Below are 115,343 nucleotides of genomic sequence, written 5' to 3'. Positions count from 1 at the left end.
TCTACTGGCCATGATAGCGTTCAAAGCAGGCTATCGATTTTACCAAATACTAGCAGTTGTACTCTTAGGTTTGGATTTGTTTTGGGGAGGAAATCGCTCTTCCTCAGCATTTGTAGTTTTGGCATTATTAGTGTTAGCAACTCAGCATGAACCCAAACGATTAGTGAGCTATTTGAGTCATTGGAAAAATTTAGGAAAAAGTCTATTACTCACAAGTCTAGGATGTATTTTCTTTATCTCAAAACTCATATTGCCTTTATTACAAGCCAATCGTATGGACTTGTTTGAGGAGATTTATCCTTCTTGGCAAGACGTATTGTTTCATGCTTTTGTGGTAAGCGAGCCCGCCGCTATTCAAGCAAATTTGTCAGAAACCTTGCGTAAAGGAATAGAGGTAGATTGGTATCATCCTGTGGATATTGTTGGTCAATTGATTATTGGTGGCGATTGGCTTGGAATGCAGTCTAATAGTCACTATTTGAGCCAAAAGGATTTATTTCCACAACTTGAATATGGCTTGGCATATAATATTTGGGGAGATATTTGGGCAAGTGGCGGTTGGATTGCCTTAATTGTTTTTATCTTTTTTTACCATATTGTTTTGGTACTTGGCAATCTCCTCATTAAGCGTTCAACGGGATATTCTTTGGTCATTATCGCTTTATTTTTCTCGATATGGGCTTTTTATATTCATCGAAATAATCTTTTGTTTCAACTATACTTACAAAAACGAGTTTTGATTTTTGCGATAGTGCCTTGGCTTTTTTCGCTGATCAATATTCGCTGGAATAGTTCTCATGCTAAATCAAGCTAACCTATGTGTGGAATAACTGGACTTGTTGATTTTCGTTATAAAAGCTCTCGTCAAATACTACATCAAATGTATTCATCTTTGAGCCATCGTGGTCCAGATGCCTCTGGAGAATACTGGAAATCTATGCCATTGTACCAAATAGGACTAGGGCACACTCGTTTGTCACTTTTAGACGATAGTACTCTGGCCTCGCAACCCTACCGATGGAAACATTGGGTATTGGTATTCAATGGAGAAATATACAATTTTAGAGAAATCAGACATACTCTTCAGCGAAAAGGCTACTATTTTGAAAGTGAGTCTGATACAGAGGTATTAGTTAAAGCATTTGATTATTGGGGCGAAACTGCTGTTCAGCAATTGACGGGCATGTTTGCTTTTGGATTGTATAATCAGGAAAGCCAGCAATTGATTTTGGTAAGAGATAGGGCGGGTACAAAGCCACTATATGTGTACCAATCAAAAAACGTAATCTTATTTGGTTCTGAACTAAAAGCCTTGATGGCTCATCCTGATTTTCCAAGAAAAATGCAAAATCAATCTGTGGGACTATATTTTCAGTATGGCTATGTTCCTAGCTCACATTGTATTTTTGAACAAACTCACAAGGTACGAGCAGGACAGATTTTAGTGATAGACTTGCAACAACATACCACACGTTATCAAACCTATTGGTCGATTTTAGATTCTTTCAGCCAACCAATCGCAAGGCAATATCACGCTGAATCATTTTTATTGCATGAGCTAGACCAAAGACTCGATACTGCTTGCCAAACACGCATGACAGCCGACCACCCTATAGGTTTATATTTGAGCGGAGGTTACGACAGTTCGTTGGTAGCGTATTATGCTCGTAAGCATAGCAATTTTCACAAAGCTTATTGTTTAGGTTTTGAGGAAAATGAATACAGCGAGATTCCTTTTGCCCAACAAATAGCTCAACATTTAGGAATACCCTTTGAAGGGTTTATCCTAGAAAATCAAGAGTCTATATACCTTACAAGGCAATTGCCTGAAGTATTTGACGAACCCTTTGGCGATAGTTCGGCAGTAGCTTGTTTGGCGTTAAGTCAGCGAGTGAGGTCATCTGTCAAAGTAGTGGTATCTGCTGAAGGTGGCGACGAACTTTGGGCTGGATACCCACGCTATGTACAAAGTTTAAGACTTCTTCAGGGATTAAAGTATGCTCCAAATTCAGTGGTCAGATGGTTGCTAAAACCATTTAAACACCGCAAATATGCCAAATTGAGGCATATTTTAGCACATCCTCAAAATCCAGTTTGGGTACTCGATGCCGTGAGTCAGACACTTAGTAGTAATTTGGTGACGTCATTAGTACAAGATTTTATCCCGAATTCAGAATATACTTTTAGAAAGGCTTTTCCCAATGACCCCATTCATGCGATGCTGTATTGGGATTATTCTCAGTATCTAGTCGATGATTTGATGGTCAAAGCTGACCGTACAGGAATGGCCGTTGGTCTCGAAATTCGAGAGCCTATGTTACATCATCCATGGGTAGAATGGGTATCGAGTTTACCGAGTCAGTACAAAATCAAAGGCTTGGAGCAAAAGTATTTATTGAAAAAATTAGCACATCAAAAAATCCCACAGACACTTTTGGACAGACCTAAAAAGGGTTTTGGTGTCCCATTAAGTAAATGGCTGAGAGGTTCTTTGAAAGAGCTGGTATTGGATACATTGACAACCTCTGCACTGGAGCAACACGGATTACTCAATACAGCGACTGTGAATCGTTATCTCAAGCATTTTTATGGAGGCTCGGATAGCTATACTACTACACTTTGGCACCTATTGCAATTTCAACTTTGGTATAATCGATGGCTATAAAACCTAAAATATTGTTTTTGATTCCCAGTCTGGCATGTGGAGGCACCGAAAAAGTGATCAGTACACTCATTAATCATTGGGATGGTGAGCGGTTTGATATTCTGTTAGGTGTCAATTCAAAAGAGAGACCATTTTATTCCATAACCAATACTGCTGTATCTATTTCTATTTTTGGTAAAAGTAGAGTTAGATACACTTGGATAAAGCTTTTGAAACTCATTTGGAAAGAGCGCCCAGACTATATTTTTAGCGTCTTGGATTTTACAAGATTAATGATTTTGTTAAAACCATTTATTCCAACATCGTGTAAGCTTATCGCTCGTGAGTCAAATTACCTGTTCGAATGGTTAAATACTCCACAGAAGATGCTATCTCAATATTTGTACAGCAATATCGATTTATTGGTTGTGCAATCGGATTTGATGGAACAACATATTATCCAATATTTACCCGAAATAGCCCCGAGAACTTTGGTTATTCCTAATCCCATTGATACCGCTTTGGTCAGAAAACTTGCTCAGATGCCCTTGGAGTATAACCTTCCTAATTGCCCTGTTTTTATTACGATTGCAAGGTTAGATACCATCAAAGGACATCTACGAATTTTGGAGGCATTGACCTTGCTCGATTTCCCATTTTGTTACTTTATTGTGGGAGAAGGACAAGAGAGAGAGGTCATAGAAGCCTATATTAAACAGCATCAACTTGAATCGAAAGTTGTTTTGACAGGCGAACTAAAAAATCCCTTTCCTCTACTCAAAAACGCTCATGTATATCTGCAAGGCTCATACTCGGAGGCTTTTCCGAATGTCATTTTAGAAGCACTATGTTTGGGGATAACTCCTATCGCCTTTGATATCTCTGGAGGAACTTCCGAGATTATTCGTTCTGGTGAAAATGGTTTTCTGGCAATGGAAACCAACGATTTTGCAAGCTCCATTAATCATGTATTAGAGAAACCTTTTTTATCACATAAATTAACAGAAACAATTCATCTATTTGATTTAAAGAATGTTATGGATATTTATAGCAAATTGCTTTAAGAATATAGATTCGATTAAGTACTCAAAAACTACATCTGATCAACAATGATTTACTAGAATCGTATGCCCATCAAAATCACCTATATCATTACAAGTTTAGGCATAGGCGGTGCCGAAAATATGCTTTATAAATTGTTAAAATATACCGACCGAAAAGAGTTCGTACCATCGGTAATTTGCCTGACTTCGGAGGCAGATTTGTTAGCATCTATTCAATCTCTAGGAATAGAGGTATTTGTTTTGCCCTTTCAAAGTCGTTGGTATAATCTTCCCTTCATCACATTTGAATGCCATCGTGTACTTTACAAACTTCGCCCTGACATTGTTCATACTTGGCTGTACCATGCCAATCTACTGGGGGGAATAGCCACTTATTTTTTGCCTCATCGTCCCATCATTGTATGGAATATTCGAAATACTTTGAGTGGAGTAACGTCTTGGTCTCAAAGGGCTTTCTTTCTACTCATAAAAATAACCTCTCGTTTTATCCCTGATTATATTGTGAGTTGTTCACAAAAGGGTGCAGAGGAACACCATAAGGCTGGGTTTTTGCAAAAAATCAAAGTTATCCATAACGGCTTTGTGGATAACAATCCTATTGTACTTGAGAATCGTTCTGTCATGCGCATTGGAATGATAGCGCGATTTACACCTGAAAAAGACCATTACACTTTTCTAAAGGCTGCATATCTTTTCTTACAAAAAAATACCAATTGTCGATTTGTATTAGTTGGGAAAGGTTGTAATTCCGAAAATCCACAACTTCAAAAATGGCTGGTGCAGCTTGAACTAAGCGAGTATGTCGAACTACACGAAGCACAAATATCGCTGGATAAGCTTCTGAATACCTTGGATATTTTTACACTTAGTTCTTATTCTGAGGGTTTTCCAAATGTGATAGGAGAAGCCATGATGAAGGGAATTCCTTGTGTATGTACTAATGCTGGCGACGCACAAATACTTGTGGAGAAATCGGAATTGATTGTTCCAATACAAAACCCCAAGGCGCTTGCGGAGGCTTGGCTTTCGGTATTATCTATGCCTTTAGAAAAGCGTGTTGAACTTGGATTAGACTTACGACAAAGAGTGTTGGAGCATTTTCATATTTCCAAAATTGCCCAACAATACGATGAATGGCATTGGTCTTTACTTTATCCCTAACAAAATATGTGTGGAATTAATGGAATTATAGCGCTACGACCGGTAGCATCTATGCCTAGATTATTAAAAAATATGAATCAGAAACTACAACAACGTGGTCCTGATGATGGTAGCATTTGGACGAGCAGCGACTTGACGATGGGCATGGGAATGCGTAGGTTGGCAATTGTTGATGCGAGTTTTGCCAAACAACCTTGGCAAGAGAAAGATATTTGTTTGTGTTTTAATGGCGAAATTTACAACTATCGAGTTCTCAGACAGACGCTCATTGGTTTGGGGTATCACTTCAATACTAAGTCAGATACTGAAGTACTGGCAAAGGCCTATCTTCATTGGGGAACATCCTGTTTTGAGCACCTCGAAGGAATGTTTGCCATTGCGATTATGGATTTCAAGCTCAACAAACTTTTTTTGGCAAGAGATATTAATGGAGAAAAGCCTTTGTATTATTTTATTAACCATGAGTTTGTGATTTGGTCGAGTGAGCTAAAAGGGCTTTTGACTAGCTATGAAGTACTCAGAAAAGAAAAGGCATTAATTAACCCTGAAGCACTTAATTGGTATTTTAGACTAGGCTTTATTCCTGCGCCATTAAGTATTTACCAATCTATTTTAAAAGTCAAGCCAGCACTGTGTTTAAGCATAGATTTGTCAACGCTTCAGGTTAGTACATTTGATTTTTGGAAAATGCCTGATTATGCTCCACATTTCAATTATCACGATGCCGTATCCACTTTGGATCGATTGATTCAAGAAAGTATGCAACAACAAATATGTATCAACCATCGGTCTGGATTATTACTTAGCGGAGGAATCGATTCGAGTATTCTGGCGTATTGGTTTAAAGAGATGAATCCAAATGTTTGTTGTTTTTCTTTACAAACACATTCAGATAGAAATGATGAAAGTTTTGCAGCGCAAAAAATAGCTCAATATTTAGGGTTAAAGCATGAGATTATTCCACTAGATTTTGCACAAGTACAAAAACAACTTAGTGAAGCACTTTGCTATTTTGACGAGCCTTATGCCGACTCTTCAGCGATAGCTAGCGATACCATCCATCAGTGGGTCAAAAATGATATAAAAATCATGTATGGTGGCGATGGTGCAGACGAAGTATTTGGAGGCTATCAGCGTTATTTGATGCCATTTTGGGCAGAAAAAATTCGAAGCTATGCTCCTTTTTTAAGAAGTCTAAATCGTTTGCCTTTACATCAATTACCAGATAATAATCGAGTAAATACTTGGGTTAAATTTTTGGAAAAAATAGGTACAAGCCCCTCAGAAGATATATGGAATATTAGTCAAATGGGAATGACAGAATCTATACTAAAGACAATATTACTACCTCATTGGCAATATCAACCCCATACACTTCAAGAGTTGTTTGAGACCTTGCCATTAGAGAGTCCGTTGACATTGGCAAGGCTTTGGGACAAACAAATTGCATTGGAAGGAGATATGCTTGTCAAAACGGATCGTATGAGTATGCGTGCTTCCATCGAATATAGAACTCCTTTTTTGTCGAAAAACCTTTGGGAATTTTCACAAAAAATCTCTGATACGTTACTTATCCAGAAGGGTGTTACCAAATATTTATTGAAAGCCTATCATTCGACACTTTTTCCAGAAGGTTTTCAGCAAAGAAAAAAGCAAGGGTTTGAAGTTCCAATCGCCACTTGGCTGAGCACAAGTTTTAAAAAAGAGCTTTTGATGCTAATAAGTAGCGATTTTCTTCAAAAACAGGGCATTTTTGATACTATAAAAATGAGAAAGCAAGTTCACTTTTTTCTTCAAAAACCTAACAGGTATAAGTTTCAACTTTGGAGCATTTACTGTTTCCAAAAGTGGTATGAGCAAACTATAAACTAAAAAATCACTAACAAATATATTTTAACAGAAAGTTTACTTTACATATTATAAACAAGGAATCTTAATATACCATCTAATTCGATTAAAATTACCTACAATAGTAACTTCTGTAGTTGCTTGCATGAGATTTAATGCTTGTATAACAAATTTTAGCCCCACCCCTCGTTGTAACTCCCAATTGGGGGTATTAATGTTATTCACTATTTCATTAATTATAGGTAGACTGTTTGCTAAAAAATCATTTTCAATAAGAATTACCATATTCTGTGATTCTTTGCTGATTTTCATTTTTATGAAACTTCCCTCGGGTGCATTTTTGACAGCATTATCAAGTAAATTTCTAATTACAAGAGATGATAAATTACGGTCAATTACTAAGGTCGTAGATTGCTCAATATCTACTAAAAGAGTTATATCTTTAGCTTTTGCCAAGGTTTGATAAACAGGTAAAAAATCTTGTAAAATTTTACTTAAATCTGTTGAAACAAAATAGCTTTTCAACTCTTTTTGCTGAATTAAACTCCAATTGAGTAAATTATTGAGCATTAAATCTAAATGTCGACCTGTATCATCAATTTCTTTTCCAATAATTTGTAATCTTTCCCAATCTTGTTTTTCAATGAGGTACTTAATGACATCTGCTAAACCCTGATAAGCACTTAGTGGGCTGCGTAAATCATGAGCAATCATTCCAAAGAGTTTTTCACGGTTTTTATATAACTCCTCTTTAGCTTTCACTTGAACGATTCTATTGCGAATCAAAAACACAGGAATCATTAACAAGGCTCCTAGTAGAGTGAACAGCGAAATTCCCCACCATGACTTGTACCAGATTTGGGATACCTTGTATTTAATGGTATTGGTAGGAGTTATTTTACCATCTGCGGTCATGCCTCTTATCTCTAAGGTATGCTCTCCAGCATCTACCTCCAATAATTCAATATCATCTCCTTGTTTTAGATTTAACCATTCGCCATCGTCTACTCTATAAAGTACCCCAAAAAGTTGTTGCTCAGAGGCAAAACTAGCTACATGAAATACAAGCTTACGTAGTTTAGGTGCGAAAGTGGATACCATATTGCCAGAGGAAATATAGGAAAAATGATGCTGGCTGTTGTCGTAGGTAGCATCTACTCCCCAAACCAGAGGTTTTATTTTATTTATATCAGAGAAGAAATAATTACGATTATAAATAGCAGATAGTCCTGCAATTCCTCCCATCAGCATGAGTGAATCACCAGGCACCATATAGGTACTTTCACGATTAAATTCATTATGTACTAGCCCATCTTTTTCGAAGTAAGTTTTAAGTAAATTATTTTTAAGATGATACATGGTCAAACCATTTCCTGTTCCAAACCAGATGGTATAGAATTTTGGGTCATACAGAATACTATATACGGTATTAGAGTTGAGTCCATTGTCAGTATTTAATTGTCTAATAACTTGATTATTATTGTCAAAAAAATAGGCACCAGCTTGTCGACTACCAGCTATCCAACCATCATGGTATCGCAAAAGGCTAACAAAACTCCCTTGTTTAAGCTGTACTTCTCTTTTGGTAAATAAATTAACCTCATAAAGTCCCAATTCTGTTGCTAACAATAGATGACGAGATTGGGGTGACTCCAAAATACCGTTAATAATATCATGGTTTCGAATGTGTATGGGCTTGATGGTTATTATTTGTCCATTGTATTGAGCTGTACATAAGCCATGATTTGTCCCCAGATAAATAGTGCCATCTGCCATTTTTTTACAAGTAGATATTGTAAACTGTAAATAAAAATCACTATTATGAATGGAATTGGGGTATTGAAGCCTAACTAGTTTTGTTTTATTCGTATTCTTATTCAATAATGTTGCTCGGTGCAGAGGATCATTTTGAGGATACAATGGAAAAAAGACAGTCAAACTATCGTTAATAGCAACAGAACAATTATAATAAAAAACCCTTTCAGTTTCATTTTTAGACCAATTAGCTAGGATGATTGTATCTGTTTTTAGTGAAAAAGCTTGTACTCCTCTAGGTGTGCCAACCCACCCTTGATCTTTCTTTTTGTTGTAGTAGATAGCTCTAGTTTCTATTGAGCATTTAATTTTTTTAGCGAGAGGTCTATCTACCGACCATTTTTGAATCCCCCAATCGCGACTGCACAGATAGAAATTTCCAAATGAATCTTCTACAAGTCCTTGAAACGAACCTATTGAATATTTTTTATTACTATTTAGTTGAACTATATCATCAATCCGTTTTTTATTAGACAAAGTGATATTAAGTGGGCTATAAGGATGCGAAAACATGACTCCATGGGTCATAACTTTAGCTCCATCTACGGTATATTTAAAGACATATTTCAAGTGTACTTTTCCATTAACATTGCTAACTAAATAAGTATATCCATCACGAGCACATAATAGTAATTGGTTTTTACAGTTTTTAAAAAACACCATTCCTATTAGATTCGCTAATTGAGTTTTTACGACGCAGAAGTTTTTTATATCCAAAAATGTTGGAATGCTATTTATAAGACAACTAATATGATGTCCGTCATATATAGGCCATTTTACTAAAGGTCCGAATCTAGATAGCATTAGCGTAAGAGGTGGTTGTGATGCTGTCTGGTTGAGTCTATCCAAGTGCAGAACATAGATATTAGTTTTATCCTTGGCAAAGCTAAAAACTATTAATTTATGCTTTTCTTTATCATAAACTAATGCCTTTACTGGTTCCTGAAGTAATGGGTTATCTATATGAATATAGTCTTTGACTTTGTATACACGTTTACCATCAAAAATATGTAAGCCATCTGTATTGCCTATCCATCCTAATCCATTTCGATCAAAGACAAAACCATATACATCTTTATTATAGAGACCTTTTGATTCATCAAACGTATCTATATTATAGTGGTTGTTTAAACTTGGAAGTAATTGAGCATAAATAGCTCCATTGTCTAACAACAAGAAAATCGTAAGATGCTTTATACACCCAAAAGCAAATCTTAACGTATTACTATACCTTAGGAAATTAGGTTCCTTTTTCATAATTTCAAATAATAGCTTAAATATGCAAAATGTGGCTATGTCAAAAATTTAGGGTAAGTTATTCTTTAAACACTAACAAATAACAATCCATTTTTATAGGATTACTATAAAATATATTTTAATTTCTCTATTTAACGCTTCTACATCATTTACGTCACTCCTATATGAAAAGACCTACTTGGCACCTGCTTTTTGTCGTTAATGCTGATTCCTTCTTTGTATCTCATCGTCTATCAATGGCTTTGGCTTGTATTAAAGAAGGGTTTAAGGTAAGTATCATTACTAAAGACACAGGGCATCGCACCTATATCGAATCGCTCGGTATTGATTTTTATGACTTTCAACTAAATCGTGGAAGTAAGTCTCCTTTACAGAATTTGAAAGAAGTATGGTTTCTTCGAAAATTATACCGTCAAATCAACCCCGACCTTATTCATCACGTTGGTATCAAGCTCATCTTGCTCGGATGTATTGCTCGTTTGGGATTAAACAATAGTCTTGTTCTTAATGCTGTTGCAGGTTTAGGTTCGGCGTTATCTCAAAACAAGGAAAGTATTTTAAAAAGGATATTCTTTCTTATGGGTTTCATGTTTAGAAAAAGTTATCAACATTTTCTTTTTCAGAATGAACAAAATGCTCTGTTTTTCCAGAAATTACTCCATCTAAAAAAACAACAAATCAATTTTATCAAAGGCACTGGTATAGATACCAATTATTTCGCATATACGCCAGAATCAACTCACGTGCCCTTAAAGGTTCGCCTTATCGCAAGAATGTTGAAAGATAAAGGTGTATGGGATTTTATTAAAGCTGCAGAGCTTCTTCGGAGTAAATGGGAAGGAAAAGTTACTTTTGAACTTATTGGTCCTATCGACGATGCCAACCCCAGCGCATTGACCCAACAAGAACTCAAAGCCAATGTGGATAACTTTCACACTGTGTGGAAAGGAGCGCAATACCCCATACTACCATTTTTGCAAACAGCCCATATCATTGTATTGCCATCCTACCATGAGGGCTTTCCACGCATACTTTTGGAGGCTTCGGCAGTTGGCAGAGCCATTATTGCTAGTGATTGTGAGGGTTGTAAAGCCTTGATTGAACACCAGAAAAATGGCTTAATTACCCCGATTGGGCATATTGAAGCTCTAGCACAACAAATTGATTATCTGCTAGAAAACCCACAAGTTAGACATTGTTTAGGGTACAATGCTAGACAAGTCGTTGTGGATAACTACACAGAGCAACAGCTCAATCAAGCTTTTATTACACTATATCATCGTTTACTGTGTGGTAAATAAGACAATTTTAACCAACTTTGCAGTGGATTTACCCACATAGTTATCCACAATCAATTGTGGATAACTATGTTAATTAGTAGCATCAAACATTTTTTGTACATATTTTATGTTGAAAATTCTTAACATCGTTGGCGCTCGTCCCAACTTTATGAAAGTAGCGCCATTACATCGTGCTTTTGAAAATCACCCAGCTATCGAATCAAAGATTGTTCATACAGGACAACATTTTGATGCCAAGATGAGTGATGTATTTTTCGAGCAGCTTCAAATGCCCAAACCACATTACTTCTTAGGTGTAGGAGGAGGCTCACATACAGAGGTGACAGCACGTACAATGTTGGAATTTGAAAAGGTTATTCTTCAAGAAAAACCAGATTTGGTATTAGTGGTAGGAGATGTAAATGCAACTTTGGCTTGTACTTTGGTGGCTATCAAACTGCATATTCCTGTGGCACACGTAGAAGCTGGTCTTCGTAGTGGTGACCGCAAAATGCCAGAAGAACTTAACCGTATTTTGACAGATAGCGTATCGGATTACCTATTTATCACGGAACAATCAGGTATCGACAACCTTAAGAATGAGGGTGTTCCTGACGAAAAAGTTTTCTTTGTAGGAAATGTCATGATTGACTCATTGGTGCACTATCTTGAAAAAGCACAGCAAACTCCTGTACTTGAGGAATTAGGGTTGACAAAAGATGAATTTGTAGTAATGACCATGCACCGCCCTGCCAATGTAGACACTGCTGAAGGTCTCTCTTCGATTTTGACAATTATCGAAAATACCGTTCCATTCAAAAAGGTAGTATTCCCGATTCACCCACGTACGGCAAACAATCTCAAAAATCTTGGGCTTTGGGACAGACTTCAAGCTATCGAAGGCCTAGTTTTGACTGACCCACAAGGCTATTTAGAGTTTTTGCAATTGATGCAAAATGCTAGTCTGATTATTACTGATTCAGGAGGTATTCAGGAAGAAACTACTTATTTAAAAGTACCATGCTTGACATTCAGAGATACAACAGAACGTCCTGTTACCGTAGAAATTGGTACAAATCAATTATTAGCAGACTTGAATCCTATTACAGTACATGAAAAATTTGTAGAAATTTTGGAAGGAAAAGCCAAGCAAGGAGCCATTCCTCCGCTTTGGGACGGTCATACCTCAGAAAGAATTGCGGATATTTTAGTAGAAAAACTTGGTCAATAAATCGTGACTTACTAAATATAAAAAGGTCAAAACCCTCGAATATCTCATATTCGAGGGTTTTGTTTTTAAGCTATCTGATATGAGTTTAGAATCTTGGGCATCATGGTTAAACCTTATCTTTTAAGAATAATCCAAGAACCAAAATTACCATTTTCAATTATCCAACTATTTAAACTCGAGCACTTTTAGTCATGAAAAAATTATTGATGATTGCCGCTATTTTTAGCTTTACTTTGGGTACAACCTTGGCTCAAGATGTTCCTACTAAAAAAGGAAAAAGAGAATGGAAAGCCGACTCAACTGGTCGTCAGAGAGGTCCTCGTGGCGATGGACAAGGACGTCCTAAGCGTGATTCTTTGATTCGTAAAGAAGGAAAAAGAACTCCAAGACCAAACAACTAATTAAAAAAGGGCGATTGCATAGTTTTAGACTACTCAATCGCCCTTTTTGATTATTAACATTAAGTTTTTTCGATACTTATGTTCTATTTTAATGGAATACCTCTTACCGTCAAAAAGGAAATTGCATTAGAATCGCCTCTAGCTACCGCTTTTTGCATTGCTTTTACTCCATTCGGAATATCACCGTGTTGACCATATTCTAGCCCAATGTTATAGTAAAAACTTCCATCTTTGGCATCCATTTGGGCTCCTTGTTCCCACACCTTAATTGCATCTTGCCATTTACCTTGCGTTTTATATGCTACGCCTAGATTTTTGTAAGCAGTCATGGCTTTTTTATCCACTTTTAAGGCTTTTTGGAGTACCTCTATTTCTTTTTCATGATTCCCCTGATGATTGTATATCGTAGAGATATTGACATAAGGGTCTGCAAATTTTGGGTCTAGCGACAAGGCCTTTTCATAGTATTTTCGACCTTCTACCTCATCACCTTTTTTACACAAAGCCAAACCCATGATATTGTTGGCAAACTGGTTTTTATTATCCGATTTGTCTAACGCAATCTGACTTTCGGTAATTGCTTTGTCATATTCTCCTGTATAGAAATAGGCTCCTCCAAGCATCCAGTGCAGGTTTTTCATTTCTTCAGGTTTTAATTTCAATGCAGCTTCAAAGTTTTCTACGGTGAGTTTATATTTCTTTTCGTCGAAATAAATCTGCCCTAAAGCAGTGTGTACATCTGCCGTTTTGAAATTGGTTTTGTGGGTTTCTTCAAAATAGAATTTTGCTTTTTCATTATCTTTTTTCAAAAACCAATACCAACCTAAATTGCTTGTGACCATCGGGTCGTTAGGGTATTTCTCAAAAACTGGCGTAAATAGCGTGAGCGTATCTTTCCATTTGGTAGACTGGCGGAATGACAAAAAGGTAAATGCCAACAACACAATGGTGGCGATACTCGGAAATGCTTTGTTGGTCGAAGCTTTTTGATAGAGGTAATTCGCAAATAGACCTATCAACATCAATGGTCCAATAGATGATACATAGAAATAACGGTCGGCCATCAACGCACTACCTACAGGCAATACTTGCGAAACAGGAAATATCACGATTAAGAAATATAATCCTCCCCACCACACCAATTTGTTGCGACGACCAAGGAAATATACCAAAAGAGCAATGACAATAATACCTGCAAACGAAGAATAGTAAGAACTTGGAATCACGCCTGTTGGCTTTTGTGGATATGGATAAAACGCTAACATATTGGCAGGCACAAGCATTTTGAGCCAGTAAGTGAGCATTCCATAATTTATCATAAAGAAACGCTCTCCTAATGAATAGGACGAACTGATTACCTTAGTGGCATTGGCACCAGCCTCACTTTGTGCTTTGATGGAAATCAAACCAAAAATGAGTGATATTAGGAAAAAAGGTGCTTTTTCGATACCAATCTGAATCAGATTACGACGATTTAATAAGAAATAGTCAGTCAACAAAAATACAACTGGTAAAATTACAGCCATACCTTTCGAGAAACATGAAAGTATGAACAAGACTAAGGCAGACCAAAGATGCTTGTTATTCCATTGGGTTTTTCCTGATTCTTCAAGGGCATCACTATATTTAAGATACTGTCTAAAAGAAAGCAATAAGAATAAGGTATAAAGGACGTCTTTTCGCTCTGCTGCCCAAACTACCGACTCAACGTGTAATGGGTGAATCGCAAAAAGAACCGCCGTAACTGCCCCGACTAAAAAGTTTTTACTCAGTTTTTCAATAACCTTAAATACCAAAATACTATTTAGTATATGGATAATGGTATTGTTGAGGTGATACACCCAAGCAGTATCTTTTACTAGCGTATATTCCAAATAATAGGTAAGCATGGTCAATGGATGCCAGTTACCTAAATAAAAGTCGCTAATAAGTTTATAAAAGTTATCAAACGAAACCTTGCGAAGGTCTTCATCATTTACAATGTAAAACATATCATCCCAGACAAATCCATTCTGAAAGCCAGGAAGGTATGCGATTAAAGTGGCACCTACGATAATACCCAAAAAGATTTTGAAATTACGGGGCGTATTTTCGATAGGTGGGGCGATAAAGTTGACGGTTGAGGCGGTTTTTGTTGGCTGCGACTCTACAGATTTGGCGCTCTGAGATTTTGCAGGACTTGAGGGTTTACTCTTTGCCATGAATCATTGATTAATTGGATTGCTACTAGCTAATTGCGTATCTGGGATAAAATTAACTACTCATCAAAAATTGTGCGAGAAATTAACTGTATTTATTTCAAAATTACTCAAGCACTTTTTCTTATCGCCAAAATCATACTCCATAAAAAAAGCACTGGTGTATAAAACCAGTGCTTTTCAGTACTTCGCTCGAAATAATTCCAATCATTACTACTTTTTGAAGCGTACTTCTTGAAAGTAGTATATCTAGTTGCTTTTTTGTAAATGAATAACTACCGTTGGTGTTGCGGATACACCTGTATTGTTCAAAAGTGTTGTGGTTACCGCTGTCGGAGCTGCAATAATCGCTGTAGCCGAGTTTGGAGTTGTTTGTACAGTTGCAGTCGTTACCTGATTGGCAATAGCTGCACCTTGAGTCGTAATCCCATTTGTGATAGACTGTACAATAATCGTATTATTACCATTATTATTCAGACTCACTAAATTTCTAAGGTTATTGGCTACGCCAAGTGATGGAGAGTAACTTACTGTTGAAAGATTAACGGGTGCATTGAGACCAGACTGCGAAACAACAGGTGTTGCCAAAGCTGTAATATTGGGCGAAAGTGGTAAAACTTGTGCCTTTAGACCAACAGATACGCCTGTTAGCAAAATTACAAAAGCGAAAAACTTCTTCATATTGATAATGGGTTAAAGGGGTGATGCAATAATAAAGCTCTATAGAACAGAACATCTTTATTATTCGCTGTTAATCAACTACTTATTTGCCATATATACGAAGAAGTAATTCGTTCAGATTGCTTAAAATTTACACTTTGAGAAAGTGTAAACTAAATCTTGCGTAAGGCCTGTTTGGTAAACTCGCTCAAAACCAATTTTCCACTTATTTCTGCTCTTTCATACAGTAAGGTATCCCAATGATTTGTATTCTGCCACAAGATTTTTTTTAGTTCTTGTAATCCTTCTGGATTATAAGTAGCCAATTGCTCAGCCATTCGTCCTATAGCTTCGTCCATTTCGGCTATGGTTTCAAATACTTCATAAAATAATCCTTGCTCCAAAGCCCATTGTGCCGAATAAAATTCAGTAGGTTTTAGGGACATTTTTGAAAATGAGGAAAGTCCAATTTTACGGCTCACGGCTGGTTCAATAACAGCAGGAATAATTCCGATATGGAGTTCGCTCAGTTTGACACTTGCTGCCTGAGTAGCAAAGCAATAATCGGTAGCAGCAGCCAAACCAACGCCTCCACCAACAGCCTTGCCTTGCACGCGACCGATAATAATTTTCGAAGATTTTCGGCAAGCATTAATCACTTTAGCAAAACCGCTAAAAAATATTTTACCATCTTCCAAATTATCAATGGCGAGTAACTGATTAAAATCTGCCCCCGAACAAAAAGTTCTCTCTCCGCCACTTTGCAAAATAATGATTTGCACTTTAGAATCTTCTGCCAATTTTTCTATGGCATTTGCTAAATCTTCCAAAAGTACAATTGGCATAGCATTGGTTGGTGGATGTGAAAAAGTGAGCGTTGCAACACCCGAAGAGGCAATAGAGATATCAAGGTTTGCTGATGAAGAATTTTGCATAATTAAAATATTTTTAGAAATTTCAGGACTTTTTCATCAAAATATCATCTTTAGTTCGTTATCTTGTTAATATAAAGATGATAAAAAATCGATAAACCTAATAGTCTTTAAATACTTTTTATAGGCTATTTAATTGAAAATTATACTTTATCAACAAACCTTTAACTATAAAATGTACAATTCAAAAAATGATTTAGTCCGCCTTGCGGCCAAAGAATTTGCCGAGCGCCATATACTTCCACACGTGATGGAATGGGACGAGGCACAACATTTCCCTATCGACTTGATGCACCAATTAGGGCAACAAGGGTTTTTGGGTGTTCTAGTACCTGAACAATACGGTGGCTCTGGTTTGGGCTATCAAGAGTATGTGAGCATCATTGAAGAAATCGCCCAAGTGTGTGGTTCAATTGGTCTTTCGGTAGCTGCCCATAATTCTCTTTGTACCAATCATATTCTACAGTTTGGTAACGAAGAACAAAAACAAATGTATCTTCCCAAATTAGCTTCTGGCGAATGGATTGGTGCTTGGGGTTTGACCGAACCTAATACGGGTTCAGATTCTGCACGTATGACCTGCGTGGCACGTCGCGAGGGTGACGAATATGTGCTCAATGGCTCCAAATGCTGGATTACGCATGGAAAATCTGGCAATGTTGTAGTAATTATGGCTCGTACAGGCGAATTGGGTGCCAAAAATAATGCAACAGCCTTTATCGTAGAAAGAGGAAACCCAGGCTTAAAGTTTGGTAAAAAAGAAAACAAACTAGGCATGCGTGCCTCCGAAACTGCTGAAGTGATTTTGGAAGACTGCCGAATTCCTGTATCTGCTCGTTTGGGTGAGGAAGGTGATGGTTTCAAACAAGCTATGAAAATTTTGGACGGTGGGCGCATCTCCATTGCAGCTTTGTCACTAGGGATTGCCAAAGGTGCTTTGGCCGCAGCCGCAAAATATGCACAAGAACGTCAACAATTTGGACAGGCGATTGTACAGTTTCAAGGAATCAGTTTCAAATTGGCCGATATGGCTACTAAAGTTCACGCTGCCGAGCTGATGACTCGCCATGCAGCCGAACTCAAAATGGAAGGAACAAGTATGACCAAAGAAGCCGCTATGGCTAAATACTATGCTTCTGAAATTGCAGTAGAGGTATCTACAGATGCGGTTCAAATCTTCGGAGGATATGGCTATACAAAAGATTTTCCAGTAGAAAAATTCTATCGTGATTCCAAACTTTGTACCATCGGAGAAGGTACCACTGAAATCCAAAAAATCGTTATCACACGAGAGTTTTTGAAGGACTATCCTTTGTGATTTAGTGATTATTTTAAAATCTATATTCTAGCAAAAGAGATGCAAAACATTGCGTCTAAAAATGATTCATCGAGCATATTAGTATCAAAAAGCGGTCGAAAGTAATTTTCGAGCGCTTTTTTTGATGAAAACTCGGAGAATAATTCCAGTGCTAAAATTTGGAACGATTCATGTTTATTTTTCTTATTGTGATTATAGGTAATATTTCATGGCTTAACTTGCATTCAGATTTTAATACAAATATTTTCAAAAAATCCTGATTAAAAGAGTTCGGTTTCCAGTATGTCATCAAATCCCATCACTACACAAATTGACTTTTTTCAAAAAAGACAACAACATTTTGAATCGCTTCAAGCTCAAACACAAGCTCAATATAATCAATGGGCAATTGTCCGAGCTGTATATTTTATTGCTTGGTTGGGACTATCTTATTGGGCATTCGAAGCATTATCTCCTTGGGTATTTTTAGGGATTTTGTTCCTTGGTTTTGGGATATTTCTTTGGATGATCAACAAGCATTTGGCCATCAAGGCACAAAAGCTGCGTTATCAGCTATTAGCCAATCTTAATGAAGACGAATCGCTCCGCTTGCAGGGGAAATTTGTGCGGCAAGAAACAGGGGAGATTTACGCCCAAGTACAACATTTTTATGCTTCAGATTTAGATATTTTTGGAAAGCATTCCATATTCAAATTGCTCAATCGTACACGTACCTACAAAGGCGCGGAGGTATTGGCTGATTGGCTACAAACTCCAGCCGAGCAAGCAACAATCTTAACTCGTCAAGAGACCTCATCTGAATTGAAAGAGCTGATTGATTGGCGACAAGATCTAGAGGTAGACGCTTGGCAAATTGAAGATGTACATCAACCTATTACCCCTATTCTTGAGTGGCTTCAACTACCTTCATTTGAGATTTTAAAACAAAAATCTTTACAATATTTACTCTACTTGCCATATCTCAGTATTCCTGTAGTGTTGGCATGTATCATTGATATTTTGCCTTTACAATGGATATTGGCAGTGTTTATTATTCATGGATTTATTCTTAGAAAAGTCAGTGGATTACTTAGTCAATATCTCGATAAAACTTCTTCGGTGGCTAATGTGCTAAAAGCGTATGCGAATTTGTGTAAAAGTATTGCAGTACCCGCATTTAAACATCCTCATTTACAAAAGCTACAAGCTGAAGTCAATCAAGCTACTGCACATATTCAAGAATTGAGTGTGTTGTTGGAAAGAATTGGCAATCGACAAAACCCTATTTTTGCACTCTCTGTGGGTATGTTGACACTTTGGGATTTACGTTATTTTATTCATTTGGAAAATTGGCGTGCCAAACATCAAAATCATTTGGGACATTGGATTACTATTGTGAGCGAATTTGAAGCACTGAATAGTTTGGCTGGACATAGTTTTGCAAATCCCTCTCATGTTATACCCCAAATTGCTAATAAAGATTTTATCATTCATGCTACACAATTGGGGCACCCTTTAATTAAGGCCGAGAAGCGTGTTTGTAATGATATTCAGATTGCTGGGCTTGGCCAATGCGTGATTATTACTGGCTCAAATATGTCTGGAAAAAGTACCTTCCAACGTACAGTAGCTCTCAATACTATTTTGGCATTGACTGGAAGTGTGGTGTGTGCCCAACAGTTTGAATGCTCAGTGATGCAAGTATTTACTAGTATGCGTACTCAAGATTCTTTGGAAGAAGATACATCATCATTCTATGCAGAACTCAAGCGCTTAAAACAATTAATCGATTGGGTAAACGAAAAGCAAAGCTTACCAACTTTTTATTTTCTAGACGAAATCTTAAAAGGTACCAATTCAAAAGACCGTCACGATGGCGCAAAGGCCCTGATGCTCCAATTGCATCAAGCTCAAGCCTCAGGTTTTATTTCGACCCATGATGTTGATTTGGGAGACGAGTTTAGTGAAAAAGGTTTTGTTAAAAATTATAGTTTTTCATCAGAAGTAAGAGATGGCAAATTAGTTTTTGATTACACACTCAAACAAGGAATTTGTAGAAGTTTCAATGCAAGTCAGCTGATGGCTCAGATTGGGATAAAGATGTAAGGAAAGGGTAAAATTAAATTGATTTTACCTGCAATAGGCATTAAGCTATACGCTGTAAGCTAAAAGTTAAATAGTTATTTATGAAAGAATTTAAGCTTTTTTGCCTAATGCCTTACAGCCTAAAAGGTATCTTTTTAGGGAAATGAGGAATAAAATAACTTTTATCAATCATAAATATGCCATTTTATGATTGATAAATTCAGTTCATATCAATCATCGGTGGGTTATGGATAGACTAAATCTCATAAAAGGTCTTTGCTCCTCTATGGTTTGCGAAGTACAATTCCTTTCGAGTTATCTTATTGCTATTCATTAAAAAAGGCGGTCGAAAAACTAATTTCGACCGCCTTTTTTAATACTATATTTCAACATGACACTTCTTTGAGACGCAAAGCATTGCGTCTCTACTGGTGAATTTAGATTGAAAGAATAATCACTCATTCTCTCAATCTAAATTCACTAAATTTTACTCTACTGCTGGTTTCTTACGGAAGTACTTGGTACGAACTCGTTCGTTGATGTAATACATACAAGGTACGATTACAAGTGTAAGTACTGTCGAGAAGCTCAAACCGAAGATAATAGTCCAAGCCAAAATACCCCAGAATACCGCACTGTCACCACCAAAAGCAATATGTGGATTGAATTCGGTAAACATCGTTACGAAGTCGATACTCAAACCTACTGCTAATGGTACAAGACCCAAGATAGCGGCAGAGGCTGTCAACAATACTGGAGTCAAACGCACACTACCAGCTTCGATAATGGCTTCTTTTAATTCATATCCACGACCTCGAAGCTCGTCGGTAAATTCTATAAGGAGGATACCGTTTTTCACTACAATACCCGCTAAGGCAATAATACCTACGCCCGACATGATTACAGAGAATGTCATTCCGAATACCATAAAGCCTAACAATACACCAATCAATGATAACAAGATGGTACCGAAAATGATGATTGGTTTTGAAATAGAGTTAAACTGAATGGTCAAAATCAAGAAAATTAACAAAATAGCACCACCAAAAGCCGTTCCTAAGAAGTTGGCAGTTTCGGCTTGTTCTTCTTGCTCCCCACCCATTTTCACAGTATATCCACTCGGAATTTCTATATCCTTAATCAAATCATTGATTTGTGCTACAATTTGGTTAGCGTTATAACCTGCTACTACATCCGAACCTAGCGTTACAACACGTTGCTGATTCTTACGATTGATTTGACTAAAGGTAGTTGAGTAACTAATCGTTGCAATGGAGTTCAATGGTACTTGGCGCAAAACACCTCCCATGGTCATATCACGATAAGTGATATTCAAACTCAACAGTTTTTCGATTTGATTACGGTCGCTTTGTTTGATACGCAACTGGATTGGATATTCATCTTTATCATCACGGAATTTTGAAATCTCCGAACCAAATAACGCTGTACGAATCGCCAAGGCTACTTGTGAAGAAGAAATCCCTTCTCTTTGAGCTTTTTGCTTATCAACGTCAACGATGATTTCAGGCTTGTTGGTAATCAAATCACTTTTTAGTTCATCAATACCTTTGATTCCTGACTTTTCGATTCTTTCTTTAACGTCTTTTTCAAGTTTTTGTAAAACCGTAAAGTCATCCCCAGCGATTTCAATGGCAATTGGCTTACCAGTTGGAGGACCATTACGCTCTCTTTCTACTGAAATCTCACTGCCAGGAATAGGAGATTTTTTAAGCTCATCACGAATTTCTTGCAAAATACTTTCCGACGAAATTTCTCCACGTTCTGTCTTTTTCACAAATGCTACCGTCACTTTTGATTTTTGTGGAGTAGCCGAACGATCTGGGTTCGTTGGGTCACCTGCGTTTTTACCTACGTTCGAGATTACTGAGTTAACAGCTATTTCGGCTTTGTTTTTCTTGATAATATTGAATACTCTTTTCTCAATAATCTTCGTGATCGAGTCAGTTTTGCGTGCATCGGTACCTACAGGCATTACGTTGTAGATATACACATAGTCAGGGTCACCACTAGGGAAGAAAATTACTTTTGGTTGCACAATTCCCATCATGATGAAAGTAAATATCAATAAACCAAAAGTAGCAATTACAACACCAATCGGACGTTTGCCATGAATTACCCAAGCAACAACCGCACGATAACGATTTTTGAATGCAGGAAGTGCTGTTTCTTGGAAAGGTACGATGATTTTTGGCGATAAGATAAAGTGGTTGAAAAGGTATAATGCAAGGATAAACACAAACAAGTTACCAAGTCCAAAGTTGATGAAATAACCCACTACCGCCAACAATCCCATAACAATCAGAGGCTTTTGCAAAGACTTAATACCTTCTACATGGTGTGTTTCTTCGTCGTGGCGTTTCATAAACGATACCGCAAACACAGGGTTCATTACATAAGCCACCAACAAGGAAGCAAACAACGTATAAATCAAGGTAATAGGTAAGAATTTCATAAACTCACCTACAATACCTGGCCAAAACAATAAAGGTACAAATGGTGCAATCGTGGTAAGCGTACCTGACAATACTGGTAAGAATACCTCTGATGCCGCTAATTTTACGGCTTCAACAATGCTCAACTTACGGAATTGGTTAAAAATACGGTGTGAGTTTTCGATTACCACAATGGCATCGTCTACCACAATACCCAAACCTAGTAAGAAAGCAAATAATACGATAGTATTGAGCGTGAACCCTGAGAAATACAAAGGAATAAAGGCAATCAACGCTGATAATGGTACCGACAGACCTACAAAGATGGCATCGCGAACACCCATAAAGAACATTAGGACGAATACTACAAATAGAAAGCCTAGAATTACGGTATTCACTAAGTCATCAATATCGGACTTTGTACGTTCTGATGAATCGGCAGTGATTTGTACTTTTACACCTTGTGGTAAACGAGTTTCCTCATATTTGTCCAAAATCTTTTCAATTTGCTCTGAAGCCGAAATCAAGTTGGCTCCACTACGCTTAATAACGTTAAGGGTAATAACCGAACGGTTATCTAAGCGAGCAAAATCCTGACGCTCCTCATGACTGTCTATTACCTCTGCAACGTCACCTAAGCGAATCATTGCACCTGATGACGAACGCAACATGATGTTAGCGATTTGGTCAACCGTTTTGAATTCTCCTTTTACACGAAGTGTACGGCGTACGCCATCGACATTAAGATCACCACCCGAAATGTTGATGTTTTCACCTTGAACAGCCATTTGAATATCTGTAAAAGATAATCCTGAAGCCTGCGCTTTGTATAAGTCTAGGTTGATTTGAATTTCACGATTCAATGCACCGACGATATCTACACGGGTAATTTCAGGTAAACCTTCAATCAAATCTTGTAATTCTTCTGCATAATCTTTTAGCTTTCCTAAAGGATAATTACCCGCCAAGTTGATGTTCATAATCGGGAATTCCGAGAAGTTCACATCTTGTGCCGTTGGTCCTGAATCTAGCTTTTGAGGTAAATCTTTCTTCGATTTATCTACCGCATCACGCACACGCTGTAACGCATCCTCAACCTTTACATTGGGGTTAAATTCAATCAAAATAACCGAGACATCTTGCAAGGCATTTGATTTGATACGTTTTACCCCTTGAATCGTTTTTAATTGCTTTTCAATGGGTTTGTTGATTACGTTTTCAATATCCGCAGGAGTTGTACCAAAGTAGACAGTTTGCACATAAATCTGTGGTACTTTAATGTCTGGGAATTGCTCTTTGGGAAGGCTTCCGTAGATACCTAAACCCGCTAAAAACACCATAAAGGTGAAAAGGTAAACAGTGGTTTGGTTGGAAGCAAGCCATCCAATCATCTTATAGATTCCACCACTACCATGAGGTAATTCTTGTATATCTTTTTCTTGATTTTCCATTTTAATAGAGATAGTTATACAGCCATTGGCTTGGCGCTATGGTCTGCCGACAAGCCAATGGCTTGCCTATTTATCTTTAGAAATGCTATTATTGAGATTGGAATGTGGATAAATAAAAGTTATCCACATTCTTAAGGCTCGTGTGGATTAGTAACTCAAAGGAGTTCCATCAACTAAGTCTTGGTATCCTTGCGTAATCAAAAGTTCACCTGCTGAAAGTCCTTCAAGGATTTCGATATTGCCATTATAGCTCAAACCAGTTTTTACTTTACGACCACGTGCTACTTTTTTACCATTTTCGGTAACAGCTACATAAACGATATTGCCTAATTCTGTATTCTGAATTAAGTTTTGAAGAATCACGATTGAGTTTGCTTTTGACAAGTCATTAATCGTCATGATAGCTACTTGGTTAGGCTTTAATTGACCGCCCAAGTTTGGTACTTTAGCTTCTACGCCAAAAGTTCTTGAAACTGGATCAACTAAGGCGTCAACTACGCCTACTTTTGTATTCAATTCCTTGTTAATATCTGGGAATTTCACATTTAGGGCATCACCACGTTTTACAGAACCCAAATAGGTATCTGCTACTTTACCTACAACTTTCAAATTACCTACATTTACTAATTGGAAAATAGGTTGTCCTGGCATACCCATTTCACCTACTTTCTGGCGAACAACCTCAACTGTTCCAGCGATTGGCGCATATACTTTAGTCATCGCCAATTGAGCTTCCATCGTTACGATACGTTTTTCGAGTGCTTCTTTATTAGCTTTTGCTTGAAGGTATTGTACTTCAGTACCAATTTGTTGATCCCAAAGTGCTTTTTGCTTGTTGAAAAGTGTAACGGCTAAGTCTAATTGTTGCTTGATTTCAGCCATAGACTGTTTTAAAACAGTATTGTCGACAGTGGCTACTAATTGTCCTTTTTTCAAAGCTTGACCTACCGTTACTAAAACGCTAGTCAATTGTCCACTCATTTGTGGGGTAACCTGTACAATGTTTTCAGAGCTTACCAAACCTTGAACTTCTACGAAATGCTTGAAGCTTTGTGCTTGAATTGGGCTTACAGATACTGCTACGATTTTCTGTTCTTCTTTTTTCTCTGTTTTACCTAACTCTTTTTCTAAGCCTTTAATTTTAGCTTCAATTTCTTGCTTCTGAGATTTTAGGGCTTCTAATTCCGCTTTTTTATCAGTTGATTTATTGCAGGCTGCCAATAAGAATAAGGCAGAGGCTATTGCTAAGTATTGCTTTTTCATTATTTCTTTTTTGCGATTTTTAGTATTAGGGATTATTCTACAAATAACTTGCCTTTGGCTTTGTCAAGATCAACTTTAGCAATTAGGACGTTATATAAAGTAGCAAAATAATTGTTTTGAGCTTCTTTGTATGATGATTCAGCATTGACTAATTCTAAGTTTGTGCCAACACCTTGTTCATATTTGATTTTGGTTACACGAACAACCTCTTTTGCCAAATCCATATTATGCTTTTGTTCTTGAAGCGTTTCATAGGCATTTTTCAAGGTAATTTGACCTTGTTTTACCTGTAAGTCAATACTATTTTGTAAGAAGGTAAAGTTTTCTTTAATCTTCTGTACAGCATTGGCAGATTGGATAATCTTGTATTTTTTGGCAAAACCATCAAAGATTGGAACTTGGATAGAGAAGCCAAGTGTAGCGGCGTTAAACCAAGGTTTCGTAATTAAGTCACCAAATTGTGGACGACCCGTCGAATAGCCATACGTACTTGTAAGAAATACTTTTGGCAAATAACCTGCTTTTTGGTTTTTCAAATCTAGTTGAGCCAAACGATCTTGTGTTTGCAACATCGAATATTCTATACGGTCACCATATTGGAAAGGAGTTTCGTTTTCTGGTAAAAACTCATTTAAGTTGACACTGCTCAATTTGTCGGTAACTACCACTGGTTCAGTTAGGGGTAAACCCATCTGAAATTTGAGCAAGTTGTAACTTAATTCTTGTAAACGTTCTACATTTTTGTACTCAATAGAAAGATTATTCTTTTGTACCTCTAAACGTTGTACGTCAAGCTTTTCAACAAATCCTTGTAGATTCAAGGCTTTAGTCTGGTTGAAAAGAGAGTCAAGGCGACCCATATTGAGCTTAAGAATTTCTAAACGCTCTTCATTGACAAGAATACCGTAATAGGCCTTCGTAACATTTTCAGCAATTTGCTGTTTGGTTTGCGTGAGAGACTTAGCCGATAGTTCTTTGTAAACATCTGCGGCTTTTAAGCCTAAGGTATACGAACCATCAAATAATAACTGGCTCAAGCTTGCAACGGCATTACCACTATTACGTACACCAAATTCAGCTGCTACTACATCGCCTTCTTTGGCATTTGGGTCAAATGTTTTGGCTGGAATAAATACCCTTTGGATGATAAGGTTGTTGGTGTAACCAATATTTGCATTTACTTGTGGCAAGCCCATTGCTTTGATTTCATTTACCTTAGCACTGGCATTCAATACATCAAGTTGTGCGGTTTTTACATTCGAATGGTTCTTTACTGCATAATCTATCGCCTCCTTAAGGGTGTAGCTTTGTTGGGCACGAGCTACTACCGAAGTAAGCAATATACTGAAAGTCAGTAAGCTACTTTTAAGTTTAGTTTTCATTTTTGACTAGATAATTAGTAAATTTTTAAAGAACATATATGCTACGAGTATCTGTTAAAAGAGGATTACTCAAGTGCCTTAAGTAATAGAAAGGCAATTACTCATTAACTCAATAGATTGAGATAGTTATTATAGAGTTTGAGACCTTCGTCCGACAATACACCTCTGATGAAATGGTCAATCAAGGCGATTTGAACTTCAATAAACGAAAATCTATCAGGTGGAAAAACTTGCATGTCAAATGCAATAAAAATTGATTCTAAGTGTAGTTTGGCTATAATTTCTACTTTAATTTCTGGTCTAAACAACCCGTCAGCAATACCTTTTTCAAGGTCTTTAATCATCTGAGTCAGAATAAAATTCTGTTTGTGCTCCATGAATAAATTCCATGCACGAGGGTGATATTTCTTGATGTCGTAAAGCATCGTTGGATTGATTTCGCAAAACGACTTTTTGAGCATTTCAATAGTTTTAACCATTTTTTCGACCACATTCTTCGAACTGTCATTCATGGTTTGGTACTCACACTTATCTTCTTCTAATTGATGTACTGCAACCTGAAAAACTATCTCGTCTTTATCCGAAAAATGTTGATAAATGGTTTTCTTAGAAATCCCCAACTCTTTGGCAATGTCGTCCATCGTTATAGATTTTACTCCATAACGCATAAACAAACGACCGCTAGTTTCAATAATTCTTTCCTTCATTTCTAATATGTAAAATTGCTAATGACCTGATTATATGGTAGGTTTTGCAAGTTTATCAGAGGTTGGAAACTTTCATGATTTGAATAGTTTCTGAAGGCAAAACTATGGAAACTTTAAAAAGGTTCAAAGTTTTCTGTGATTTTTTGTAGAAATGTTCTACCAGTATGATGAATGGAAATGGGTATGGATAAGTGGTAAAATGTTGATAAAGAAGATTTTGTATAATGTAATTATATTATGAAATTTTATAACAAATTGTATTTTATTTAGGCTTACTTGAAGAAGGAGAAGGAAAAGGAGAATGGATAAACATCAAGATGTTAATGAATTACTATAAGAAAAACTATAAACTTTCAAAAAGTTTGTGATATAATCAGAAGGTACTCAAAATCAAAGATATGAAGTCTTATGTACTCTTGAGATAAACAATTTTTTCTGAAAGCTTACAGTCAATCAATGATGATACTAGAATTAAGTTAGTGGGCAAATACCCGCAATAGGCATTAAGCTTTATGCCGTAGGCTAAATGTTGAAAATAGTTTCTCTTAAAATAATGAAAGCTTTTTTGCCTAATGCCTACGGCTTACTGCATAAAGCGTTACATTCATTCTTATCTACCAAAGTCATCTTGTAAACGAACGATGTCTTCCTCGTCAGATGGTGTTTCTGGGTCAGTATGTTGCCAAATTTCTGCAACAACTCCCCACGACTCCAAACCGATTAATCTATGGCGTTCGCCTTTATCCATTTGAATAAAGCTACCAGATTCTAATCTTTTTACTTCATCGCCTTCTTCGTCAGTTGGGCTGATTTTTACGCCTACAGTCGTTCCTGCAATGACTTTCCAAATCTCAGCACGACGGAAATGGTATTGCCAAGAAAGGCGTTTTTCTGGTGCAACAACCAAAATCTTTGGGCTTAATTTATTAGTAATCTGAATGTCAGACATTTCCAAATGAGGAAAATACGTACTAGCAAAAGCAGGAGCTTGAGTTTCGTCAATAACAAAAAAACCACCCCAAGGACGGGTTTGGTCTTGTTTAACTACATTAAAACCAAGCGTATTTAATTCCGCAGCGATTTGTTCGAAAATTTCTTCTTTACTTGAGTTGGGAGAGATGTTTAGGTTCATAAGATAATTGTTAATTGAATGGATATGTAATCATCACAAAGAGATCATCTTGTGAAATTTATACCCTGTTGAGGCGCTATGCAATACAACATAGCGTGATTATACACACAAAGTTACAACCCTTTGCTTACAGATAAAGCACCTTAAAATAATTTCGTTTTTCCTTAAAGAATATCTCCATTTTGTACAATTCATTTTTAGTGCCGTTTGTTAAAATACTGAATGCTAAGTATTTGATGCCATATCCTCTAATTTGATATTTGCATAAACCTTGTATGTCAAAAATTAATAGCTCAACATCCCTCTTATGAACAACAATTGCCCAACCCACTTGACCATTGGGAGGAAATATTTCTATTTTTCCCAAGACATTATGTATTTCGAAGGTTCTATTAATTACACCTTCGTGCATTTACAGACAGGTAGAAAAGACGTTATGGCTCAGACCATAGGACGCGTTGCTACCAAAACCGACGAAGGATTTGTTCGAATTAGCCGTAAGCACCTCGTCAATCGCCAGTACATTCGCGTTGTACATCGCGACTATGTTGAATTGCTCGATAAGAGTATTTTACCAATTGCCCGTCGTAGACGAGGTAATCTTTAGAAACTGATTGGAAATAACGAGATACTAATGTGAAAATTTATACTGTTTTACCTAATAAAAAAGGAGTGACTCGTATGAGCCACTCCTTTTTTATTAGGTAAAATTTTGAAAAATTAGAACTTTATGGAAATCTCAAATCCAAAATAATACTTACATACTCCAACCTTGACGATATTCTCTTTTTACAAATTGATTAGCTTCATCAAAATTGGTAATACGCATATTTTCACCATCCCATAATAGTTTTTTACGTCCTGGATAATCATATTCTTGTAGCCATTGTTTATCCTTTTTCGGAGTACGATAGAAATAACTACGAATGGCCAAATTACCCATCAATACTGTTTCGGACATAGGGCCTGCATAGTCAAATGATGAACTTAACGGTTGATGTTTGCCATATCCATCACGACAAGCTTGTAGCCATTGCTGATAATGTCCTTCGTTGTCGGCACCCACAACTCTTGGAATAGAAATAGGAAGTTTATCACCCTTTTCCTTGAGTTTGGCTTCTGGCCAAAGCGATGGATTTGCACCATATACGCCACACATCATTACACCTTTAGTCCCTATTAGTAACACTCCGCCGCTCCAGTCACCTAGTTTTACATCGGCAGGAATTTCTTCTGGACGTTCAGGCATAAGTCCTCCGTCATACCAAGTCATTTTTACAGGCTCTTTTCCTTTTCTTGGAAATTTGAGGTGAATCATAGATGACGCTGGGAAGCTTTCTGGAAAATAACCTTGTTTAAAAGGTCCTGTCCACACGTCGCTAATGCTACATTCTACTTCTGAAGGATACCCGAGTCCTAGTACACGATAAGGAGGGTCCATCATGTGACAAGCCATATCGCCTAATGAGCCTGTACCGAAGTTAACCCAACCACGCCAGTTGAATGGGTGATACCCAGGGTTATATTCTTCATAGGCTGCTGGTCCTAACCACAAATCCCAATCCAGTTCGCTTGGTACATCAAATTTGCCTTGAGGTTTGGCTAAGCCTTGTGGCCACACAGGGCGGTTTGTCCAAGCATGCACTCGATTTACTTCTCCAATCAGGCCAGCTTTGTACCATTCCATCATACGACGAACTCCATCGCCCGATGAACCTTGATTACCCATTTGCGTTACCACCTTATTTTCACGAGCTGCAATGGTCATTTTACGAACCTCTGCAATGTTATGAGCTAAAGGCTTTTGTACGTAAACATGTTTTCCCATTTGCATAGCCGCCATAGCAATCACATAGTGCGTATGGTCTGGTGTAGACACAGTCACGGCGTCAATGTTATTTTTTTCGGCTTCTAAAAGTTTTCTGAAGTCTTTGTAATACTTAGCATTAGGGAATTTTTTGATGGCATTAGCCGCCTGACGGTCATCAACATCGCATAAGGTAGCGATATTGTTACGACCATTATCCCAAGCGCCGTTCAAGTCTGTCCAACCTTTGCCACCACAACCAATAGCTGCGATGTTAAGTTTGTCAGAAGGTGCCGTGTAGCCCTTGCCGAGCACATGACGAGGAACAATGTAAAAACTTCCGAGTGTCAAAGAAGCGGCTTTGAGGAAGTCTCTTCTTGATGAACTGCCAGCACTACCTGATGGCAATTTTGTTGAATCAGTCATTTTAATAGAAAATTAGGTTGAAAAAGAAGACGCAATAGGTCGTTTTGAAGGACTTATAAATATACTTAAAAAGTGCTTTACTCAAAGCTATTATGAAAGGAATTACTTGTTGTCCTTATATGTCGGTATCGGTAAATTGTTACAAAATCCAAAATACTAGATTAAATTTGTAAAGCCTAAAAGGCTTATTCTGGTATTTGCTTCAGCTCAAACTTTTAACCAAAGACTATTTCCGATGAATTTTGAAACATTAGCTATAAAAAGCACCCAAATGACCGATGCCAATGCAGGTGCAGTTGCTTCGCCTATATATCTCTCGACTACTTTTGAAAGAGAAACTGACGGCTCGTATGCACATGGGTATATCTATGCGCGAAATGATAATCCAAACCGCCAATTGCTAGAAAAAAGTTTAGCTGTTCTTGAAGCTGGAGAAGTAGGATTTGCCTTTGCTTCGGGAATGGCCGCTACAACTGCCTTGTTTCAGTCTTTCAAGTCTGGTGACCATATCATTACACCCGATGACGCCTATTTTGCTACAAATGTATTGATCGAAGAAATTTTTTCGCACTGGGGACTTACGCTGACCAAAGTAGATACGACCGATTTGGAGGCAGTTAAGGATGCAATTCAGCCTAATACTAGATTGATTTGGCTTGAAACTCCCTCTAACCCTCAGCTGAAGGTTTCGGATATTGCAGCCATTGCAGATTTGGCACATCAACATGGAGCTTTATGCGCTGTAGATAATACTTGGGCGACGCCTGTGCTACAACGCCCTTTGTTGTTAGGAGCCGATATTGTCATGCATTCAACTACAAAATATTTTGGTGGACATGGCGACGTATTGGGTGGAGCCTTGATTTTAAAAGAAGATGGAGAATTAGCCAATAAAATTAGAACAATCCAAAAATTGACTGGTGGAGTTCCTTCTCCATTCGAATGTTGGTTGGTGGCAAGAGGAATCAAAACATTGTCTTTACGGGTAAAAGCGCAAACTTCCAATGCTCAACAATTAGCAGAATATCTAGCACAGCATCCAGCCATCGAAGCCGTGCATTACCCTGGCTTGCCATCACACCCGCAATATGCTATTGCTCAAAAACAAATGTCACAGGCAGGAGCCATGTTGTCGGTACAAGTAATGGGAGATGCTATCAATGCAATGAATGTGACTGGAAAACTACAATTGTTTACTACCGCAACGAGTTTGGGAGGAGTCGAAAGTTTAATCGAGCATCGCAAATCGGTTGAAGGACCAACAAGTCCAACGCCAGATAATTTGCTACGCGTTTCAGTAGGTTTAGAAAATATAGAAGATCTAATAGCTGACTGGGCTCAGGCGCTTCAGTAATCAATTAGAGCTTTGAGCTTTCAGGATTCGGCTTTCGGGTAAAAACAAAAAATAGCATTTTCCCGATTTTGTTCGATTACTGATAGCTCAAAGCTTATTCTTTAACTATACTTTTAATCAAGTTCTATTTCTTGGTGCATCTGTGGGATTTCGATGTGTTGGTATCCCTCTTTCTCTAATTTTCCTTTGAATATTTCTTGTGTATCTAGCTCGCCATGAACCAAGAATATGGTTTTGACTTCTTCTTTATTTTGACATGATAAATAAGAAATAATTTCTTGATAATCAGCATGAGCTGAGAAAGAGTCCATCACTAACACTTCTGCTCTGACATCATGATTTTCTCCGAAAATATGTACCTGTTTCGCCCCCGATTTTAACTGTCCTCCCAAACTATCTGGAGAAGTATATCCTACCAAAAGAATACAACAACGAACATCGTTTATATGATTAGCAATATGGTGTTTGATTCGTCCAGCTTCTGCCATACCTGATGCCGATATAATGATACAAGGCTCTGGGCTATCGTTCAATTTTTTGGATTCTTCCACTGAACTTATGTAGTGTAGATTCGGGAAGCCAAAGGCATCACCATCGCCTTTTTCGAGATAAGCTAATATTTCAGGATTAAAACATTCGGGGTGATTTTTCATGACCATTGTAGCGCTTACCGAAAGCGGCGAGTCTACATATACTTTAATTTTGGGTAAATGCCCTTCGGTTTCAAGCTGATCTAGTGCATAAACTAGCTCTTGAGTACGGTCTATTGAAAAAGCAGGAATAATCAGTTTGCCTTTTTGTTCTACACAAACTCTTTTTACAATTTTGAGCAAACTTGACTTTACATCAGCTTCGGGCTCATGCAAACGTGAACCATACGTAGACTCACAAATGATATAGTCAGCTTGTGGAAAAGGTTCTGGACTTTTGAGAATTTTGTCGTGTGGTCGACCAATATCTCCTGAAAAGAAAACATGAATCGATTTTTCACCTTCTTTGATTGTTAAAGAAATGGCCGCCGAACCAAGAATATGCCCCGTATCGGTAAAATAGGCTGATACTTCTTCACAGATTGAAACCTCTTCACGAAAATTGACGGCTTGCATTTGCGCTATAGTTTGTGCTACATCGTCTTCAGTATATAGATTTTCGAGTAAAGTTTCGCCCCTTTTTTCACGACGCTTATTGATTCTTGCCAAGTCATTTTCTTGAATCCTTGCCGAATCTCCAAGCAATAACGTAGCTAAATCTTTGGTAGCAGAGGTACAAAAAATCGGTCCTTGAAAACCTTTGGCAACCAATCGAGGCAACAAGCCCGTATGGTCGATATGAGCATGCGATAAAATGACATAATCTATTTCGGATGGTTCAAACCCAAATTTTTGGTTCATATCCTGTGTATTCAAACCCTGAAATAACCCACAATCTAGTAGAATTTTAGTGCCTTTTTCAGTAATTAGCAAGTGCTTCGAGCCCGTCACTCGTTGTGCGGCTCCGTGAAATTGAATTTTCATATTATCAAGTCTAGGAAATTTTAAGTTACTTAGCTGTTCATAAAACAAGCCTTATTTTTACAATTTATCAAAACATTTTTTCAATGCCTCTATCAAAGCTAGAATATTGGGCAAAACGCCTTTATCAATCACGCAATTGGCGAATATTCTTTACGGCAATATTGCTATTGATGGTTTTAGATATTGCTTTTCCAGTGAAAGTTAACCCTCTATATTCTACAGTAATTACTGATTCTGATGGCAAAATATTGCATGCCTTTCTAAATCCTCACGATAAATGGCGAATGCAAACCGAACTTAAAGAAATAACCCCTACCCTTGAAAAGGCTATAATCTTTAAAGAAGATCGTTGGTTTCGTTATCATTTTGGCATTAATCCTATAGCTGTGGGTCGTGCTTTTTTCAACAATATTATCAAAAGACGACGCACCTCTGGTGCTAGTACCATCACCATGCAAGTAGTACGGTTACTCTATCCACAAGAGCGAACCTATTGGCATAAAATCACCGAAATGATTCGAGCCATACAACTTGAATTACATTATTCTAAAGATGAGATTCTCCAAATGTATTTGAGCCTTGTCCCTTATGGCTCTAATATCGAGGGTCTAAAGTCTGCGTCCGTTTTGTATTTTCAAAAGTCGCCAGATGTTTTGAGTTTGGCAGAAGTGACGGCCTTAACCATTATTCCTAATCGACCTTCGAGTTTGAGATTGGGAAAAAACAATACTTATATTTTACAGGAAAGAAATAAATGGTTGCAGCGGTTTGCTGAGGCTGATTTATTTGCGTCCCAAGATATAGAAGATGCCTTGGCAGAGCCTTTACAAGTACGACGACACGAAGCTCCTAAGCTGGCTCCCCATCTTGCCTATCGACTCAAAACTACTTATCCTAATGAGCCAACGATACATTCGAGTTTGCATAGAAATCTACAATTGACCTTAGAAAAAATCGTTCAAAACTATGTTAATAGATTGTATGGTATCAATATCCACAATGCGGCGGTTCTGCTGATCAATAACCAAACCAAACAAGTAGAAGCTTACGTGGGTTCAGCGGATTTTAATAATCCTATAGATGGTGGGCAAGTAGATGGTATCCGAGCGATTCGTTCACCTGGGAGTACGCTCAAACCTTTATTATATGGAATTGCTTTTGACAAGGGCATTATTACACCAAAATCAGCCATAAACGATGTGCCGAGCAATTTTGGAGGCTTTGAGCCCGAAAATTTTGATAAACAATTTCATGGAAAAGTTACAGCCGAATTTGCTCTGGCAAATTCTCTTAATATTCCTGCGGTAAAATTGTTGAAAGATATTTCTACAGCTAGTATGATTGAAAAACTAAAGAAGGCAGAATTTCAAACGATTAAGAAAAGTGCTTCGAAACTAGGATTATCACTAGCGTTGGGAGGTTGTGGTGTTACTTTGGAGGAATTAACCAATCTTTTCAGCAGTTTTGCCCATCAAGGAACATTTACGAAGGCTACTTTACTAGCAGAAGAAAATCCCAATAAACCTACAGAAATCCTTTCGGAAGATGCTACGTTTTTAATAAACCAAATTCTCAGTCAGATAACCCGTCCTGATTTACCCAACAATTATGAATATACCTATCGAATGCCCAAAATTGCTTGGAAAACAGGGACTTCTTTTGGTAAAAAAGATGCTTGGAGTATTGGTTACAACGCCAAATATACTTTAGGAATATGGATTGGAAATTTCTCGGGAGAGGGCGTGCCAGAGCTTTCAGGCGCCAATATTGCTACACCACTTTTGCTAGATATTTTTAATACGATTGATTATAATTCTTCTGCCAAATGGTTTAGTCCAAGCGCTAATTTGGCCATGCGAAAAGTTTGTGCTGAAACAGGTGCTATTCCAAGCGAACATTGTAATCACCAAATCACAGACTACTACATTATGGGTGTATCTAATACGCAAAGTTGTACGCATACCAAAGCTGTTTGGGTAAACCCCTCAGCTACGATAAGTTATTGTGCCGTTTGTATGCCAGATAGCGGTATGGTACAAAAGCAATATCCTGTTTTTGCGCCAGAGCTAATAGCATGGTACCAAACACGACATATTCAGTATGAACAAATACCACCTCATAATCCACAATGTACCAGAGTTTTCAATAACAACGCCCCTATCATTTCGTCGCCTAATGATGGCGCAGAATATTGGATAGAACCCAATGAAGCGGTAAAGCTACAACTGAGCTGTCAAGTCGGCAATGATGTGAAAATGATCTATTGGTACATTAATGATAAGCTTTATCAGAAAAGTGCACCTCAACAAGAAACATTTTTTTATCCAGAGGCAGGAAATATAAAAATTTCATGCACCGACGACAAAGGCCGAACATCTCATATTTATATACAGGTAAAAAGAAATTAGTGATTGATTCAAAATCAATATGCTTTTTAAAGAGTGTTCTCTCCGTTACCTAAAATCATAAATCAACCTTCGTGATGCAGGATAATATACCCTTTAAAAGTTAGTTTATGTGTGAATATGCCCCAATAGCGAGATTAATGATATTCCTTGCATTAAAGCTCAACAACTAAATCCTAACTCCTACTTACAATTTTACTTGGTCTGTTTAAATAGACATCATTTGAGTAAAAAGGGTGTAGAAATAAGAAAAAACGTCAAATCCTCTAATTTTTTTTTATAACTATTTGTATATTAAGAAGAAAGCCGTAATTTTGCAGTCCGTTTCGGTAGCAGCACAACGTTTGCCTGTTGTGAGATAGAGCAAGATGCTGTAAATCAGAAAGTTCAGTTACAAATTTTCTTACCCAAACGCCCGACTTCAATCAGGTAGGGAAAGCTTCCACCCCAACTGGCAGAGAGGAGTCAATCTTGGCATTAAATTTCGCAGTATTGCGAAAAAGTTTAGCGTCACAATCCAACATTTAAAGACATTACAAAGAAATGGCAAAAGAAATAGCTGGCTACGTTAAGTTGCAGTGCAAGGGTGGTGCAGCAAACCCTTCACCTCCAATCGGTCCTGCTTTGGGTTCTAAGGGTTTGAATATCATGGAGTTCTGTAAGCAGTTCAATGCCAGAACACAAGATAAACCAGGTGTTATCCTACCTGTATTAATTACTTACTACAAAGACAAATCATTCGATTTCGTAGTAAAAACTCCTCCTGCTCCAATTTTGATTTTGGAAGCTGCTAAGGTGAAAATTGGTTCAGCTCAGCCAAACTTGAAAAAAGTTGGTTCTGTAACTTGGGACCAAGTACGTACAATTGCTGAAACTAAAATGCCAGACTTAAACTGCTTTACAGTAGAAGCAGCAATGAGCATGGTAGCAGGTACAGCTCGTTCTATGGGTATCACAGTTACAGGAGAAAAACCTTTCTAATTTGAAGGTTTGATGATTTGGAAATGAGAAGATTGAAAAATACGTCATTTCAAAATCTAAACTTTTTCAAATTAGCACATTTTCAAATTTTCAAATTGAAAAGAAATAATGGCTAAGTTAACAAAGAAACAAAAAGAGGCTCTTTCGAAATACGACAAGACGCAAGCGTATTCACTTACGCAAGCGGCTGAGATTTTGAAAGAGATTTCATATACGAAATTCGATAGTTCAGTAGACATCGACGTTCGTTTGGGGGTTGACCCTCGTAAAGCCGACCAAATGGTACGTGGCGTAGTAGCATTGCCTCACGGTACAGGTAAAGATGTACGTGTATTAGTACTTTGTACTCCTGACAAAGAAGAGGAAGCTAAAGCTGCTGGTGCTGATTTCGTTGGTTTGGATGAATATATCCAAAAAATCGAAAAAGGTTGGACAGACATTGATGTAATCATTACTATGCCAACTGTAATGGCTAAAATCGGTCGTTTAGGTCGTGTTTTAGGTCCACGTGGTTTGATGCCAAACCCTAAGTCAGGTACTGTGACTTTGGAAGTAGGTCAAGCTGTGAAAGAAGTGAAAGCTGGTAAAATCGACTTCAAAGTTGACAAAACTGGTATCATTCACACTTCAATTGGTAAGGTTTCATTCGAACCTTCTAAATTGGCTGAAAACGCTCAAGAATTGATCAACACTTTGTTGAAATTGAAGCCATCTTCAGCTAAAGGTACATACGTGCAGTCAATCAATTTGTCTTCAACTATGTCTCCAGGTGTTCAAATTGACAAAGCAACAGTTAACGGTTTGTAATCATGACGAGAGAAGAAAAAGCAGTCATTATTGGTGAGTTGAGCGAAAAGTTCGCTGCTACTCCATACTTCTACATCACTGATACCGGCGGGTTGACCGTTGCAGAAGTAAACGCATTCAGAAGACTTTGTTTTCAACGTGGTTTAGAATACCGTGTTGTTAAAAATACTTTGATTGCTAAAGCACTTGAAACAACTGGTGTTGATTACAGTGCTTTCAATGGAACAGTTTTGAAAGGTTTGTCAGGTGTAATTTTCTCACCAGAAAACCCTAAAACTCCAGCTAAATTAATCAAAGACTTCAAAAAAGAAGCTGGTAAAGATAAAATCCGTTTCAAAGGAGCATCTATCGAAGGTGGTTTGTTCATCGGAGAAGATCAATTAGTAGCTCTTGAAAATGTGAAGTCAAAACAAGAGATGATTGGCGACATCATTGGATTGTTGCAATCTCCTGCGAAAAACGTTGTTTCTGCTCTTCAAAGCAGTGGAGGCAAATTGGCAGGTATCTTGAAAACTTTGTCAGAAAGAGAAGGATAATAACCGACCATTGGTCATTCTTCCTTGAAGGCATACTCTTTGAAAGAGGCTTCCAAGCACAATATAACGCATATTAGTAAATCAAAATCGTAAACAATTAAAATCTATTAATACAATGGCAGATTTAAAAGCATTCGCTGAACAATTAGTAAATTTAACAGTTAAAGAAGTTAACGAATTAGCAGCTATCTTGAAAGATGAGTATGGTATCGAACCTGCTGCTGCTGCTGCAGTTGTTGTAGCTGGTGGTGGTGCTGGTGATGCTGCTGAAGCTCCTGCTGAGAAAACTTCTTTCGACGTAATCTTGAAAGCTGCTGGTGCTAACAAATTAGCAGTAGTTAAATTGGTGAAAGACTTGACTGGTCTTGGCTTGAAAGAAGCTAAAGAAGTAGTTGACGGCGCTCCAAAAGCTATCAAAGAAGGCGTTTCTAAAGAAGAAGCTGAAGGTTTGAAAAAATCTTTAGAAGAAGCTGGTGCTGAAGTTGAAGTTAAGTAATTAACACAATATACAGTATAAAAAAAGAGTCATAACCAAAGGTTATGGCTCTTTTTGCTTTATATCAACTTTTACTAATGATTTTAATCTTTCATTTGTACAAGAATTAGTCGTGCAGGAAGGTTTGCTATTATGTTGGATTGGTACTCTAAAACTGATTAATCCAAAGTCAAACATCCGATATCCCCAATATTCGGGTATCTCTCATGTTTGTGTTTATCTTTAATTCCTTTTGGGTGTATTCCTTTTTACAAACTCATCAAATGAAAATCCTCCAGATCCTATTACCGAAAATACCATAAGCATAATTAACACAAACACCGATAACCATAGCTCAGAGTTTAAATAACTAAAACCATTTCTGAGGTTGGTAAAGAAAACTGCTACAATCATGATAGGAAGCTGTGCAATCGACGCTGTACGAGTAAGACAGCCCAGCAGAATCATGAGTCCTCCTACTAAGTGTGCAAATGCTACATAATGCACTGCCACCACTGTCCACGCATTAAAGTGTAATCCCTGAATCAAAGTTGCAAGATAAGTGGTATCGCCAATAAAGCTAACCCCTTTCATGAAAAGCAAAACGCCCAAAAAAATACGTACGATGTCGAGCCAAGCTGGGTGATGTGTGTCGCCCCAGTGCTCAATTTGTTCGAGGGTTGTCTTAGTCGTAAAAAGGTTTGATTTAGAGGAAGTTAAATGTTTTAAGTGACAATGTCAAGTATATTTGAAGATGAATATTTTAAATAAGTTTTAATGGTCTTCAGAGGCTTTTTTTGTTAAAAATGCCCTGTATAGTGCATTTTCTTTACAACTCCAAATTTTCTTGCTAAAAACTTGATAATCAAAGATTAATTTGGTAATTTTGCAGGCTATCAAAGATTTTACGGATTTTGCATCCCATTTGATAAGTACTTGGTTCCGAAACACTTTTCTTTTTTCGTAGGAAGATTAGCAAAGGGAAACAATGATACTCACATCTACGAGGCTCCATTTGGCACAAAAGCCAAACCTATCAGTTTTGCAAAGAAGAACCTTACTTACCATTCTTTGCTCATTGATACCAACTGGTAACAGTAAACTTTTACAGTAAACTTCAAAACAGTAACAGCCTTGGCACACATGACAAACACTGGCAGACTCGCGTTCGCCAAAGTTAAGAATTTGCTTGAGTACCCAGATTTCTTGGATATTCAGGTGAAGTCATTTCAGGAGTTCTTCCAATTGGAAACTCCTGCTGAAAATCGTAATGACGAGGGTCTATTTAAGGTTTTTGCAGAGAACTTCCCTATCGCGGATTCTCGTGAAAACTTTGTTCTCGAATTTATTGACTATTCGGTTGACCCTCCAAAATATTCGGTAGATGAGTGTATCGACCGTGGTCTTACTTACTCGGTACCTTTAAAAGCGAAACTTCGTTTGATTTGTAATGATGACGACAACGAAGATTTCGAAACTATTGAGCAAGAAGTATTCTTAGGAAATATTCCTTACATGACTGAGCGCGGCTCATTCGTAATCAACGGAGCTGAGCGTGTAATTGTATCGCAATTGCACCGTTCTCCAGGGGTATTCTTCTCTCAAAGCCGTCACACAAATGGTACAAAGTTGTACTCAGCTCGTATTATTCCTTTCAAAGGTTCTTGGATTGAATTTGCAACTGACGTAAACAACGTAATGTATGCTTACATCGACCGTAAGAAAAAGTTCCCTGTAACAACTCTTTTACGTGCGATTGGTTTCGGTTCAGATAAAGAAATCTTAGACTTGTTTGGTCTTTCTGAAGAAGTTAGAGCTGACCAAGCTACTTTGAAAAAAGCAGTAGGTCGTCGCTTGGCTGCAAGGGTATTGAGAACTTGGCAAGAAGACTTCGTAGATGAAGATACTGGTGAAGTAGTATCTATCGACCGTAACGAAGTATTGTTGGAGCGTGACTCTGTTATTTCTGCCAATGACATCGAAACTATTTTAGATGCAGGTCTTGATACAATCATTCTTCACAAAGAAGATATGAACGTAAACGATTATAACATCATTTATAATACGTTACAAAAAGACTCTTCAAACTCTGAAAAAGAAGCGGTTGAGCAAATTTACCGTCAGTTGCGTAACACAGAAGCACCTGATGAGCAAACAGCTCGTGATATTATCCAAAACTTGTTCTTCTCTGACAAACGTTACGATTTAGGTGAGGTAGGTCGCTACAGAATTAACAAGAAATTGGGACATGATATTCCGATGGAAACAAAAGTTTTAACAAAAGATGATATCATCTCTATTGTTAAATACTTAATCGGTTTGATCAACTCTAAAGCTGTAGTCGATGATATTGACCACTTGTCAAACCGTCGTGTTCGTACAGTAGGTGAGCAATTATATGCTCAATTTGGTGTAGGTTTGGCTCGTATGGCTCGTACAATCAAAGAACGTATGAACGTTCGTGATAACGAAGACTTCAAGCCAGTAGATTTGATCAACGCTCGTACGCTTTCATCAGTAATCAACTCGTTCTTCGGAACTAACCAGCTTTCTCAGTTCATGGACCAAACAAACCCATTGGCTGAGATTACTCACAAGCGTCGTTTATCGGCCCTTGGACCTGGTGGTCTTTCTCGCGAACGTGCAGGTTTTGAGGTTCGTGACGTTCACTATACGCACTATGGTCGTCTTTGTACGATTGAAACTCCTGAAGGTCCAAACATCGGTTTGATTTCATCACTTTGCGTTCACGCAAAAATCAACTCGATGGGCTTTATTGAAACACCTTACCGTGTTGTTGAAGGAGGTAAAGTACAGGTAGATCAAGTTCATTATTTGACAGCAGAAGAAGAAGATGGTAAAAACATCATTCAGGCAAATGCTTCTTATGGTGATGATGGTTTGTTTGAAAGCGATCGTGTAAAAGCTCGTTTTGAAGGTGACTTCCCAAGAGTTGACCCACAAGAGGCTCAATTCATGGACGTTGCTCCAAACCAAATTGTATCAGTTGCAGCATCTTTGATTCCATTCTTGGAACACGATGATGCCAACCGTGCCTTGATGGGTTCAAACATGCAACGTCAGGCCGTGCCATTGTTGCGTCCTGAAGCTCCTATCGTAGGTACAGGTCTTGAAGCTCGTGTAGCACTTGACTCTCGCACATTAGTTGTTGCAGAAGCAGATGGTGTTATTGCTTATGTAGACAGTATCAAAATCGTTGTAAAATACGATATGTCTCCTAATGAGTACCTAGTAAGCTTTGAAGGTGATACAAAAGAATACAAATTGATTAAGTTCCGTAGAACTAACCAGGATACTACAATCAACTTGAAGCCAATTGTTCGTAAAGGACAACGTGTGAAAAAAGGAGAAGCACTTTGTGAGGGTTATGCAACACAACAAGGTGAATTGGCACTTGGACGTAACATGAAAGTAGCCTTCATGCCTTGGCAAGGTTACAACTTCGAGGATGCGATTGTAATTTCTGAGAAAGTTGTTCGTGATGATATCTTTACTTCAATCCACATTGAAGAGTTTGAACTAGAAGTTCGTGATACAAAACGTGGTGAAGAAGAATTAACAGCTGAGATTCCTAACGTTTCTGAAGAAACTGTGAAGAACTTAGATGAAAATGGTGTTGTACGCGTAGGTTCTGAAGTAAAAGAAGGAGATATCCTTATTGGTAAAATCACACCAAAAGGAGAGTCTGATCCAACTCCAGAAGAAAAACTACTTCGTGCTATCTTCGGTGATAAAGCTGGTGATGTGAAGGATGCTTCTAAGAAAGCACCACCATCATTGAAAGGTGTTGTTATCGATACCAAATTGTTCAGCCGTCCTAAGAAAGATAAAGACGAGCGTGAGAAAGCGAAGAAAGAATTGGCAATTTTGTCAAAACAATTGTCAAGAGACCTTACTTCTATTCGTGCTACGATGATAGGCAAAATGGTTGAATTGTTAGAAGGTAAAACTTGTAACGGTATCAAACATAAATTCGGTTCGGTTATCCTTGAAAAAGGAATCAAGTTTACAGCTCGTAACATTGAAGAAGCTTTGTTCCCAGCTAAAAACTTGTACCGTGACGATAGCTCATATAGCGTTCCTGAAGAGGCTAACTTGTTGGCTGACTTGATTTTGGAAGAGGCTAGTGAAGACGATGCAGCTAACAAATTGTTGTTACAGTTAGTGAAAAACTACAACGTTCGTCGTAACGAACTAGTAGGTCGCTTCAAACGTGAAAGATTCGTATTAGAAGTAGGTGACGAATTGCCAGCGGGTATCGTGAAATTGGCGAAAGTATATATCGCTAAGAAACGTAAGTTGAAAGTGGGTGACAAAATGGCGGGTCGCCACGGTAACAAAGGGGTTGTAGCTCGTATTGTACGTGACGAAGATATGCCATTCTTAGAAGATGGAACTCCAGTAGACATCGTGTTGAACCCACTAGGGGTACCTTCACGTATGAACATCGGTCAGATTTATGAAACAGTATTGGCTTGGGCAGGTGAAAAATTGAACAAGAAATACGCTACTCCAATCTTTGACGGTGCTACAGAAGCTGAAGTTGCTCACGAATTGACATTAGCAGGATTACCATCTTGGGGTCGTACATACTTGTATAATGGTCTTAGCGGCGAGCGTTTTGACCAACCAGTAACAGTAGGTATTATTTACATGCTGAAATTGGGTCACTTAGTAGATGACAAAATGCACGCACGTTCAATCGGACCATACTCATTGATTACGCAACAACCTCTTGGTGGTAAAGCACAATTTGGTGGTCAGCGTTTTGGTGAAATGGAGGTTTGGGCACTCGAAGCGTTTGGTGCTGCTAATATCCTTCAAGAAATTTTGACAGTTAAATCCGATGACGTAGTAGGTCGTGCAAAAGCATACGAAGCTATCGTTAAAGGTGAAAACATGCCAAAACCAGGTATTCCAGAATCATTCAACGTATTGATCCACGAACTAAGAGGTTTAGCTCTAGAAATTACGTTAGAGTAATAAATGACAAAGAAGCTAGGTGTTTGGTTACTAGGTATAATACCTCCTTTAATGTTTGCCTATTTCTGTTTTTATCATACACAAAACCTTGTGATCTATGATGACTACACGATGGTAGCAGGAGCATTTTTAGGAGAACTAAAAGCATCAACTATTAGCGAAAAACTTACTGCGTTGTTTGCACAGCACAATGAGTATCGTTTTCCTATTTTGACGCTGATGAGTATGTTTCAATATAAAGTGTTTGGTCAGATTCATTTCAACTATTACCCTTATATTGGAGACTTCTCATTGCTAGGATTATATTTAGTAGTATATAGTACCTTCAGAAGAGTTGAAAGTAGTAGTAAGCTGTTGCCAATGGTATATCTTATGTTTCCTTTACATATTTATATCATTATTACCTGGGCAAACTCTTCATGTCAGTACTTATGGGCTTTGTTTTATAGTATTTGGACAGTATATCTATTGTTACAGAAAAATTCTAAGTGGAATTACCTTGCATTTGGAACTGTACTAATGGGCATTTTTTCCTTTGGTAGTGGCATTTTTGCCCTACCATTGGGAGCTGTCATCTTATTAGTAGAAAAGAAATATAAGTTGCTATTGGCATGGTTGACTTATGCAGCGATAATAGTCGGATTTTATTTTCATGGTTACCAAAAGCAACCATTTATTGAATTAGGACTAAAGACGTTTCAAGAGCATCCAACTTATATTCCTTTAGGTTTTTTGTACATTTGGGGTGGATGGGCTGATTTATCCTTGTCGTCATTAAGTTTTTGGAAGGCTACAGTACCAGGTATAGCAGGGTTTTTAACTCTCCTTTTGGTATTTTTTGTTTTGTGGAAATCTTTTCTCAATATGAGAGCAAAAGATCAAACGACACGTTTTGTAGCATCATTTACATTTTATGCGCTTGGATATCTACTTTTTACAACCAGTGTAATCGCATTTGGTCGAACAGGAAGTGATCCAGAATTTACGATGTTAGTTTCCAATCATCGTTATTATGCTTTCATGGCACTGGCATTAGTGTATGGATATTTTGTGATGAATGTAAGGTATGCACATTTTGCTAAAATTGCTCTAGGGTTTTCTATGGCAGTCTTCTTTTTAGGATATGCAAAATTTTGGGGATTAATGTCCTCGCGTGCCAAACTTTTAGCAGCAGTAACATTTAATCATTATTATGATGGTGTTCCTCCTACTCATCCGCATTATAACCCATTCTACTTTATCAAAAAGACGAACGATTCGTTAATGAATCATTATAAGGCTTATGTTTTTCCGGCAACACCCTTGCATAAAGAATGGAAATCATTTGCTGAAAAACCGACTTTTGAGAAGGAAACTTTGACTTTGCAATCTGTGGTAACAGATTCCACTTTGATATTAGACGGTAATAATCTGGAGCAATCTGGACTTAATGGAACTTATTACTTGTTGAAGTCGAAAGAACATTTATTTGTGTATAACCCAAGTAGAGTTCAGTTGGCATCCAAAAAACCATATTTACAAAGCTCAGAATACAATACGATTATATCAAAAAGCGAACTGTACAAAGGATCTTACGAGTTAATCTTGTGTGATTATCAGGAGTCAAAAGCAAAATATTATAAGACAAATCTTACTTGGGATGTTTTATAAATGAATAACGCTTTTCATAAGTGAATGAGTACTCACGCTTAATCGTAAGGTTATTTTTCTGAAAGTCAATTACCAAGGAGAAGTAAGGCCATGTGTTAATTTCTCCAAACCCTTAGATATTTTAAATTAAAAACAGATTTAAAAATGTCATTCAAAAAAAATAGAAAATTAAATAGCGACTTCCAGAGAGTAACAATCTCGTTGGCATCGCCAGAGTCAATTCTTGAAGGTTCGCATGGTGAGGTTACTCAACCTGAAACCATCAACTATAGGACTTACAAACCAGAGATGGGTGGTTTGTTCTGCGAGCGTATCTTCGGTCCAACGAAAGACTGGGAATGTCACTGTGGAAAATATAAGCGTATTCGCTATAAAGGTATCATCTGTGACCGTTGTGGTGTAGAGGTTACTGAGAAAAAAGTACGTCGTGAGCGTATGGGACACATCGAATTGGTGGTTCCTGTAGCACACATCTGGTACTTCCGTAGCTTACCTAACAAAATTGGTTATTTGCTAGGTCTTTCTACTAAAAAATTGGATCAAGTTATCTACTACGAAAGATATGTGGTAGTTCAACCTGGTATCAAAGAGGAAGATGGTGTTAACAAAATGGACTTCTTAACAGAAGACGAATATTTGGACATTATCGACAAATTGCCTCGCGAAAACCAATTGCTTCCTGACGAAGATCCTCAAAAATTCATCGCTAAGATGGGTGCAGAGGCACTTGAAATGTTGTTGAAACGTACTGCGTTAGATGACCTTTCTTATAGCCTTCGTCACTCGGCTGCTAATGATACTTCTCAACAACGTAAAGCTGAAGCTTTAAAACGTTTGAAAGTAGTTGAAGCTTTCCGTGAAGCAGGTACTCGTATCGAGAACAAACCAGAATGGATGGTAATTAAAATGGTTCCTGTAATTCCACCAGAATTACGTCCATTGGTACCGCTAGATGGTGGTCGTTTTGCAACGTCCGATTTGAACGATCTTTACCGTCGTGTAATTATTCGTAACAACCGTTTGAAGCGTTTGATCGAAATCAAAGCTCCTGAAGTAATTTTACGTAACGAAAAACGTATGCTTCAAGAAGCTGTTGACTCATTGTTTGATAACTCACGTAAAGTTAACGCTGTTCGTTCTGAAGGTAACCGTGCTTTGAAATCTCTTTCTGATATGTTGAAAGGTAAGCAAGGTCGTTTCCGTCAAAACTTGTTAGGTAAACGTGTTGACTACTCTGGTCGTTCGGTAATTGTAGTAGGTCCTGAATTGAAGATGCACGAGTGTGGTTTGCCAAAAGATATGGCTGCCGAGCTATTCAAACCATTTGTTATTCGCAAATTGATTGAGCGTGGTATCGTTAAAACGGTAAAATCTGCTAAGAAAATCGTTGATAGGAAAGACCCTGTAGTTTGGGATATCTTGGAAAACGTAATGAAAGGACACCCTGTTCTTCTTAACCGTGCCCCAACTCTCCACCGTTTGGGTATCCAAGCTTTCCAACCTAAGTTGATCGAAGGTAAAGCTATCCAATTGCACCCGTTGACTTGTACGGCCTTCAACGCCGACTTTGATGGTGACCAGATGGCGGTACACGTACCACTAGGTCAAGAGGCTATCCTTGAGGCATCTTTATTGATGTTGGCTTCGCACAACATCTTGAACCCTGCCAACGGTGCTCCTATTACAGTACCTTCTCAAGACATGGTTCTTGGTTTGTACTACGTAACAAAAGGACGTAGACATACACCAGAGTACCCAATTGTAGGTGAAGGAATGAAATTCTACGGCTTTGAAGAAGTAGTAATTGGTATGAACGAAGGTAGAGTTTCGAAACATGCTAATATCGAAGTAAAAGCTAAGGTTCGTAAAGAAGACGGTACATTGGTAGACGAAATGGTGAAAACTGTTGCGGGTCGTGTATTGTTTAACCTTTGTGTTCCTGAAGAAGTAGGATATATCAATGAATTGTTGACAAAGAAAAAATTGCAACAAATCATTTCTCAAGTATTTAAAATCTCAGGCGTAGCTCGTACAGCTAAATTCTTGGATGATATTAAAGAATTGGGTTACCAAATGGCCTTCAAAGGTGGTCTTTCAATGGGTATCGGTGATATTATCGTACCAGAAGAAAAGGCTGAGTTAATTACTAAAGCTACTGAAGATGTGGCTTCTGTAACAGACAACTACTTGATGGGTCTTATTACCGATAATGAGCGTTACAATGCTGTTATTGATATTTGGACGAAAGTAAACTCGAAAATCACGGATACGTTGATGAAGCAAATGGAAAATGACCAGCAAGGCTTCAACGCGATCTTTATGATGATGCACTCAGGTGCTCGTGGTTCTCGTGAACAGATTCGTCAGTTAGGTGGTATGCGTGGTTTGATGGCAAAACCTCAAAAGAACTTACAAGGTTCGGTAGGTGAAATCATCGAAAACCCAATCCTTTCTAACTTTAAAGAAGGTCTAGACGTACTTGAGTACTTTATCTCAACGCACGGTGCTCGTAAAGGTCTTGCCGATACAGCCTTGAAAACTGCCGATGCGGGTTACTTGACTCGTCGTTTGCATGACGTTGCTCAAGATGTTATCGTAAACGAAGAGGATTGTGGTACTTTACGTGGTATCCAAATTGCTGCGTTGAAAGATAACGAAGAGATCATCGAACCACTTTCAGAACGTATCTTAGGTCGTGTGTCAATTCACGATGTACATGATCCTGTTACTGGTGAATTGTTGATTCCTGCTGGTGAAGAAATCACTGAGGAAATGGCAACAAGTGTAGATGATACTGCTATTGATTCTATCGAGATTCGTTCGGTATTAACTTGTGAAACTCGTAATGGTGTTTGTGCTAAGTGTTATGGACGTAACCTTTCAACAGGTAGAATGGTAAGTATTGGTGAAGCTGTAGGTGTAATTGCATCTCAGTCAATTGGTGAGCCAGGTACACAGTTGACACTTCGTACATTCCACGTTGGGGGTACTGCACAAAACGTAACCCTAGATGCAACAATCAAAGCGAAATTTGATGGTATCATCCGTTTCGAAGAGATGCGTACTGTAGCCTCTGTAGATCCAGAAGGTAATCCAGTAGAAATCGTAATGGGTCGTTCGGGTGAGGTTCAAATTGTGAATCCAGCTACTAACCAAGTATATATCACGAACAACGTTCCGTATGGTGCTTACTTGCGTGTGAAAGATGGACAAACTATTACTAAAGGTGCAGAAATTTGTGCTTGGGATCCATACAACGCCGTAATCCTTTCTGAAGCAGATGGTATTGCACGATTCGACTCAATCGAAGAAAATATCACTTATAAGGAGGAAGCCGATGAGCAAACTGGTTTGAGAGAAAAAGTTATCATCGAATCTAAGGATAAAACAAAGAACCCTTCAATCGTAATTGTTAACAAAAACGGTGAAGAAACTTCTTTCAACGTACCTGTGGCTGCTCGCCTTTCTGTTGAGAATGGTGCTGTAATCAAACCAGGTCAAATTCTTGCTAAGATTCCTCGTGCAGCTGGTAAAACTCGTGACATTACGGGTGGTCTTCCACGTGTAACCGAGTTGTTCGAAGCTCGTAACCCATCTAACCCTGCCGTAGTTTCTGAAATCGACGGTGTAATTACATTAGGTGGTATCAAACGTGGTAACCGTGAAATCTATGTGAAAGCTAAAGATGGTGCTGAACGTAAATACTTAGTTCCACTTTCGAAACACATTCTTGTACAAAACAATGACTTTGTTCGTGCAGGTGTGCCTCTTTCAGATGGAGCAATTACGCCATCAGATATCTTGGCTATCAAAGGACCAACAGCGGTACAAGAATACTTAGTAAATGAGATTCAGGACGTTTACCGTTTGCAAGGTGTAAAAATCAACGATAAGCACATCGAATGTATCGTTCGTCAGATGATGCAAAAAGTAGAAATCGTTGATTCTGGTGATACCATGTTCTTGAACAATCAGAATGTAGACCGTTTTGCTGTACGTTTGGCAAATGACGATATTCTTGACAAGAAAGTTGTTGTAGATGCAGGTGACTCAGATAAAATGAAAGTTGGTATGATTGTAACGACTCGTGCGTTGCGTGATGAAAACTCTTCATTGAAACGACGTGACTTACGTAAAGTAGAGGTTCGTGACGCTCAACCAGCAGTTTCTCAACCAAACTTGCAAGGTATTACTCAGGCGTCATTGGGTACTGAATCATTCATCTCGGCTGCGTCATTCCAAGAGACAACGAAAGTATTATCTGAAGCTTCTATCAGAGCGAAATCAGATGGCTTAGATGGCTTGAAAGAAAACGTAATCGTAGGTCACTTGATTCCAGCAGGTACTGGTGTTCGTAAATACCAAGATTATATCATTACTTCAAAAGAAGAGTTACAACAAATCGAAACAGCTAAAGAACAGCAAGCTCAACAAAAAGTGGGTGGCTATCGTAAAGCTCGTTGGATTGTTTAGTCCAAACTTCATTTTGAACATATTTTCAAAGGCTCTTAGATTCAGTTCTAAGAGCCTTTGGCTTTTTTGATAGAAAATATCAAATTCTCAAAAGGGATAAATCTTGTTTTATGGGTCGTAATTGTTTGTAATACAGCTATTTGTGGTTTAAATATTCATGGTGATTTTTAATGATATTTTTCAAAAAAATGTCTATTTATCTATTTTAAAGGCTTTTTAATGACCTTGGTACACCTTACTAAGCAGTATCTTTTCAAAAGAAAAAAACTTAATTAAAAGCTGGAATAATTGAATAGGTGATGTTTTTGATTAAATTTGAAAATCAAACTTTTATGTTTTTAAACTATGGCAAATCAACAAGACGAGACACAAATTAATGTAGAGCTTACAGAGGAAATGGCTGAAGGCGAGTACGTAAACCTTGCAATGATAGCACATTCACAAAGTGAATTTGTAATTGATTTTATTAAAATGATGCCAGGATTGCCTAAAGCACGTGTGAAATCACGTGTAATAATGACACCTGATCATGCTTACAGATTATTGAATGCTTTGAAAGATAACATTGCAAAATATGAGGATGCATACGGTAGTATTTCTGATGAGAAAGGCGCCATAGGCTTCCAATTCCCAACAAATTATAGTGGTCCAGTCGGAGAAGCATAACTTTCGATTTGACTATTTACTATGAAAATTTAATCCTATCTGCTTGGTTAACCTATCGGGTTTGAGTCAATTGATAGACTCCAAAATAAAAGAGTCTATCTTCTGGAATAGTTAACTCATACCCGAGAATACCAAGCCTCTACCTGTAGTACACGCATTTTCCAACCTAATGGTTTGGGACACATCAACATCCTTAAGAAATAATATCTCTAAAATAGAGTAGAATAAACCCCTTATTTTACTTTCTAGTCAAGTATGTATTTACAAATTATATTCGTTGTGTGATGGATCTTAAACTAACTAAGTCATTTTTGTCGACAGCTACTGCCCAATTTAAAGGACAAGTACAAGTGCCTGATGAAACGCTATTCTCTTTACCTGAAAAAGTATTACAGTTTGGTACAGGCGTATTATTAAGAGGCTTATGCGATTATTTTATCGATAAAGCTAACAAACAAGGTGTTTTTAACGGAAGAGTCGTTGTGGTAAAATCCACAGATAAAGGCGATGCCGATGCCTTTAATGAGCAAGATGGCTTATATACTCACTGTATAAAAGGCTTAGAAAATGGTAAGTTGATTGAAGAAACAATCATTAATAGTGCTATTTCTCGTACCTTATCTGCCCGTAACGAATGGAGTGCTATTTTGGAATGCGCACGCAACCCTGAAATGCAGGTTATAATTTCGAATACAACAGAGGTAGGTATTGCATTACTCGAATCAGACAAGGTAACTTCGACACCACCGCAATCTTTTCCTGTAAAATTATTGGCATTCTTGTATGAAAGATGGAAACACTTTGGTGGTTCTGCTGAAAGCGGAATGGTGATTGTTCCAACTGAGCTGATTGTTGGCAATGGTGATAAATTACAAGAAATTGTTTTAGAACAAGCTCACCGTAACGCGCTTGAGCCTGAGTTTATCGAGTGGATAGATACACATAATCGCTTCTGTAATTCATTGGTAGATAGGATTGTACCAGGAAAACCAGAAAATGCAACCGAAATCCTACAAAAATTAGGTTACCAAGACGACCTAGTAATTATGTCGGAAGTGTATCGCTTGTGGGCTATTCAAGGCGACGAGCACGTTCGTAAGGTATTGAGTTTTGCACAAGTTGATGAAGGTGTTATTATCGATAAAGACATCGAAATTTATCGTGAATTAAAACTCCGTCTGTTGAATGGAACACATACGCTGATGTGTGGTATGGCGTATTTACTAGGTTTTAAATACGTAAAAGACGTTATGGCAAATGGCTATATGAGTCGTATTATTACCAATCTCATGTTGGGCGAATTGTCGTTGGCTATTCCATATAAAGTGGATTCAAAAACAGCAGATCGTTTCGGTCGTATGGTTTTGGATCGTTTCCGTAATCCATATATCAATCATAAGTTGTTGGATATTACGGTACAATATTCTGCTAAAATGCGTATGCGTAATATCCCAATTTTGATGGAATACTACCGTGAGTTTGGTCGTGCTCCAGAATTATTTGCCATGGGTTTTGCCGCTTATTTGCAGTTTATGCATGCTGTAAAGGAGGTAAATGGCAACTATTATGGAGAATGTAACGGCGAGCATTATCAAATTAACTGTAACTACGCATCCTATTTTTACGAAGCTTGGGATAATTTTGATTTGCATAAAGTATTGTCTAATCGTAGTCTTTGGGGCGAAGATTTGACTCAACTAGCAGGCTTTGAAGAATCAGTATCTAAATACTTGTAAGCACTGTTTGTTTATCATATATTAAAATAAAAGAGGCGTTCTATCTCATCAAGAGTTTAGAACGCCTTTTTGCATTCCTAAAATAAGATTTCTGAAACGTATTTGTTATCTTTCGGAAAGCTATGTCTTATAACCATTAAGGAATCTGAAATCATGAAAAAAGTAATCACCTTTGGCGAAGTTTTGATGAGATTAACTACGCCTAATTTTGCAAGATTTTCACAGTCAGATGCTTTCAACATCAACTTTGGTGGTGGCGAGGCCAATGTGTCATCTTCTCTTGCAATTATGGGTATTCCTGCAAGCCATGTTACAGTTTTTCCTGATAATGACCTTGGCTATGCTGCTCGCACTACTTATCTCAAATACGGAGTTGGTACGGAGTTTATGCAAATGAAAGGAAATCGCTTGGGTATCTATTTTGTAGAAAATGGTGCCGCTATGCGCCCATCAAAGGTGATATACGACCGTTTTGATTCTGCTTTTGCTTTATTGAACCCAGCTGATTTTGATTGGGAATCTATCTTTGCTGATGCGCAATGGTTTCATTTTACTGGAATATCTCCTGCTATATCGGCATCGGCTGCTGAAGCTTGCTTACAGGCCGTAAAAGTGGCTCGTAGAATGGGGTTAACTATCTCCGCAGATGTGGGCTACCGCAAAAATCTTTGGCAGTGGGGCAAAAAACCTAGCGAAGTAATGCCTGAGCTAATTTCGTATTGCGATATTATTATCTGTAGCAAAGGCGATGCAAATGATATGTTTGGAATTACACCAAATGATGAAAAGGGTAGTTTTAAATCTATTTGCCAGCAGATTTTAACCCAATTTCCCCAAGCAAAATTTGTATTGAATACCAAAAGAGGTCAAATTTCAGCGTCACATAATACCCTTTCAGGGCAATGCTGGAATGGTACCGAAATGATTAAAACGAAAACAATAGATATACCAAATATTATAGATCGAATTGGTGGGGGCGATGCCTTTATGGCTGGTTTTATTTATGCGTATATTACATTTCAAGATATTCAAAAAGCATTAGAATACGGTGTAGCGGCTTCAGCCTTAAAGCATACTGTGGAAGGTGATTTTAACTTAGCTACTTTACAGGAAATTGAAATGGTGGTCAAAGGCGATGTAAGCGGTAAACTTAAGCGCTAATCAGTCATTATTTTTTTCAAAATCGACATAGATTCTTCAATTTCTGAAAGAGTCATCGAAGCAAAACCAATCCTACAAGCATTTAAAGGCTTATATGCGCTTCCGTTTGGCAAGTATAAGCCCTTTTTATGGGTATTTTCAGACAAACTTTCTAGGGGATATTTTTCAGAAAACTTCATCCAGATGGCCATACCGCCTTGCGGTTTTTCGAAAGATACTTTTTCTCCTAGCTCTTTTTCAAATAATTCACAGGTAAAATCCCGACGCTGACGATATTCTTTAAGCGCTTTAGTTACATGTCGTCTGAGTGTTCCGTCTTCTAATAAATCAGCCAAACAAGCCTCAAGCATGGTATCTCCTTGGCGGTCAATAATTCTTCTTATTTTAGCAAGTTCTTCAATGATTTCAGGACTCGCTACTACATATCCTACTCTAAAAGTTGGTGCTATCAATTTAGTAAATGAACCAATATAGATAACTCTTCCTTGCGTATTAGCACTTGCTAATGGTAGCACTGGTCGATTAGCATAATGAAAATCGTAGTCATAGTCATCTTCGATAACCCAAAAATGATAAGTTTCAGCAAGCTGCAATAAATGTAAACGACGCTCTGGTTTTAGCGTGACCGTAGTCGGATGATAATGGTGTGAGGTAACATACACCATCCGAATAGGATGTTTTTGACATAGCTTTTCTAATGCAATAGTATCCAAGCCATCCTCATCCACAGGAATTGTCATGGTTGTAGCTCCAAAATGCTCAAAAGTTAAATTTGTCGCTTGATAACTCAACTCTCCAACCACAACCAAGTCGCCCGAACGGATGAAAGCATGAGCTACTAAATAAATCCCCATTTGGCTTCCTCGTGTGCTAAGGATATTTTCGGCAGCTATAGAGAGCCCTCGGGTTTGATTGAGTAATGTTGCCAAATTTTCTCGGAAACGACGTAATCCATAAACTTCCGTGTAATTCAATAAAGCTGGCTCTGCGTAGTTTATGTAATGTGTATAACGTTTGGCTAATGCTTCCCTTGGAGCTAAGCGTGGGTCAGGCAAGCCATCATTGAAGGCAAGGCGATGTTGAATTAATTTAGGTAAAAATAATCCCGACGCTCGGTTGGTCAGGATACTATCTTTTTCGCTCGTATCACTTATTTGAGTAGAAATAAATCCTTTTGCCTGAACTATTGGAAGTTGATTACTCACGAAAACACCTCTTTTCGGTAAAATTTCAATCCATCCTTGCGATTGAATCTCTTCATAAGCCTGAATTACGGTCTGACGATTTATTTCTAATAAATCAGCCAATGGACGAGAACCCAAAAGTTTACAACCTTTTGGAATAATCCCACTTTGAATATGTTGAATAAAAGCATTGGCAAGCTGTACGTACAAAGGCACTGCCGAACCACGCTCCAATACTAAAATCGACTTATAGGGAATTTGCATCTGGACTATTTTGCTATTTGTAACTGGACTAATAAACTATACCAGTAAAGATAGAAGTTTGTAACATGATTTATCAACATATCTGTTAACAATTCACATTTACAAGCACTTATGGAAGAGGTTAATTTAAAACCAAGTCGATTAGCAAAAAGAGCTAGCTATGACTCCGAACAAATTTACAGTATCCTCGACGAAGGATTGGTTTGTCAAGTAGCCTATGTAGAAAATGGTAGACCAATGATGATACCAACAGGATATTGTCGAATAGGGAATAAACTCTATATTCATGGCTCGGTTGGGAGTCATTTTATGCGCAGTCTCGCCGATGGTCGAGAGGTTTGCCTATCGGTTTCATTGTTGGATGGTTTGGTATTAGCTCGCTCGGCTTTTCATCATTCGGTCAATTATCGTTCTGTGGTAGTATTTGCACAAGCTGAACTTATCACCGATGAGCAAGAGGCATGGGATGCTTTAGAAGCCTTTACCGAACACGTTATCAAAGGTCGCTGGGCAGAAGTTCGTGAGCCAGATGCATCCGAAATGAAGAAAACAATGGTTTTAGCATTTTCATTGGAAAAAGCTTCGGCTAAAGTACGAGTGGGTAATCCAAGCGATGATGAAGAAGATTATGAGTTACCAGTTTGGGCAGGAGTATTACCTTTAAAACAAGTTGCTCAAGCCCCAATTACTGACCCACTCATGCGTCATGAAACGCCAATTCCTGATTATGTAGCAAATTATTCTCGTGGAAAATAAGCTTTAATCTTTAAATCAAAGAGGGTAACTTGTTGCCCTCTTCGCTATTCTTCAAATCTTTCTTAGGAATGATTGGGTAAAAAAAAACAAAGACTGCCTTTATAAATTAATCGCATCTTTTCATCCTAATCAATCTTAAAATGCCCTTAGAACAAACATTTCGTTGGTTTGGTCCAAAAGACCCTGTATCATTGGCGCATATTCGTCAGGCAGGAGCTACAGGTATCGTAACAGCACTTCACCATCTGCCCAATGGCGTAGTTTGGTCGTTAGAAGAAATTTTGACTCGTAAAGCCGAGATAGAAAAAGCAGGACTTAATTTTTCTGTAGTAGAAAGCGTTCCTGTACACGAAGACATTAAAAAGCGTTCTGGCAATTATTTGCAATACATCGAAAACTATAAGCAAAGTTTGTTAAACCTTGGTAAAGCAGGGATTGACACGGTGTGCTACAATTTTATGCCTGTATTGGACTGGACTCGTACCGATTTAGATTACCCATTAGCTGATGGTTCAACAGCCCTACGCTTTGATGCGACCGAATTTGTAGCTTTTGAAGTATTTATTCTAAAAAGAAAAGGTGCAGAAGAAAGCTATACTGAAAGTCAATTGCAAAAAGCACATACTTGGTATAATCAAGCGAGTGAAGCTGCCAAAACCAAATTGATTCGTAATATTATTGCAGGTTTGCCTGGGAGTGAAGAAAGCTTTACTGTAGAAGAATTTGCTGCTGTATTAGGGACTTATCATGAAGTTGGAGATGCAGAATTGCGTGCCAATCTTTATGAATTTATCCGAGCTATTACTCCAGCAGCAGAAGAAGCAGGCATCAATCTAGCCATTCACCCTGATGACCCTCCGTATCCAATTTTGGGCTTGCCACGAGTTGTAAGTACCGAAAGTGATGCAAAGCAACTATTAGCCGCTTACGAAAGTTCTAATAACGGTCTTTGTTTCTGTACAGGCAGTTATGGTGTTCGTGAAGACAATGACCTAGCAGGTATGGTCGAACGCTTGGGAAGTCGTATCAACTTTATTCATTTACGTGCAACCAAACGAGACGCAGAAGGCAATTTCTATGAGGCTGACCATCTTGACGGTGATGTAGATATGTATGGTGTCATGAAAGGTCTTGTCTTGGAACAACGTAAGCGTATCGCAGAAGGTAGAAAAGATTATCGTTTGCCTTTCCGTCCAGACCATGGGCATCGTATGTTAGATGACTTAAATCCTGAAAAGCGTACCAATCCGGGTTACACCGCTATTGGTCGTTTGCGTGGCTTAGCCGAGCTTCGAGGATTAGAATTAGGAATCGCCAGAAGTTTGTAAAATCTTAAGCCTATGTCAAAAGCATAGGCTTTTTTATTTTTAATTTAGGGAAAAAGTCGAGTTGTATTACTTTAATAATATTGTATTGTTAAATCCTTGCAGATAGTCATAGAATATCCTCAATAGAAGTCTAATTTTGACATACTATTGAGTACAACTTTAAGATTATCTGTGTACTATCGACAATTGACAATCAGAATGCTTGAATATCAGTGTTTTCTCAAGGAGATTGTCGAGGTACATAAACTTAATTTTCTGAAAAATTATGAAAAAAGTATTTTACCTACTAGCCAGTATATGTTTGTTGGCTGCAAAAGCTGAAGCTCAGGAAGTTCAAAAACACGAAGGGGCTTTGAAATTTTTGGTAATGGGCGATTGGGGGCGTGTTGGCGAAGACCACCAAAAGCCTGTAGCAGACCAAATGGGAAAAGTAGCCAAACAAATTGGTAGTGAGTTTGTCATTTCTACAGGAGATAATTTCTATCCAAGAGGTGTTCAAAGTGAATTTGACCCATTATGGAAATATTCTTTTGAGGATATCTACACTGCTTTCTCTTTGCAGTGGGATTGGTATCCCGTTTTAGGGAATCACGATTATGGTGGCAACCCCGATGCACAGGTTGCCTATTCAAAAATTAGTCGTCGTTGGCGAATGCCAGCTCGTTATTACACTAAAACCTTCCAAATAGATGGAGGTAATGAAGTGTTAGTAGCGTTTATTGATACCAACCCATTGATTCCTGATTTTTATAAAAATAAAGATTACGGTCCCAATGTCATCAGTCAAGATAGCACAGCTCAGAAAAAATGGTTAGACAAGGTATTGTCCACAACTTCTCCAAAAGTAAAATGGAAATTGGTAGTAGGGCATCATCCATTGTTTACAGCTACCGAAAAACGCAGAGAAAGTTACGATACCAAGGCGGTGAGAGCATCCTTAAAAGGTGTTTTGGATAAGCACCAAGTAGATGCCTATATCTGTGGTCATGACCATGACTTGCAACATTTACTTCCTCCAGGTAAAACACACTATTTTGTGTCAGGGTCTGCTTCTGAAAGTACAGCTATTGGAACATTACCCATCAGTAAGTTAGCTAGTAACGAATATGGCTTTATGGTGTTTTCTGTAACGAGCAACAAACTCAATGTTCAAGTGGTAAATCAAGACGGTAAAGTCATTTACACAACAGAACTTACCAAATAAGATTTAAAAGATTTAATTAAAAGCAAGGGGATTTTGTGCTATGGCTGTCACAAAATCCCCTTGCTTTTTTATATGCAAAATACAGTAATTCTTACAAAGCCCTAATTCTGAGATAATTATTAAACGTATTGATAAAATAATTGTATCAAACCTTTTGTTTATCAGAGACTTTACGTAATTTTGCACCCCTGATTTGAGCGACTATCAAATGAATTTCTTAGAAAAGTGCAGTTGAAATCATTCAAATTAGGAAAGTGTATCTCTCAATAACAACAAGACAAAATGCCAACTATACAACAGTTAGTACGTAAAGGTAGAGAGCAAATGACTTGGAAGTCAAAATCTCCAGCCTTAGATTCTTGTCCACAACGTCGTGGCGTTTGTACAAGGGTATATACTACAACGCCAAAGAAACCAAACTCTGCGATGCGTAAAGTAGCCCGTGTACGTTTGACAAATGGTAAAGAAGTAAACGCATACATTCCAGGTGAAGGTCACAACTTGCAAGAGCACTCAATCGTATTGATTCGTGGTGGTCGTGTGAAAGACTTACCAGGGGTTCGTTACCACATTATCCGTGGTGCATTGGATACTGCAGGTGTTAACGGTCGTCGTCAGCGTCGTTCTAAATACGGTGCTAAACGTCCTAAGCCAGGTCAAGTTCAAGCTCCAGTAAAAGGCGGAAAAGGCGGTAAGAAAAAGTAATTTGAAAATTTGAAAATTCGTTAATTTGAAAGTGTAAAGTATTAATTTTCAAATCTTCAGATTATCATATTTCCAAATTCAACAACCAGTCCAGTATGCTAAGTTAAGAGCAGAAGCTTGGGCTATCATTAAAAAACTTAACAAATCCAATGAGAAAGGCAAAACCAAAGAAAAGATACGTGTTACCTGATCCTAAATTTAGAGATGTAATGGTAACTAAGTTTGTTAACAACTTGATGTACGATGGTAAAAAATCAACGGCATTCAACATTTTTTACGGTGCATTAGACAAAGTTGAAGATAGAACAAAAGAAAACGGTTTGGAAACGTTCAAAAAAGCTTTGAACAACGTAATGCCAGCTGTAGAAGTAAAAAGCCGTCGTGTAGGTGGTGCTACATTCCAAGTACCAACAGAAGTACGTGCAGATCGTAAATTGTCAGTAGGTATGAAGTGGTTGATTCTTTATGCTCGTAAGCGTGGAGAAAAAACAATGGTAGATCGTTTAGCTGGTGAAATCATCGCTGCTGCTAAAGGTGAAGGTGCTGCTGTTAAGAAAAAAGACGATACACACCGCATGGCGGAAGCGAACAAAGCGTTCTCACACTTCCGTTTCTAATTCTAATCAAGTTAACAACACTCAGAGATACACACAAAGAAAGGCAAACTCAGCAATGGGTTTGCCTTTGCTTTTATGGCAAAGCGCTATTTACAAAAACATAGTATTGTATTAGGTATAATTACTATTTGAAAATCAGTGTCTTATAAAGTATTTATGTTTTTTTGCTCAAAAAGTTTGGTAAATGCCTCATGAATGCCTAATTTTGCATTCCAAACAAAAGGGTCTTGTGGCCGAGTGGCTAGGCAGAGCTCTGCAAAAGCTTGTACAGCGGTTCGAATCCGCTCGAGACCTCAAAAGCGTAATTAGTGAAAGCTAATTGCGCTTTTTTTTGCTCCAATCTTACTGAAGTAAATAATAGATGAATAGAATTAGCGAAAAACTATGTTACTGATCCTTTAGGAAGAAAGTAGTAAATGACGAATAATTTTTCAATGCCACTCCTTATTACTTTTCAGAATACTCGTCTTCATTTGTATTCTCAACTAATAGTCACTTAATATCAGACAATTGTACTACATACCTAGCATTTACCTTCTGTTTGAATGTTTCTCCTCATCCAAAAATTGGGGGTATAGAAAGTAAAAATCACCTAGTTTTATCTTTATTTATTAACATTATTTTCTCACAGATAAAGATAAATTCTTCTATCTCAGTAAATAAGCAATTTTAGTATTTTTCCAAGATTTAGTATTTTATAAAGATTACCAATTCTATCATATTACTATGCTATTTTGGCTGTATAAAAACTGAGAAAAAAAATGACAAAAATCATACTGATGTATGCAAATTGGACAGTGACAAGGATGGTGAATTCAAAAAAATGAACTAAATTCGAAGGTTTAATTTGTTAGATAAAAGGTCTTGTAAATGCTGAATAGATAATGCTAATTGAATTAAAAAGAACTAGCTGATTTTGTGGAAATTATATAGGAGATTTTTAAGCCGTATATTCAACAAAATTGTAAATAACTTAGAATTATTCTAAATAGTTCACAACTATACCAATTTTGCTGAAAATCAATAATAAATAAATTGGTTCGTAATTATTCCGATTGTACTTTTGTGACCCGAAATAGTGTGTTTCTTCTAGTTTTTTGCCTTAGTTTTTAGATTGAAAACTCTAAAAATAAATGGAAGTATCAGATTATTAGGTGAATAGTTTAGCGTAGTACTTAATTATTAAAATTAGTTTATAGATTCTTATGATAACCATGAAACGCTTGAAAATTGTTGCTTTGACAATGCTACTGGGAATGTTTGCCTCGGTTGTAAGAGTAAATGCTCAGGATGTAGCAGAAGGAGAGCAAATTTTCAAAAACAACTGTGCGGCTTGTCACAATACAAGTGCAGAACCTTTAGTGGGGCCAGGCCTTCAAGGTGTAGGTCAAAGAAGACCGTTGGATTGGATTGTAAAGTGGGTTCACAACCCTCAGGCAGTTATCGCCAGTGGTGATAAATATGCTAATGATCTTTACAACAAATTTGGTAAGGCTCAGATGACAGCATATCCGGGTTACTCGGAAGCTCAAATCAAGAGTGTACTTGCTTACATCGAAGCACAAAATGCAGCTCCAGCGGCTCCGGCAGCAGGTGCAGCTCCAGCGGCAGGTGCAGCAGCTCCAGCAGCTGAGTCTAACGGTGGAATGCTACAGTATATCCTAATCGCACTTCTTGGCGTGATGGTATTGGTATTGGTTGCATTGTTGTCAATTGTTACTACGCTTTCTAAATTGGCATCGGTGTCTGCTGAAGAAGCTGAAAGTATTCCTTTATTGCAAAGAATTGCTGAAAATGGTAAAAAATTAGCAGCAAATAATGCTTTCAAGACAGGTGCAGCTCTTTTGATTACCTTATTGATTGGTAAAGCTACGATTGATGCTGCTTACGGTGTAGGTATTCACCAAGGCTATGCTCCAGAACAGCCAATCCATTTCTCTCACAAACTTCATGCTGGTGACTACCAAATCAACTGTGGATATTGCCACACAGGTGTTTACAAAGGTAAAGGTGCTAACGTTCCTTCTCCAAACATTTGTATGAACTGTCACAATACAATCAAGCGTGAGTCTCCAGAAATTCAAAAAATTTACCGTGCTATCGAGAAGGATGAGCCAATCCAATGGATTCGTGTTCACAACTTGCCTGATTTGGCATACTTCAACCACGCACAGCACACTAATGTAGCTGGTTTGGAGTGTCAAAACTGTCACGGTGAAATTCAGAAAATGGAAGTAGTTGAACAACGCTCAACATTGACTATGGGTTGGTGTATTGACTGTCACAGAAAAACTGACGTAAATACAAAAGGCAACGCATACTATGATAAGCTTGTTGAAATTCATAATAAAGAAAACAAAGAGCCTTTGAAAGTTGCTAACATCGGAGGTTTGGAGTGTTCAAAATGTCACTACTAAGAAGTCAAATGTCAGAAGCAAAAAACAAAAACGTTTTTCTTGCTTCTGACTTGTTACTTCATTTTAATATTCAATAGTTTCTGTTTATACTGTTATAATATATATGGAAAATACTACAAAAAGGTATTGGAGAGGGATTGAGGAGTTAACTAACGATGCTGAGTTCGTTAAATATGCAGACCGTGAGTTCGGTGATGCCCCATCAGCAGACGAGAAAGAAGGTGCTATCTTCGATGGTACAGGATCTCATCGTCGTGATTTCTTAAAAGTGTTAGGTTTCGGTATGTCGGCGGTAGCGTTGGCAGCTTGTGAAGCTCCAGTTAAGAATACGATTCCGTACTTAAATAAGCCAGAAGATGTTGAGCCTACTATTGCTAACTGGTATGCTTCAACTTTTGTAGATGGCGGTGAATACGCTTCTATCTTGGTAAAGACACGTGAAGGTCGTCCTATCAAAATTGAAGGTAACAAAGCTTCTTCTGTATCTAAAGGTGCTCTTTCTGGACGTGCTCAAGCGTCTGTTTTGAGTCTTTATGATAACGAAAAACTAAAAGGACCTCAAATTGCAGGTAAGGCTGCTGATTGGGCTTCTGTAGATAAAGAAATCATCTCTGGATTAGCTAAAGGTGGACAGATCAGAATTGTAACAAATTCTATCTTGTCTCCTACAACTAAAAAAGTTATCGGTGATTTTATTGCTAAATACCCAACTACTAAAGTTGTTACTTATGACGCAAACTCGTTGTCAGGTTTAGTAGCAGCTAACGGTGTATTACCAAGCTTCGATTTTAGCAAGGCAAAGACAATCGTTTCTTTGGGTGCTGACTTCTTAGGTACTTGGATTTCTCCATCTGAATTTGCTGCACAGTGGGCTAAAACTCGTCGTGTATCTTCTGCAAAAGGTGGAAAAAAAGAAATGTCTCGTCACTATCAGTTTGAGACTATTATGTCTAACACTGGTGCTAACGCTGACTATCGTGCAACATATAAGCCATCTCAAGAAGGTTTAGTTGCAACAGCTCTTTATAATGCTGTAGCGGCAAAAGTAGGTGCTCCTGCTTTATCAACATCTGCTGTAAAAGTTGAGTATTTGGAGAAAGCTGCTGCTGACTTAGTTGCTTCAAAAGGTGCTTCTATTGTAGTATCTGGTTCAAATGACGCTTCTGTTCAAGCTGTTGTAGCTGCAATCAACGGATTGGTTGGTGCTTATGGTACAACAATTGATTTAGGAACTCCAGCTAACTACCGTCAAGGTTCTGATGCTGAAATGAATCAGTTCATTAACGAAGCTAAATCTGGTGCAATTGCTGCAGTTATCTTCTATAACGCAAACCCAGTTTACAACCACCCACGTGGTGCTGAATTGGCTGAAGCTCTTCCAAAAATTGCTTTAACAATTGCGACAAACGATAGAGCTGACGAAACAGCTTCATTGGTAAAATATAACACTCCTGACTCTCACTTCTTGGAGTCTTGGAATGATGCTGAGCCTAAAAAAGGTTTCTTCTCATTGACTCAGCCTACGATTTCAACAATTTTCAAAACTCGTCAAATTCAGTCTAGCTTATTAACATGGGCTGGTTTGAATGCTGATTATGCTTCTTACTTGGAGTCTAACTGGACTAGCAATATTTTAAAGGCTGGTAAAGTTCAGTGGTCACAAGTATTGCATGATGGTGTGTATGAGTTTGGTTCAACACCTAGCGCTGCTACTCCTGCTGTGAACTTGGCTGATGCCGCTGCTGCTATCTCTAAGAACTACAAAGCTTCTTCTGATAAATTAGAATTAGCAGTGTATGAGAAAGTAAGTATGGGTACTGGTTCTCAAGCAAACAACCCTTGGTTACAAGAGTTGCCTGAGCCAGTTTCTAAAGCTTGTTGGACAAACTATTTGGCGGTTTCTCAAAAGACAGCTGCTGAATTGAAATTAGAGCAAGACAAAGAAGCTGAGTTGACTATTGGTGGCAAGTCTATCAAATTGCCAGTGTTGGTTCAACCAGGTCAGGCAAATGGTACTATCGCTGTAGCTATCGGTTACGGACGTACAAAAGCTGGTAAATCAGCTGATGGAGTAGGTGCTAATGCTTATCCTTTCATCTCAACTGTTAATGGTACGTTAGCATTCTTCAATACTGGAGATGTAGCTATCAAATCAACTGGAGAAGAGGTTAAAATTGCTCAAACACAAACACACAATACTGTAATGGCTCGTGAGGCTGTTGTTCAAGAAACAGTATTGTCTGAATACAAAAAGAATGTAGAAGCAGGACGTTTCAAGCCAGAAATCTTAACAGCTGAAGGTAAGAAAACTGCAACTGATATTTCATTGTGGAATGGTCACAAATACAACAACCACGCTTGGGGTATGGTGATTGACTTAAATACTTGTACTGGATGTAGTGCATGTGTGGTGTCATGTTCTGCTGAAAACAACGTTCCAGTTGTAGGTCGTCAAGAAGTTATCAACCGTCGTGAAATGCACTGGATGCGTATCGACCGTTATTACTCTTCTGATGCGGATATTGAAGATTTAAAAGGATTGGAAGTAGCTTCTGAAAACCCAGAAGTTGTATTCCAACCAATGTTGTGTCAACACTGTAACAACGCTCCTTGTGAAACAGTATGTCCTGTATTGGCTACTACTCACTCAACAGAGGGCTTGAACCAAATGACTTACAACCGTTGTATCGGTACACGTTACTGTGCTAACAACTGTCCATACAAAGTACGTCGTTTCAACTGGTTCCGTTATTTCCAAACTGACGATTTCGATTTCCATTTGAACAATGACTTAGGTCGTATGGTATTGAACCCAGACGTAACGGTTCGTTCACGTGGGGTAATGGAAAAATGTTCGATGTGTGTTCAACGTATCCAAGCTGGTAAGTTGGAAGCTAAGAAAGAGAAGAGAAGACCAAAAGATGGAGAAATCCAAGTGGCTTGTGCTCAATCTTGTCCAACAAGTGCTATTACTTTCGGAGATATGAATGATCCAGAATCAGAAATTTCAAAAGTATTAGAAGCTGAAAAAGTTGGCCGTTCGTTCGGTGTGATTGAAGAAATCAACGTTAAGCCAAATATCTCTTACTTAGTAAAAGTACGTAACAAAGAAAGAGAAGCAAAAAAGGCTGAGGGCGAGGCAAAAGAACACGCATAAGTAAGAAATTAGAGAGGGAGAAATCCCTCTCATATAAGAACATAACGAATTTAAAACTATTAAATCTTAAAATATGTCGCACGTAGTATCACCAATAAGAGAAACCCTCGTAGGAGGTGGTAGATCTTATCACGATGTAACACAAGACATCTGCAAGCAAGTTGAAGGTGAACCAACGAAAGAGTGGAAAATTGCCTTTTCTGTGTCTTGTGTGATTTTCGCCTATGGTGCCTATTGTTTAGGTTACACATGGTGGCAAGGAATTGGAGTTTGGGGTTTGAACAAGACCGTAGGTTGGGCTTGGGACATTACAAACTTCGTATGGTGGGTAGGTATCGGTCACGCTGGTACGCTTATCTCTGCTGTATTGTTGTTGTTCCGTCAAAAATGGAGAACTTCAATTAACCGTGCAGCAGAAGCAATGACAATCTTCGCAGTATTATGTGCTGCTTCATTTATCTTGGCTCACATGGGTCGTCCTTGGTTGGCTCACTGGGCATTGCCACTTCCAAACACATTTGGTTCTATCTGGGTTAACTTCAACTCACCATTGGTTTGGGACGTATTTGCTATCTCAACTTACCTTTCTGTTTCATTGGTATTCTGGTATTTAGGTCTTATTCCTGACTTGGCTACAATCCGTGACCGTGCTCAGACTAAGGCATCTAAATTCTGGTATGGTTTGTTCTCTGTGGGTTGGACTGGTTCTGCTAAAACTTGGGCTCGTTATGAATATGTGTCTTTGATTTTGGCGGGTATCTCTACTCCTCTTGTACTTTCTGTACACACAATTGTATCAATGGACTTTGCTACTTCGGTAATTCCGGGATGGCACACTACAATCTTCCCTCCATACTTCGTTGCGGGTGCTATCTTCTCAGGTTTTGCTATGGTGCAAACTTTGTTGTTGATTACTCGTGTTGCGTTTAAATTGGAAGATTATATCACCATGGAACACATCGAAATGATGAACATCATCATTACAGTAACAGGTTCTATTGTTGGTATTGCTTACTTAACTGAGTTCTTCATTGCTTGGTACTCAGGTGTAGAATACGAAAGCTACTGTTTCATCAACCGTGCATTTGGTCCTTACTGGTGGGCTTACTGGATGATGATGACATGTAACGTAATCTCTCCACAGTTGTTCTGGTTTAAGAGTATTCGTACAAACATCCTTATTTCATTCATCCTTTCGGTTGTTGTGAACGTGGGTATGTGGTTCGAACGTTTTGTAATCATCGTTTCTTCATTGCACCGTGACTATATTCCATCTTCTTGGGCAATGTTCTCTCCAACGATGTACGATATTGGTGACTATATTTTCTCATTCGGTTTATTCTTCACATTATTCTTCTTGTTTGCTAAGTTTTTGCCAGTAATCAACATGGCAGAGGTGAAAGCAGTAATGAAAGGAGTTTCTTCAAACTATCCTTATAAGAAGAAATCTGAAGGAGGAAAAGAATCCGTTACTCATTAATAATCATTCAAAAGGGAAGGTGCAGAAAGCTTCTGCACCACTTCTAACTTTTGAAATTAATATCAAGACATAACGAATATTAAAATGAATACAACAGAAAAATACTTGGTTGGAGTTTACGACGATGAGGACGAGGTATTACACGCAGTAACTGAAGTAAAAGGAAAAGGCGTGAAAATTGAGGAAGTATATACTCCTTTCCCAATCCACGGACTTGATACTGCTATCGGTCACCCGCGTACAAGAATTCCTATCGCTGCATTCTTGTTTGGTTTAACAGGTTTGACTTGTGCTCAGTTCTTGATCAATTATACAATGGTTTTTGACTGGCCAATGATTATTGGTGGTAAGGATTTCTTTGCATTACCTGACTGGATTCCAGTTACTTTCGAAGGTACAGTATTGTTCACTGCATTTGGTATGGTATTTACCTTCTTTGTATCAAATAGCTTGTGGCCAGGTAAAACGCCAAAAACGTTTGATTTAAGAAGTACTGACGATAAGTTCATCATGACAATCAACATGGGAACTAATAAGAAATCTGAAGCTGAGATTGAAGAAATTTTGAAAGCTTCTGGTGCAATCGAAGTGAATGTAAAGCAATTCTAAGCATTGAACCTTAGGAATTCCCCTAAAGCAATGTCCAACGACTAATTAAAATCAAAAATATGTTAACTAATAAATACATAGGTCTGTTTTTATCGGGAGTTGTTGCTTTATCTGCAACTTCTTGTAAAGATAGCCATAATGACACTGGAACAGAGTTTGCTCCAAACATGTACCACTCGGTTGCATACGAACCAATGACTCAAACTGAGGGTGAGTTGAATACAATCAACCCTTATGGTATGAACATGCGTACTCCTGTTAAAGGAACTGTACCACGCGAAAAATTTGCTGCTGCGGATGGAGACACTGTAAATAGCAAATTGATGAAAATGGATATGATTGCTCGTAATATCGGTAAAGACGATATGGCTTCTTCAGAAGCATTGTTGTCGAATCCATATCCAGCAACCCCTGAAAACATTGAAGCAGGTAAGACTCAATATGAAAGATATTGCCAACACTGCCACGGTGAAGCTGGTAAAGGCGATGGCTTAGTAGCAAAAATGTACAAAGGGGTGCCAGTTTATTCATCGGATGCCTTGAAAAGTGTAAACGACGGACATATTTACCATACTATTACGCATGGTAAAGGACGTATGTGGTCACACGCTTCTCAAATTTCATCGGCAGACCGTTGGAAAATTGTACTTTATGTACACGAATTGCAAAAGCAATAATCTACAGTTTTGTAGTTATTAAGCTTAGTCAAAAAAAGCATCAATTTAGATGCAATCTTTCATACTATTAAACTTACAAACTTTTAAGTATAATGGCGGGACATTCACATTTTTCCCCAGCAAACGTCGAGGAGTTTTATGAATTTACTCCGGAGGCACGCAAGAGAGTGATCACTGCGATGATCATTGGTGCTGTGCTTTTGGGTATTGGCGTTTTCTTCTTAGGAAGTGGTGAGCACGAAGCTGCTCACGCAGTGGCAGGTCATGCTGCTGAACATGGCGGAGAGCACCTTTCTGGCGGTGCAGTTTCTCACCATGAATCACCTTGGAATCCATTAAATCGTCTTTGGGTTAACCTTTGGATGAATGGTGTTTTCTTCTCAGGTATTGCCGTAATTGGTATGTTCTTTGTTGCAGTACAATACCTTGCTAAAGCAGGTTGGTCATCTGTAGTAAAAAGAATCCCTGAAGCTTTCCCTAGATTCTTGTATTTTACCTTCCCTGTATTGCTTTTGTTATTCATCTTCAAAGGCGATGTGATTTTCCACTGGATGCACCATGGAATCACTGATCCTGCAAGTGAGCATTACGATAAAATTATTGCAGGTAAAAAAGGATATTTGAACTTCACATTCTTCTTGGTTCGCTTGGTTGCTATTTTTACTGTATGGATTGTTCTTTGGAACATGATGCGTAAAAAATCAATCGAAGAAGATTTGAACGGTGGAACTCAAAACTTTTTTGACATGGTACGTATTGGTACTGGTTTTGTTGTAGCAATGGGTATTTCTTCTTCATTGTCTGCTTGGGACTGGGTTATGTCTATCGATACTCACTGGTTCTCAACCATGTTTGGATGGTACATGTTCTCTAGCTGGCACGTAACTGGTTTGGCTACTATTACATTGACAGTATTGTTGTTGAAAGACAAAGGATATATGCAATATGTTAGCGATAGCCACTTGCATGACTTAGGTAAATTCATGTTTGCATTCTCTATTTTCTGGACTTACGTATGGTTTGCTCAATTCTTGTTGATTTACTATGCTAACATGCCAGAAGAAACAATCTACTTCTTAGAGCGTTGGGAAGGACACAACAAAGTGTACAAAGCAGTTGAAATCTTGAACGTGTTCATGAACTTCTTCTTCCCATTCTTGATCATGATGACTCGTGATGCAAAACGTACTCCGATTTTCTTGAAAATCTGTTGTTTCTTTGTGATTGTAGGTCACTATTTGGATTTCTACCAAATGATTATGCCGGGTACGGTTGGTCCTCACGGTGGATTCGGATTAGTTGAGTTTGGTACTGTTATTTTGTTTGCTTCAGCATTTATTTATGTTGTATCTACAGAATTAACAAAAGCGTCTTTGGTTGCTAAAAACCACCCTTTGTTGGAAGAGTCGCTTCACCACGATATTTAGTGACTAATTGGATGCCTACGGGCATCCAATTATTTTCTCAGAATTTTCGAATTCGGTAAAACATTTTTGCTGAACATTTCATTTTAAGAATTAGATTCAAAACAATAAATTAATTCAGACATGACATATCTAATAGGTCTTTTGTCAGTAGTATTCTTGGGTTTGGCAATTATGATTGTCTCTAAGAGTATTGCTCTTTCGAAAGGTATTCAGGGTGCTGATGACTCTGATGCTCGCGTAGATGGGGCCAATAATGGTAATGCCTTTGGTTTTCTAGTATTCCTTGTATTAGGTTCTATTGCCGCTGCTTGGTCTTTCCTTCACTCACAGCCAGACTTCCTTCCAGTTGCTGGTTCAGAACACGGTTTGAAAACAGACCAAATGTTCTGGATTTCAATGGGTGTTGTTACAGCTGCTTTCTTCTTAACTAACACATTGTTGTTTGTTTTTGCTTTCTTGTACCGTTACAAGAAAAACAATGTAGCTACTTTCTATCCAGTAAACCACAAGTTAGAAATCATTTGGACAATTATTCCAGCTATTGTAATGGCCGTATTGGTATTTACAGGTTGGAGAATTTGGAGAGATATTACAAAACAAGCTCCAGAAAATGCAGTTGTAATTGAAGTAACTGGTCACCAATTTGGTTGGTATGTACGTTACGCTGGTAACGACGACAATAAGTTGGGTAACCAAAACTATAAATTGATTGACGATACAAACCAGATTGGTATCGACTTCACTGACGAAAGTTCTTTTGACGACTTTACAGCGAATGAATTGCACTTACCAAAAGGTGTACCTGTATTGTTAAAAATTAAAGCACAAGACGTACTTCACTCTGTTTATTTGCCATACCAAAGAGTTAAAATGGATGCCGTTCCTGGTATGCCTACTAAATTCTGGTTTGTAGCAAACAAATCTACAGATGAGATGCGTGCAGAGTTAGGTAAATCTGACTTCAACTACAAGTTGAACTGTACAGAAATCTGTGGTCGTGGTCACTTCGGTATGGCTATCACAGTATTTGTTGATGAACCAGAAGATTATAAAGCTTGGGTTGCACAACAAAAACCTTTCTTGACTCAAAATCCTGATTATTTAGCAAAAGTTCCAGAAAAGTTAAAAGGAAAAGCTCAAAAGTATGCTCCTGTTGAAGCTCCTGCAGCTGAATCAGATAGTACTCAAGCTGCTGCTGGTGCAGCTCCTGCAACTGCTTCTTTGAGAAGAAGATAATCAATTTTTGAAATAGAGTTTTGAACAATTACTATTAGAATAATCATTGTAATCTATGGCAACTGCGACACTACACGCAAACGACACTCACGCACATGGTCATGACCACGAGCATGAGCATCACGAGCCTGGCTTCATTAGAAAGTATATTTTCTCTGAAGACCACAAAACTATTGCAAAGCAATATTTGATTACAGGTATCATCTGGGCTTTCTTCGGTGGTGCTTTGTCAATTATCTTCCGTTTACAACTTGGTTTCCCTAACATGAACCTTGACTGGCTAAAACCAGTATTGGGTGAGTGGATCGTGGAAGGTAAACTGGAAAAAGAATTTTATCTAGCGCTAGTAACTATGCACGGTACCATCATGGTATTTTTTGTATTGACTGCTGGTTTGTCTGGTACGTTCTCAAACTTCTTGATTCCATTACAGATTGGTGCAAGAGATATGGCTTCAGGTTTCTTGAACATGTTGTCATATTGGTTCTTCTTCCTTTCGTCTGTAATTATGTTTGCGTCTCTTTTCATCGAGACAGGTCCTGCTTCAGGTGGTTGGGTAATTTATCCTCCATTGTCAGCACTTCCACAAGCTATGCCAGGTTCAGGCTTAGGTATGACTATGTGGTTGACAAGTATGACATTCTTCATCGTTTCACAGTTGTTAGGTGGTGTTAACTATATCACTACAGTGATCAACTTGCGTACAAGAGGTATGTCATTTACTAAAATGCCTTTGACTATTTGGGCGTTTTTCTTTACTGCGGTATTAGGTTTGTTGTCATTCCCAGTATTGTTGTCTGCTGCTTTGTTGTTGATTTTCGACCGTAGTTTTGGTACATCTTTCTACTTGTCAGAAATCTACATCGGTGGTGAAGCGCTTCCAAACGTAGGTGGTTCAGCTATTTTGTACCAACACTTGTTCTGGTTCTTAGGTCACCCTGAGGTATATATTGTATTGTTGCCTGCTTTAGGTATTACTTCTGAAGTTATTGCAACTAACGCTCGTAAACCTATCTTCGGTTACCGTGCCATGATTGGATCTATGATGGGTATTACAGTTCTTGCGTTTATCGTATGGGCTCACCACATGTTCGTAACTGGTATGAACCCATTCCTAGGTTCAGTGTTTATGTTCTTGACGTTGATTATTGCTGTTCCTTCAGCAGTTAAGGCGTTTAACTACATTACAACGCTTTGGAAAGGTAATATCATCTTTACACCGGGTATGTTGTTCTCTATCGGTCTTGTATCGTTGTTTATCTCTGGTGGTGTTACTGGTATTATCTTAGGTAACTCTGCATTGGATATCAACTTGCACGATACATATTTCGTAGTAGCTCACTTCCACTTGGTAATGGGTGCTGCATCTTTCTTCGGATTGTTGGCAGGTGTGTATCACTGGTTCCCTAAATTGTTTGGTCGTATGATGAACAACACTTTAGGTTATATCCACTTCTGGTTGACATTTGCAGGTGTTTACTGTGTATTCTTCCCAATGCACTATATTGGTATCGCAGGTTTCCCTCGTCGTTACTACTCATTTACTGCTTTGGCAAACAATGCACAAGATACATTTGCTGATTTGAACGCATTTATCTCAATCGCTGCGATTTTGACATTTGCTGCTCAAGCAATCTTTGCATTTAACTTCTTCTATTCAATTTTCAAAGGTAAGAAAGCTACTCAAAACCCTTGGAACTCGAATACTTTGGAGTGGACTACTCCAATCATCGTAGGTCACGGAAACTGGGAGGGAGAAATTCCAGCAGTATATCGTTGGCCATACGACTATAGCAAGCCAGGTTCAGCATCTGACTTTATTCCTCAAAATGTTCCGTTCTCGGCAACTCCTGAGTCGAACTTACCAGAGGAGAATGAAGAAATTGCTAATGAAAAAGAAATCGAAGGTTTGTTGGCAGTACAAAATGATGTTTACAATCATTAATAACTGCATATATTGATTTGAGAATGTAGAGTGTGGAAAATCTACACTCTACATTCTCAAATTCATTTTTGGGAATTACCCAATTATACTTTTTCAAGATTTGATTCTTTTGATTCAATCTAAAATCCAATTTTAAATTTATGTGGTTCCGTAAGCTTGGTCTTGTTACAATCGTCTCGATTTACTTATTAGTATTAGCAGGAGGTATTGTAAGAAGCACGGGGTCGGGAATGGGTTGTCCGGACTGGCCAAAGTGTTTTGGCATGTGGGTTCCTCCCACAGAGGTAAGTCAGTTGCCTCCTAATTATCAGGAAATTTATGCTGAGAAACTTCACGGAGAGGTGGAGTTTAATTCTGTAAAAACATGGATTGAATATGTGAACAGATTGGTAGGTGCGTTTACAGGTATTGTAGTTTTTGGCGTATTTGTAGCTTCGTTTAGTTATCGTAAAAGAGATAAAAAATTGATTTTCTTATCATTCTTATCGGTAATCTTGATTGGTGCAAATGCTGCATTAGGTAAATTTGTAGTTGACTCGTTTTTAAAACCTGGTGTTGTTACAGCACACATGTTATTGGCAATTTTAGTAGTATTTGTGCTACTTTATTCTATTGCAAGAGCGTGGTCTGAAGTTATCGAAACTGAAAAAGTTACAAATAAGCCCACTTTAAATAAGATATTATTACTTCTTTTGATATTGTCAACCGCTCAGGTATTGATTGGAACACAGGTTAGAGAAGCTATCGATAAAATTATTGCAAACCCTATTTTTGGTTACGACCGCTCTACTTGGATAGAACAATTAGGTTTGTCTTTTTACATACATCGCTCTTTCTCATTAGTATTGCTAGGTTTGCATGTGTATTTGATTATTCAGTTAAAAAAGAATATTCAAGTAGAAGGAATTCTTTATAAGTTTTTCAAAGCATTAGTACTATTGGTGATTGTTGAAATTGTATCAGGCGCCGCAATGGCGTACTTCAGTGTACCAGCTTATATTCAACCTGTACACTTAACACTAGCGATTGTAGCACTTGGATTACAATTTGTAATCTTATTGTTGCTCAATTCTGAAAAAGTATTTCAAAAGGAAACGGCGTAAACGAACGTCAAGTAACAAATGGTTACCACAAACGAAAACATCTCAATAGGTACTGCTGGTAAGGTAAAAGCATATTATGAGTTATTAAAGTTTAGATTATCATTCTTAGTAGCATTCTCTGGAGCATTTGGTTATTCACTTGCAGTAGAAAGAATCGATTGGGAACGATTAATTTTGATAAGTTTAGCAGGTTTTCTTATTACAGGAGCTGCGAATATTGTCAATCAAGTTAAAGAAATTGAGTTAGATAAACTCATGAAACGTACAGCAGGTCGACCACTTCCAACAGGGCGATTATCTGTCAAAGAAGCTTCGATATATTGTTTGATTTTGCTATTGCTATCAAGCTATATATTGTTTTTTGAGTTCAACTTCAAAGCAGGGGTCATTGGCGTTCTTTCATTTATTTTATATGGATTTGTATATACTCCTCTCAAAAGAGTTGGTCCCATTTCTGTATTTGTAGGAGCAATTCCAGGGGCATTTCCTCCGATGATTGGCTGGATTGCAGCTACAAACCACTTTGGCTTGGAGCCTGGCATTTTGTTTGCCATCCAGTTTTTCTGGCAATTTCCTCACTTTTGGGCAATTGCATGGGTCGCTGATGAAGATTATCAAAAAGCAGGATTTAAAATGCTTCCGAACAATGGACACAAAGATCTGCGAACAGCAATCACCATTATGATCTATACCATCTTTTTGGTACCATGTGGCTTTGTTCCTTATATGCTTGGTATGGCTGGTGTTAATTCCGCTATGATTGCGGTACTTTGTGGAGTATTGTTTTTATCTCAAACCTTTTACTTAATGATGAAGCCAACGGATAAATCTGCATTGATGATGATGTTCGGCTCGTTTATTTATCTCCCTATCGTTCAAATTGCCTTTTTGATGGATAAGGTATAGCCTGTAAAATATTTAGAGAGAAACAACAAGCAAAAACTTAATATAATGACACAAGAACACTTGAAAGATATAGACATGGGTGAAGAACCTGTAAAAACTATGTCGATGAACCCTAAGAAGTTTATGCTATGGCTTGCAATTGCATCAATTACAATGATGTTTGCTGGTTGGACTTCGGGATATTTAGTAAGAAAAGCAGAAGGAAATTGGCATGAATTTGACTTACCAAATATTTTCCTGTATTCTACAGGTGTGTTAGTAGTAAGTAGTGCGTTTATGCATTTGGCAGTAAAGGCAGCAAAAAAAGATAACTTCAATACACTCAAAATAGCAATTTCTATTACTTTTGCATTTGGGATGGCCTTTTTGTTTATGCAATGGTATGGCTTTTCAGACCTTGTAAAAAACCAATTGCACTTCTCTGGAAGTGATGTTGCATCTTCTTGGATTTACGTTTTTGTTGGTATCCACGGGTTGCATATTATCTCAGGTTTGGTTGTACTGTTATTCTCGTTAGTGTCATCTTTCAGATTAAGTATCAACTCTAACAACCTAACACGCATACAACTTTGTGCTACCTATTGGCACTTCCTTGATGGACTGTGGTTGTATTTGTTCTTTTTCTTGTATTTTAATCGTTAATTTTTAACGGTAATTGATAATCTAGTAATTAATATTTAACCAAAAAAGTAAAAAAGATGTCTTCAATTCACGCAGCACCTGCTGTTCCTGAGAAACTGACATGGGCGGGTGGTTCAGAACCTTTGAAAGCGAGCTATGGAAAACTAATGATGTGGTTCTTCTTGCTTTCAGATACTTTTACATTCTCAGCGTTGTTGGTCTCTTACGGAATGATCCGTTTTAGTCAACCTGCTTGGACAGGCGCTCACGAAAAGTTCTACTTCGCTACGACTCACTGGCCTATCCCTGAGAAAGTATTCGAGGCGATGCCATTCTTCCACGGCGAAGCTCCATTGGTGTTTGTTGGTATTATGACATTCATCTTGATTTTTAGTTCTGTAACAATGGTATTGGCAGTAGAAGCTGGTCACAGAGGCGACCGTGCTGCTGTTGAAAAATGGTTGTTGTGGACAATTATCGGTGGTTTTACTTTCTTAGGTTCTCAAGCTTGGGAATGGTCTCACTTCATTGCTGGTCCTCACGACTTAGCAAAAGCAGCAAAAGATGCTTTGGGTAATCCAATCGTTGGGGCTAATCTTACCGAAAACCCTTACGGTCCTCCAGCATTTGCTGACTTGTTCTTCTTTATCACAGGTTTCCACGGAACTCACGTGTTTTCAGGTGTAATTTTGATTATCATGGTGTTCTTCAACACTGCTACAGGTTTATATGATCGTCGTGGTCACTACGAAATGGTAGAGAAAGTAGGTCTTTACTGGCACTTTGTAGACCTTGTATGGGTATTCGTATTTACATTCTTCTATCTGGTTTAGTCTTTATGAGAAAATGTCATGGATAAAATTTATCCATGACATCATATATTTTTGAAAATATCTCTGAAATTATGGCATCACATTCACACTCTCACGCAACTGAGGAAAAAGTAATTCCACCAGCTCAGACTGGCGCTATCTGGAAAACATTCTGGATTCTTTTGATTTTGACTGCGATTGAATTCATTATCGCATTTACAATGCCTGCAAACGGTCTTCGTGTAGCAATATTTGCCGGAATGACTATTGTAAAAGCATTTTATATCATTGGCGAATTCATGCACTTAAAACACGAAGTAAAAACTTTGATTTGGATGATTTTACTTCCAGTTATTTTCGTTGTATGGTTGTTGACTGCATTACTTTTCGAAGGCGGTCACTTGTATTGATCATTAGCAATAAAGGTAGGCTGGCAAAATGCCAGCCTGTATTTTATTCAAGTATAAAGCATGATAAATATGCAAAAAGGTATCAAAGCTGGAATTCTAATCGTAGCATTAGCGGTTCCAGCTTTAATTTTTTTATTCTTGAGAGGTTTTGGTGAAAACCATTACAAACTCCCCAAGTTGATTCCTGTGATAGATTCAACTACAGGTTATATTAAAATGAAGAAAAACCCTAATCCAAAATGGGATGAACCCGAAATGGATACAGTTTTTCATACCATTCCCAATTGGACATTGACTAATGAGGAAGGTAAACCATTTACAAATAAACAACTGGCAGGAAAGATTTATGTAGCCGATTTCTTCTTTACAAGATGTACTTCTATTTGCCCCAAAATGTCTACTCAGTTGACAAGGGTTCAAGATACTTTTGGGCAAGATAAAGATGTAGAGTTTGCCTCGTTCACAGTGGATCCTTCTCATGATACACCCGAAATGTTGCGAGAATATGCCAAGCAATATGACGCTATTCCAGGGAAATGGCACTTTTTGACAGGTACGCGTCAGCAATTATACCCATTGGCAGTAAAAGGATATTATATTCCTGTGGCAGATGCTTCGGAGTATGATAAAGCTGTGAAAACACCTGATGAGACTTTTATTCATTCAGAGAAGTTGATTCTTGTTGATAAAGAAGGGTATATCCGAGGATTTTATGACGGAACAGATAAGAAAGACGTAGATCGGTTGATGTTGGAAATTAAAGTACTTCAAAAAATTTACGAAACAGAAAAGTAATTATTGAAGTTATATCAATAAACAAAACTTAATAGATAATCCACTAAAACATGGCATCTTTCTCGATTCAGAAGGATAAGAAGAACGACAAAATCGTCAATGTCCTTGCTATCGCCATTCCAGTTGCGGTTGCACTCTTAATAGGTATTCGTCAAAAAATTGATTTAGGAAGTTGGACAAAAATATTGCCTCATGTAATAGGCATCTTGAATACCACAACTTCCATTACACTCATATTAGGGTATTCGTATATTAAAAAACAAAACCTTGAAGGGCATCGCAAAATGATGATGCTTTCTTTTGTACAAGGAGCCTTGTTTTTGGTACTTTATATCTTATATCATATTTCAAATGATTCAACTCCTTATGGAGGCGAAGGTTTGTTACGTCCCATTTACTATTTTTTCCTACTTACCCATATTTTATTATCTGTAGGGGTAGTTTGGTTTGTTCTCAAAGCAGTATATTTTGCATTGAGCAATCAAATTGCTGAGCATAAAAAAGTTGTCAAATGGGCATTCCCACTATGGCTTTATGTTTCAGTAACAGGAGTTATAGTTTACTTGATGATTTCTCCATATTACCAATAATTCAAGTTTTATGAAAAAGGTATTATTCGTTTTATTGCTAAGTGTAGTTTCGACTACCATGAGTTTTGCTCAATGTGCTATGTGCCGTTCGGTAGTGGAAAGTACCGTATCGAATGGAAGAAGCCAAATTGCTTCTAACCTTAATATGGGCATTTTATACCTCTTGTCGGTGCCCTATATGCTAGCAATGGTCATTGGTTTTCTTTGGTGGCGAACTTCCAACCAAGGCTTAAGTCCGAAAGATATTATGCGTCAAAAATTGAAGCAAGCATTCAAATAACAAAAAATCCTGTCTCGAACGAGACAGGATTTTTTGTTATTTGAATGTTAAACATAGCCCTATTCCCAAAGAGGGTAGTGTTGAAGTCGAATCTGTTCTCCAAAAAATATTTTTGTAGAAGTTTCAAATGATTGGGTATAATCAGAAACATAAAAGTGACGAATATGAGCATTCATTTCATTGAGCAAATGACTACTTTCTAAATAGTCATAGAGTGATTTTGCTACAATTTCAGAAGTGTCCAATACAGTTACTTTTCCATTATAGTATTGATTAATCTGTTTTTTGATGAGAGGATAATGAGTACAACCCAAAATCAATGCTTCAATATCGTCTAAGGTAGCATTTTGGAGGTATTCGTTAATAATACTTTCAGATATGTTATGATTAAAAAAACCTTCTTCAATCATAGGTGCTAAAAGTGGCGTCGCCAAAGACTTTAGCGTAATTCCTTTTTCAAGAAAGTCTATCTTTTTTCTGTAAATATTGGAGTTTACAGTTTGTTTGGTACCGATCAATCCAATGGTTTTGTTGGCATAATTTTCTCCAAGAAAAGCCACCACAGGGTCAATTACATTCATGACTTTCGCCTTGCTACCCACATATTCCTTGACTAATTCGTACGCAGCTGCCGAGGCCGAATTACAAGCAATTAAAATTACCTTACATTTTTGTTGTAATAAAACATTACAAATTTTGATAGAATATGCCTGAATGGCTGTCGCAGACTTGTCGCCATAAGGCAAATGTGCAGTATCACCAAAGTAGATGATATTTTCGTTTGGGAGTAATCTCGTAACAGCATGCGCTACGGTGAGTCCCCCAATACCACTATCAAAAATTCCAATTGGAGCGGATGTATGCATAAATAATGTTGAGTAAAAAGGAATTGCCGAAAATATAATCTGTTTTTCAGAAAAAATTTCGTAAAGTTGAAAATTCATTACAACTCATGCAACCTTTCTAGCACCTTTTTCATCTACCTATTACAAAACTAAACCAAGACAATTATCGTGAAAATTTTACAACTCGGTGGTTTATCACTCTTTCAAAGCGAGGAAGCTCTGGTCAAAGCCTGTCAGAAAGGCGATCCCAAAGCTCAGCGAAGAGTGTATGAAAAATACTCCTCCAGAATGCTTGGAGTATGTTTTAGATACGTACACGATGATTTTGAAGCAGAAGAAATAATGATTGAGGGCTTTGTAAAGGTTTTTGAGAAAATAGATACTTTCAAATTAGAAGGAAGTTTTGAAGGATGGATTAGAAGAGTCATGGTGAACGAAGCATTAATGTACTTGAGACGTACGAAAAATGCAAAACTTGAAATGAGCTACGATAACATCCTTTATGAACCAGAACCTGAACAATTTAGTACACAATTAGAAGTCGATGACTTGATGAAGTTAATTGAAACATTACCTATAGGTTATCGCACCGTTTTTAATTTGTATGCCATCGAAGGTTATTCTCACGCAGAAATAGCTGCATCTTTAGGAATAACAGAGAGTACTTCTAAATCACAATTATCAAGAGCTAGAGTTATATTGCAAAATGCAATAGCTCAACAAAAATCAACAGTTAATTAGCAGACAAAATGGAAAAGCATAATATAGATAAACTATTTGACGAACGTTTACAAAATTATGAGCGCAAACCTAGACCAGAAGCATGGGATAAGTTGCAAGCTAAATTACAACAAAACGAAACTAAAATAGTACCTCTGTGGTGGAAAGTAGCAAGAGCCGCATCAGTGGTGTTACTCTTAGGAACAGTAGGGTATTTAGTGTGGGAAACTACTATAAAAAACCCAGAAGTTGAAGGTTCGAATGTTGCAGCGGCAAATAGCCTTCCAAAAACAAAAGAAGACAAGCTAGCTCAACCTAATAGATCAATAGTCTTGGAGAAAACGGGTAATAGCGAAAATAAAATCGAAGAGTCTTTAGTACAAGCAGAGCCACGTTTGAATAAAATAAATAAACAAACCACTCACAAGAACTCAGTCAAAGAGCATTTTGATAAGTTAATGGAAGTGGCTAAAAATACTCAAGAACCAGTATTAGCTCAGAAAGAAACACCTCTGCCATTGCCGAAAGCCACTAACAATACTATCGTGCTGGTAATGGAACCTACTCCAGAGCAAACTACTCCTAAGGGTGCTGAGACGATTGTACTAAGCATGGTAGAAGCTCCCGCAGGTCCAGGTACAGAAAGACCAGGTTGGGTTGAAGAAGCAAGTAATAGAAAAACAAGTAAACTAGGTAAACTTTGGCAGCAACTCAAAAGAGCTAAAAATGGAGAAGGAGTGGATTGGAACGAGCTTGGTGTTAAACCTCAAAAAGTACTTGCACGTGCTGATGCGAAGTTAGAAAACACAAAAGAGTCAATCGTGGAGTCAGTGAAAGAAATAAAAAATAACGAAAAATAAAAAATATCACGCAACCTAAGGCAAACGACTTGCATCTAGGAGATATAAAACAAATTAGAACTTTCTAAATCGAGTATAAATCATAAAAGTCATGAAATCTATAAGCCAATTAGATGTAACAGTAAACTGGGTAAAATTGTACATCATCGCATTTTTTATGGTATTAGCAATTCAGCCAACAATTGCAAGAAATACAGAGACTGATTCGACAGTTATCAAGATAGATAAGAGAAACCAAACAGTATTGGAAGGTGGCAAGCCCAATGTAAGTTTGAAAGAAGATATTCAAGCTCTTTTTCAAAAGAGTGGAATGACCTTAGACGATGCTACTTGGATCGGAATCAGAAGAGTTGTTAATAGCGATATAACAAAAGATACAGTTTTGGTTATATCTCAAAACAATAAAACAATTAATGTGGCTATCAAAGCCAATGCTCCTTCTAATGCTACAATCAATAGCGGTTCTTCAGGAAATAAGGGATCTAAAGGAGGAGTAAGTGTAGGTCTTGGAGGAGTACATATTCAAGATGGAGGAGATGAAGTCCACGTAAGTGTTAATGGCGTAGTGGTAAAAGATGGTAGCGAAGAAACCAGAGTGATGTGGAGAGATACAGCAAAAGTGGCTCGTCGCAACGGAGAATTTGCCTCTCGTTCAGGATTTAATATCTATTTTGGTTTAAATAGCTTTACCAATACAGGCTCGATAAGCGGTATTTATAATACAAAAGACTTTGAATTAAGCCCATTTGGCTCTCGTTACTTCGGTTTTGGATGGACTCGTAGCGCAGCTATTAGTAAAGGAAGCAGTGCAGCTTTGAAAATAAGCTACGGTTTAGAGTTTTCTTGGTACAATTTCATGTATGAAAACAATAGATATGAAGTAAAAGGAAATAATAATATAGAATTTAAAGATTATGTTGACGACAAAGGGCAACCTGTAGACTTGTCTAGAAATAAATTAACCGTGGCCTATATTAATCTTCCAGTAATGCCTTATGTAGCATTCAAAAAGAGTAGTACAGTAACATATATCGGATTTGGAGGATATGTTGGCTACAGATTAGATAGCTATACAAAGACAAAAGAATCTGACAGTGGCAGAAAACTTTGGAATCATAGCAGTTTTTACTTGAATAATCTTAGATATGGACTTGCTTTTGAGCTTGGTTTGAAAGATTTTCCAGATTTATTCGTGAATTATGATTTGTCACAATTGTACCAAACAGGCTATGGTCCCAAAATTAGTGGCTTAAGTTTTGGTATTCGCTTCTAAAATTTCAAAAAAAAGTAAATTTTTTTTCAGGGCTTAATGTACTATGTAAGTAGTATATTAAGCCCTGATTTTTAAAATATTACAATGTCAATTACGGAATAGTTAGCTATGTTTTTTGAGTTTTATTGAAAAAAAAGTGAAAATTTTTTTTCAATAAAGTTTTGACTTAATCAAAAATCTACCTAGTTTTGCACACTCTTTCACGGGAACGTTACAAGAAACGGAAATAAAAAGAGAAAGATAAGGGGATATACCAGAGTGGCCAAATGGGGCAGACTGTAAATCTGCTGACTTATGTCTTCGGTGGTTCGAATCCATCTGTCCCCACAAGTTTAGAGTTTTAGGGAAACTTTTTCGAAACTTTTAAACCAGTTATAGAAAAGCGGGAGTAGCTCATTTGGTAGAGCGATAGCCTTCCAAGCTATAGGTGGCGGGTTCGAGCCCCGTCTCCCGCTCAAGAAATTAAGATGGTTGGTTGTTAATAGTTAATAGTTAATAGTTTAGCGAATTAGCGATTAACGATTAACCATTTTTGTTTGTGGTCTACTTCAGTTTGGACTCACGAGAAAGCATTCAACGTCTGCCTTTGTAGCTCAGTGGTAGAGCACTTCCTTGGTAAGGAAGAGGTCGGCAGTTCAATCCTGCTCAAAGGCTCCATTCAAAACAACAAATAGTTAAATAGGAGCTATCAAGTATCTTTTATCTTTGGTTGTTGGAAGTTGAAAGGTATCAATTTTTTCATTCTTTTTATAAAACTAATTAAGAACTAAATAATCATGGCAAAAGAGAATTTTGACCGTAGTAAACCTCACGTAAACATTGGTACTATCGGTCACGTTGACCACGGTAAAACTACTTTGACTGCTGCCATCACTAAGGTGTTGTCAGAAAAAGGACTTGCTGAAAAGAAAGATTTCTCATCAATTGACTCAGCTCCTGAAGAAAAAGAGCGTGGTATCACAATCAACACTGCTCACGTAGAGTACCAAACAGAAAACCGTCACTATGCACACGTTGACTGTCCAGGTCACGCCGATTACGTGAAAAACATGGTAACTGGTGCTGCTCAAATGGACGGTGCTATCATCGTAGTTGCTGCAACTGACGGTCCAATGCCACAAACTCGCGAGCACATCCTTTTGTCTCGTCAAGTAGGTGTACCTCAATTGGTAGTGTTCATGAACAAAGTGGACATGGTTGATGACCCAGAATTGTTGGAACTTGTTGAAATGGAAATCCGTGAATTGTTGTCATTCTATGAATTTGATGGCGATAACATTCCAGTAATCCAAGGTTCTGCTTTAGGTGGTTTGAACGGTGAGCCGAAATGGGTTGCTACTATCGAAGCTTTGATGGATGCTGTTGATAACTGGATTCCACTTCCAAAACGCGATATCGATAAATCATTCTTGATGCCAGTTGAAGACGTATTCTCGATCACAGGTCGTGGTACTGTAGCAACAGGTCGTATCGAAACTGGTGTTATCAACTCTGGTGATCCAGTTGAAATCTTAGGTATGGGTGCTGAGAACTTGAAATCTACTGTAACAGGGGTTGAAATGTTCCGTAAAATCCTTGACCGTGGTGAAGCTGGTGACAACGTAGGTTTGTTGTTGCGTGGTATTGACAAAGAATCTATCCGTCGTGGTATGGTTATTTGTAAGCCAGGTTCAGTTAAGCCTCACTCTAAATTCAAAGCAGAGGTTTATATCTTGTCTAAAGAAGAAGGTGGTCGTCACACTCCATTCTTTAACAAATACCGTCCTCAGTTCTACTTCCGTACAACTGACGTAACAGGTGAAATCATGTTGCCAGAAGGTATCGAAATGTGTATGCCAGGTGATAACTTGACTATCGACGTTACATTGTTGAACAAAGTAGCTATGGACAAAGGTCTTCGTTTCGCTATCCGTGAAGGTGGACGTACTGTAGGTGCTGGTCAGGTAACTGAAATCTTAGACTAATCCTAAGATTAACCATATTAGAAAAGCACTGTCGAAAGACAGTGCTTTTTGTTTTTATAGGCATTTTGGAGGAGATATTTCCAGAAATAATAGAAATGATACCTATATATTGAATGATTTAGGGTTCTACAATTCTATTTTAGAAAGAATCAGTAGGAGCTTAAGCTTTTGAAAAACAAGCTATTAAAATTATTTTTGAAAATAAAGAGAAAAAATATTAAATAAACCTATACTGAGTGCTTGGAAATGCAGAATCGAACTGCTACCTTTGCATTCCAAACAATACGGGCATAGTATAAAGGTAGTACAGAGGTCTCCAAAACCTTCGGTCTGGGTTCGAGTCCTGGTGCCCGTGCAAAGTAAGTTCCGATTTTTAGTTTCGAGTTTCAGATTAATTATTTAAATTAGTCGGAATTTTAAGCTAGAATTCGGAACTTTAAAGTTTATAAAGGATAGCATCACTTTTTACAAGCGAAAAGCAAACCAAAGAAAGCTCGTAGCTTCATAACATTACGAAGAACATGAATAAGTTAACACAATTATTTAAAGATTCTTGGACTGAAGTTACAGAAAACGTAACATGGCCAAAGTTTAGTGAATTGCAAGCAAGCTCTACGCTAGTATTGGTTGCTTCTTTGATTTTTGCTCTTGTGGTTGGTCTTATCGACTTTTTGTTCAAGTCTGGTCTAGAGTTGTTCTATCAGTCATTCTAATTGAGCTGACGAACTGTTCTTTTACAAACAGATTTTGTTCTCAATCTCAAAGAAATCATTATTAAAGATGGCAGAAACTAATTGGTATGTCTTGAGAGCAGTTTCAGGACAGGAGAAAAAGATAAAAACATATCTTGAGAACGAGGTGCAAAGACAAGGTCTTACAGAGTACGTTCCTCAAGTGATGTTACCTACTGAAAAGACTTACGAAATTCGTAACGGTAAGAAAATTGTTCGTGAAAAGACTTTATTTCCAGGTTATGTTTTCGTAGAAGCTGATATTAAATATGGTGAGGTTTCACACATTATTACTTCAATGCCAGGTGTAATTGGTTTCTTGAGCTGGAATGATGGTAAAACGTCTAAAACACCAATCCCTTTACGCCAAAGCGAAATCAAGCGTATCTTAGGGAAAATTGATGAGGTTGCTCCAATTGAAGAAGTAGCAACATTGTCGTTTACAAAAGGAGAAACTATCAGAGTTATTGATGGTCCATTCTCTTCTTTTGAAGGTACTGTAGAGGAAATCTTCGACGATAAGAAGAAATTGAATGTTATGGTTAAAATCTTTGGCCGTAATACTCCAGTTGAACTAAATTACTCTCAAGTAGAGAAATAATTATATTTGACATTTATACGTAAAGCGTCCTTGTTGCAAGGGCGCTTTATTTGTTTACAGCTATGAACTTTATGTATTTAGCCCATAATTATTTGACCAATTTCGAGGACAAGGTTTTGCCTTTATTGTTACAATACGGTACAAAAGTATTGATGTCCCTATTGATGTTTTTCATTGGGCGTTTGCTTATTAAAAAAGTAATAGGGCTGATGCATTCTAAGATGAAATTGGAAAGTATTGATCCCGATGTTCAGCCATTTTTAGCTTCTTTGGTTCGTGCAGCGTTGAATATTATGTTGGTACTGAGTTGCGCTGGAATTTTGGGAATAGAAACCTCTTCTTTTATTGCCGCATTGGGTGCCGCAGGTTTAGCCATAGGCTTGGCTTTGCAAGGAAGCTTGTCAAATTTTGCTGGAGGCGTACTTATTTTAGTTTTTAAACCATTCCGAGTAGGGGAATTGATAACTGTGCATGGCTATACTGGTTACGTAGAGTCTATTCAGATTTTTAACACCGTAATAAGTACCACAAGCCATCGAACTATCATATTACCCAATGGTAGCTTATCCACTTCGCCAGTAGTGAATATTTCGAGAAAAGGGATTATTCGATTGGATATGCAATTTCAAGTGGCGATGTCCAATGACATAGATGTTACCCGTAAGGCAATTAAGGATGTAATAAGCGAATGCTCTTTTGTCCAAAAAGATAAAAATAATGATGTGCTGGTGGGTAGACTTACCGACAGCGCTATTGTCTGGGAGGTGAAATTATGGGTAAATGCCGCCGACTTAGATAAAACGCAGTATTTTATGAATGAACATATCAAAAAACAATTTGATAGTGTCGGAATTCAATTCCCTGACCCTGTCATTACGGTAAAAAGTATTGGCTAATTATAACAAAAGCCCCTTTGTGTACTCAAAAGCACGAAGGGGCTTTTGTTTTTTATCGGTATAAATACTTATTTTAATAGAGTAAGTTATATTTTGGTAAAATGTAGCATAGAGGATAGACTTAGTTTTTTTATAAATTTGTAATACTACGATAACTAATCACCAAGAAGCTTTGATGCAAACCAAGGATACATACTTATGGGAAACCTTTTTGACAGGGGAGCGAGAAGCTTTTGAGGCTATTTATAACCAACATTATAAAGCCCTCTACGAGTATGGGATGCGTAAGTTGCAAAATGAAGAACTCGTTCGTGATTATGTGCACGATTTGTTTGTAAAACTCTGGATGAATCGTACTACAACAGGCACGACAGATAATATTCGCTATTATTTGCTGGCGTCACTCCGCAACTTTATCCTCAATCAAACTACTAAGAAAAGCAACCTGTATTATGTGGATATGGAAGAGGCCGAATCTTTTCATATCACTTTTAATGCAGAAATAGAACTTACCAAGCTTGAACAAACCGATGAACAAGCTCAAAAGGTACTTCAGGCTTTAAATCAACTTAGCCCTCGACAGAAGGAGGTGCTTTATTTACGTTATTTCGAAGAATTGGAATACAACGAGATTGCGGCCATGATGGACATCTCGGTAAAAGGGGTGTACAAGCTCAATAGTCGTGCATTAGAAACCCTACGTGGCATTTTGGATATGCCAAACTCAAGTATTATCAGCCTTATTCTACTTCTTCGTCTCAAAGGAATTCTCTAAGAACGCTTTTGAGACGATATGCTCATCTATTTTCTACTAATTAAAAGTCATTTTCAATTAATCATATCTCTGTTATCAGTGCTTGTCTCATATTTTTGAGTAAATGATGAAGCTATCTCTACTCTGTTTATGCACATAGCTATGTAACATTCTGTAACAGTGCTTCATAAGATATTTTTATTTTAGATAAAAGAGAAAATGAATAAATCGTTAACTTTCTGTCTATCAGTCCATTATCTTGATTTTAAATAAATAATTATAGAAATATTAAAAAAAAGTGAAAAAAAATTGGCTTCTATGGGGTAATGGCAAAAATTATTCGGTTTGTATATATAGAAGCCAAATAAATCTGGCAATAGATGGAAAAGTACAATACATATTCTACGGAAGATTTTTTGAGTGATGCGGGTTTTATCCGTTGGGTCAAAGAAGGTGCAGAAGAAGAACGTCGACAGTGGGAAGAATGGCAAAAAAGCCAGCCCAAAAATTTGAAAGCGTATCAACAAGCATTGTTGATATTAAGAACTGTATTGACCGCTGAACGCATTGAGCCAGCGAAAGATTTTGGCGCAAGCCTATTTGCCGATATTCAGACGAGTATTGGACAACAAGAAAAACGAAATAAAATTATCAAATGGGTAAGAGTTGCTTCGGTTGCCGCAGCAGCTATGTTGACAATAGCGATAGGAATCGGTTGGTATGCACAATCAATGATTACTATTTCGACCGAATATGCACAGCAAAAAAGAATCACCTTGCCCGATAATAGTATAGTGACCTTAAATGCCAACTCCTCGATTAGTTACCATCGAGCTTGGGCTTGGCAAAACAAACGTGAAGTGTGGGTAAGTGGGGAAGTGTATTTGAATGTAAAACATTTGAATGCCGACCCCACTCATATCCAAAACAAGGAAGAGTTTCGCCTGCATGCAGGCAAAATATTGGTGGATGTCTTAGGTACAGAATTTAATGTAAAACAGCGTCGCCAACAAGTTCAGATTGCGTTGTTGAGGGGTAAGATTAGAGTGCAAGCTGAAAATCAGTCTCAGGCTATTATCATGAAGCCAGGAGAGATTGTCCGTTACAATGGCATTTTGCAAAAACAAACCCTAGAACAAACTCGGAACGTGCCCGAGGCTTGGCTCGAAGGAAATATGGTTGTAAGTGGTCTGACCGCACGACAGATTATTGACAACTTCGAAGATACCTACGGGTACAAAGTCGTTCTAGAAGACTCAACCCTAGCGTCCAAGCAAATTGATGGAACTATAGCCTTCAATAGCGAGGAGACTATCCTTTACACCCTATCCAATATCTTAAACGTAAATATCTATAAAGAAGGAAGAATCATTTATTTAAGATCACGGTAACATCGTATGAAACATTCGATTTCGAAAATACTGGGCACCAGCGTATTGTTGGTACTCCTGAACTTTATTGCTTTTAGTCAGCAAAAAACGATTCCTTTGAAGGATGCTATCTCTCAAATAGAGAAAAAATTTAAAACCAAATTTGCTTATGAACACAATTTACTAAATGGCAAAACGACCCAAGCGTCGGCATTGAATAACTCCTCTGTTGAAGAGATATTGAAGGATATTTTATATCCTAATAACCTACTTTTCTTGTACGTAAGTGGCAATTCGTACAGTATTGTAGCCCGTGATGCTCGGTTTTTCAAAAATCCCGAAACACCAGCCGAACCACCAAGAACAAATGCGCCAACTACCATTGAAGCCCAAGAAAATAAAGACGAAGATTTGATTCTTAGAGGAGCAATCACAGGCATCGATGGTGTTTCATTACCATGGGCCAACGTTTGGGTAAAAGGTACTCGTAAAGGGACTACTGCTAACGAGCGTGGCGAATACAATCTTTCGGGCATGAAAGCTGGCGATAAGTTGGTGGTAACTTATGTAGGATATAAGGAAAAAGAGCTGACCATCAGTGGTATCGGAATGTTAAATATCCAGATGGAAGCCGAAGCAAGTAAGTTGATGAACGAGGTAGCTGTAGTTAGTACAGGTTATCAGTCATTACCTAAAGAGCGTGCAACAGGTGCTTTTAGTAGTGTGAGTGCTAAAGATTTAGAAAAAATCCCTGTGCCGAATGTTATCCAAAGATTAGAAGGACTAGTGCCAGGTTTGGATGTACAGACCTATTCGGGAGATAACACATTTACTTATAACAACACTCGTTATTCAATTAATGGTGGAACTCGTACCATTGGCGCATCTGATTATAATATGTTGATTCGTGGTGTGACAACCAACTCTGGAGAAAAAATGCCTTTGATTGTCGTAGATGGCTCTATTACAGATTTGGATTTGAAAACCTTTAATCCAAGAGACATCGACAATATCACCATTCTTAAAGATGCAGCAGCAGCCTCTATTTGGGGAACAAGAGCTGCCAATGGCGTAATTGTTATTACTACCAAGAGAGGTTCGAACAATCAAGCGCCTAAAGTTAGCTTTTCTGCTGATTTTATGTCAAGTGAACGCCCTCGTTTGAATTACCTCAAATTGATGACTGTTGATCAAACCATTGACTACGAACAAGAAATCGTGAATAAAGGATTGCTGATAAATCCTCTTACGACAACGTTGTTTCCTCAAACCGTAAGTCGTGCAACAGATTTGACATTACAGTTGAAGGCGGGAAGACTTTCGCAAACGGCATACGATGCCGCTATCGGTGACTTGCGTACAAAAACTAATGGATTAGATCAGGTATCAAAGTATATTCTGACGCCTGCTACCAATCAGCAATACAACTTCTCGATTATGGGAGGAGGTAATGTTTCGAACTACTATTATGGTTTGTCTTATAGTAAAGAACAACCATCGACTGTAGGAACAAAAGGCGAGCGTATGACTTTGACGATGAATAATACTTTCAAAGTTTTTAACAAAGTAACGATTGCTACCAATCTAAAAGCGTCATTGTTCAATTACCAACAAGGAGCAGTGGGGTTATCAAACTTGTTTTCACCTAGCTTAACCACATTTATGCCTTATAATCAATTGATAGATGATAATGGCAATCGAGTATCATATTCAAGAAACTATTACAGTAGCTATCTAAGTGGACTAGAAGCCAAAGGATATATGCCTTGGCGATATAATTACCTTGACGAACAAGATTTTGTAAATAATACAGCTTATGATAACAACTATTTAGCTACCGTAAATGTAACAGTACCCATTTTTAAAGGACTATCGGCGATTGGTTTTTATAGCAATGAAAGAACATTCTCATTGAGTAAAGTATATAATTCGCCAAATACTTATTACACGCGAGATTTAATCAATATGTCGACAGTAGTAAATGCTGCTGGGCAACTGGTGAGTGCTGTACCAAACGGTGGCGTTTTGCAACAAACTAATACCCAACTTAATAATTACAGTTTGAGAGGTCAGTTGGCGTACAACGAAAATTTTGGACAAGACCACCAAGTAAATGCCATTGCTGGTGCTGAAATTCGTGAAACAAATGTAGGACAAGGTAGTGCGACGCTCTACGGGTATAATATGCAAACAGGGATTGCTCAGAATGTTAATTATGCTTCGACCTACACAACAGCTATTGGAGGAATATCGTCGTTTGGTGGAGCACCATCGCAAGCAGATAAAACTAGAAGATATTTATCCTATTACTCAAATGCATCATACACCTTCAAAAATCGCTATGTACTTTCGGGAAGTGCTCGTTATGATGATTATAACAACTTTGGACTAGATCGGGAGTTTCGTGCTACACCTCTTTGGTCAACAGGTTTGAAGTGGAATGCCGACCAAGAAGAGTTTTTTAAAGGGATTTCTTGGATAAATACGTTGGGTATTAGAACAACTTATGGGGTTACTGGTAACATTGCCACAGATATATATCCATTTACAAGTATGTACATATCGGGCTCTGATCTCACAACGACCAATCCTTACGGCGATATTTTGAACCCTGCCAATCCAACATTGCGTTGGGAAAATACTTATGTAACCAACTTTGGTGTAGACTTTGGCTTATTCAACAGACGCCTGAGTGGTAGTATCGATATTTATAATAAAGAAGGTCGAAATATCATATATGAATTTCCGGTAAACCCTACTTACGGTGTCAATACTTTGAAGCGTAATACCACCTCACTTTCAGGTCATGGTGTCGAGGTAGCACTTAGAGGAGATGCCGTTCGTCAAGATAATTGGGGAATCCAAGCTGGGGTAACGTTTTCTTATAACACCAATGTGGTAACCGATACCCGTTTTGTTCCATCTTCTTCATTCTTATCTAATCCAATTAGTCAAACATGGATTAAAGGATATACAACAGATAAGCTAATGGTATATCAATTTGCTGGCTTAGATGCGACGGGTATGACGCAAATTTTTAACGAAAAAGGTGAAAAAGTAGCCGCAAGCCAGTCAATTACTTCCATCGATGCCCTCAAGTATGTAGGTCGACTAACGGCACCTTATTTTGGGTCGTTCAATGCTACGTTGCGTTATAAGGCATTTTCGTTATATACCATTGTCAATTACAGCTTTGGAAATGTCTTTGTAAAACCTTCGGTATCAACATATCCAGGGACAGCTCGAAACACAGGTTTGAAATATGATTTGAGTGCAGATATTGCCAAACGCTGGAGAAAAGCAGGAGATGAGCTAACTACCAATGTGCCAGGCATGGCAGGAACTTATGCTTCATTGAGCCTTTTCCGCTATCAGTATTCTGATATTAATGTATTGCCTGGTGATTATGTGCGTTTGCGTGAAATCTCATTGACTTATCAAATAGAACCCAAAATCTTAGGGAAGCTTGGTATCAAGTCTGCTTCGTTGGGAGTGGCTGCACGTAACCTCGGATTGATTTGGACAAAAAATAAAGAAGGTTTTGATCCTGTATTTGCTAGTCCGCTGTCGAGTACAACGCTGGGATTACCACCATCAAGATCATTTACAGCTTCACTTAACGTAAACTTCTAATAAATAAAGTCGTGAAAAAGATAGCAATACTTTTTAGCCTTGTGAACCTAGGATTGTTTACAGGTGGATGTGAAAGCTTTGTGGATATAAAAACACAAGGAAGTTTAGTGCCAAAAGATGTAACTAATTATCGTTACTTATTGAATAATACTTCGGCTTACGAAACAGGAATTATCCTCGGTGATTTGGCTAGTGATGATATAGCCATCGTGGATGCCGCTCAACAGACGAGTTTGTTAAACATTTCGTATAGCTATTACAAAAATACCTATACATGGCAAGATGACATTTTCCCACTTAGTACAAGTTATGAAAATGACACCGACTGGAATACCATGTATGCTCGTATTTTCAGAACGAATACTATTATTAGCGAACTGCCTACGAGTAATGGTCCCGAAACGGATAAGGCAAAATTAATGGCGGAAGCCTTGGTACATCGTGCAGATGCATACTTGACATTGGTAAACCAATATGGTAAACCATATAATGCAACTACAGCATCGAGTGACTTGGGAGTACCGCTTTTATTGACCCAAACGTTTTCTCAGAGTCTAAATCGTGCTAGTGTCGAAACAGTTTACCAACAAATTCTCACAGATTTGAAGCAAGCGTTGCCTAATCTGCTAGCAACACAACAATATAATACCTTGCCATCTAAGCCGTCGGCATATGGACTGTTGGCTCGTACTTATTTGTACATGAACAACTACAAAATGGCGGAAGCGTATGCTGATAGTGCTTTGGCATTGAGAAGTACTCTCAATAATATGGCTACCATGACAGCAACAAGTACTTTTCCTAAGCGTATTAATGACCCTGAAATTTTATTGTCAAAAATTGCTGCTTACGGAACGAGCGCTTACACGCCAACAGCTATGCGCTTAAGTGATGATTTATTGTCGCTTTTTGATGCCAACGACCAACGTTACAATCTATTTACGGTGCCAGCTTCTCGTGTGTCATCAACTTATACAGGTCGTTATTTTTACCGTGAAATTATCACAGGTGAAAACCGAAATCTTGGTCCGTCTGTACCCGAAATGATGCTCATCAAAGCAGAATCTTTGGCAAGAGCTTGACAGGCTGCTCAAGCGATGACATGGGTTAATAATCTTCGTAAAAATCGTGTTTTGTCAACAGCCTATACGCCTTTGACAGCTACCTCGAATGACGATGCTTTGGTAAAAGTAATCAATGAGCGCCGTCGTGAGTTTTGTTTCCGTATGCTTCGTTGGTGGGATATGCGTCGTTTGAAAAGTGAACCATTGTTCCAAAAAACAATCACTCGCACATTCAATGGCGTAACTTACACTTTGGCCCCAGATAGTAAACGATATGTGTTACCAATTGCACAATATCTTACTAAAATGAATCCAGAACTCGTTTCTAATCCTTAATAATGAATCAGTCAGAGTGTCTTCGTGGCACTCTGACTACCCCAAATTATGTTACGCAAACTTATTGGCATCTTGGGAATTTCGGCTTTTAGTCCCTTGTACGCTCAGACAATTCCCGAAAGAGTGGATGCCTTGATTACGGCAATTAATCAAAAGAATATTCCTCTATTGCTCACAATGGTAGACGACAGTTGTACTATCGCCAACTTACCCCAAGGGCAAAATGCCATTATTCTGCCAGCTATTTTAGAAAAATACGTCGCCATTGCTAGTTATAAAATCGTAAGCCAAGAGGCGAATGGTGTATTGACAAAAGTACAACTTGATGTAAAATATCAAGACAATAGAGAGGGGCATCCTTATTTTGTTTTTGGAAAAGAAAAAGTGAAAGAACTCGGGATTATCAAATCAGCAAGGATACCCGAACCAGAAATGCCAATCTTAGCTGGCATTTTTCCTGAAAAGGTTACATTACCTTTTAATATGCGTAATGGATTGATATTTATCGAGGCAGAACTCAATGGTCAAAAAGGTTATTTTCAGCTCGATAGTGGATGTCCTGTGGTAATACTCAATCGTCAATATGCTTCCAAAATACAAGGAAATCCTTTTACTTCTTTTTCTGGACTGAATGGTTCGATGAAAGATGTTCGTTTGTCAAATGTGGATAATCTAAAAATAGGAGCAATAGAAATTTCCAACAAAACACTGGTTTCGTCTCCTATGGAGAAGTCAGAATTTCCCTTTTTGGGCTTACTAGGTTATGAATGGATGAAAGACTATGTCGTAACTTTTGACTACAAAAATCAACTACTGACTTTAGAAAAATCACCCAAACTTACCAAAGCTTTGTTGAGTATTCCTTTTTCTCAAGAAAGACATATTCCAATTATACCTCTAACGATTCATGGAAAAACATACCAGTTGGGTATCGATTGTGGCGCTAATGCCAATGTGATATATCAGCCCTATAGCTCGGCAATTAGTCCGCTATTGGAAGAGGTTATGGCCGAAAATGTAGGTGGAGCAGAGGGTAGCACTCAAAAGAGTATTACGGGCTATTTGCCCGAGGCCAAATTAGAATCCTTACTTTTTAAAGATATGTTTATGGCTATGACCGAAAACAAAATTAATGTGGACGCTTCTCATCAACTGCCTATCCAAGGATTGTTGGGAACGCCATTTCTACAACTTTATAAGACAGTCATCAACTTTCCTGCAAAAACCATCGCTTTTTACAACAATTAAAAAATTACGCTCTCCATGAAAAAGATGCTCCTAGGATTTATCCTACTATTTGCTCAAGTGTTGTTTGCTCAAGACCCTAACTCTAGGGTGAAATTTGAGCCATTTCGTGCAAAACCTGGTCAAGAAATTACGATTACTTATAATCCTGAAGGTTCGCCTTTGGCAGGAAAAAAAGATATTAAGGCTGTTGTTTATACCTACGAAAATTATGTTTGGCAGGTAAATGATTTAGCTTTTAAGGAAGAAAATGGTATCTGGAAAGCTAATCTTAAGCTATCAAATACTTGTGGAATGTTGAGTGTAAAGTTTAAAAGTGGAGAATTAGAGGATACCAATAATGGGTTTTCATTTTCTCAAATGTTGATTGATGATACAGGGAGATTTGCTCCGGGAGGATATGCAGGTTGGGGACTTATGCGTGCCTCAGACTTTGGTTACGGAGTAAAGAACTACTTAGAAAAACAGAATATTAGTGACTCTGCGGTGTATTTCTGGCTAAATCAGGAAATTAGTTTTCATCCCAAAGAGGCAAGCGAGGCACTTTCAGTGCCTTTCTGTCAAGCATTATTCAAAATGCAAGGTGAACCATCTTTGGTAAGAGTGAATCGTGTGGTAGCTTTTTTGAAGAAAAGCCCTACTGAACAGAATTTGATGAGATTATTGTCTCTTTATCAGCATCCATTAAATAATAAAACAACTTCAGACTCTTTGGAAAAAGTTATTTTAAGTACTTATCCATCGGGTGATTTGGCACGATTGAAAGCCTATCAGCAACTTAATTTTGAACGTGATTTTGGAAAGAAAATCGAACTGTGCAAGGCATTTTTGAAGCAGTTTCCTTATCGTGATGCAGACCATACATTCAATGAAAAACGAATGGTAAACTATACCAATGTGTATTTGTCGATGGCTATTCAAGCTATGATGCAAAAAGATTATGCTAGTCTAGAGAAGATGAGTGCAGAGCTCCCAGCAATAAGTATTCCTACGATTTATTATAAGTGTATTGATATTGCACATAAAAGAAAGGATGTTGATGATTCACAGCTGTTGGCTCCTGCTAGAGCAATGGTCAAACGAATGGAATTATTCAAAAATCAGCGACCTGTAGAATATTGGTTTTTGTCACCGAATGAATGGGCTGTAGAGTATGAAAAGATTTTTAACCAGAATCTTGCACTTACTCAAATCGGTATTTTACGCAATACAGGCAACTTTGAGGAGGCAATGGACTTAGCCAATCGTGCTCAGAAATACTTTATGTTCAAATCAGCTATGCTCAATAACGAACAGGCTTTGTTGTTAGACCATTTTAAAAAATATGATTTGTTACAGGAGGTTTTAGTGAAAAGTATGCACGAAAATCAGAGTTCTCCTGAAATGTTAGATTTATTGAAAAAGGATTATATCCGTGCGAGAGGTTCTGAAAATGGCTTTGATACCTATGTGTCTGGACTTAAAAATCCTGAATTGGCAAGCAAAGAATTAGACGAGCTAAAGTCTATTATGATTAATAAATCTATGCCTGATTGGACAATGAAAGATGGCACAGGCAAGACAGTGAAGTTTAAAGATTTGAGAGGAAAAACAATCGTGATGGATTTTTGGGCTACTTGGTGTGTGCCTTGTAAAGCGTCTTTTCCAGGCATGAAACTGGCGGTAGAAAAATACAAAAATGATCCGAATGTAGTGTTTTTCTTTGTTGATACAGAGGAACGTTCTCCTAACTACAAACAGGAAATCATGCAATATATCAAAGACAATAACTATCCTTTTACAGTGCTTTTTGATAATAAGTTACCAAATGAAAAAGCAAATGACGAAGTGTTCAAACGCATTTGTAAGGCATTTACGATTTCTGGTATTCCACAAAAACTGATTATTGATAAAAACGGAAAACTACGTTTTATCACGGTAGGTTTCAAAGGAAGTGCAACAGGTTTGGCAGATGAAATTTCGGCAATGATTGAATTAACCAAAAAAGCAGAATAGCAATGAAAAGTGGAGTAGTAGGAGTGCTTTTAGCCTTGGTAGTAAATTATACGATTCAGGCAAAAGAAGTAAAAAGTGATAGTGTGACTTATACAAGAGGTAAAATCACCTACGGGGCGACGTTTTCTTTACCTGACAATTCAAAGAAAGTTCCTGCGGTGATTTTTATCTCGGGTACAGGTCCACAAGATCGTGATGGCTCAATGGCTGGATTTAAGTTTTTTGCTGAACTAGCTAGCTATCTCAACGGTCGAGGTATTGCAGTTTTGCGCATAGACGACCGAGGCGTTGGTAAAACAACAGGTATTTATCAACAAGCAACCACTGAAGATTTTGCCCAAGATATAGAAGCAGGAATTGATTTTTTGAAAAAACAGCCTCAGGTAGATACAAAAAAGATTGGATTATTGGGGCATAGTGAAGGTGGTGCTGTGAGTTTTATTGTTAGCTCAAGACATAAGGATATTGCGTTTTTAGTTAGTATGGCGGGTTTGGCTACCAAAGGAATAGATGCATTGCGAAAGCAAAACGCTGCCTTGGTAGCTTCTGCCAAAATTCCTGACCATGACAAAAAGCGTTATAACGAAATCAATGAATTGATGTTCCAGACGGTGTATGACAACGTGGAAAAAGATTCACTAGGGTTGGCAAAAGTGATGCAAGAAACCTATGATACATGGAAAAAGAAGGATGATGAATATGTGAAATCTTTAGATATTAAGTTTGACCATTTTCGTTTCCCCATTTACTCTTATACCATGCAAGCGACTGGTGCTTGGTATCGTTATCATATAACATTTGACCCAGCCAAATTTATTCCTAAAATCAAGGCTCCAATTTTGGCTTTGAATGGCGATAAAGATTTGTTTGTTGCTTGTCAAGATAATTTATCAAACATCGAAAAGTTAGCAAAAGAAGGAGGCAATAAGGATGTTACTACTGTTGTGGTTCCCGATGTCAATCATCTGTTTTTAACTTGCCAAGAATGTACTCCTGCCGAATATAGTAAGCTCAAAAAGGCATTTCCACCTCAAGTGCTCACAACTATTGGCGATTGGATTGTAAATCATACAAAATAAGATTTTAAATTATCCATTTTCATGAAAAAGCTCTTTTTCGTGCTTTTCTGTAGCCTGTCTCTTTGGGGACAGGCTCAGATATTTACTCCTGTTTCGTGGAAGTTTAGTGCTAAAACGTTAGAAAAAGGAGAGGTTGAAGTGATTTTGACTGCACAAATAGATGCAGGATGGCATATCTATTCTCAACATGTAAAGTCTGGAGGACCTTTGCCGACGACCTTTTCTTTTAAATCATCTAAAGAATACGAACCCATTGGAAAGGTAGAGGAACGTACCAAGTTGATGGAAGGTTTTGAGAAAACTTTCAATATGAATATTAGCTGGTTTGAAAATCAGGCGGTTTTTGCCCAGAAATTCAAACTCAAAAAGCCTAAATCTGTCATCAAGGGTTCGTTGGAATATATGGTTTGTGATGATGAAAGATGTTTGCCACCAGAGGAGGTCGATTTTAAAATTCCTGTTAAAGCCATAGGAGTGGAGGAGCCAATAGCAGTAGCAGAACCAACTATCATTCCATTACAGACAGAGGATTCTGTTATCAAAAAAGTTGCCAAAGATGATACCTTACCACAACGTAAAAGTGATACAGTAGCCAAATCTGTCGAGTCGGAAGTCAAGGCACCACCTACCGAAACTAATGCTGATTCGTTGTGGATGACTTTTATTGCTGGACTACTTGGAGGCTTAGCAGCAGTGTTTATGCCATGTATATTTCCTTTGCTTCCCATGACGGTAAGCTTCTTTACCAAAAAGGCAGAAAGTCGTTCGGCAGGGATTCGTGATTCCTTGGTCTATGGATTGTCGATTGTGGTCATATATGTAGCCTTAGGTTTAATCATAACCATCGTATTCGGAGCTGATGCACTGAATAACCTTTCTTCAAATGGTGTATTCAACTTTATCTTTTTCTTGATGCTAGTTGTTTTTGCGGCGTCATTTTTAGGGGCGTTCGAGCTAATTTTACCAAGTAGCTGGGCGAATAAGTTAGACCAAAAAGTGGATAAAGGAGGCTATCTCGGCATATTCTTTATGGCATCTACCTTATCGCTAGTGTCGTTTTCTTGCACGGGACCCATTATTGGAACATTGCTTGTACAAGCTGCCACTACAGGTGCTATTTTAGGTCCAGCCGTTGGAATGTTAGGTTTTGCTATTTCCTTGGCTTTACCATTCACACTTTTTGCCATGTTTCCATCTTGGCTCAAAACTTTGCCAAAATCAGGAGGGTGGTTGAATTCTATAAAAGTGGTATTAGGGTTTTTGGAACTTGCTTTATCCTTAAAGTTTTTATCAAATGTAGACTTAGCTTATCACTGGGAATGGTTTGATCGAGAGATATTTTTAGTATTATGGATTATCCTTTTTGCCTTGTTGGGCTTTTATTTATTAGGTAAAATCCGTTTTGCGCATGATACACCACTCGAAACAGTTGGCGTTCCTCGTTTCTTTTTAGCTGTAATCTCTTTGAGTTTCTCTCTCTATATGTTGCCTGGACTTTGGGGTGCGCCTTTAAAAGCGATTTCAGCTTTTTTACCACCACAACAGACACAAGATTTTGATTTGTATTCCCGTTCGATGGGGCAACCTAGTATTTCTACTACCAATACCCATAAGTACGGAGAAATCTTTCACGCCCCACTCGGTTTGGATGCATTCTTTGATTATGATGAAGGAATGGCTTATGCCAAAAAAGTAGGAAAACCAGTGCTTATAGACTTTACAGGTCATGCTTGTGTCAATTGTCGTAAAATGGAAGCAAGCGTGTGGCCCGACCCATCGGTATTGAATCAAATCAAAAATGATTATGTGTTGATTCAACTTTATGTGGATGACCGTACCGAACTACCTGTTGAGGAACAAAAAGAAATAGATGGAAAGCTTGTTAAAACATTAGGGAAAAAATGGAGTGTTTTGCAAACGACTCGTTTCAAAGCAAATTCGCAACCATACTATGTACTAATCGACCCTCGTAACGAGCAGGTACTTCAAAACCCACAAGGGGCTAATTTTGACATTGCTGCTTTTGCTCAATATTTGAAAAGTGGCGTAGAGAAGTATTGATCAAAGAAGCGGTGAGTTTACGCAGATGATAGAAATTTATTGAATATTTATGAAAAAGGCGGTCGAAAAACAATTTTCGACCGCCTTTTTCATATTAAAATTTATGATGACACATTTTAGACGCAAAGCATTGCGTCTCTACTAATTGTAATGTACTGATAATTTAAAAAAGCATTCACAATTCAGTATTAGGGCTGTACGAAGTAGTATAATACCCATCCATTTCGGATATCGGATGTTGGATTTGGGAAGTATTTTTGTGAAAAATAAAGGTATTTTACTTTATTCCCGAAATCAGAAATCCCAAATCTGCAATAGTTTGAAATCCTTTGTACAGTCCTAATTCCGCATTCTAAAACTATTCCACTGTTACACTTCCTGCACCGTGGTAGCTTCTCAAGTCTGCATTGTACATGGCATCAGCACTTACGGGACCTTGGGTGAATTTCCCTTTAGATACTGCTCTTACCAAATAGTAAAAACTCTTGCTGGTACCATTGATGCTCGTAAAGAAATTGATACGATCATCACGAATATCGAAATGCTCAGGTGAGGCTTGGTCTTTTAACCACGTAAGTTCTCGATCGGCGTTGAGGCGTGGGTTTTCGATTTCAAAACCTGCTGGAAGCATATCTGTAATTACAATGTTGTCGGTTGGTACTTGACTTGACAACGTAACTTTTACAACAATCAATTGATTTTGTTTAAATCGATTTTGACCAATTACTTGCCCCGAACGAGTGTAATAGGTTCTTCGTACTTGTAAGAAATTATCTTCCTGCACAAACTGGCTATTGGCCGATAATCCCTCACTTGATAAGAAATAATACAATGAGCCTTTTCCTTTAGTACTTACACTGGTGGTTGGAGCTAAGTTTTTCATCAATAAATCAGCACCACTAAAATTACCTATTTGTTTCCCTGAACGAACAGAAGCCGTAATTTGATTGGCTTGTGCTTTACGAGCTATTTTACCCAATGCCAAGAAACTAAAGGCTTCTTCTTGGGTAGAAAGCCATTTTTGGGTTGCGATACTCTGTGATAATAATCTAGCTAAAACTGGAATTTGCAAGTTTTGAGGGTCTACATCCACCAAGGTATTGAGGGTAAGAGCAAGTTCTCTAATTGGCGAGTTGAAGTTTCCACCACTTTGGCGCGAATCATTGTTCATCACAAATTGATTAGGCATGATACTTCCCTGACTTTTTGGATCACCAATTTGAGCAAAAGCCCCTGCCAACAAATAGCGCTCATCCAAACTCAAAAGCTGTTGATTGGCTTTGTAATAATTCATTACCGCACGATTAGGTTTGCCAGATAATGCCAAAACATACAAACCATAAATGTTCTCACGACTCGCAATGGTGCTTTGAGTACTTGAACCAGTAGCTGGGTCGTACAACGATGCCGATTCTGTTTCTTTCTTGTTGGCTCGATTGTTAATGTATTCTAATAGTCTGCCAAGGGTATTGATATTAATTTCGTAATCAGCTTTTTGAGCTTCTATCAAGAAATGACAAGCGTAAATAGAGCCCCACCACGATTCTTTGTCTGAGCCTGTCCAATAAGCTAACCCGCCGTTAGGTAATTGTTGGGTTTCTATTTTACGAATCGCAGCAGTGACATTGGTGCTTGGGTTTAGCTCATTTTCTCCTGACTTCATTTGTGGTTTTTTCCCTTTTTGAATCAATCCTACAAAATCTTTGAAATACAGTTGAGGAAAAGCTTTAGACGTTACCTGCTCAATACAACCGTAAGGGTATCCCAGCAAATGCTCAAATTTATCAATAAACTGCACCATTGGCGATTTACTCAAAATCAGTTGCGAAGAAACCGAGCTTGGGATAAAACTTTCTGTTCCCGAGGCAATTGATTTACTCTGATTAGCAGCGATTATACCCGAAGAGCTAGTTTTTAGTAATGAGGTACTCGGACGAATACTGAGTTCGGTGCTTTCGGTAAATTTCTCTTTCAAACCATTGACACTAATGACTACTTTGCCCAAGCCAATCACTGGTGCGGCCTTTACACTAAAATATACTCTCGCTTCTTTTTCGGCAGGAACCACAACCTTTTGTTGACGTGTGGTCGTAATGGCTAATCCTCCAGAAGTGGCAATATTGGCTAATACCACTGCATTTTGTTTGGTGGTATTGGTAATGTTTACAGGAACTTGAATTTCATCGTTCGGACTAGCAAATCGTGGAAGTGCCGTACTGATCACCAGTGGGTCTGCCACTTTCATGTTTTTGGTCGCCGAACCAAAGGCTTCGTCTTTATAACCAATCGCCATAATTCGTAAATCTCCCGAAAACTGTGGAATATCAACTTTGATACTAGCTTCTCCACTCGAATTCGTTGTAATTTCACCTGACCAAATTGCCACGAGATTAACACGTCCATTTGTCAATGGATTAACACGTTTTTCCAAATCATAACCATCACCTCCCATACTCGACGATTGACGAATGGCGATTTCTGGCAATAAGAAAGGATATAAATCATAGCTATTGACCTCCAAAGCTTGTTTTTGATAGAAATAAGCATGTGGGTCTGGTGTTTTGAAATTTTTCAACTGTAAAATCCCTTCATCAACCACTGCAATAGTAACGGCGGTATTAGCTTTGGTTTTTACCTTAATGATTTGTGAAGTTTTTGACCTTGACCTTTCTACTGCTGCAATTTCAATAGGCAAACGACTATCTTCTTCTTCGACCATGACAGGTGCATAACCATGCGCTACTGTAAGAGGCATATTCGAATCATCGAGTGGACGAATGAGCGTAGCTGATACATACACATTTGGTAAATGTTCGTCATCTACTTTGAAACTCAACTCAGCTGATTTTTTATCAGTGTCTAAATAATGGTATTCCAATACTTTGTTGCGCTCGATGGTCACAAGTAGTTTTCCTGCAAATGGTGTTTTGAATAATACTTTTACCTTATCGCCAGTTTGGTATTTTTCTTTGTCAAAAGTCATAGTAACCTGCCCTTCAGTATTGACTTCAAACGAAGAGTTTTCAGTACTGCCCCAACTATAAGCATAGAAAGTTTGTGCTGTCCAAGTTTTAGCCCCATTACGATGTACCCGAATTTCGTATTCGCCCGAAATCGTTGGCACAAAGTTGATAGAAGCTTTTCCTTGACTAAAATCTACCATACGACCATATACAACCTTAGTCTGCTTTTTGGAAGTGTATTTCAGAGAATTATCTGAATTCTTTTCAATAACAGTTTGATAATCGAAACGAACAACTTCGACTTTTCCCTGCGTACTCACACCCTGAGCATCTTTGTTGAGTGCTACCAAAGGAATCTGTACGGGTGAGTTAGTACTTAGATAGGTATCATTTAACCCAATTCCATAAAATACATTTTGGGTGAAAATATCCGACTTTTTCAAGCGATTTACTGGGCGTCCTGTTTCATCAAAAACAGTTACGTATGTTTTTGCTTCTATCACGCCCATGTCTGCCATGGTTGCTGGTAATTGGAAGTTTTCGGACGCAATACCATTTTCATTGGTAACACCTTGGCGCATGATACCTTCAAATGCTGTATTGTCTTGCACATCAAAAACAAAGTTTTCAAATCCTTTTGGTTGGAAAACTTTACGTGACAACTTCATCTCCATTTCATAGTTACGATTGGAGGCAGGAGGACCAAACAAATTGGTGGCTGTGGCATTTACCTGCAAAACTTCACCAGTTCGATAAAATGGTTTATTAGTATTTACATCCACCTTGATGCGGTCGGGCATAAACTCCTCAATCGAAATATTTCGAGATGCCAGAATAATATCGTTACCATTCAGAACTTCCAAAACATAGGTTCCTGTCACATTGGAACGCTCAGTTGGGATAGACAAGGCAACAGCTCCTTGCTCATTGGTTTCGAGATGGAAACTTTTCCATTCTTTACCATTAGGCATAAGAACTCGTAATTTGACAGGGATTTTACCAACAGATTTCCATTGATTAGTACGAATAATCGTATTGAGTTGAATGGTTTCGCCAGGGCGATAAATATCTCGGTCGCCATACATGAAGGCCTCAAATCCTGAAACGTTACTACGTTTGCCTTCTACCTCAAATCGAGAAGTTTCTACTTGAGTATCTTCCAAAAACAAATAGTTGAAATCGTCACTTGTATGTGCGGTAAGCATCGCAACTTTAAACCCACTTTTTTTGAAATCTTTAAATACTGCAACGCCTTTGCTATCGGTAGTTAGTTTTTGGATTGTTTGGTTATTGGTAGAAATCAATGCTATTTCAACATTGCTAATAGGTTCGGTTGTTTTGATAGAATTGGCAAATACAAATAATTCATCATCGGCTTGTTTGGTAATTAGTCCAATATCTGAAATACTCACCAATTTGGTGGCATTTTGATAATACTCATCTGTAGAGTTGACACTTACCAAATAGATTCCTTTCAAATTATTTTGGTCAGGCAAAGATAAATTAAGGGCATGAACCCCTTTAGACTTTGGAAGATTGGTAGTTTCTACCATTTTGTTGACCAAAATGTCCGAATACAAACCTGACTCGTCTTCATAGTAGACAAAAGACTTATTGTTTCCGCCATTCTCATTTTCGTAGTCATAGTCTTGATAACGATTTTGACGTAAAAAATTCAGAATATTATTTTCATAAATCTTCGCAATTTTTACATTCACTCGAGGAATGTTGACAATATTTAAGGCAATATTTTTATGCCCTTTCGAACTCAAATAGGTTGCCTTTTTATTCACAAAAGCCAAAGAAGCAGGCATTTGTCCAAAATATATATCTTTGGTATAGCTGTCAGACAAATTAACACCTAACACACTTTTAAGCTGTGTTTTGAGTTCGAGTAAGTAGGTATCTGATTCATTAAAATCGCCAGAAATAACAAAGCCATTTTCGATTACCTCATATTTGGTATCTACTTTAGGGTTGTCCGCCTTTTTAGGAGCTTCTTTTACTTTTTGTATCGGATTGCCCAAGGAATCATATTCAATGACCGCTTCTACTGTTTCTTCATTTTGTGAAGAAGAACCATTGATAGATACTTGGTAGGCATTTGAAATACTTTCAGGTGAAATGGCTTGGTTGAATAAGACTTTGATATAGCCTTTATTATTGCTAAAGCCGTTTTCAACCTCTTGAACCTCCAAACTACTTGGGTCTGACAATTGAATATCGGATTCTATCGCCTCTGAAGTAGTGTAGCGAGAAGAAGGTAATGAAAGACCTTTGTCAATACTCACTTTGAGCGAACCACCCTGAGATGCAATGTCATCTTGTATGCGTACAAGAACTAGCGAGGAGGCATCGGTTTGTACAATCTGAGTTTTTACTTCTTGTTCTTTCTCGCCTGTGATTTTCAATAATTTGGCAACTTCCTGTGGATTAACAGCATAGTTGAAATGTAATTTCAAAATAGCAGTTCCCTGAGGCGAGCCGTTGGATTTTGACCAGTAACTTTCAGTTTTTTCAAGTGCTAAGTAGGGCGTATGAAACTTGAGCGTTTCAGTATCAAGGTCATATTTTTCGGAAGCTTTGTGCAAAACCAACTTGTTTACCTCGGCGGTATATTCAGTAGCAGGATCAAACCCTACAGCAGGGGAGAAAACCAATTCGTTGGGGGCAGTCCATTTAAATCGTCCTTCGACTTTAGGCGAAAACTCAATATAGTCCGTAGAATACCACGTATTGAGTTCAGAAACAGGAACGAGGTCTTTGTTGAAAGTGAAAACTAGATTTTGAGTTTGGTTAATTTCTTCTTCAAAGTTAGTACCGCTAATTGTTACATCACCAAAATGAGAACAAGAACTAAGTATTAGCAAGAAAAAGAAAGACAATTGTACTAAAAGATTGGAAGGACGAAATGCTTTCATTGTTAAAATAGACGATTGAGACAATCGAGAAATTTAGGGTTACTTGCGGGTTTATACAAGGTTAAAATCAGGTAGTTGTGAGCAAAATTGTCAAACTTTTGAATTAACGCAAGAAGTTCCTAAATCTTTGAAGTATTCACAACAAAAATGTAAAAAATATAGTAAATGGCGGAGGAGGTTTGGGTACTAGCTTTATTAAACTAGTTTATAAACTATCGTAAAAAATAAGTCCAAAACAAAGACTTGAATTAGTGATGAAACAACTATTTCCGAAATCAGAAATCACCAATCCGCATTATCACACAAATAGGGTTCAAATAGGGCGTAAAAGGTCTTGTGGTAGTAGGCTATTTTTTCTTGTTCATTTCCATCAAATAAAATCTCTGCACGTGAAATCCAGAAATCTCCGAACAGCAAAGCCTGCTCGATTAAAGGTGCAATATTTTTTTCGGGAATATCAATGAAGCTATTGGATTGCATCGAGGCAATGATATACGTGAACTGCTCTTGTCGAATTTGCATTAGTGCCTTGAAATGTAACTTGATAGCTGGAATTCGACGCATGATTCTGACAAAATCCAACATCAAGAATCGATATTGATACAAAATCTCAAAACTTCGATAGCTTAACTGATATAAGATTGTTAGCTGATTTTCGGATAAACCAGTCATTTCTTTTGTCAGCTCATTGAGTTTATCCACAAGCTGTTGATAAAGTGCTTCAATAATGACATCGGTATTGGCAAAATGATAGCATAAATTCCCATGACTTATTCCCAATTCACTCGCTATATGTCGTACGGTCACAAAGTCGGAACCTTGTTCATTGAAAAGAATAAGGGCTTTTGCCAAAATCTTGTCTTTTGTTGATAATACCATGATGTATTACAGGTAAAATTTTAAATGATTTTTGGTTAAAGATAATATTTTTAGAACAAATGTTCTATAGATGAATACTTTTAGTACATTTGTTCTAAATTCTAAAAAGCCTTTTCAGTCATGAAAGTAATCATTATCGGAGCAGGTATTGGCGGACTTACCACTGCTATTGCTTTACAACAGTTAGGACACGAAGTGGTTGTCTATGAACAAAGTAGTGAAATCAAAGCTCTGGGCGCAGGAATTGTATTGGCTGCCAATGCCATGACGGCGCTACGAAAACTAGGGATTGAACAAAAAATCATCCAAGCAGGACGAATTGTTAGTTCTTTTGAGGTAGTCGACGATCAAGGAAATGTGCTTTCGGAGGTATATGCCCATCGTTTTTTTGAAAAATTTGGTATTGGGAATTTTACAATAGCTCGTTATGATTTACACCATATTTTAGCTTCTGAATTACAAGAAGGTACTATTCAGCTTGGAAAAAAGCTCAAAGATTTTACCCAAAATGCTCAATCGGTATCGGTTATTTTCGAAGATGAGACACAAGTCGAAGCTGATGTGATGATAGCAGGAGATGGAATACATTCAATGGTGCGCAAAAAGTTACTTCCCAACAGTCGTTTGCGATATTCGGGATATACCTGCTGGCGTGCGCTGGTCGATATTAGCGATATTCCTTGTGATATCAACAAAGCTTTTGAGGCTTGGGGTGCTAAAGGTCGTTTTGGATTTGTGCCTATTTCAGATACCCATGTGTATTACTTTGTGTGTATCAATGCTCCTGTAAATGACCCTCACTATCGCCATTATACTCCTGCCGATTTGGCAAAACATTTTGCTCATTATCAATTTCCTATACCTCAAATTTTGTCAGCTACTGCTATCAACAATTTTATGCAACATGATTTGTATGATATAGAACCCATTCACCAATGGGCTTTTGATAGAGTATTATTGTTAGGTGATGCAGCGCATGCTACTACACCCAATATGGGACAAGGGGCTTGTCAGGCCATAGAAGATGCCTTGGTATTATACAATATCATGAAGCAGGAGCCTGATTGGCAGAAGATTACTAAATATTTTGAACAAAAGCGTATGGCTAGGGTTATCAAAGTAGTGAATAATAGCTGGAATGTAGGCAAGCTTGCGCAGCTCGAAAATCCCTTTTTGATTAAGATTCGTAACTGGGTAATGAAACGTACGCCCGACAGGCTACGAGATAAGCAATATGAATTTTTGTATGAGGTAGATTTTTAGAAAAGAGATAAAATTTTCCGAAGAAATAGAAAAATTACCTTTTATCCAGAAAAAAAGACCAAAAGAAACCTTCAGAAAGCTTCGCTTGTTCTTTCCACATAGCGAAATAAAAATTCAACTATCCCAACTCTCCGATGAATAAGCTGATAATAATACCTGTGGTGACTGCTATCTTTCTGGTAATAGATTATTACGTTTGGCAAGCCGTTAAGGTATCTGTACAAAATTTTTCTCAGTCGATACAACAGTCTGCTCGATATATCTTTTGGGGTTTAACAACCCTTTCTCTTGTAGGACTTTGGTTATATAATTTTATAAATCCTGATTTGCTAGGCAAGAATATAAGAACATGGATTATGGTAGGTATTTTTATGAATTACCTTTCAAAAATCTTCGTCGTACTTTTCTTATTAATTGATGACATAGGAAGATTGATTCGTTGGGTGGTACAAAAAGTACAAATGCTCACTAATTCAACTCCTATCAGTACCACAGCTACGTCTGAAGGAGAACCCATTACTCGCTCAGAGTTTTTGATGAAAACTGCTGTTATTGCAGGTACAGTTCCTGCTGTAGCTATGACATGGGGGATTTTGTCAGGAGCGCATGATTATCGTATTCGTAAGGTAAAGTTGGCTTTGCCCAATTTGCCAAAAGAATTTGAAGGATTGACGATTGCTCAAATTTCGGATATTCACTCAGGAAGCTTTTTCAACAAGGTAGCCGTAAAAGGAGGCATCGAAATGATTCTCAATGCCAAGCCTGATATGGTATTCTTTACAGGAGACCTAGTGAACAATCAAGCCGTGGAGGTACAAGAATACATTGATTTGTTTGGAAAAGTAAAAGCACCTCTAGGGGTATTTTCTACATTAGGAAACCATGACTATGGTGACTACGTACAATGGGCTTCTCCTGCTGCCAAACAAAAAAATCTTAATAATTTGATTCATGCCCATAAAGTAATGGGTTGGGATATCCTCAATGATGAAAATCGCTTTATTGAGCAAAATGGCGAAAAACTAGCGATTATTGGCGTGCAAAATATCAGTGGACAAAATCGTTTTCATTCGTATGGTGACTTGGCAAAAGCGGTAAAAGGTACCGATGAAGCCGCTGTAAAATTATTATTATCGCATGACCCAACGCACTGGGATAAAGAAGTAAATACCAAATATAAAGACATTGATGTGATGTTTTCAGGACATACACACGGTACCCAATTTGGTATTACGGTAGGAGATGTCACTTGGTCGCCAGCGCAATATGTGTACAAACAATGGGCAGGTTTGTATGAACAAGACAATCAAAAGCTCTATGTAAACCGAGGTTATGGATATTTGGGATACCCTGGGCGTGTAGGAATGCCACCAGAAATTACCGTTTTTGAATTGAAGAAAGCTTAATAGTATGGATATATAGAACGATGCTGAGATTTTCTTGGCATCGTTTTTTTGTTAAAAAATACTTTTCTTTCCCTGAAAAATCTCTATCTAACTAGTTTTTTGTGAGTTTGGAGGTAATCCATTGTGACCTAGAGCTTTAGCCATTGTCTTATAAGAAATAAATTCTTTGGCTATGCAAAAAAACACTTTACCTTGGCTGATTGCCCTAACGGCATGGATTGCTGGTTCGACTTACTGGCATGTCTGCAAAATCAAGGAAGTTTGTGATGAACCTCTCACAAAATCAGTTTCATCCGCAAATACCTTGGCTAAACCCTCCTTTGATATTCATAATTCTGACGGTCTTTCACTTAGAGCTTCAGGTAACATCAAATTTCCTCAGTCTGGCGAAACGCCCAATGTGTCGGAGATACAACCTCAGCTAGAACAACTCAAGGACTATCTCGCCAAAAATCCATTGCTTCAAATGCTTTTGATTGGAAGATATGCTTCCCATGAGAAGAATAATACCTCTTTTGCGAATCTGGGTATTGCTAGAGCGGAGGCATTGAAAGATATCCTTTTAGGACAAAAAGGCAATCCACAGTCTATTATTACAGATGGAGTTTTGAGTGATTCGCTGTATTTTCAAGCAGATACGCTTATTGGTGGAATAGATGTGATATTTAAGCGAGTAGCACCACAAAGTGAAACTTCTTCAAACGTTGAATCTTCTCCTGATCTCACTTTATATTTCCCTTACGCTAAAACAGATTTTAGCCATTCTGAAGAAATAGATAAGAAAATCGATAACGCAATTACCTATCTCAAGGCGCATCCCAATCAGCAAGTTACGCTAACAGGATATACCGACAATAAAGGCTCCGACGAACTAAACTTAAAACTCTCGGCACGAAGAGCCCAAAATGTACAAGACTTTTTTGTTCGAAAAGGACTTTCTCCAGAGCAGTTTAAAATCGTTCCTCAAGGCAAGGCAAATCCTCAAGGCAATAACGATACGGAAAAAGGACGTCAAGAAAATCGTCGTGTTGTTTTATCTTTTTAACCCTAAATCATTATTAATATGTTTGAGCTAAATCCTCTTTTACACGAAAATGCTTGGTGGCAACATTTAATAATGTTTGTTGGCGCTGGCATATTAGGATATATCATCGGTTATCGAAGTGGAGAATCTAAGACCTTTCTCCAAGAACAACTAAGTAATCTTCAGTCGCAATTAGAATCATGTAAAGCAAGTCTAGTAAAATCTACCCCTATTAATACTTCTACAATCTCAATACCTACTATTGTTAATACTAGTACCTATAATACAGCGGTTGAAAAACCCGACGATTTAAAGAAAATCGAAGGCATCGGACCAAAGATTGAGGAGTTGTTGAATCAAAATGGTATTTTAACTTTTATGCAATTGAGTCAAGCATCTACCTATTTGTTGAAACAGATATTACAAGAAGCTGGACCTCGTTTTCAAATGCACGATCCAAGCACTTGGTCTCGTCAAGCCGAATTAGCCTCGGCAGGAAAATGGCAAGAATTAAAAGATTGGCAAGATATTTTAAATAAAGGAAAAGAATAAAAAGATATGATACTATTAGCATTAAATCCACTCTCAAAAGGTGTAGCTATTTCTGAAATGCTTATCCTTTTGCTGGCAATCGCATTCATGGGTTTTTTATTGGGGAGATGGGTTATCAACTCACAAACGGCTTCTCTAAAAAAACAACTCGCCGATACAGCAGATGAATTGAACGACTGCCAAAAGCAAAGAAACTCCTAATACTTAATCACCTCAAAAGCGCTTTTTTGTGCTTTATAGTGGTGTTGTTCAAGTCTTTTGGTCATAAATTCGTACTTTTGCAAAAAATTAGACATTGAGCACTGTTGACTCAATACCAATTAGTTTAACTCATTACTACTGTGAACCAAGAACGCTACGCACAAAGAGGTGTTTCTGCCTCAAAAGAAGACGTACACAAAGCAATCGAAAAATTAGACAAGGGACTTTTTCCAAAAGCTTTCTGTAAAATTTCGCCTGATATGTTGGGAGGCGATGAGGCTTACTGCAATATTATGCATGCTGATGGAGCAGGTACAAAATCATCGTTGGCTTATTTGTATTGGAAAGAGACGGGCGATATTTCTGTATGGAGAGGTATTGCACAAGACGCTGTGGTAATGAATACCGATGACTTAATTTGTGTGGGAGCAACAGACAATATGTTGTTGTCTAGTACAATTGGTCGTAATAAAAACCTTATTCCTGGTGAAGTAATCGCTGAAATCATCAACGGAACCGAAGAAGTTCTTCAAATGCTTCGTGACAATGGTATCGGTATCTGGAGTACAGGTGGCGAAACTGCCGATGTGGGTGATTTAGTTCGTACTATTATCGTTGACTCTACGGTAGTGGCTCGTATGAAACGTGATGATGTTATCTCAAATCATACAATTCAAGCAGGAGATGTTATCGTAGGTCTTGAATCTTTTGGTCAAGCTACTTACGAAAATAGCTATAATGGCGGTATGGGAAGTAATGGTCTTACATCTGCACGTCACGATGTTTTAGGACATTATTTAGCTGATAAATATACCGAAAGTTTTGACCCTGCTGTTCCTGAATCTTTAGTGTATAGTGGTTCAAAATCATTAACCGAAGCTGTTGAAGGTACACCTCTTAATGTTGGACAGTTGATTTTGTCCCCAACTCGTACTTACGCACCTGTAGTAAAAGCGATGTTGAAAGAGCTTCGCACTGCCATTCACGGAATGGTACACTGCTCGGGTGGAGCCCAAACAAAAGTGTTACACTTTATCGATAATCTTCATATTATCAAAGATAACCTTTTCGAATTACCGCCTTTATTCAAATTGATTCAGGAAGAGAGTGGCACTGATTACAAAGAAATGTACAAAGTTTTCAACATGGGACACCGTCTTGAAGTATATGTACAACCTCAATATGCCCAAACAATCATTGACATTTCGAAATCATTTGGAATCAATGCTCAAATTATTGGTCGTGTAGAGGGTGCTGAACAAAAGCAAGTAACCATTCAGTCTCCTTACGGTGAATTTGTTTATTAGTAAAAAGAATATTTGCTAGGAGTCAAGAGTGAAAAATGATAAGCTTTTCAAAAAGACTTAATTATTGAAGCTCCCATCTCTACAATAACATAATAGGGAGTAAAGGTCAAAGCTTTTACTCCCTATTATATTATATGGTATCTATCTTTGAGAAATGTAATGAAAAGGTAATTCGGACAAAATAAAGGTTGAACCCTCAAACCCGAAGACTAAATCCAACCATCACAACATGTACAAACATATCTTTTTTGATTTAGATCATACATTGTGGGATCACCATCGTAACTCGAAAATCGCATTAGGCGAAGTTTTTGAGTTATTTCAGCTTCAAGAAATCGGTATTCCTTCAATGGAGCAGTTTTATCATAAATTCAACGAAGTCAATCACAAACTTTGGTTAGATTACGAAAGAAGTAAAATTTCACAAGCCGAACTTCGTCATATCCGTTTTCGTCAGGTTTTTTCTCAACTAGGGGTCAACAATCATGATTCATGCGACCTAGTTTCGGATACCTATCTGGATATTTCTCCTAAAAAGCCTCACCTGTTACCTTATACCAAAGAGATTCTTGAATATCTCAGCCCAAAGTACCCATTACATATTATCACGAATGGCTTTAACGAAATCCAAGATGTGAAAATGAATAGTGGAGGAATCAAACATTATTTTAAACATATTATTACCTCGCAAAATTCTGGTCATAAAAAACCTGACCCTGAGATTTTTCATTATGCACTCGAGCAAGTAGGTGCCAAACCCCGCGAGTGTTTGATGATTGGGGATACTTTCTATACAGATGTATTGGGAGCAATGCAGGTAGGAATTGATGCGGTGTTCTTTAACCCTAACGATCAACGTCATGTCGAACGCCCAACTTACGAAATCAAGCATTTGAGTGAATTGAAAGAGATACTGTAGAAGAGTCTCAAGGAATAATAGGGAATAAAAACGAATGATATACTGTGTAAGAAAGTAGGCTTTTATTCCCTTGAACTCATAATAAGCTAAAATAAAGACAACTGAGTGTGATCATCTTCAGCCACAAAAAGCTTTTTATCTCTAATTTGCTTTCGATGACTATTCACAAAATCACTAAAAGCATCTATTTCTTTATAAAGCTCCGAAAAATTATAGCTATCAATATTGTAAGTTTCAACATATACCTCCGAAAAGTCCGTTATCACATAATCCAGCGTTTTGATACCATAATTTTGTAAACCCAATAAATACAAGTTCTGGTGATTGTACTCAAACTTTGGTCCTGTATATACTCGTGTACTTTTTAAGTCTATAGCCTTATTATTTCCAACAATATCTACATATCCATATATAATACAGTCTTTATAACGAGTTTCGGTATAGACTTGCGTTTTATATCGAGGAGGTAGAAGCGCTCTTGTTTTTTCAATCACATATTCTGAAAACATTTCTTCGTTGGCGCCCGTCGTAATAGCCTTTTCAAAATCAATTCCTTTTTGCTGCGCTTCGGTTGTTGGGCGAGGCACACGATTAATCCTATCTAACATTTCCTGAAGGTCGACCATCAGATTTCCTTCTGAGTTAGTTTTTTCATGTAAAAACAAAGAAAATGTATTTAAAAGGGTCGGATAAACGCGAATCATAATAAAAGCGTCAAAAGACTTTAAAAATGGAAAACTTTAGATACTCTATAAAATTGATGAAAAGTATAAAGTGATTCAAGACCACTTTCTCAAATCACTTTATACCTGTCGACAATGCATCAATACTATGCAATTACCAAACGCTCTACTACTTTATCATTTACTAGATGGCTTTCTACTATTTCAGGAATGTCTGATAATTCTACATTACCATAAAATACACCTTCAGGATATACCACCATCGAAGGTCCAAATGCACATACATCTAAGCAACCAGCTTTCTGTGCACGGATTTCTAGATTAAGACCTTTTTCTTTTAGCTCATCTTTAAGAGCGTTTACCAATGCCATGCCTCTTTCTTCTCCACAACATTTTTTAGGAGCAGGCTTTACGTTTGTACAAACAAACACGTGTTTTTTGTATTTCATAAATAACAATGAGTTTAAATAGACGATTGAGCTTATGCTAAATCAATAATTCTTTTATCTGCAATTTAGGTCTTTTATTGTAAATTTGGCATTAACGAAAGTTAAGACATTAGAGATAAAGCAAAAAAGATAAGGATATTTACGCACATGACATTTCAAACACAGGAACAATACCAATTTATTGAATCTATACTTTTCGAAAATTTAGGATACAATCCTGAAATTTTGGACTTCCAATTCTTTTATGGAGGAAATTTTAATTTGGCAGTTCGTGTAAAAGTCAAGGAAGGTGATTTCTTTATAAAATGGAATCAAGGAGATCACACTGGTATGTTCGAAACCGAAGCTCGTAGCTTGGAGTTATTAGGAAGTACTGGAGCGTTGTCAATTCCTAAAGTTGTCAACTTTGGCAAAATTGTGGATAAAGACTATCTCATGTTAGAATTCCTTTCAACAGCCCATCGTCAAAATGACTTTTGGCAGGACTTCGGACGCAAATTAGCAAAGCTGCATTTAAACACTGCTCCCAATTATGGACTCGACTACAACAATTATATAGGAGCCCTTCATCAGAGTAATGAGTGGATGGATAATGGGGTAGAGTTCTTTGTAGAAAAAAGATTGCGCGTTCAAGCAGGATTAGCCTTATATGAAAGACGAATCACTACCGAATTGTATGAACGCCTAATGGGCTTTGTTCAGAAACTGCCTTCACTTATTCCTAATGAGAAGCCTTCACTAATTCATGGCGACTTATGGTCTGGAAATGTAATGACCGATGCCAATGGACAAGTAGCCTTAGTCGACCCAGCCTGTTATTATGGTCTTCGCGAAGCTGAATTAGCTTTCACAACGATGTTCGGAGGTTTCGATACAAGCTTTTACGAAGCATACCATGAAGTATACCCTATCGAAAATGGCTTCGGCGATCGTATTCCTATATATAATCTATATCCATTAATGGTTCATGTGAATCTATTTGGAGGGGGATATTTGGATGCTGTGGAAAAAATCATCAAAAAGTTTGAATAAAAGAGAAAAAGATTTTGAATGTAAATTGTATTATATCAAGTTATAATTTACCTGCATAGCAACCTCACTAGGTTGCTATGTTACTTTATCTTGAAATTTGTATTAAAAATTTAACAATTAAGGCTTTTGTTATCAACGACTTACAAAAAACTTTAAAAAATAGTATCAAAAAGATTTGGAAGGTTGGGAATAAAGTGGGAATTTTGCACTCCCAAACGACGGGAAAGGAGTTGTAGCGAAGAAAGAAAGTTAAGAGTTGCGAAAATAAATTTTAAAAATATTTTCAAAGACATTTGGAAGTTAAAAATAAAGTTACTAATTTTGCACTCCCAAACAACGGGAAGCGGTTAAATCAAAAGGGATTTGACGACAAATTTTGAGATAATGCACTGACGATAAGTTGGTTAATTATTTTGGGATAAAGAGTTCTTTGAAAAGCTGGTAAGAAAAGATAAAAGAAAATACGACATTCTAAGATAGGTTGTGATGTTATAATTCTTTAGAATAAGACAGAACAACATTTCATTAAAATATTTAC

At 37.8% G+C, this 115,343-nt stretch carries 86 protein-coding genes and 5 tRNA genes (1 of these 91 running past the window's edge); 73 read left to right on the top strand and 18 right to left on the bottom strand.

Annotated features, from left to right (window positions below):
- From GVN22_RS13890 to asnB (GVN22_RS13870), 5 genes are all read left to right on the top strand, one after another.
- A protein-coding gene (locus GVN22_RS13890; protein WP_166551607.1) for a hypothetical protein crosses the window boundary here: on the top strand, positions 1 to 814 show its 3' portion. 458 nt of this gene lie to the left of the window's left edge; the window shows 814 of its 1,272 coding nt (coding positions 459–1,272); its start codon lies off the left edge, out of view; its stop codon occupies positions 812 to 814.
- A 3-nt stretch (positions 815 to 817) separates the two neighbouring features.
- Positions 818 to 2,665 (top strand): asparagine synthase (glutamine-hydrolyzing), encoded by a 1,848-nt coding sequence (asnB, locus tag GVN22_RS13885; protein WP_166551606.1) that lies wholly within the window; start codon positions 818 to 820, stop codon positions 2,663 to 2,665.
- A 17-nt stretch (positions 2,666 to 2,682) separates the two neighbouring features.
- Positions 2,683 to 3,708 carry a glycosyltransferase gene (locus GVN22_RS13880; RefSeq protein ID WP_166551605.1) on the top strand — a complete coding sequence of 342 codons (1,026 nt, stop codon included), beginning with the start codon at positions 2,683 to 2,685 and terminating at the stop codon, positions 3,706 to 3,708.
- A 63-nt stretch (positions 3,709 to 3,771) separates the two neighbouring features.
- Positions 3,772 to 4,869: a glycosyltransferase gene (locus GVN22_RS13875; protein ID WP_166551604.1), complete on the top strand. Its 1,098-nt coding sequence runs from the start codon at positions 3,772 to 3,774 to the stop codon at positions 4,867 to 4,869.
- A 6-nt stretch (positions 4,870 to 4,875) separates the two neighbouring features.
- Positions 4,876 to 6,741: an asparagine synthase (glutamine-hydrolyzing) gene (gene asnB / locus GVN22_RS13870; protein ID WP_166551603.1), complete on the top strand. Its 1,866-nt coding sequence runs from the start codon at positions 4,876 to 4,878 to the stop codon at positions 6,739 to 6,741.
- A gap of 45 nt (positions 6,742 to 6,786) precedes the next feature.
- Here asnB (GVN22_RS13870) and GVN22_RS13865 read toward each other — a convergent pair whose 3' ends face one another.
- Positions 6,787 to 9,789: a HAMP domain-containing sensor histidine kinase gene (locus GVN22_RS13865; RefSeq protein WP_166551602.1), complete on the bottom strand. Its 3,003-nt coding sequence runs from the start codon at positions 9,787 to 9,789 to the stop codon at positions 6,787 to 6,789.
- Between the two features lie 164 nt (positions 9,790 to 9,953).
- Between GVN22_RS13865 and GVN22_RS13860 the strand changes: the two genes are divergently transcribed.
- The 3 genes from GVN22_RS13860 (at position 9,954) to GVN22_RS13850 (ending at position 12,701) form a co-directional block, all read left to right on the top strand.
- Positions 9,954 to 11,090 carry a glycosyltransferase family 4 protein gene (locus tag GVN22_RS13860; protein WP_166551601.1) on the top strand — a complete coding sequence of 379 codons (1,137 nt, stop codon included), beginning with the start codon at positions 9,954 to 9,956 and terminating at the stop codon, positions 11,088 to 11,090.
- A gap of 106 nt (positions 11,091 to 11,196) precedes the next feature.
- Positions 11,197 to 12,300 (top strand): non-hydrolyzing UDP-N-acetylglucosamine 2-epimerase, encoded by a 1,104-nt coding sequence (gene wecB, locus GVN22_RS13855; protein ID WP_240915649.1) that lies wholly within the window; start codon positions 11,197 to 11,199, stop codon positions 12,298 to 12,300.
- Between the two features lie 191 nt (positions 12,301 to 12,491).
- The gene (locus tag GVN22_RS13850; RefSeq protein ID WP_095161076.1) at positions 12,492 to 12,701 is read left to right on the top strand and encodes a hypothetical protein; all 210 of its coding nucleotides are present in this window, start codon (positions 12,492 to 12,494) and stop codon (positions 12,699 to 12,701) included.
- A gap of 83 nt (positions 12,702 to 12,784) precedes the next feature.
- Here the strand turns inward: GVN22_RS13850 and GVN22_RS13845 are convergent, their stop codons facing one another.
- The 3 genes from GVN22_RS13845 to GVN22_RS13835 all read right to left on the bottom strand — a co-directional run bounded on the left by GVN22_RS13845 (position 12,785) and on the right by GVN22_RS13835 (position 16,494).
- Positions 12,785 to 14,902 (bottom strand): tetratricopeptide repeat protein, encoded by a 2,118-nt coding sequence (locus GVN22_RS13845; protein WP_166551600.1) that lies wholly within the window; start codon positions 14,900 to 14,902, stop codon positions 12,785 to 12,787.
- 246 nt (positions 14,903 to 15,148) lie between these two features.
- Positions 15,149 to 15,580 (bottom strand): hypothetical protein, encoded by a 432-nt coding sequence (locus GVN22_RS13840; protein ID WP_166551599.1) that lies wholly within the window; start codon positions 15,578 to 15,580, stop codon positions 15,149 to 15,151.
- 152 nt (positions 15,581 to 15,732) lie between these two features.
- Positions 15,733 to 16,494: an enoyl-CoA hydratase/isomerase family protein gene (locus GVN22_RS13835; RefSeq protein WP_166551598.1), complete on the bottom strand. Its 762-nt coding sequence runs from the start codon at positions 16,492 to 16,494 to the stop codon at positions 15,733 to 15,735.
- 172 nt (positions 16,495 to 16,666) lie between these two features.
- On the opposite strand from GVN22_RS13835, the gene GVN22_RS13830 reads away from it, so the two are divergent.
- Together GVN22_RS13830 and GVN22_RS13825 are read left to right on the top strand one after the other, a co-directional pair.
- Positions 16,667 to 17,809: an acyl-CoA dehydrogenase family protein gene (locus GVN22_RS13830; RefSeq protein WP_166551597.1), complete on the top strand. Its 1,143-nt coding sequence runs from the start codon at positions 16,667 to 16,669 to the stop codon at positions 17,807 to 17,809.
- A 282-nt stretch (positions 17,810 to 18,091) separates the two neighbouring features.
- Positions 18,092 to 19,894 (top strand): DNA mismatch repair protein MutS, encoded by a 1,803-nt coding sequence (locus tag GVN22_RS13825; RefSeq protein WP_166551596.1) that lies wholly within the window; start codon positions 18,092 to 18,094, stop codon positions 19,892 to 19,894.
- Between the two features lie 466 nt (positions 19,895 to 20,360).
- Here GVN22_RS13825 and GVN22_RS13820 read toward each other — a convergent pair whose 3' ends face one another.
- The 5 genes from GVN22_RS13820 to GVN22_RS13800 all read right to left on the bottom strand — a co-directional run bounded on the left by GVN22_RS13820 (position 20,361) and on the right by GVN22_RS13800 (position 28,261).
- A complete protein-coding gene (locus tag GVN22_RS13820) occupies positions 20,361 to 23,777 on the bottom strand; it encodes an efflux RND transporter permease subunit (protein WP_205690896.1) in 3,417 nt (1,138 codons plus the stop codon).
- Positions 23,778 to 23,924: 147 nt separating this feature from the next.
- Positions 23,925 to 25,040: an efflux RND transporter periplasmic adaptor subunit gene (locus GVN22_RS13815; protein ID WP_166551595.1), complete on the bottom strand. Its 1,116-nt coding sequence runs from the start codon at positions 25,038 to 25,040 to the stop codon at positions 23,925 to 23,927.
- 32 nt (positions 25,041 to 25,072) lie between these two features.
- Positions 25,073 to 26,422, bottom strand: coding sequence for a TolC family protein (locus GVN22_RS13810; RefSeq protein WP_205690895.1), 1,350 nt, complete (start codon positions 26,420 to 26,422; stop codon positions 25,073 to 25,075).
- A 104-nt stretch (positions 26,423 to 26,526) separates the two neighbouring features.
- On the bottom strand, positions 26,527 to 27,129 hold the full coding sequence (locus GVN22_RS13805; RefSeq protein WP_166551594.1) for a TetR/AcrR family transcriptional regulator: 603 nt from the start codon (positions 27,127 to 27,129) through the stop codon (positions 26,527 to 26,529).
- 610 nt (positions 27,130 to 27,739) lie between these two features.
- The gene (locus GVN22_RS13800) at positions 27,740 to 28,261 is read right to left on the bottom strand and encodes a phosphoheptose isomerase (RefSeq protein WP_166551593.1); all 522 of its coding nucleotides are present in this window, start codon (positions 28,259 to 28,261) and stop codon (positions 27,740 to 27,742) included.
- Positions 28,262 to 28,568: 307 nt separating this feature from the next.
- Between GVN22_RS13800 and GVN22_RS13795 the strand changes: the two genes are divergently transcribed.
- On the top strand, positions 28,569 to 28,868 hold the full coding sequence (locus GVN22_RS13795) for a LytTR family DNA-binding domain-containing protein (RefSeq protein WP_166551592.1): 300 nt from the start codon (positions 28,569 to 28,571) through the stop codon (positions 28,866 to 28,868).
- Between the two features lie 150 nt (positions 28,869 to 29,018).
- Here GVN22_RS13795 and GVN22_RS13790 read toward each other — a convergent pair whose 3' ends face one another.
- Complete coding sequence (locus GVN22_RS13790; RefSeq protein ID WP_166551591.1) at positions 29,019 to 30,494, bottom strand: Gfo/Idh/MocA family protein; 1,476 nt, start codon at positions 30,492 to 30,494, stop codon at positions 29,019 to 29,021.
- A gap of 235 nt (positions 30,495 to 30,729) precedes the next feature.
- Between GVN22_RS13790 and GVN22_RS13785 the strand changes: the two genes are divergently transcribed.
- A complete protein-coding gene (locus GVN22_RS13785) occupies positions 30,730 to 31,848 on the top strand; it encodes a PLP-dependent aspartate aminotransferase family protein (protein ID WP_166551590.1) in 1,119 nt (372 codons plus the stop codon).
- Between the two features lie 113 nt (positions 31,849 to 31,961).
- Here the strand turns inward: GVN22_RS13785 and GVN22_RS13780 are convergent, their stop codons facing one another.
- Complete coding sequence (locus tag GVN22_RS13780) at positions 31,962 to 33,362, bottom strand: MBL fold metallo-hydrolase RNA specificity domain-containing protein (protein ID WP_166551589.1); 1,401 nt, start codon at positions 33,360 to 33,362, stop codon at positions 31,962 to 31,964.
- Positions 33,363 to 33,445: 83 nt separating this feature from the next.
- On the opposite strand from GVN22_RS13780, the gene pbpC reads away from it, so the two are divergent.
- The 5 genes from pbpC (at position 33,446) to rplL (ending at position 38,587) form a co-directional block, all read left to right on the top strand.
- The gene (gene pbpC / locus GVN22_RS13775; RefSeq protein ID WP_166551588.1) at positions 33,446 to 35,770 is read left to right on the top strand and encodes a penicillin-binding protein 1C; all 2,325 of its coding nucleotides are present in this window, start codon (positions 33,446 to 33,448) and stop codon (positions 35,768 to 35,770) included.
- Positions 35,771 to 36,310: 540 nt separating this feature from the next.
- Positions 36,311 to 36,748: a 50S ribosomal protein L11 gene (rplK, locus tag GVN22_RS13770; RefSeq protein WP_166551587.1), complete on the top strand. Its 438-nt coding sequence runs from the start codon at positions 36,311 to 36,313 to the stop codon at positions 36,746 to 36,748.
- A gap of 108 nt (positions 36,749 to 36,856) precedes the next feature.
- Positions 36,857 to 37,555 carry a 50S ribosomal protein L1 gene (rplA, locus tag GVN22_RS13765; protein WP_166551586.1) on the top strand — a complete coding sequence of 233 codons (699 nt, stop codon included), beginning with the start codon at positions 36,857 to 36,859 and terminating at the stop codon, positions 37,553 to 37,555.
- A 2-nt stretch (positions 37,556 to 37,557) separates the two neighbouring features.
- On the top strand, positions 37,558 to 38,091 hold the full coding sequence (gene rplJ / locus GVN22_RS13760; protein WP_095161118.1) for a 50S ribosomal protein L10: 534 nt from the start codon (positions 37,558 to 37,560) through the stop codon (positions 38,089 to 38,091).
- Between the two features lie 115 nt (positions 38,092 to 38,206).
- Positions 38,207 to 38,587 carry a 50S ribosomal protein L7/L12 gene (rplL, locus tag GVN22_RS13755; RefSeq protein WP_026997920.1) on the top strand — a complete coding sequence of 127 codons (381 nt, stop codon included), beginning with the start codon at positions 38,207 to 38,209 and terminating at the stop codon, positions 38,585 to 38,587.
- 222 nt (positions 38,588 to 38,809) lie between these two features.
- Here the strand turns inward: rplL and GVN22_RS13750 are convergent, their stop codons facing one another.
- Positions 38,810 to 39,184: a DoxX family protein gene (locus tag GVN22_RS13750; RefSeq protein ID WP_370520416.1), complete on the bottom strand. Its 375-nt coding sequence runs from the start codon at positions 39,182 to 39,184 to the stop codon at positions 38,810 to 38,812.
- A 525-nt stretch (positions 39,185 to 39,709) separates the two neighbouring features.
- On the opposite strand from GVN22_RS13750, the gene rpoB reads away from it, so the two are divergent.
- The 6 genes from rpoB to GVN22_RS13720 all read left to right on the top strand — a co-directional run bounded on the left by rpoB (position 39,710) and on the right by GVN22_RS13720 (position 53,256).
- On the top strand, positions 39,710 to 43,570 hold the full coding sequence (gene rpoB / locus GVN22_RS13745) for a DNA-directed RNA polymerase subunit beta (protein WP_166551624.1): 3,861 nt from the start codon (positions 39,710 to 39,712) through the stop codon (positions 43,568 to 43,570).
- 3 nt (positions 43,571 to 43,573) lie between these two features.
- Positions 43,574 to 45,220: a hypothetical protein gene (locus tag GVN22_RS13740; RefSeq protein ID WP_166551584.1), complete on the top strand. Its 1,647-nt coding sequence runs from the start codon at positions 43,574 to 43,576 to the stop codon at positions 45,218 to 45,220.
- 144 nt (positions 45,221 to 45,364) lie between these two features.
- On the top strand, positions 45,365 to 49,693 hold the full coding sequence (gene rpoC, locus GVN22_RS13735; protein ID WP_166551583.1) for a DNA-directed RNA polymerase subunit beta': 4,329 nt from the start codon (positions 45,365 to 45,367) through the stop codon (positions 49,691 to 49,693).
- Between the two features lie 345 nt (positions 49,694 to 50,038).
- A complete protein-coding gene (locus GVN22_RS13730; protein ID WP_095161123.1) occupies positions 50,039 to 50,359 on the top strand; it encodes a DUF3467 domain-containing protein in 321 nt (106 codons plus the stop codon).
- A gap of 284 nt (positions 50,360 to 50,643) precedes the next feature.
- Positions 50,644 to 52,095 (top strand): tagaturonate reductase, encoded by a 1,452-nt coding sequence (locus tag GVN22_RS13725; RefSeq protein WP_166551582.1) that lies wholly within the window; start codon positions 50,644 to 50,646, stop codon positions 52,093 to 52,095.
- A gap of 153 nt (positions 52,096 to 52,248) precedes the next feature.
- The gene (locus GVN22_RS13720; RefSeq protein WP_205690894.1) at positions 52,249 to 53,256 is read left to right on the top strand and encodes a sugar kinase; all 1,008 of its coding nucleotides are present in this window, start codon (positions 52,249 to 52,251) and stop codon (positions 53,254 to 53,256) included.
- Here GVN22_RS13720 and GVN22_RS13715 read toward each other — a convergent pair.
- Positions 53,253 to 54,704 (bottom strand): PLP-dependent aminotransferase family protein, encoded by a 1,452-nt coding sequence (locus tag GVN22_RS13715; protein WP_166551581.1) that lies wholly within the window; start codon positions 54,702 to 54,704, stop codon positions 53,253 to 53,255. The two genes, GVN22_RS13720 and GVN22_RS13715, sit on opposite strands and share 4 nt — an antisense overlap.
- A 111-nt stretch (positions 54,705 to 54,815) precedes the next feature.
- On the opposite strand from GVN22_RS13715, the gene GVN22_RS13710 reads away from it, so the two are divergent.
- From GVN22_RS13710 to GVN22_RS13605, 22 genes are all read left to right on the top strand, one after another.
- Positions 54,816 to 55,460 carry a pyridoxamine 5'-phosphate oxidase family protein gene (locus GVN22_RS13710; RefSeq protein ID WP_166551580.1) on the top strand — a complete coding sequence of 215 codons (645 nt, stop codon included), beginning with the start codon at positions 54,816 to 54,818 and terminating at the stop codon, positions 55,458 to 55,460.
- A gap of 140 nt (positions 55,461 to 55,600) precedes the next feature.
- The gene (gene uxuA / locus GVN22_RS13705; protein ID WP_166551579.1) at positions 55,601 to 56,788 is read left to right on the top strand and encodes a mannonate dehydratase; all 1,188 of its coding nucleotides are present in this window, start codon (positions 55,601 to 55,603) and stop codon (positions 56,786 to 56,788) included.
- Between the two features lie 265 nt (positions 56,789 to 57,053).
- The gene (locus GVN22_RS13700) at positions 57,054 to 57,992 is read left to right on the top strand and encodes a tartrate-resistant acid phosphatase type 5 family protein (protein WP_166551578.1); all 939 of its coding nucleotides are present in this window, start codon (positions 57,054 to 57,056) and stop codon (positions 57,990 to 57,992) included.
- A 282-nt stretch (positions 57,993 to 58,274) separates the two neighbouring features.
- Positions 58,275 to 58,697, top strand: coding sequence for a 30S ribosomal protein S12 (gene rpsL, locus GVN22_RS13695; protein ID WP_095161129.1), 423 nt, complete (start codon positions 58,275 to 58,277; stop codon positions 58,695 to 58,697).
- 149 nt (positions 58,698 to 58,846) lie between these two features.
- The gene (gene rpsG / locus GVN22_RS13690; RefSeq protein ID WP_095161130.1) at positions 58,847 to 59,314 is read left to right on the top strand and encodes a 30S ribosomal protein S7; all 468 of its coding nucleotides are present in this window, start codon (positions 58,847 to 58,849) and stop codon (positions 59,312 to 59,314) included.
- 223 nt (positions 59,315 to 59,537) lie between these two features.
- Positions 59,538 to 59,608 (top strand) — tRNA-Cys (locus tag GVN22_RS13685).
- Between the two features lie 920 nt (positions 59,609 to 60,528).
- On the top strand, positions 60,529 to 61,731 hold the full coding sequence (locus GVN22_RS13680) for a c-type cytochrome (protein ID WP_205690893.1): 1,203 nt from the start codon (positions 60,529 to 60,531) through the stop codon (positions 61,729 to 61,731).
- A gap of 103 nt (positions 61,732 to 61,834) precedes the next feature.
- Positions 61,835 to 64,888, top strand: a complete 3,054-nt coding sequence (locus tag GVN22_RS13675; RefSeq protein WP_166551576.1) for a TAT-variant-translocated molybdopterin oxidoreductase — start codon at positions 61,835 to 61,837, stop codon at positions 64,886 to 64,888.
- A gap of 73 nt (positions 64,889 to 64,961) precedes the next feature.
- Positions 64,962 to 66,368, top strand: coding sequence for an NrfD/PsrC family molybdoenzyme membrane anchor subunit (gene nrfD / locus GVN22_RS13670; protein WP_166551575.1), 1,407 nt, complete (start codon positions 64,962 to 64,964; stop codon positions 66,366 to 66,368).
- A gap of 84 nt (positions 66,369 to 66,452) precedes the next feature.
- Positions 66,453 to 66,977, top strand: a complete 525-nt coding sequence (locus tag GVN22_RS13665) for a DUF3341 domain-containing protein (RefSeq protein WP_166551574.1) — start codon at positions 66,453 to 66,455, stop codon at positions 66,975 to 66,977.
- A 59-nt stretch (positions 66,978 to 67,036) separates the two neighbouring features.
- The gene (locus GVN22_RS13660) at positions 67,037 to 67,654 is read left to right on the top strand and encodes a cytochrome c (RefSeq protein WP_095161135.1); all 618 of its coding nucleotides are present in this window, start codon (positions 67,037 to 67,039) and stop codon (positions 67,652 to 67,654) included.
- A gap of 92 nt (positions 67,655 to 67,746) precedes the next feature.
- Positions 67,747 to 69,081: a quinol:cytochrome C oxidoreductase gene (locus GVN22_RS13655; protein WP_166551573.1), complete on the top strand. Its 1,335-nt coding sequence runs from the start codon at positions 67,747 to 67,749 to the stop codon at positions 69,079 to 69,081.
- Between the two features lie 120 nt (positions 69,082 to 69,201).
- Entirely contained in the window at positions 69,202 to 70,317 is a 1,116-nt protein-coding gene (locus GVN22_RS13650; RefSeq protein ID WP_166551572.1) for a cytochrome c oxidase subunit II, read from the top strand.
- Between the two features lie 55 nt (positions 70,318 to 70,372).
- Positions 70,373 to 72,262: a cbb3-type cytochrome c oxidase subunit I gene (locus GVN22_RS13645; protein WP_166551571.1), complete on the top strand. Its 1,890-nt coding sequence runs from the start codon at positions 70,373 to 70,375 to the stop codon at positions 72,260 to 72,262.
- A gap of 140 nt (positions 72,263 to 72,402) precedes the next feature.
- Positions 72,403 to 73,365, top strand: a complete 963-nt coding sequence (locus GVN22_RS13640; protein ID WP_166551570.1) for a heme A synthase — start codon at positions 72,403 to 72,405, stop codon at positions 73,363 to 73,365.
- 18 nt (positions 73,366 to 73,383) lie between these two features.
- Entirely contained in the window at positions 73,384 to 74,271 is an 888-nt protein-coding gene (gene cyoE, locus GVN22_RS13635; RefSeq protein ID WP_166551569.1) for a heme o synthase, read from the top strand.
- Positions 74,272 to 74,316: 45 nt separating this feature from the next.
- Positions 74,317 to 74,913, top strand: a complete 597-nt coding sequence (locus tag GVN22_RS13630) for a cytochrome c oxidase subunit 3 (RefSeq protein ID WP_205690892.1) — start codon at positions 74,317 to 74,319, stop codon at positions 74,911 to 74,913.
- A 56-nt stretch (positions 74,914 to 74,969) separates the two neighbouring features.
- On the top strand, positions 74,970 to 75,725 hold the full coding sequence (locus tag GVN22_RS13625; RefSeq protein WP_166551568.1) for a cytochrome c oxidase subunit 3: 756 nt from the start codon (positions 74,970 to 74,972) through the stop codon (positions 75,723 to 75,725).
- A gap of 35 nt (positions 75,726 to 75,760) precedes the next feature.
- Positions 75,761 to 76,114 (top strand): cytochrome C oxidase subunit IV family protein, encoded by a 354-nt coding sequence (locus tag GVN22_RS13620; protein ID WP_205690891.1) that lies wholly within the window; start codon positions 75,761 to 75,763, stop codon positions 76,112 to 76,114.
- Positions 76,115 to 76,183: 69 nt separating this feature from the next.
- Positions 76,184 to 76,909, top strand: a complete 726-nt coding sequence (locus tag GVN22_RS13615; RefSeq protein ID WP_166551567.1) for an SCO family protein — start codon at positions 76,184 to 76,186, stop codon at positions 76,907 to 76,909.
- Between the two features lie 50 nt (positions 76,910 to 76,959).
- Positions 76,960 to 77,499, top strand: a complete 540-nt coding sequence (locus GVN22_RS13610; protein ID WP_166551566.1) for a DUF420 domain-containing protein — start codon at positions 76,960 to 76,962, stop codon at positions 77,497 to 77,499.
- Between the two features lie 10 nt (positions 77,500 to 77,509).
- Complete coding sequence (locus GVN22_RS13605) at positions 77,510 to 77,779, top strand: hypothetical protein (RefSeq protein WP_166551565.1); 270 nt, start codon at positions 77,510 to 77,512, stop codon at positions 77,777 to 77,779.
- 59 nt (positions 77,780 to 77,838) lie between these two features.
- Here GVN22_RS13605 and murI read toward each other — a convergent pair whose 3' ends face one another.
- Positions 77,839 to 78,645, bottom strand: a complete 807-nt coding sequence (gene murI / locus GVN22_RS13600) for a glutamate racemase (RefSeq protein ID WP_166551564.1) — start codon at positions 78,643 to 78,645, stop codon at positions 77,839 to 77,841.
- A gap of 147 nt (positions 78,646 to 78,792) precedes the next feature.
- On the opposite strand from murI, the gene GVN22_RS13595 reads away from it, so the two are divergent.
- The 20 genes from GVN22_RS13595 (at position 78,793) to GVN22_RS13505 (ending at position 99,206) form a co-directional block, all read left to right on the top strand.
- Positions 78,793 to 79,365 (top strand): sigma-70 family RNA polymerase sigma factor, encoded by a 573-nt coding sequence (locus GVN22_RS13595; RefSeq protein ID WP_310586453.1) that lies wholly within the window; start codon positions 78,793 to 78,795, stop codon positions 79,363 to 79,365.
- An 8-nt stretch (positions 79,366 to 79,373) separates the two neighbouring features.
- Entirely contained in the window at positions 79,374 to 80,204 is an 831-nt protein-coding gene (locus GVN22_RS13590) for a hypothetical protein (protein ID WP_166551563.1), read from the top strand.
- Between the two features lie 91 nt (positions 80,205 to 80,295).
- Positions 80,296 to 81,477, top strand: a complete 1,182-nt coding sequence (locus GVN22_RS13585; RefSeq protein WP_166551562.1) for an outer membrane beta-barrel protein — start codon at positions 80,296 to 80,298, stop codon at positions 81,475 to 81,477.
- 244 nt (positions 81,478 to 81,721) lie between these two features.
- Positions 81,722 to 81,804, top strand: a tRNA-Tyr gene (locus GVN22_RS13580).
- Between the two features lie 55 nt (positions 81,805 to 81,859).
- A tRNA-Gly gene (locus GVN22_RS13575) sits at positions 81,860 to 81,932 on the top strand.
- A gap of 127 nt (positions 81,933 to 82,059) precedes the next feature.
- Positions 82,060 to 82,134: transfer RNA gene (locus GVN22_RS13570), tRNA-Thr, on the top strand.
- Positions 82,135 to 82,253: 119 nt separating this feature from the next.
- The gene (tuf, locus tag GVN22_RS13565) at positions 82,254 to 83,441 is read left to right on the top strand and encodes an elongation factor Tu (protein ID WP_166551561.1); all 1,188 of its coding nucleotides are present in this window, start codon (positions 82,254 to 82,256) and stop codon (positions 83,439 to 83,441) included.
- Positions 83,442 to 83,725: 284 nt separating this feature from the next.
- Positions 83,726 to 83,796: transfer RNA gene (locus GVN22_RS13560), tRNA-Trp, on the top strand.
- 166 nt (positions 83,797 to 83,962) lie between these two features.
- Complete coding sequence (gene secE, locus GVN22_RS13555; RefSeq protein ID WP_095161147.1) at positions 83,963 to 84,154, top strand: preprotein translocase subunit SecE; 192 nt, start codon at positions 83,963 to 83,965, stop codon at positions 84,152 to 84,154.
- Between the two features lie 67 nt (positions 84,155 to 84,221).
- Positions 84,222 to 84,773, top strand: coding sequence for a transcription termination/antitermination protein NusG (gene nusG / locus GVN22_RS13550; RefSeq protein WP_095161148.1), 552 nt, complete (start codon positions 84,222 to 84,224; stop codon positions 84,771 to 84,773).
- Positions 84,774 to 84,835: 62 nt separating this feature from the next.
- Entirely contained in the window at positions 84,836 to 85,669 is an 834-nt protein-coding gene (locus tag GVN22_RS13545) for a mechanosensitive ion channel family protein (RefSeq protein ID WP_205690890.1), read from the top strand.
- A gap of 175 nt (positions 85,670 to 85,844) precedes the next feature.
- Positions 85,845 to 86,444, top strand: coding sequence for an RNA polymerase sigma factor (locus GVN22_RS13540; RefSeq protein WP_166551560.1), 600 nt, complete (start codon positions 85,845 to 85,847; stop codon positions 86,442 to 86,444).
- 359 nt (positions 86,445 to 86,803) lie between these two features.
- Entirely contained in the window at positions 86,804 to 87,814 is a 1,011-nt protein-coding gene (locus GVN22_RS13535) for a FecR family protein (protein ID WP_166551559.1), read from the top strand.
- A gap of 6 nt (positions 87,815 to 87,820) precedes the next feature.
- Positions 87,821 to 91,426 carry a SusC/RagA family TonB-linked outer membrane protein gene (locus GVN22_RS13530; protein ID WP_166551558.1) on the top strand — a complete coding sequence of 1,202 codons (3,606 nt, stop codon included), beginning with the start codon at positions 87,821 to 87,823 and terminating at the stop codon, positions 91,424 to 91,426.
- 11 nt (positions 91,427 to 91,437) lie between these two features.
- Positions 91,438 to 92,508, top strand: coding sequence for a RagB/SusD family nutrient uptake outer membrane protein (locus GVN22_RS13525; RefSeq protein WP_205690889.1), 1,071 nt, complete (start codon positions 91,438 to 91,440; stop codon positions 92,506 to 92,508).
- Positions 92,509 to 92,523: 15 nt separating this feature from the next.
- A complete protein-coding gene (locus GVN22_RS27735; RefSeq protein WP_205690888.1) occupies positions 92,524 to 92,826 on the top strand; it encodes a RagB/SusD family nutrient uptake outer membrane protein in 303 nt (100 codons plus the stop codon).
- A 48-nt stretch (positions 92,827 to 92,874) separates the two neighbouring features.
- Positions 92,875 to 94,074, top strand: coding sequence for an aspartyl protease family protein (locus GVN22_RS13520; protein ID WP_166551557.1), 1,200 nt, complete (start codon positions 92,875 to 92,877; stop codon positions 94,072 to 94,074).
- A 15-nt stretch (positions 94,075 to 94,089) separates the two neighbouring features.
- Positions 94,090 to 96,066, top strand: coding sequence for a TlpA disulfide reductase family protein (locus GVN22_RS13515; protein WP_166551556.1), 1,977 nt, complete (start codon positions 94,090 to 94,092; stop codon positions 96,064 to 96,066).
- A 2-nt stretch (positions 96,067 to 96,068) separates the two neighbouring features.
- A complete protein-coding gene (locus GVN22_RS13510) occupies positions 96,069 to 97,145 on the top strand; it encodes an alpha/beta fold hydrolase (protein WP_166551555.1) in 1,077 nt (358 codons plus the stop codon).
- A gap of 21 nt (positions 97,146 to 97,166) precedes the next feature.
- Complete coding sequence (locus GVN22_RS13505) at positions 97,167 to 99,206, top strand: protein-disulfide reductase DsbD (protein ID WP_166551554.1); 2,040 nt, start codon at positions 97,167 to 97,169, stop codon at positions 99,204 to 99,206.
- A 358-nt stretch (positions 99,207 to 99,564) separates the two neighbouring features.
- Here GVN22_RS13505 and GVN22_RS13500 read toward each other — a convergent pair whose 3' ends face one another.
- On the bottom strand, positions 99,565 to 105,090 hold the full coding sequence (locus GVN22_RS13500) for an alpha-2-macroglobulin (RefSeq protein WP_166551553.1): 5,526 nt from the start codon (positions 105,088 to 105,090) through the stop codon (positions 99,565 to 99,567).
- A 282-nt stretch (positions 105,091 to 105,372) separates the two neighbouring features.
- The gene (locus GVN22_RS13495) at positions 105,373 to 105,969 is read right to left on the bottom strand and encodes a TetR/AcrR family transcriptional regulator (RefSeq protein ID WP_166551552.1); all 597 of its coding nucleotides are present in this window, start codon (positions 105,967 to 105,969) and stop codon (positions 105,373 to 105,375) included.
- A gap of 120 nt (positions 105,970 to 106,089) precedes the next feature.
- Between GVN22_RS13495 and GVN22_RS13490 the strand changes: the two genes are divergently transcribed.
- The 7 genes from GVN22_RS13490 (at position 106,090) to GVN22_RS13460 (ending at position 112,641) form a co-directional block, all read left to right on the top strand.
- Positions 106,090 to 107,232 carry an FAD-dependent monooxygenase gene (locus tag GVN22_RS13490; protein ID WP_166551551.1) on the top strand — a complete coding sequence of 381 codons (1,143 nt, stop codon included), beginning with the start codon at positions 106,090 to 106,092 and terminating at the stop codon, positions 107,230 to 107,232.
- A 134-nt stretch (positions 107,233 to 107,366) separates the two neighbouring features.
- Positions 107,367 to 108,638 carry a metallophosphoesterase gene (locus GVN22_RS13485; protein WP_166551550.1) on the top strand — a complete coding sequence of 424 codons (1,272 nt, stop codon included), beginning with the start codon at positions 107,367 to 107,369 and terminating at the stop codon, positions 108,636 to 108,638.
- 172 nt (positions 108,639 to 108,810) lie between these two features.
- Positions 108,811 to 109,683 carry an OmpA family protein gene (locus tag GVN22_RS13480; protein WP_166551549.1) on the top strand — a complete coding sequence of 291 codons (873 nt, stop codon included), beginning with the start codon at positions 108,811 to 108,813 and terminating at the stop codon, positions 109,681 to 109,683.
- A gap of 18 nt (positions 109,684 to 109,701) precedes the next feature.
- On the top strand, positions 109,702 to 110,214 hold the full coding sequence (locus GVN22_RS13475; protein WP_166551548.1) for a hypothetical protein: 513 nt from the start codon (positions 109,702 to 109,704) through the stop codon (positions 110,212 to 110,214).
- A gap of 6 nt (positions 110,215 to 110,220) precedes the next feature.
- Positions 110,221 to 110,415 carry a hypothetical protein gene (locus GVN22_RS13470; RefSeq protein WP_166551547.1) on the top strand — a complete coding sequence of 65 codons (195 nt, stop codon included), beginning with the start codon at positions 110,221 to 110,223 and terminating at the stop codon, positions 110,413 to 110,415.
- 131 nt (positions 110,416 to 110,546) lie between these two features.
- Positions 110,547 to 111,722, top strand: coding sequence for an AIR synthase related protein (locus GVN22_RS13465; protein WP_370520415.1), 1,176 nt, complete (start codon positions 110,547 to 110,549; stop codon positions 111,720 to 111,722).
- Positions 111,723 to 111,951: 229 nt separating this feature from the next.
- Positions 111,952 to 112,641, top strand: coding sequence for a YjjG family noncanonical pyrimidine nucleotidase (locus tag GVN22_RS13460; RefSeq protein WP_166551545.1), 690 nt, complete (start codon positions 111,952 to 111,954; stop codon positions 112,639 to 112,641).
- A gap of 86 nt (positions 112,642 to 112,727) precedes the next feature.
- Here the strand turns inward: GVN22_RS13460 and GVN22_RS13455 are convergent, their stop codons facing one another.
- Both GVN22_RS13455 and GVN22_RS13450 read right to left on the bottom strand, forming a co-directional pair.
- Entirely contained in the window at positions 112,728 to 113,306 is a 579-nt protein-coding gene (locus tag GVN22_RS13455; RefSeq protein ID WP_166551544.1) for a hypothetical protein, read from the bottom strand.
- A gap of 164 nt (positions 113,307 to 113,470) precedes the next feature.
- Entirely contained in the window at positions 113,471 to 113,773 is a 303-nt protein-coding gene (locus tag GVN22_RS13450) for a ferredoxin (RefSeq protein WP_095161160.1), read from the bottom strand.
- A gap of 147 nt (positions 113,774 to 113,920) precedes the next feature.
- Here GVN22_RS13450 and GVN22_RS13445 point away from each other — a divergent pair, with 147 nt between their 5' ends.
- Positions 113,921 to 114,805, top strand: a complete 885-nt coding sequence (locus GVN22_RS13445; RefSeq protein WP_166551543.1) for a fructosamine kinase family protein — start codon at positions 113,921 to 113,923, stop codon at positions 114,803 to 114,805.
- Positions 114,806 to 115,343 lie beyond the last annotated feature (538 nt).

The sequence above is a fragment of the Cellulophaga sp. BC115SP genome, assembly GCF_009905545.1.
In the GTDB taxonomy this organism is placed as follows: Bacteria; Bacteroidota; Bacteroidia; order Cytophagales; family Spirosomataceae; genus Flectobacillus; species Flectobacillus rivi.
The sequence above is the reverse complement of the archived record's forward strand: the minus strand, read 5'-3'. Positions and strand labels throughout refer to the sequence as shown.

Excerpts from the sequence above, each read along its gene's own strand:
- GVN22_RS13785 (WP_166551590.1), top strand. The coding sequence starts at position 30,730 with ATGAATTTTGAAACATTAGCTATAAAAAGCACCCAAATGACCGATGCC.
- wecB (WP_240915649.1), top strand. The coding sequence starts at position 11,197 with ATGTTGAAAATTCTTAACATCGTTGGCGCTCGTCCCAACTTTATGAAA.
- rpoB (WP_166551624.1), top strand. The coding sequence starts at position 39,710 with ATGACAAACACTGGCAGACTCGCGTTCGCCAAAGTTAAGAATTTGCTT.
- GVN22_RS13710 (WP_166551580.1), top strand. The coding sequence starts at position 54,816 with ATGGAAGAGGTTAATTTAAAACCAAGTCGATTAGCAAAAAGAGCTAGC.
- GVN22_RS13495 (WP_166551552.1), bottom strand. The coding sequence starts at position 105,969 with ATGGTATTATCAACAAAAGACAAGATTTTGGCAAAAGCCCTTATTCTT.
- GVN22_RS13545 (WP_205690890.1), top strand. The coding sequence starts at position 84,836 with ATGAACTTTATGTATTTAGCCCATAATTATTTGACCAATTTCGAGGAC.
- GVN22_RS13675 (WP_166551576.1), top strand. The coding sequence starts at position 61,835 with ATGGAAAATACTACAAAAAGGTATTGGAGAGGGATTGAGGAGTTAACT.
- secE (WP_095161147.1), top strand. The coding sequence starts at position 83,963 with ATGAATAAGTTAACACAATTATTTAAAGATTCTTGGACTGAAGTTACA.
- rplK (WP_166551587.1), top strand. The coding sequence starts at position 36,311 with ATGGCAAAAGAAATAGCTGGCTACGTTAAGTTGCAGTGCAAGGGTGGT.
- nusG (WP_095161148.1), top strand. The coding sequence starts at position 84,222 with ATGGCAGAAACTAATTGGTATGTCTTGAGAGCAGTTTCAGGACAGGAG.
- GVN22_RS13450 (WP_095161160.1), bottom strand. The coding sequence starts at position 113,773 with ATGAAATACAAAAAACACGTGTTTGTTTGTACAAACGTAAAGCCTGCT.
- GVN22_RS13805 (WP_166551594.1), bottom strand. The coding sequence starts at position 27,129 with ATGAAGGAAAGAATTATTGAAACTAGCGGTCGTTTGTTTATGCGTTAT.
- GVN22_RS13615 (WP_166551567.1), top strand. The coding sequence starts at position 76,184 with ATGCAAAAAGGTATCAAAGCTGGAATTCTAATCGTAGCATTAGCGGTT.
- GVN22_RS13780 (WP_166551589.1), bottom strand. The coding sequence starts at position 33,362 with ATGAAAATTCAATTTCACGGAGCCGCACAACGAGTGACGGGCTCGAAG.
- asnB (WP_166551603.1), top strand. The coding sequence starts at position 4,876 with ATGTGTGGAATTAATGGAATTATAGCGCTACGACCGGTAGCATCTATG.
- GVN22_RS13620 (WP_205690891.1), top strand. The coding sequence starts at position 75,761 with ATGACATCATATATTTTTGAAAATATCTCTGAAATTATGGCATCACAT.
- GVN22_RS13605 (WP_166551565.1), top strand. The coding sequence starts at position 77,510 with ATGAAAAAGGTATTATTCGTTTTATTGCTAAGTGTAGTTTCGACTACC.
- uxuA (WP_166551579.1), top strand. The coding sequence starts at position 55,601 with ATGCCCTTAGAACAAACATTTCGTTGGTTTGGTCCAAAAGACCCTGTA.
- GVN22_RS13630 (WP_205690892.1), top strand. The coding sequence starts at position 74,317 with ATGACACAAGAACACTTGAAAGATATAGACATGGGTGAAGAACCTGTA.
- GVN22_RS13665 (WP_166551574.1), top strand. The coding sequence starts at position 66,453 with ATGAATACAACAGAAAAATACTTGGTTGGAGTTTACGACGATGAGGAC.
- GVN22_RS13655 (WP_166551573.1), top strand. The coding sequence starts at position 67,747 with ATGGCGGGACATTCACATTTTTCCCCAGCAAACGTCGAGGAGTTTTAT.
- nrfD (WP_166551575.1), top strand. The coding sequence starts at position 64,962 with ATGTCGCACGTAGTATCACCAATAAGAGAAACCCTCGTAGGAGGTGGT.
- GVN22_RS13850 (WP_095161076.1), top strand. The coding sequence starts at position 12,492 with ATGAAAAAATTATTGATGATTGCCGCTATTTTTAGCTTTACTTTGGGT.
- GVN22_RS13475 (WP_166551548.1), top strand. The coding sequence starts at position 109,702 with ATGTTTGAGCTAAATCCTCTTTTACACGAAAATGCTTGGTGGCAACAT.
- GVN22_RS13725 (WP_166551582.1), top strand. The coding sequence starts at position 50,644 with ATGGATCTTAAACTAACTAAGTCATTTTTGTCGACAGCTACTGCCCAA.
- GVN22_RS13470 (WP_166551547.1), top strand. The coding sequence starts at position 110,221 with ATGATACTATTAGCATTAAATCCACTCTCAAAAGGTGTAGCTATTTCT.
- rpsG (WP_095161130.1), top strand. The coding sequence starts at position 58,847 with ATGAGAAAGGCAAAACCAAAGAAAAGATACGTGTTACCTGATCCTAAA.
- GVN22_RS13480 (WP_166551549.1), top strand. The coding sequence starts at position 108,811 with ATGCAAAAAAACACTTTACCTTGGCTGATTGCCCTAACGGCATGGATT.
- GVN22_RS13510 (WP_166551555.1), top strand. The coding sequence starts at position 96,069 with ATGAAAAGTGGAGTAGTAGGAGTGCTTTTAGCCTTGGTAGTAAATTAT.
- GVN22_RS13460 (WP_166551545.1), top strand. The coding sequence starts at position 111,952 with ATGTACAAACATATCTTTTTTGATTTAGATCATACATTGTGGGATCAC.
- GVN22_RS13515 (WP_166551556.1), top strand. The coding sequence starts at position 94,090 with ATGAAAAAGATGCTCCTAGGATTTATCCTACTATTTGCTCAAGTGTTG.
- GVN22_RS13730 (WP_095161123.1), top strand. The coding sequence starts at position 50,039 with ATGGCAAATCAACAAGACGAGACACAAATTAATGTAGAGCTTACAGAG.
- GVN22_RS13740 (WP_166551584.1), top strand. The coding sequence starts at position 43,574 with ATGACAAAGAAGCTAGGTGTTTGGTTACTAGGTATAATACCTCCTTTA.
- GVN22_RS27735 (WP_205690888.1), top strand. The coding sequence starts at position 92,524 with ATGACATGGGTTAATAATCTTCGTAAAAATCGTGTTTTGTCAACAGCC.
- GVN22_RS13800 (WP_166551593.1), bottom strand. The coding sequence starts at position 28,261 with ATGAACCTAAACATCTCTCCCAACTCAAGTAAAGAAGAAATTTTCGAA.
- GVN22_RS13790 (WP_166551591.1), bottom strand. The coding sequence starts at position 30,494 with ATGACTGATTCAACAAAATTGCCATCAGGTAGTGCTGGCAGTTCATCA.
- GVN22_RS13530 (WP_166551558.1), top strand. The coding sequence starts at position 87,821 with ATGAAACATTCGATTTCGAAAATACTGGGCACCAGCGTATTGTTGGTA.
- rpsL (WP_095161129.1), top strand. The coding sequence starts at position 58,275 with ATGCCAACTATACAACAGTTAGTACGTAAAGGTAGAGAGCAAATGACT.
- GVN22_RS13505 (WP_166551554.1), top strand. The coding sequence starts at position 97,167 with ATGAAAAAGCTCTTTTTCGTGCTTTTCTGTAGCCTGTCTCTTTGGGGA.
- rplJ (WP_095161118.1), top strand. The coding sequence starts at position 37,558 with ATGACGAGAGAAGAAAAAGCAGTCATTATTGGTGAGTTGAGCGAAAAG.
- GVN22_RS13715 (WP_166551581.1), bottom strand. The coding sequence starts at position 54,704 with ATGCAAATTCCCTATAAGTCGATTTTAGTATTGGAGCGTGGTTCGGCA.
- GVN22_RS13830 (WP_166551597.1), top strand. The coding sequence starts at position 16,667 with ATGTACAATTCAAAAAATGATTTAGTCCGCCTTGCGGCCAAAGAATTT.
- tuf (WP_166551561.1), top strand. The coding sequence starts at position 82,254 with ATGGCAAAAGAGAATTTTGACCGTAGTAAACCTCACGTAAACATTGGT.
- GVN22_RS13680 (WP_205690893.1), top strand. The coding sequence starts at position 60,529 with ATGAAACGCTTGAAAATTGTTGCTTTGACAATGCTACTGGGAATGTTT.
- GVN22_RS13610 (WP_166551566.1), top strand. The coding sequence starts at position 76,960 with ATGGCATCTTTCTCGATTCAGAAGGATAAGAAGAACGACAAAATCGTC.
- GVN22_RS13845 (WP_166551600.1), bottom strand. The coding sequence starts at position 14,902 with ATGGCAAAGAGTAAACCCTCAAGTCCTGCAAAATCTCAGAGCGCCAAA.
- pbpC (WP_166551588.1), top strand. The coding sequence starts at position 33,446 with ATGCCTCTATCAAAGCTAGAATATTGGGCAAAACGCCTTTATCAATCA.
- GVN22_RS13540 (WP_166551560.1), top strand. The coding sequence starts at position 85,845 with ATGCAAACCAAGGATACATACTTATGGGAAACCTTTTTGACAGGGGAG.
- GVN22_RS13585 (WP_166551562.1), top strand. The coding sequence starts at position 80,296 with ATGAAATCTATAAGCCAATTAGATGTAACAGTAAACTGGGTAAAATTG.
- GVN22_RS13700 (WP_166551578.1), top strand. The coding sequence starts at position 57,054 with ATGAAAAAAGTATTTTACCTACTAGCCAGTATATGTTTGTTGGCTGCA.
- GVN22_RS13825 (WP_166551596.1), top strand. The coding sequence starts at position 18,092 with ATGTCATCAAATCCCATCACTACACAAATTGACTTTTTTCAAAAAAGA.
- GVN22_RS13625 (WP_166551568.1), top strand. The coding sequence starts at position 74,970 with ATGTCTTCAATTCACGCAGCACCTGCTGTTCCTGAGAAACTGACATGG.
- GVN22_RS13590 (WP_166551563.1), top strand. The coding sequence starts at position 79,374 with ATGGAAAAGCATAATATAGATAAACTATTTGACGAACGTTTACAAAAT.
- GVN22_RS13835 (WP_166551598.1), bottom strand. The coding sequence starts at position 16,494 with ATGCAAAATTCTTCATCAGCAAACCTTGATATCTCTATTGCCTCTTCG.
- GVN22_RS13840 (WP_166551599.1), bottom strand. The coding sequence starts at position 15,580 with ATGAAGAAGTTTTTCGCTTTTGTAATTTTGCTAACAGGCGTATCTGTT.
- GVN22_RS13810 (WP_205690895.1), bottom strand. The coding sequence starts at position 26,422 with ATGAAAACTAAACTTAAAAGTAGCTTACTGACTTTCAGTATATTGCTT.
- GVN22_RS13645 (WP_166551571.1), top strand. The coding sequence starts at position 70,373 with ATGGCAACTGCGACACTACACGCAAACGACACTCACGCACATGGTCAT.
- GVN22_RS13860 (WP_166551601.1), top strand. The coding sequence starts at position 9,954 with ATGAAAAGACCTACTTGGCACCTGCTTTTTGTCGTTAATGCTGATTCC.
- GVN22_RS13500 (WP_166551553.1), bottom strand. The coding sequence starts at position 105,090 with ATGAAAGCATTTCGTCCTTCCAATCTTTTAGTACAATTGTCTTTCTTT.
- GVN22_RS13865 (WP_166551602.1), bottom strand. The coding sequence starts at position 9,789 with ATGAAAAAGGAACCTAATTTCCTAAGGTATAGTAATACGTTAAGATTT.
- GVN22_RS13875 (WP_166551604.1), top strand. The coding sequence starts at position 3,772 with ATGCCCATCAAAATCACCTATATCATTACAAGTTTAGGCATAGGCGGT.
- GVN22_RS13795 (WP_166551592.1), top strand. The coding sequence starts at position 28,569 with ATGAACAACAATTGCCCAACCCACTTGACCATTGGGAGGAAATATTTC.
- GVN22_RS13720 (WP_205690894.1), top strand. The coding sequence starts at position 52,249 with ATGAAAAAAGTAATCACCTTTGGCGAAGTTTTGATGAGATTAACTACG.
- GVN22_RS13650 (WP_166551572.1), top strand. The coding sequence starts at position 69,202 with ATGACATATCTAATAGGTCTTTTGTCAGTAGTATTCTTGGGTTTGGCA.
- GVN22_RS13660 (WP_095161135.1), top strand. The coding sequence starts at position 67,037 with ATGTTAACTAATAAATACATAGGTCTGTTTTTATCGGGAGTTGTTGCT.
- rpoC (WP_166551583.1), top strand. The coding sequence starts at position 45,365 with ATGTCATTCAAAAAAAATAGAAAATTAAATAGCGACTTCCAGAGAGTA.
- GVN22_RS13815 (WP_166551595.1), bottom strand. The coding sequence starts at position 25,040 with ATGAAAAAGCAATACTTAGCAATAGCCTCTGCCTTATTCTTATTGGCA.
- GVN22_RS13820 (WP_205690896.1), bottom strand. The coding sequence starts at position 23,777 with ATGGAAAATCAAGAAAAAGATATACAAGAATTACCTCATGGTAGTGGT.
- GVN22_RS13490 (WP_166551551.1), top strand. The coding sequence starts at position 106,090 with ATGAAAGTAATCATTATCGGAGCAGGTATTGGCGGACTTACCACTGCT.
- asnB (WP_166551606.1), top strand. The coding sequence starts at position 818 with ATGTGTGGAATAACTGGACTTGTTGATTTTCGTTATAAAAGCTCTCGT.
- rplA (WP_166551586.1), top strand. The coding sequence starts at position 36,857 with ATGGCTAAGTTAACAAAGAAACAAAAAGAGGCTCTTTCGAAATACGAC.
- murI (WP_166551564.1), bottom strand. The coding sequence starts at position 78,645 with ATGCATACATCCGCTCCAATTGGAATTTTTGATAGTGGTATTGGGGGA.
- rplL (WP_026997920.1), top strand. The coding sequence starts at position 38,207 with ATGGCAGATTTAAAAGCATTCGCTGAACAATTAGTAAATTTAACAGTT.
- GVN22_RS13485 (WP_166551550.1), top strand. The coding sequence starts at position 107,367 with ATGAATAAGCTGATAATAATACCTGTGGTGACTGCTATCTTTCTGGTA.
- GVN22_RS13520 (WP_166551557.1), top strand. The coding sequence starts at position 92,875 with ATGTTACGCAAACTTATTGGCATCTTGGGAATTTCGGCTTTTAGTCCC.
- cyoE (WP_166551569.1), top strand. The coding sequence starts at position 73,384 with ATGGTTACCACAAACGAAAACATCTCAATAGGTACTGCTGGTAAGGTA.
- GVN22_RS13640 (WP_166551570.1), top strand. The coding sequence starts at position 72,403 with ATGTGGTTCCGTAAGCTTGGTCTTGTTACAATCGTCTCGATTTACTTA.
- GVN22_RS13535 (WP_166551559.1), top strand. The coding sequence starts at position 86,804 with ATGGAAAAGTACAATACATATTCTACGGAAGATTTTTTGAGTGATGCG.
- GVN22_RS13445 (WP_166551543.1), top strand. The coding sequence starts at position 113,921 with ATGACATTTCAAACACAGGAACAATACCAATTTATTGAATCTATACTT.